Annotated in this window: 108 protein-coding genes (2 of these 108 only partly in view); 63 read left to right on the forward strand and 45 right to left on the reverse strand. The window is 67.1% G+C overall.

All coding sequences use genetic code 11. The features are described from left to right. On the reverse strand, positions 1-852 hold the 5' portion of the coding sequence (locus OJF58_RS14800) for a tetratricopeptide repeat protein (RefSeq protein WP_300778460.1). Its footprint begins 882 nt before the window's first position; the window shows 852 of its 1,734 coding nt (coding positions 1-852); it begins with the start codon at positions 850-852; the stop codon falls past the left edge of the window. Positions 853-1,203: 351 nt separating this feature from the next. On the opposite strand from OJF58_RS14800, the gene OJF58_RS14805 reads away from it, so the two are divergent. Next, positions 1,204-1,497, forward strand: coding sequence for a GYD domain-containing protein (locus OJF58_RS14805; RefSeq protein ID WP_300778461.1), 294 nt, complete (start codon positions 1,204-1,206; stop codon positions 1,495-1,497). Between the two features lie 34 nt (positions 1,498-1,531). On the opposite strand, the gene OJF58_RS14810 is transcribed toward OJF58_RS14805, so the two are convergent. Then, positions 1,532-2,761 (reverse strand): acyltransferase family protein, encoded by a 1,230-nt coding sequence (locus OJF58_RS14810; RefSeq protein ID WP_300778462.1) that lies wholly within the window; start codon positions 2,759-2,761, stop codon positions 1,532-1,534. 271 nt (positions 2,762-3,032) lie between these two features. Here OJF58_RS14810 and OJF58_RS14815 point away from each other — a divergent pair, with 271 nt between their 5' ends. The 3 genes from OJF58_RS14815 to OJF58_RS14825 all read left to right on the forward strand — a co-directional run bounded on the left by OJF58_RS14815 (position 3,033) and on the right by OJF58_RS14825 (position 6,439). Continuing rightward, complete coding sequence (locus OJF58_RS14815; protein WP_300778463.1) at positions 3,033-3,446, forward strand: hypothetical protein; 414 nt, start codon at positions 3,033-3,035, stop codon at positions 3,444-3,446. Positions 3,447-3,563: 117 nt separating this feature from the next. Beyond that, the gene (locus OJF58_RS14820) at positions 3,564-4,568 is read left to right on the forward strand and encodes an aldo/keto reductase (protein WP_300778464.1); all 1,005 of its coding nucleotides are present in this window, start codon (positions 3,564-3,566) and stop codon (positions 4,566-4,568) included. A 56-nt stretch (positions 4,569-4,624) separates the two neighbouring features. Beyond that, positions 4,625-6,439 carry an adenylate/guanylate cyclase domain-containing protein gene (locus OJF58_RS14825; RefSeq protein ID WP_300785278.1) on the forward strand — a complete coding sequence of 605 codons (1,815 nt, stop codon included), beginning with the start codon at positions 4,625-4,627 and terminating at the stop codon, positions 6,437-6,439. Here the strand turns inward: OJF58_RS14825 and OJF58_RS14830 are convergent, their stop codons facing one another. Then, the gene (locus OJF58_RS14830; protein WP_300778465.1) at positions 6,440-6,904 is read right to left on the reverse strand and encodes a YHS domain-containing (seleno)protein; all 465 of its coding nucleotides are present in this window, start codon (positions 6,902-6,904) and stop codon (positions 6,440-6,442) included. 236 nt (positions 6,905-7,140) lie between these two features. Here OJF58_RS14830 and OJF58_RS14835 point away from each other — a divergent pair, with 236 nt between their 5' ends. Next, the gene (locus OJF58_RS14835; RefSeq protein WP_300778466.1) at positions 7,141-8,118 is read left to right on the forward strand and encodes a tripartite tricarboxylate transporter substrate binding protein; all 978 of its coding nucleotides are present in this window, start codon (positions 7,141-7,143) and stop codon (positions 8,116-8,118) included. 9 nt (positions 8,119-8,127) lie between these two features. On the opposite strand, the gene OJF58_RS14840 is transcribed toward OJF58_RS14835, so the two are convergent. From OJF58_RS14840 to OJF58_RS14855, 4 genes are all read right to left on the reverse strand, one after another. Then, positions 8,128-9,288, reverse strand: coding sequence for a mandelate racemase/muconate lactonizing enzyme family protein (locus OJF58_RS14840; protein ID WP_300778467.1), 1,161 nt, complete (start codon positions 9,286-9,288; stop codon positions 8,128-8,130). A gap of 88 nt (positions 9,289-9,376) precedes the next feature. Then, positions 9,377-10,585 carry an MFS transporter gene (locus OJF58_RS14845; RefSeq protein WP_300778468.1) on the reverse strand — a complete coding sequence of 403 codons (1,209 nt, stop codon included), beginning with the start codon at positions 10,583-10,585 and terminating at the stop codon, positions 9,377-9,379. A gap of 21 nt (positions 10,586-10,606) precedes the next feature. Next, a complete protein-coding gene (locus tag OJF58_RS14850; protein ID WP_300778469.1) occupies positions 10,607-11,551 on the reverse strand; it encodes an SMP-30/gluconolactonase/LRE family protein in 945 nt (314 codons plus the stop codon). 35 nt (positions 11,552-11,586) lie between these two features. After that, the gene (locus OJF58_RS14855) at positions 11,587-12,735 is read right to left on the reverse strand and encodes an aminotransferase class V-fold PLP-dependent enzyme (protein ID WP_300778470.1); all 1,149 of its coding nucleotides are present in this window, start codon (positions 12,733-12,735) and stop codon (positions 11,587-11,589) included. A gap of 171 nt (positions 12,736-12,906) precedes the next feature. On the opposite strand from OJF58_RS14855, the gene OJF58_RS14860 reads away from it, so the two are divergent. The 4 genes from OJF58_RS14860 (at position 12,907) to OJF58_RS14875 (ending at position 17,264) form a co-directional block, all read left to right on the forward strand. Continuing rightward, entirely contained in the window at positions 12,907-13,161 is a 255-nt protein-coding gene (locus OJF58_RS14860; RefSeq protein WP_300778471.1) for a hypothetical protein, read from the forward strand. Between the two features lie 172 nt (positions 13,162-13,333). Then, on the forward strand, positions 13,334-14,086 hold the full coding sequence (otsB, locus tag OJF58_RS14865) for a trehalose-phosphatase (protein ID WP_300778472.1): 753 nt from the start codon (positions 13,334-13,336) through the stop codon (positions 14,084-14,086). Beyond that, entirely contained in the window at positions 14,083-15,885 is a 1,803-nt protein-coding gene (locus OJF58_RS14870) for a glycoside hydrolase family 15 protein (RefSeq protein WP_300778473.1), read from the forward strand. The genes otsB and OJF58_RS14870 overlap by 4 nt, the downstream gene beginning before the upstream one ends. Further along, entirely contained in the window at positions 15,870-17,264 is a 1,395-nt protein-coding gene (locus OJF58_RS14875) for a trehalose-6-phosphate synthase (protein ID WP_300778474.1), read from the forward strand. Before OJF58_RS14870 ends, OJF58_RS14875 begins: the two co-directional genes overlap by 16 nt. Before the next feature lie 30 nt (positions 17,265-17,294). On the opposite strand, the gene OJF58_RS14880 is transcribed toward OJF58_RS14875, so the two are convergent. Genes OJF58_RS14880 through OJF58_RS14895 form a run of 4 tightly spaced genes read right to left on the reverse strand, consistent with a single transcriptional unit; the run spans position 17,295 to position 20,117 of the window. After that, positions 17,295-17,765, reverse strand: coding sequence for a type II toxin-antitoxin system VapC family toxin (locus tag OJF58_RS14880; protein ID WP_300778475.1), 471 nt, complete (start codon positions 17,763-17,765; stop codon positions 17,295-17,297). Between the two features lies 1 nt (position 17,766). Beyond that, positions 17,767-18,000: a type II toxin-antitoxin system prevent-host-death family antitoxin gene (locus tag OJF58_RS14885; protein ID WP_300778476.1), complete on the reverse strand. Its 234-nt coding sequence runs from the start codon at positions 17,998-18,000 to the stop codon at positions 17,767-17,769. A gap of 9 nt (positions 18,001-18,009) precedes the next feature. After that, complete coding sequence (locus OJF58_RS14890) at positions 18,010-19,407, reverse strand: CoA transferase (RefSeq protein ID WP_300778477.1); 1,398 nt, start codon at positions 19,405-19,407, stop codon at positions 18,010-18,012. Next, positions 19,404-20,117, reverse strand: a complete 714-nt coding sequence (locus OJF58_RS14895) for an alpha/beta fold hydrolase (protein ID WP_300778478.1) — start codon at positions 20,115-20,117, stop codon at positions 19,404-19,406. The genes OJF58_RS14890 and OJF58_RS14895 overlap by 4 nt, the downstream gene beginning before the upstream one ends. Positions 20,118-20,189: 72 nt before the next feature. Here OJF58_RS14895 and OJF58_RS14900 point away from each other — a divergent pair, with 72 nt between their 5' ends. Together OJF58_RS14900 and OJF58_RS14905 are read left to right on the forward strand one after the other, a co-directional pair. Continuing rightward, the gene (locus tag OJF58_RS14900; protein WP_300778479.1) at positions 20,190-20,489 is read left to right on the forward strand and encodes a FeoA family protein; all 300 of its coding nucleotides are present in this window, start codon (positions 20,190-20,192) and stop codon (positions 20,487-20,489) included. Between the two features lie 47 nt (positions 20,490-20,536). After that, complete coding sequence (locus OJF58_RS14905) at positions 20,537-22,408, forward strand: ferrous iron transporter B (protein ID WP_300785280.1); 1,872 nt, start codon at positions 20,537-20,539, stop codon at positions 22,406-22,408. A gap of 6 nt (positions 22,409-22,414) precedes the next feature. Here OJF58_RS14905 and OJF58_RS14910 read toward each other — a convergent pair whose 3' ends face one another. Next, positions 22,415-23,386 (reverse strand): tripartite tricarboxylate transporter substrate binding protein, encoded by a 972-nt coding sequence (locus OJF58_RS14910; protein ID WP_300778480.1) that lies wholly within the window; start codon positions 23,384-23,386, stop codon positions 22,415-22,417. 147 nt (positions 23,387-23,533) lie between these two features. On the opposite strand from OJF58_RS14910, the gene OJF58_RS14915 reads away from it, so the two are divergent. The 3 genes from OJF58_RS14915 to OJF58_RS14925 are packed head-to-tail and all read left to right on the forward strand — an operon-like array spanning position 23,534 to position 25,811. After that, positions 23,534-23,740 carry a hypothetical protein gene (locus OJF58_RS14915; protein WP_300778481.1) on the forward strand — a complete coding sequence of 69 codons (207 nt, stop codon included), beginning with the start codon at positions 23,534-23,536 and terminating at the stop codon, positions 23,738-23,740. Next, positions 23,737-24,540: a crotonase/enoyl-CoA hydratase family protein gene (locus OJF58_RS14920; protein WP_300778482.1), complete on the forward strand. Its 804-nt coding sequence runs from the start codon at positions 23,737-23,739 to the stop codon at positions 24,538-24,540. The genes OJF58_RS14915 and OJF58_RS14920 overlap by 4 nt, the downstream gene beginning before the upstream one ends. A gap of 5 nt (positions 24,541-24,545) precedes the next feature. Next, positions 24,546-25,811, forward strand: a complete 1,266-nt coding sequence (locus OJF58_RS14925; protein ID WP_300778483.1) for a glycosyltransferase — start codon at positions 24,546-24,548, stop codon at positions 25,809-25,811. Positions 25,812-25,874: 63 nt separating this feature from the next. Here the strand turns inward: OJF58_RS14925 and OJF58_RS14930 are convergent, their stop codons facing one another. Continuing rightward, entirely contained in the window at positions 25,875-26,708 is an 834-nt protein-coding gene (locus tag OJF58_RS14930; protein WP_300778484.1) for an enoyl-CoA hydratase, read from the reverse strand. On the opposite strand from OJF58_RS14930, the gene OJF58_RS14935 reads away from it, so the two are divergent. The 7 genes from OJF58_RS14935 (at position 26,702) to OJF58_RS14965 (ending at position 34,753) form a co-directional block, all read left to right on the forward strand. After that, entirely contained in the window at positions 26,702-27,739 is a 1,038-nt protein-coding gene (locus tag OJF58_RS14935; protein WP_300778485.1) for an alpha/beta hydrolase, read from the forward strand. The genes OJF58_RS14930 and OJF58_RS14935 overlap by 7 nt on opposite strands. Positions 27,740-27,806: 67 nt before the next feature. Further along, the gene (locus OJF58_RS14940) at positions 27,807-28,709 is read left to right on the forward strand and encodes a MurR/RpiR family transcriptional regulator (RefSeq protein ID WP_300778486.1); all 903 of its coding nucleotides are present in this window, start codon (positions 27,807-27,809) and stop codon (positions 28,707-28,709) included. After that, entirely contained in the window at positions 28,706-30,043 is a 1,338-nt protein-coding gene (locus OJF58_RS14945) for an aspartate aminotransferase family protein (RefSeq protein ID WP_300778487.1), read from the forward strand. Before OJF58_RS14940 ends, OJF58_RS14945 begins: the two co-directional genes overlap by 4 nt. A gap of 31 nt (positions 30,044-30,074) precedes the next feature. Then, complete coding sequence (locus OJF58_RS14950) at positions 30,075-31,055, forward strand: TAXI family TRAP transporter solute-binding subunit (protein ID WP_300778488.1); 981 nt, start codon at positions 30,075-30,077, stop codon at positions 31,053-31,055. A 57-nt stretch (positions 31,056-31,112) separates the two neighbouring features. Further along, positions 31,113-33,713 (forward strand): TRAP transporter permease, encoded by a 2,601-nt coding sequence (locus tag OJF58_RS14955; protein ID WP_300778489.1) that lies wholly within the window; start codon positions 31,113-31,115, stop codon positions 33,711-33,713. A 48-nt stretch (positions 33,714-33,761) separates the two neighbouring features. Then, positions 33,762-34,262: a hypothetical protein gene (locus OJF58_RS14960; RefSeq protein ID WP_300778490.1), complete on the forward strand. Its 501-nt coding sequence runs from the start codon at positions 33,762-33,764 to the stop codon at positions 34,260-34,262. Positions 34,263-34,297: 35 nt separating this feature from the next. After that, positions 34,298-34,753: a hypothetical protein gene (locus tag OJF58_RS14965; RefSeq protein ID WP_300778491.1), complete on the forward strand. Its 456-nt coding sequence runs from the start codon at positions 34,298-34,300 to the stop codon at positions 34,751-34,753. Here the strand turns inward: OJF58_RS14965 and OJF58_RS14970 are convergent. Beyond that, complete coding sequence (locus OJF58_RS14970; RefSeq protein ID WP_300778492.1) at positions 34,737-35,222, reverse strand: GFA family protein; 486 nt, start codon at positions 35,220-35,222, stop codon at positions 34,737-34,739. The two genes, OJF58_RS14965 and OJF58_RS14970, sit on opposite strands and share 17 nt — an antisense overlap. 59 nt (positions 35,223-35,281) lie before the next feature. On the opposite strand from OJF58_RS14970, the gene OJF58_RS14975 reads away from it, so the two are divergent. Next, positions 35,282-36,070, forward strand: coding sequence for an SDR family NAD(P)-dependent oxidoreductase (locus OJF58_RS14975; protein ID WP_300778493.1), 789 nt, complete (start codon positions 35,282-35,284; stop codon positions 36,068-36,070). Here the strand turns inward: OJF58_RS14975 and OJF58_RS14980 are convergent. Beyond that, positions 36,051-37,010, reverse strand: a complete 960-nt coding sequence (locus tag OJF58_RS14980; RefSeq protein WP_300778494.1) for a DMT family transporter — start codon at positions 37,008-37,010, stop codon at positions 36,051-36,053. The genes OJF58_RS14975 and OJF58_RS14980 overlap by 20 nt on opposite strands. Between OJF58_RS14980 and OJF58_RS14985 the strand changes: the two genes are divergently transcribed. Further along, a complete protein-coding gene (locus OJF58_RS14985) occupies positions 36,907-38,805 on the forward strand; it encodes an amidohydrolase family protein (RefSeq protein ID WP_300778495.1) in 1,899 nt (632 codons plus the stop codon). The two genes, OJF58_RS14980 and OJF58_RS14985, sit on opposite strands and share 104 nt — an antisense overlap. A gap of 394 nt (positions 38,806-39,199) precedes the next feature. Beyond that, the gene (locus OJF58_RS14990; protein ID WP_300778496.1) at positions 39,200-40,657 is read left to right on the forward strand and encodes a DEAD/DEAH box helicase; all 1,458 of its coding nucleotides are present in this window, start codon (positions 39,200-39,202) and stop codon (positions 40,655-40,657) included. On the opposite strand, the gene OJF58_RS14995 is transcribed toward OJF58_RS14990, so the two are convergent. Next, the gene (locus tag OJF58_RS14995) at positions 40,654-41,583 is read right to left on the reverse strand and encodes a 3-hydroxyacyl-CoA dehydrogenase NAD-binding domain-containing protein (protein ID WP_300778497.1); all 930 of its coding nucleotides are present in this window, start codon (positions 41,581-41,583) and stop codon (positions 40,654-40,656) included. The genes OJF58_RS14990 and OJF58_RS14995 overlap by 4 nt on opposite strands. 85 nt (positions 41,584-41,668) lie before the next feature. Between OJF58_RS14995 and OJF58_RS15000 the strand changes: the two genes are divergently transcribed. Continuing rightward, a complete protein-coding gene (locus OJF58_RS15000) occupies positions 41,669-42,445 on the forward strand; it encodes an enoyl-CoA hydratase/isomerase family protein (RefSeq protein ID WP_300778498.1) in 777 nt (258 codons plus the stop codon). An 8-nt stretch (positions 42,446-42,453) separates the two neighbouring features. Beyond that, the gene (locus tag OJF58_RS15005) at positions 42,454-43,254 is read left to right on the forward strand and encodes a glucose 1-dehydrogenase (RefSeq protein ID WP_300778499.1); all 801 of its coding nucleotides are present in this window, start codon (positions 42,454-42,456) and stop codon (positions 43,252-43,254) included. 112 nt (positions 43,255-43,366) lie between these two features. Here OJF58_RS15005 and OJF58_RS15010 read toward each other — a convergent pair whose 3' ends face one another. After that, the gene (locus OJF58_RS15010) at positions 43,367-43,849 is read right to left on the reverse strand and encodes a CinA family protein (RefSeq protein WP_300778500.1); all 483 of its coding nucleotides are present in this window, start codon (positions 43,847-43,849) and stop codon (positions 43,367-43,369) included. An 11-nt stretch (positions 43,850-43,860) separates the two neighbouring features. Further along, entirely contained in the window at positions 43,861-44,196 is a 336-nt protein-coding gene (locus tag OJF58_RS15015; protein WP_300778501.1) for a DOPA 4,5-dioxygenase family protein, read from the reverse strand. Positions 44,197-44,285: 89 nt separating this feature from the next. Here OJF58_RS15015 and OJF58_RS15020 point away from each other — a divergent pair, with 89 nt between their 5' ends. The 4 genes from OJF58_RS15020 to OJF58_RS15035 all read left to right on the forward strand — a co-directional run bounded on the left by OJF58_RS15020 (position 44,286) and on the right by OJF58_RS15035 (position 48,832). Continuing rightward, positions 44,286-45,410: an acyl-CoA dehydrogenase family protein gene (locus OJF58_RS15020; RefSeq protein WP_300785282.1), complete on the forward strand. Its 1,125-nt coding sequence runs from the start codon at positions 44,286-44,288 to the stop codon at positions 45,408-45,410. A 17-nt stretch (positions 45,411-45,427) separates the two neighbouring features. Next, on the forward strand, positions 45,428-46,645 hold the full coding sequence (locus OJF58_RS15025) for an acyl-CoA dehydrogenase family protein (RefSeq protein WP_300778502.1): 1,218 nt from the start codon (positions 45,428-45,430) through the stop codon (positions 46,643-46,645). Between the two features lie 74 nt (positions 46,646-46,719). Next, entirely contained in the window at positions 46,720-47,508 is a 789-nt protein-coding gene (locus tag OJF58_RS15030) for an SDR family oxidoreductase (RefSeq protein ID WP_300778503.1), read from the forward strand. 22 nt (positions 47,509-47,530) lie between these two features. Further along, on the forward strand, positions 47,531-48,832 hold the full coding sequence (locus OJF58_RS15035; protein ID WP_300778504.1) for an LLM class flavin-dependent oxidoreductase: 1,302 nt from the start codon (positions 47,531-47,533) through the stop codon (positions 48,830-48,832). 4 nt (positions 48,833-48,836) lie between these two features. Here the strand turns inward: OJF58_RS15035 and OJF58_RS15040 are convergent, their stop codons facing one another. Continuing rightward, the gene (locus tag OJF58_RS15040; RefSeq protein ID WP_300778505.1) at positions 48,837-49,295 is read right to left on the reverse strand and encodes a flavodoxin family protein; all 459 of its coding nucleotides are present in this window, start codon (positions 49,293-49,295) and stop codon (positions 48,837-48,839) included. Between the two features lie 29 nt (positions 49,296-49,324). Between OJF58_RS15040 and OJF58_RS15045 the strand changes: the two genes are divergently transcribed. Together OJF58_RS15045 and OJF58_RS15050 are read left to right on the forward strand one after the other, a co-directional pair. Next, the gene (locus OJF58_RS15045; protein WP_300778506.1) at positions 49,325-52,678 is read left to right on the forward strand and encodes a carboxyl transferase domain-containing protein; all 3,354 of its coding nucleotides are present in this window, start codon (positions 49,325-49,327) and stop codon (positions 52,676-52,678) included. Positions 52,679-52,685: 7 nt separating this feature from the next. After that, the gene (locus tag OJF58_RS15050; protein ID WP_300778507.1) at positions 52,686-53,657 is read left to right on the forward strand and encodes an SDR family NAD(P)-dependent oxidoreductase; all 972 of its coding nucleotides are present in this window, start codon (positions 52,686-52,688) and stop codon (positions 53,655-53,657) included. A 13-nt stretch (positions 53,658-53,670) separates the two neighbouring features. Here the strand turns inward: OJF58_RS15050 and OJF58_RS15055 are convergent, their stop codons facing one another. Together OJF58_RS15055 and OJF58_RS15060 are read right to left on the reverse strand one after the other, a co-directional pair. Then, positions 53,671-55,467, reverse strand: a complete 1,797-nt coding sequence (locus OJF58_RS15055) for an ABC transporter substrate-binding protein (protein WP_300778508.1) — start codon at positions 55,465-55,467, stop codon at positions 53,671-53,673. Between the two features lie 220 nt (positions 55,468-55,687). Beyond that, positions 55,688-56,659 (reverse strand): TauD/TfdA family dioxygenase, encoded by a 972-nt coding sequence (locus OJF58_RS15060; protein WP_366526773.1) that lies wholly within the window; start codon positions 56,657-56,659, stop codon positions 55,688-55,690. A 131-nt stretch (positions 56,660-56,790) separates the two neighbouring features. On the opposite strand from OJF58_RS15060, the gene OJF58_RS15065 reads away from it, so the two are divergent. Beyond that, positions 56,791-57,885, forward strand: coding sequence for an alpha-hydroxy acid oxidase (locus OJF58_RS15065; protein WP_300778509.1), 1,095 nt, complete (start codon positions 56,791-56,793; stop codon positions 57,883-57,885). Here the strand turns inward: OJF58_RS15065 and OJF58_RS15070 are convergent. Further along, positions 57,882-58,634 carry an SDR family oxidoreductase gene (locus OJF58_RS15070; RefSeq protein ID WP_300778510.1) on the reverse strand — a complete coding sequence of 251 codons (753 nt, stop codon included), beginning with the start codon at positions 58,632-58,634 and terminating at the stop codon, positions 57,882-57,884. The genes OJF58_RS15065 and OJF58_RS15070 overlap by 4 nt on opposite strands. Before the next feature lie 87 nt (positions 58,635-58,721). On the opposite strand from OJF58_RS15070, the gene OJF58_RS15075 reads away from it, so the two are divergent. Together OJF58_RS15075 and OJF58_RS15080 are read left to right on the forward strand one after the other, a co-directional pair. Beyond that, positions 58,722-60,239, forward strand: a complete 1,518-nt coding sequence (locus tag OJF58_RS15075) for an alkaline phosphatase D family protein (RefSeq protein ID WP_300778511.1) — start codon at positions 58,722-58,724, stop codon at positions 60,237-60,239. Between the two features lie 82 nt (positions 60,240-60,321). Further along, positions 60,322-60,495: a hypothetical protein gene (locus tag OJF58_RS15080; protein ID WP_300778512.1), complete on the forward strand. Its 174-nt coding sequence runs from the start codon at positions 60,322-60,324 to the stop codon at positions 60,493-60,495. A gap of 9 nt (positions 60,496-60,504) precedes the next feature. Here OJF58_RS15080 and OJF58_RS15085 read toward each other — a convergent pair whose 3' ends face one another. Then, positions 60,505-61,536 (reverse strand): C-terminal binding protein, encoded by a 1,032-nt coding sequence (locus OJF58_RS15085; RefSeq protein ID WP_300778513.1) that lies wholly within the window; start codon positions 61,534-61,536, stop codon positions 60,505-60,507. A gap of 70 nt (positions 61,537-61,606) precedes the next feature. Between OJF58_RS15085 and OJF58_RS15090 the strand changes: the two genes are divergently transcribed. Genes OJF58_RS15090 through pcaB form a run of 4 tightly spaced genes read left to right on the forward strand, consistent with a single transcriptional unit; the run spans position 61,607 to position 65,757 of the window. Further along, entirely contained in the window at positions 61,607-63,139 is a 1,533-nt protein-coding gene (locus OJF58_RS15090; RefSeq protein WP_300778514.1) for an alkaline phosphatase family protein, read from the forward strand. A 48-nt stretch (positions 63,140-63,187) separates the two neighbouring features. Continuing rightward, entirely contained in the window at positions 63,188-63,883 is a 696-nt protein-coding gene (gene pcaH / locus OJF58_RS15095; protein ID WP_300778515.1) for a protocatechuate 3,4-dioxygenase subunit beta, read from the forward strand. 4 nt (positions 63,884-63,887) lie between these two features. Further along, positions 63,888-64,451, forward strand: a complete 564-nt coding sequence (pcaG, locus tag OJF58_RS15100) for a protocatechuate 3,4-dioxygenase subunit alpha (RefSeq protein ID WP_300778516.1) — start codon at positions 63,888-63,890, stop codon at positions 64,449-64,451. A 4-nt stretch (positions 64,452-64,455) separates the two neighbouring features. Beyond that, on the forward strand, positions 64,456-65,757 hold the full coding sequence (pcaB, locus tag OJF58_RS15105; protein WP_300778517.1) for a 3-carboxy-cis,cis-muconate cycloisomerase: 1,302 nt from the start codon (positions 64,456-64,458) through the stop codon (positions 65,755-65,757). A gap of 15 nt (positions 65,758-65,772) precedes the next feature. On the opposite strand, the gene greB is transcribed toward pcaB, so the two are convergent. Further along, on the reverse strand, positions 65,773-66,324 hold the full coding sequence (gene greB, locus OJF58_RS15110; protein WP_300778518.1) for a transcription elongation factor GreB: 552 nt from the start codon (positions 66,322-66,324) through the stop codon (positions 65,773-65,775). 30 nt (positions 66,325-66,354) lie between these two features. Between greB and OJF58_RS15115 the strand changes: the two genes are divergently transcribed. From OJF58_RS15115 to urtE, 11 genes are all read left to right on the forward strand, one after another. Beyond that, entirely contained in the window at positions 66,355-67,170 is an 816-nt protein-coding gene (locus tag OJF58_RS15115) for an urease accessory protein UreD (protein ID WP_300778519.1), read from the forward strand. Positions 67,171-67,222: 52 nt separating this feature from the next. Next, complete coding sequence (locus tag OJF58_RS15120) at positions 67,223-67,525, forward strand: urease subunit gamma (protein ID WP_300778520.1); 303 nt, start codon at positions 67,223-67,225, stop codon at positions 67,523-67,525. A 12-nt stretch (positions 67,526-67,537) separates the two neighbouring features. Beyond that, positions 67,538-69,589 carry an urease subunit alpha gene (ureC, locus tag OJF58_RS15125; RefSeq protein ID WP_300778521.1) on the forward strand — a complete coding sequence of 684 codons (2,052 nt, stop codon included), beginning with the start codon at positions 67,538-67,540 and terminating at the stop codon, positions 69,587-69,589. 133 nt (positions 69,590-69,722) lie between these two features. Next, complete coding sequence (locus tag OJF58_RS15130; RefSeq protein WP_300778522.1) at positions 69,723-70,211, forward strand: urease accessory protein UreE; 489 nt, start codon at positions 69,723-69,725, stop codon at positions 70,209-70,211. Next, complete coding sequence (locus tag OJF58_RS15135) at positions 70,147-70,884, forward strand: urease accessory UreF family protein (protein ID WP_300778523.1); 738 nt, start codon at positions 70,147-70,149, stop codon at positions 70,882-70,884. Before OJF58_RS15130 ends, OJF58_RS15135 begins: the two co-directional genes overlap by 65 nt. A 38-nt stretch (positions 70,885-70,922) precedes the next feature. Next, positions 70,923-71,540: an urease accessory protein UreG gene (ureG, locus tag OJF58_RS15140; protein ID WP_300778524.1), complete on the forward strand. Its 618-nt coding sequence runs from the start codon at positions 70,923-70,925 to the stop codon at positions 71,538-71,540. A gap of 321 nt (positions 71,541-71,861) precedes the next feature. Continuing rightward, positions 71,862-73,157 carry an urea ABC transporter substrate-binding protein gene (gene urtA / locus OJF58_RS15145; RefSeq protein ID WP_300778525.1) on the forward strand — a complete coding sequence of 432 codons (1,296 nt, stop codon included), beginning with the start codon at positions 71,862-71,864 and terminating at the stop codon, positions 73,155-73,157. Positions 73,158-73,236: 79 nt separating this feature from the next. Next, entirely contained in the window at positions 73,237-74,850 is a 1,614-nt protein-coding gene (gene urtB / locus OJF58_RS15150; RefSeq protein ID WP_300778526.1) for an urea ABC transporter permease subunit UrtB, read from the forward strand. Beyond that, positions 74,847-75,965, forward strand: coding sequence for an urea ABC transporter permease subunit UrtC (urtC, locus tag OJF58_RS15155; RefSeq protein WP_300778527.1), 1,119 nt, complete (start codon positions 74,847-74,849; stop codon positions 75,963-75,965). Before urtB ends, urtC begins: the two co-directional genes overlap by 4 nt. Beyond that, positions 75,962-76,720 carry an urea ABC transporter ATP-binding protein UrtD gene (gene urtD / locus OJF58_RS15160; protein ID WP_300778528.1) on the forward strand — a complete coding sequence of 253 codons (759 nt, stop codon included), beginning with the start codon at positions 75,962-75,964 and terminating at the stop codon, positions 76,718-76,720. The genes urtC and urtD overlap by 4 nt, the downstream gene beginning before the upstream one ends. A 3-nt stretch (positions 76,721-76,723) precedes the next feature. After that, positions 76,724-77,419 (forward strand): urea ABC transporter ATP-binding subunit UrtE, encoded by a 696-nt coding sequence (gene urtE / locus OJF58_RS15165; protein WP_300778529.1) that lies wholly within the window; start codon positions 76,724-76,726, stop codon positions 77,417-77,419. Between the two features lie 243 nt (positions 77,420-77,662). Here urtE and OJF58_RS15170 read toward each other — a convergent pair whose 3' ends face one another. After that, the gene (locus tag OJF58_RS15170) at positions 77,663-79,327 is read right to left on the reverse strand and encodes an amidohydrolase family protein (RefSeq protein ID WP_300778530.1); all 1,665 of its coding nucleotides are present in this window, start codon (positions 79,325-79,327) and stop codon (positions 77,663-77,665) included. 108 nt (positions 79,328-79,435) lie between these two features. Between OJF58_RS15170 and OJF58_RS15175 the strand changes: the two genes are divergently transcribed. From OJF58_RS15175 to OJF58_RS15195, 5 genes are all read left to right on the forward strand, one after another. Next, the gene (locus tag OJF58_RS15175) at positions 79,436-80,578 is read left to right on the forward strand and encodes an NADH:flavin oxidoreductase/NADH oxidase (protein WP_300778531.1); all 1,143 of its coding nucleotides are present in this window, start codon (positions 79,436-79,438) and stop codon (positions 80,576-80,578) included. Continuing rightward, a complete protein-coding gene (locus tag OJF58_RS15180; protein ID WP_300778532.1) occupies positions 80,575-81,789 on the forward strand; it encodes a CoA transferase in 1,215 nt (404 codons plus the stop codon). Before OJF58_RS15175 ends, OJF58_RS15180 begins: the two co-directional genes overlap by 4 nt. Further along, positions 81,773-82,957 (forward strand): 3-hydroxybenzoate 6-monooxygenase, encoded by a 1,185-nt coding sequence (locus OJF58_RS15185; RefSeq protein ID WP_300778533.1) that lies wholly within the window; start codon positions 81,773-81,775, stop codon positions 82,955-82,957. The genes OJF58_RS15180 and OJF58_RS15185 overlap by 17 nt, the downstream gene beginning before the upstream one ends. 64 nt (positions 82,958-83,021) lie before the next feature. Further along, entirely contained in the window at positions 83,022-83,939 is a 918-nt protein-coding gene (locus tag OJF58_RS15190) for an alpha/beta hydrolase (protein WP_300778534.1), read from the forward strand. Beyond that, a complete protein-coding gene (locus tag OJF58_RS15195) occupies positions 83,936-84,280 on the forward strand; it encodes an antibiotic biosynthesis monooxygenase (RefSeq protein ID WP_300778535.1) in 345 nt (114 codons plus the stop codon). Before OJF58_RS15190 ends, OJF58_RS15195 begins: the two co-directional genes overlap by 4 nt. 180 nt (positions 84,281-84,460) lie before the next feature. Here the strand turns inward: OJF58_RS15195 and OJF58_RS15200 are convergent, their stop codons facing one another. The 3 genes from OJF58_RS15200 to OJF58_RS15210 form a co-directional block, all read right to left on the reverse strand. Next, positions 84,461-85,834 carry an IS1380 family transposase gene (locus OJF58_RS15200; RefSeq protein ID WP_300778536.1) on the reverse strand — a complete coding sequence of 458 codons (1,374 nt, stop codon included), beginning with the start codon at positions 85,832-85,834 and terminating at the stop codon, positions 84,461-84,463. A gap of 95 nt (positions 85,835-85,929) precedes the next feature. Then, positions 85,930-87,075, reverse strand: coding sequence for a hypothetical protein (locus OJF58_RS15205; protein ID WP_300778537.1), 1,146 nt, complete (start codon positions 87,073-87,075; stop codon positions 85,930-85,932). An 85-nt stretch (positions 87,076-87,160) separates the two neighbouring features. Further along, on the reverse strand, positions 87,161-87,637 hold the full coding sequence (locus OJF58_RS15210; RefSeq protein WP_300778538.1) for a DoxX family protein: 477 nt from the start codon (positions 87,635-87,637) through the stop codon (positions 87,161-87,163). A gap of 136 nt (positions 87,638-87,773) precedes the next feature. Here OJF58_RS15210 and OJF58_RS15215 point away from each other — a divergent pair, with 136 nt between their 5' ends. Then, a complete protein-coding gene (locus OJF58_RS15215; RefSeq protein WP_300778539.1) occupies positions 87,774-88,799 on the forward strand; it encodes an NAD-dependent epimerase/dehydratase family protein in 1,026 nt (341 codons plus the stop codon). 18 nt (positions 88,800-88,817) lie between these two features. Here OJF58_RS15215 and OJF58_RS15220 read toward each other — a convergent pair whose 3' ends face one another. The 13 genes from OJF58_RS15220 to OJF58_RS15280 form a co-directional block, all read right to left on the reverse strand. Continuing rightward, positions 88,818-89,576, reverse strand: coding sequence for an SDR family oxidoreductase (locus OJF58_RS15220; RefSeq protein WP_300778540.1), 759 nt, complete (start codon positions 89,574-89,576; stop codon positions 88,818-88,820). Continuing rightward, entirely contained in the window at positions 89,573-90,256 is a 684-nt protein-coding gene (locus tag OJF58_RS15225; RefSeq protein ID WP_300778541.1) for an amino acid ABC transporter permease, read from the reverse strand. Before OJF58_RS15225 ends, OJF58_RS15220 begins: the two co-directional genes overlap by 4 nt. A gap of 2 nt (positions 90,257-90,258) precedes the next feature. After that, positions 90,259-90,930 (reverse strand): amino acid ABC transporter permease, encoded by a 672-nt coding sequence (locus OJF58_RS15230; protein WP_300778542.1) that lies wholly within the window; start codon positions 90,928-90,930, stop codon positions 90,259-90,261. Between the two features lie 18 nt (positions 90,931-90,948). Further along, positions 90,949-91,797: a transporter substrate-binding domain-containing protein gene (locus OJF58_RS15235; RefSeq protein ID WP_300778543.1), complete on the reverse strand. Its 849-nt coding sequence runs from the start codon at positions 91,795-91,797 to the stop codon at positions 90,949-90,951. 50 nt (positions 91,798-91,847) lie between these two features. Beyond that, complete coding sequence (locus tag OJF58_RS15240; protein WP_300778544.1) at positions 91,848-92,648, reverse strand: SDR family NAD(P)-dependent oxidoreductase; 801 nt, start codon at positions 92,646-92,648, stop codon at positions 91,848-91,850. A gap of 2 nt (positions 92,649-92,650) precedes the next feature. Then, positions 92,651-93,205: a carboxymuconolactone decarboxylase family protein gene (locus OJF58_RS15245; RefSeq protein ID WP_300778545.1), complete on the reverse strand. Its 555-nt coding sequence runs from the start codon at positions 93,203-93,205 to the stop codon at positions 92,651-92,653. Positions 93,206-93,214: 9 nt separating this feature from the next. Then, positions 93,215-94,027, reverse strand: a complete 813-nt coding sequence (locus tag OJF58_RS15250) for an SDR family oxidoreductase (protein WP_300778546.1) — start codon at positions 94,025-94,027, stop codon at positions 93,215-93,217. 23 nt (positions 94,028-94,050) lie between these two features. After that, complete coding sequence (locus tag OJF58_RS15255) at positions 94,051-94,890, reverse strand: SMP-30/gluconolactonase/LRE family protein (RefSeq protein ID WP_300778547.1); 840 nt, start codon at positions 94,888-94,890, stop codon at positions 94,051-94,053. A gap of 139 nt (positions 94,891-95,029) precedes the next feature. After that, entirely contained in the window at positions 95,030-95,905 is an 876-nt protein-coding gene (locus OJF58_RS15260; protein WP_300778548.1) for an MBL fold metallo-hydrolase, read from the reverse strand. 21 nt (positions 95,906-95,926) lie between these two features. Continuing rightward, positions 95,927-97,039: an S-(hydroxymethyl)glutathione dehydrogenase/class III alcohol dehydrogenase gene (locus OJF58_RS15265; RefSeq protein WP_300778549.1), complete on the reverse strand. Its 1,113-nt coding sequence runs from the start codon at positions 97,037-97,039 to the stop codon at positions 95,927-95,929. A 53-nt stretch (positions 97,040-97,092) separates the two neighbouring features. After that, positions 97,093-98,073, reverse strand: a complete 981-nt coding sequence (locus OJF58_RS15270; RefSeq protein WP_300778550.1) for a nitronate monooxygenase — start codon at positions 98,071-98,073, stop codon at positions 97,093-97,095. After that, positions 98,073-99,200, reverse strand: coding sequence for a CoA transferase (locus tag OJF58_RS15275; RefSeq protein ID WP_300778551.1), 1,128 nt, complete (start codon positions 99,198-99,200; stop codon positions 98,073-98,075). The genes OJF58_RS15270 and OJF58_RS15275 overlap by 1 nt, the downstream gene beginning before the upstream one ends. Further along, the gene (locus OJF58_RS15280) at positions 99,197-100,291 is read right to left on the reverse strand and encodes a CoA transferase (protein ID WP_300778552.1); all 1,095 of its coding nucleotides are present in this window, start codon (positions 100,289-100,291) and stop codon (positions 99,197-99,199) included. Before OJF58_RS15280 ends, OJF58_RS15275 begins: the two co-directional genes overlap by 4 nt. 82 nt (positions 100,292-100,373) lie before the next feature. Between OJF58_RS15280 and OJF58_RS15285 the strand changes: the two genes are divergently transcribed. After that, on the forward strand, positions 100,374-101,585 hold the full coding sequence (locus OJF58_RS15285) for an LLM class flavin-dependent oxidoreductase (RefSeq protein ID WP_300778553.1): 1,212 nt from the start codon (positions 100,374-100,376) through the stop codon (positions 101,583-101,585). Between the two features lie 70 nt (positions 101,586-101,655). On the opposite strand, the gene OJF58_RS15290 is transcribed toward OJF58_RS15285, so the two are convergent. After that, positions 101,656-101,841 (reverse strand): hypothetical protein, encoded by a 186-nt coding sequence (locus OJF58_RS15290; protein WP_300778554.1) that lies wholly within the window; start codon positions 101,839-101,841, stop codon positions 101,656-101,658. After that, entirely contained in the window at positions 101,838-101,969 is a 132-nt protein-coding gene (locus OJF58_RS15295) for a hypothetical protein (protein ID WP_300778555.1), read from the reverse strand. Before OJF58_RS15295 ends, OJF58_RS15290 begins: the two co-directional genes overlap by 4 nt. Before the next feature lie 169 nt (positions 101,970-102,138). Here OJF58_RS15295 and OJF58_RS15300 point away from each other — a divergent pair, with 169 nt between their 5' ends. Further along, positions 102,139-103,311, forward strand: a complete 1,173-nt coding sequence (locus tag OJF58_RS15300; protein ID WP_300778556.1) for a thiolase domain-containing protein — start codon at positions 102,139-102,141, stop codon at positions 103,309-103,311. Positions 103,312-103,315: 4 nt separating this feature from the next. Next, positions 103,316-103,711 (forward strand): Zn-ribbon domain-containing OB-fold protein, encoded by a 396-nt coding sequence (locus OJF58_RS15305; protein ID WP_300778557.1) that lies wholly within the window; start codon positions 103,316-103,318, stop codon positions 103,709-103,711. A 36-nt stretch (positions 103,712-103,747) separates the two neighbouring features. Here OJF58_RS15305 and OJF58_RS15310 read toward each other — a convergent pair whose 3' ends face one another. Continuing rightward, the gene (locus OJF58_RS15310; RefSeq protein ID WP_300778558.1) at positions 103,748-106,090 is read right to left on the reverse strand and encodes a xanthine dehydrogenase family protein molybdopterin-binding subunit; all 2,343 of its coding nucleotides are present in this window, start codon (positions 106,088-106,090) and stop codon (positions 103,748-103,750) included. 81 nt (positions 106,091-106,171) lie between these two features. On the opposite strand from OJF58_RS15310, the gene OJF58_RS15315 reads away from it, so the two are divergent. From OJF58_RS15315 to OJF58_RS15325, 3 genes are read left to right on the forward strand one after another with little or no spacing between them, the layout of a single operon-like run. Then, a complete protein-coding gene (locus OJF58_RS15315) occupies positions 106,172-107,869 on the forward strand; it encodes a hydantoinase B/oxoprolinase family protein (protein ID WP_300778559.1) in 1,698 nt (565 codons plus the stop codon). Beyond that, a complete protein-coding gene (locus OJF58_RS15320) occupies positions 107,866-108,408 on the forward strand; it encodes a hypothetical protein (RefSeq protein ID WP_300778560.1) in 543 nt (180 codons plus the stop codon). Before OJF58_RS15315 ends, OJF58_RS15320 begins: the two co-directional genes overlap by 4 nt. Next, positions 108,405-109,424 (forward strand): asparaginase, encoded by a 1,020-nt coding sequence (locus tag OJF58_RS15325; protein WP_300778561.1) that lies wholly within the window; start codon positions 108,405-108,407, stop codon positions 109,422-109,424. Before OJF58_RS15320 ends, OJF58_RS15325 begins: the two co-directional genes overlap by 4 nt. Here OJF58_RS15325 and OJF58_RS15330 read toward each other — a convergent pair. Beyond that, positions 109,421-109,807: a DUF983 domain-containing protein gene (locus OJF58_RS15330; RefSeq protein WP_300778562.1), complete on the reverse strand. Its 387-nt coding sequence runs from the start codon at positions 109,805-109,807 to the stop codon at positions 109,421-109,423. The two genes, OJF58_RS15325 and OJF58_RS15330, sit on opposite strands and share 4 nt — an antisense overlap. 75 nt (positions 109,808-109,882) lie before the next feature. On the opposite strand from OJF58_RS15330, the gene OJF58_RS15335 reads away from it, so the two are divergent. Further along, positions 109,883-110,787: the 5' portion of a PLP-dependent aminotransferase family protein gene (locus OJF58_RS15335; RefSeq protein WP_300778563.1), read on the forward strand. 472 nt of this gene lie beyond the right edge of the window; only the first 905 of its 1,377 coding nucleotides appear in the window; its start codon is at positions 109,883-109,885; its stop codon lies off the right edge, out of view.

The following is a 110,787-nucleotide window of genomic DNA, read 5'->3' on the forward strand; positions in this document are numbered from 1 at the left end:
CGCACCCTTGCGCTGATGGACCGAGCCACGCGCGGCGAAGGCCGACCCGTCGTTCGGGTTGAGCGCGATCGCCTGATCGAGGTCCTGCAGGGCGCGATCGAGCTGTCCCTGCTTCTGGAACGCGAAGCCTCGGTTGTAGAAGGCCGCTTCGAATTTCGGGTCGAGCTTGAGGGCTTCGTCGTAGTCCTCGATGGCCTTGTCCCATTGCCCTTTGCCGCTGTGCGCCACGCCGCGATTGAAGAAGCTCGTCGCGTCGCCGGGGTTCAGCCGCACGGCCTGATCGTAGTCGCCGATCGCGCGGTCGAGCTCGCCTTTGCGCAGGTAGAGGCCGCCGCGGTAGGCGAAAGTCGTTGCATCCTTCGGGTCGAGCTTCAGCGCCTGGTCGAAGTCCTGAATGGCGTGGTCGAACTGTTTGTCTTGCTGGTAGGCGAGGCCGCGATTGCGGAAGGCGGCCGCATCGTTCGGACGATGGCGGATCGCCTGATCGTAGTCCTGGATGGCGCGATCCCATTCCCCTCGGGCACCGTGGGCGACGCCGCGATTGAAATAGGCAGTGGCGTCGTCGGGATCGAGTCGGATCGCCTGATCGTAGTCCTGGATCGCGCGGTCGAGGTCGCCCTTGCGCTGGTAGGCGGCCGCGCGGATGAGGAAGACCGTGGCAAGATCCCGCCCGCGATAGCTGCCCGACTTCACGAGCGCCGTGCAGCCGCCGATCACGCTGTCCGGCGGCAGGCTGTCCTTGTCCTGGCAGGCCTCCGCCTGCTGCCGGGTCTGCGCGTGCGGGGAGCCGCACAAGGGGCCGGCCGCCATCAGTGCAGCGCCCGCCGCTGCCGCCCGTATCGTCGATCGCATTCCTGCCTCCAAGCGCGGTTCGTTCGCGGCTCTCCGCCTCGAGCTTGCTCCCGAGATCAGCATCCAATTTGGGCGACAAGCGCGCGACGGGCGCAAGTGCAACCCGCGGCCGGCAGGGCGCACCGCGGATGGTCGGGTGAAGATTGAGAAACGACTCGAGGAAGGCGCGCTAAGTAGGGCCGCGCGCCCCAACCGTCTGAAATCCCCGCAGCCCCGACTTTGGTGCTAATCTTGCTGTCAGTCGCGAGTTACGCGTAGTCGAGCCGGATCGCTTCCGGCGAGCGGACATCACGCGTTCGCAACCCGAGGATCCGGTCAGAAGCACGTCCACAACGGCAAGGGAGGATGGCCATGGCTACCTATGTCGTGCTTGCGAACTTCACCGAGCAAGGCGTTCGTCATGCGAAGGACTCGCCGAAACGGGCGGATGCCTTCAAGGACATGGCGAAGAAGCAGGGAGCGACCGTCAAGGAGCTCTACTGGACCCAGGGACAGTATGACATCACGGCGATCGTGGAGGCGCCCGACGACCTGACCGTCACCGCGCTCTCCCTGGCCATCGGCATGCTGGGCAACGTGCGCACCCAGACGATGCGCGCCTTCTCGGCGGCCGACATGAAGACCATTCTCGCCAAGATCGGCTAGGCCGTTCCGAACAGGTGCTGTGCGGTATCGCGCGTCACGGCCGCAGAGGATGCGCCGGGATGTCGCGCGGCAGGCTGGCGGCCCGGCGGGCGATGGGCTTCAGCCCGAACCAGGGCCGCAGGAACGCCACGCGGCGCACCGCCTCGAAGGTGAGCGCGCAGATCGCGACCGTCGAGACGACGAGGATCGTCGCTTCCAGCGCCAGCGGCAGACGGAGCCGGACGAGCTCGTAGGCGACGATGATGATCGCCGGCTGGTGGACGATGTAGTAGGGGAAGATCGCCTCGGTCAGGTAGCGGCGCGCCGGCCCGTCGCGGCCGGCGAGATGGCGCCGCGCGAAGCCGAAGGCCACCACGATCCAGCTCCACTGCTGCAGGCCGTAGACGAAGGCGAGCGGCACTTTGACGTCGAGCGGGATCGAGGGAAGGCCCTGATAGTGCAGCACGTACGTTGTGTGCGCGGCATAGGCGACGAGCGCCGTCGGCAGCGCGATCCAGCGAAGCCTCACGAAGTCCCGCCAGATCTCCTCGGAAAAGATGAACAGGAACCCGAACAGAAAGGCGAGGAGATAGATCGCGTGCAGGTACCAGTCGTGGAACAGGTCGTGCGTTTCCGGGAAGAAGTGCTCGAGGCCGATCCGCACCAGGCTGAGCACGAGCGCCGGGACGGCGAGCAGGCGCCAGCCGGCCAGCCAGCGCCCGCCCAGGGTCCGCAGGGAGCCGAGCAGCTTGGGGCCGAAGGCGAGCAGCACGAGCAGCAGGCCGGTGTAGATCCAGAGATAGGCGACGAACCACAGATGGTTCCAGTTGGGCATCGTCACGCAGTCGTCCGGCCGGCAGAAGCTGCCGTCGAAGCGGAAATAGCGCAGCAGGAAGTGGCCGAAGTCGCCGTGATAGGCGAATTGCTCGATCACCCGGAGATACATCTGCGGCGGTGTCAGAACGACCACCGCGAACAGAAGAGGCGGCAGGAGGTAGGCGCTGCGCGACCGCCAGAGCTGGCGCGGGTCCATGCGCACGCTCATGAAGCGCGTCGCCGCTCCCGAGATGACGAACAGGAGAAGCAGCCGCCAGGGCGAGCTCCAGTCCATCGGGATCTGCAGCCAGGGCAGGAGGCGCGGGCTCTTCACCTCCCATTCCCACGGCACGTAGAACATGCCGATGTGGTAGAGGATCAGCAGCCCGAACGCGCCGATGCGGAGCCAGTCGAGCTCGGTGCGACGGCCAGCGGCGACGTTGCCTTCCTGCGCCCTGTCGGCGGTCATCGATTGCAATCCCTGCCTTGAGCTGGCGGAGGCCGACCTCCGCGATTGCCGCGATGTGACGCCGGGCAGGCGGCAACGCCCAGAGTCCAAACTGTGTCGTTGTGACCAGGCAGGGGTCGGCCGGTAACATGTTCGCGACCCCATCGTCCGGCTGCGGCATCTTGGACGGGTCATGGTTCTTGCCATGCGTCGTCGAACCGCATGACCATCTGATCGTCTCAGACGTTGTGTCATCGGACGATTGGTCCAGGCTTCTCCGAAGGAGGATGCCGTGAGCAGCGAACCCGTTCGGCACAACCACCGGATTTCCGGTGCCTTCCATCCGCTCGTCTACAAGATCATGGCGGCTCTCGCCGCGTGGTTTGTCGTGTCTTCCTGGGCCTTCGCCGGCGGCGGCGCGACGGACCTCGCGCTCACGATGGTGACCTTCATCTTCCTGATCGGGGTCGGCATTCCCAGCCTGATCGGGCGGATACGACGGGCGCACCGAAGCGAGCGGCCGGACGACGACGAGTCGACCTCCGGCGACGACACCGTGTACGGCAACTGGGCCGGCGACGAGGTCGAGCTGTGGACCGGGCCGGTCAAGGGCAAGATGGCGGCGATCGAAACCATCCTGCCGATCGCCGCTGCCGCCGTGAGCATGACCGCATTCGCCCTGGTGCTGCATTTCGTGATCGGCTGACGATCGCCGCGACGCCGCCGGGATCCAGGGCTCTTCCGCCGAGATCGATCGGCATCGTTCATTCAGCAAGACTGGACGGCCGCGCGCCGTGCTAGCGTTGGGTGAACAGGAGGAGCCATGACCCAGACCTTCACACGGGAGCCGCGCAGGCTCGGCGCCAGCACCCTAGGCGTGTTTCCGATCGGCCTCGGCTGCATGTCGCTCTCGGGCGCCTACGGCAAGAGCGACGATGCCGAAGGCATGCGCGTCATCCATCATGCGATCGACCGCGGGATCACGTTGCTCGACAGCTCCGACATGTACGGCTGGGGCCACAACGAGACTCTGCTGGGCAAGGCCCTCGCGGGCGGACGCCGCGCCGGGCTCGTGCTGGCGACCAAGTTCGGCCAGACGCAGCGGCCGGGCGGCGCCAACGGAGTCGACGGCCGGCCGGAATATGTGAAAGCCGCCTGCGAGGCGAGCCTCGGGCGCCTGGGCGTCGAGGTGATCGACCTCTACTATCAGCACCGTGTCGACCCGGCGGTGCCGATCGAGGAGACGGTGGGGGCGATGGGCGAGCTGGTGACGGCCGGCAAGGTTCGTGCCCTTGGCCTGAGCGAGGCGCGGCCGGAAACCATCCGCCGCGCCCACGAGACCTTTCCCATCGCCGCGGTGCAGAGCGAATATTCGCTCCTCTACCGCGAGCAGGCCGAGGAGACGCTGCAGACGACGCGCGAGCTCGGCATCTCTTTCGTCGCCTACTCGCCGCTCGGACGCAGCCTGCTGACGGGTTCGGTGCGACACGCCTCCGACATCCCCGAAGGCGACGGCCGCGGTCGCCATCCCCGCTTCGCGAAGGACAATCTCGCGCGCAATCTCGAGCTCGTGTCGGCGGTCGAGGCCATGGCGAAGGCCAAGGGCTGCACGCCGGGGCAGGTCGCGCTGGCCTGGCTGCTGGCGCAGGGGCCGGACATCGTGCCCATTCCGGGCACCAAGCGCGTCGATCGCGTCGATCAGAACCTGGGCGCGCTCGATGTTGCCCTCTCGCCCGATGACGTCGCAGCCCTTTCCGCCGCCCTGCCGCCGGGCGCGGCGGCCGGCACGCGCTACGCCGAGGCGCAGCTCAAGGCCGTCTATCTGTAGCGGAGTCCGCCATCCCGACGACGGATCCCGGCGGCAGCCGCCGCCTTGCCACCATCCTGTTCGCCGATATCGCGGGCTACAGCCGGCTGATGCACGCCGACGAGGAGCAGACCCTCACCGACCTGCAGGGCCATCTCGTCGAGCTGGTCGGTCCGGTCGTCGAGCGTTTCCACGGCCGGATCGTGAAGACCCTGGGCGACGGGCTGTTCGCCGAGTTCGCCAGCACGGTCGAGGCCCTGCGTGCGGCGGTCGAGCTGCAGCGCGGCATGACGGAGCGCAATGCCGGCGTCGCGGCGGATCGGCGGCAGACCTTCCGCATCGGGCTGCATCTGGGCGATGTGATCCTCTCCAACGAGGACGTGTTCGGCGACGCGGTCAACGTCGCGGCCCGTCTGCAGGCCCTGGCCGAACCGGGCGCCATTGCACTCTCGAGCAGCGTCTACGAGCAGGTGAGGGACAAGGTCTCGCTGCCGTTTCGCGATATGGGCCGCCGCAATCTCAAGAACATCGACCGGCCCGTACACGTCTATTGTCTCGAGCGGGGCGCGGCGACTGCCCGGTCGATCCGGCCGGTGCGCCGGTGGCGTCTGATCGGCGCCGCTGTCGCCATCGTGATCGCGCTGGCAGCGGGCGGCTATTTCCTGGCGCCGTTCCTCGGCGCCCTGCACCGCGCGAGCCCTTCGCTGCGGACGATGTCCGAAAACCCGTCGGTCGCCGTCCTTCCGTTCGCCAACCAGGCCGGCGGTGCCCGCGACTATTTCTCGGACGGCCTGACCGAGGACATCACGGCCGCTCTCGGCCGCTTCCGGGAGCTCACCGTCATCGCGCCCGCGGCCGTCCTGCCCTATCGCGACAAGCCGTTGCCGCTTGCCGAGCTCGGCCGCGCGCTCAATGCCCGCTACCTCGTGAGCGGCAGCGTCCGGCGCATGGATCCGCGCGTGCGCGTCGGCGTGCAGCTCACCGACGCCACGACGGGCGTGCAGCTCTGGGCCGACCAGTATGACGACCAGCTCGTCGACATCTTCGAGGTACAGCAGCGTATCGCCCGCAATGTCGCCGGCATGCTGGCCACGAACCTGCATCAGATCGCCCTGCAGCGAAGCCTGCGCAAGCCGACGGGCAATCTCGACGCCTATGACCTGCTGCTGCGAGCGCGCTCGATGGCGGCGAGCGGAACCCGCGCCGGCAATCGCCATGCGCGCGAAGCGCTGGAACGTGTGACGCAGATGTCGCCCGGCTATGCCGACGCGCATGCCGAGCTGGCCGCCGCCTACCTGCAGCGCATCGCCTTCGGCTGGTCTGAATTTGCCGCGCAGGATGTCGGGACGGCGATCCACGAGGCCCAGAGAGCAGCCGACATCGACGGCGAGAATGTGCTGGCGCACAGCGTGCTCGCCCGCGCCTACACGATCCAGCAGAAATACGACCTCGGCCTGGCAGAGGCCGATCGCGCCCTTCAGCTCAATCCGAGCGACACCGACGCCCTCGCCGCGCGCGCCGAGGTGCTGCTGTGGACCGGTCATATCGACCAGTCGATCGAGGCGGCGGAGCTCGCGCGCCGCCTCAACGACGATGTGGGGCCGGAGGCGGCTCTCAATCTCGGCCTCGCCTACCTTCTCGCGCGCCGCTATTCCGATGCCATCACGCTTCTAGAGACGGCGCGGGCGCGCTATCCGACCTACCCGCTGCTCGACTTCCCGCTCGCCGGTGCCTACGCGGAGGTCGGTCGCGCGGCCGACGCGACCAGTGCCCTGGCAAACGGACTGCGCAAGGACCCCTATCTCACGCTCGAAAGCTTCGGCACGCGCTTCCAGGACGGAGCCCTGAGAGCGCGTGTCGTGGAAAGCCTGCGCAAGGCGGGGCTGAGATGATCAGTGGAACGCTTCGCCCCTGAGACGCTGCCAGTTCTCGGCCGCCCGTGCGGCATTGGCCTGTGGATCCTTGGCGAAGTTGGCCGGGCCGGAGGCGCCCGCGAACACATAGAGCTTTCCGTCCGAGATGATCCAGTGGTGCGGGTCGGCCTCGCGCTTCCGGCCCGCGGCCAAATTCATCGTGCAGGCGCCGCCGAACTGCGGGGCATATTTGTCGGGGTCCTGCCGGAAGAGGTCGCGATGCTGGGCGCTGGCGAAGCGGTAGCGCTGGCCGTCCCAGCTCAACTCGTAGGCTTCCGCCCCCTGAATCGGCTTGCCGTCGGTGAAGTAGGCCACCGGATCGTAGCCCTTCAATGCAAGCCGCTGACCGGTCGTCAGGGCCGGCTGGGTCGATGCCTCGCCCGCCAGGACCAGACCAACGGGAAGGGCGGCCAAAGCCGCCAGCATGACGCGACGCAGGACCATGGCATTCTCCCGACGATGCCCCATACCCCACGCTGCAAATAGGACGACAAGACGGCGAAGTAAACCGTCGAGCCTCACGTTTGTTTGCGCTCGTGCGGGCATGCTCGATCATGCGTTCGGCGCTCTACGGCGTGTTGTTTTGCTGCTCGGATGCTGCCGCCGGATCCACGATTTCATCATTGACGCGTCCGTTCTTCCCTATCGATAGTCCGCGCCGAAAGTTCGGGAGGAGAAGCATGGCGGTCTCACGGCGCGACTTGCTGACCTTGGGTTCCTTCGCCCTTGCCACAGCGGGCTTTGCGCGAGCGGGGAGGGCGGACACATTCCCCTCGCGGCCGATCCGCTGGATCATTCCCTTCGCGCCGGCCGGAAATTACGACGTGACCTCGCGCCTGGTGGCCGATCCGATGGGCCATGCGCTCGGCCAGACGGTCCTCGTCGACAACCGCCCGGGTGCGGGCGGCGTCGTCGGCCTCGAGGCGGCCGCCAACGCGCCGGCCGATGGCTACACGATCGTGATGGCAAGCTTCAGCGTGATCTATATCGCGCCGCTCATGGCGGGCAAGCAGCCGCTTCTTTCCACGTTCACACCGGTCAGCATGCTCACCACCGTTCCGACGCTCGTCGTCGCACGGTCCGACAGCCGCTTCGCCGACATGCGCGCGCTGCTCGACGAGGCGCGGAGCAAGCCCGGCACTGTGACCATCGGCCATTCGGGCAACGGCACCACCAATCACGTCGCCATTCTTCGCCTGCAGGTGAACGAGAAACTCAACTTCAACGTCATCCCCTACCGCGGCTCGGGGCCGGGCCTGAACGACCTGCTGGCGGGCACCATCGACTGCTTTGCCGACCAGCTTACCAGCTCGATGCCGCATATCCGGTTGGGCAAGTTCAAGCCGCTGATGGCGCTGGGCCTGAAGCGCATTCCCGAGCTGCCGGACGTACCGACGCTCAAGGAGGTCGGCTGCAAGCCGTTCGACGGCGGGACGACCGCGGGCGTGTTCGTGCGCGCCGAAACGCCGAAGGAGATCGTCGGACGTCTGAACGAGGGCGTGATCGCCGGCCTCGCCGACGGCAATGTGCAGAAGCGGTTGCACGAGCTGGGCGCGACGGTCCGTCCCTCGACGCCCGCCGAGTTCACCGCTCAGCTCGGAGCGGACGAGGCCAACGTCTCTGAGCTCCTGAAGATGGGCGTCCTGAAGCCGACGTAGCGCTCCGCGTCAGGCGATCTCCTTCATCACCGACCAGAGGTCGGCCTTGCGCTCGAAGCCGATGCCGGGCGCATCGGGCAGGCCGACGCGGCCGTCGACCACCGGGCAGTCGTCGGCGAAGCCGCCGAATGGCGCGAACACCTGGGGATAGGATTCGTTGCCGCCGCATTGCAGGCCGACCGCGATGTTGAGGGCGAACTGGTGGCCGCCGTGCGGGACGCAGCGTCTCGGCGACCAGCCGTTGGCCTTCAGCATGTCGAGCGTCCGCAGATATTCGACCAGGCCATAGGACAGGGCGGGATCGAACTGCAGGATGTCGCGATCGGGCCGCAGCCCGCCATGGCGGATGAGGTTGCGGGCGTCCTGCATCGAGAACAGGTTCTCGCCGGTCGCCAGCGGCGGCGCATATTGCGTGGCGAGCGCCGCATGGGCGAGATAGTCGAGCGGATCGAGTGGCTCCTCGTACCAGCGCAGCCCCAGCGATTCGATCGCGCGGCCGAACTCGATGGCGGTCGGCAGGTCGAACTTGCCGTTGACGTCGACGGCCAGCCGGTCGCCCGAGCCGACGATGTTCAGGACCGCACCGATACGCTTCAGATCCTCGGCAAGCGGCGCGCCGCCCACCTTCATCTTCACGCACGAATAGCCGAGGTTGAGGTAGTGCTTCATCTCGTCCTTCAGGCCTTCGAGGTCCTTGCCGGGATAGTAGTAGCCACCAGCCGCGTAGACCCACGCCTTGTCGTCGTGCCTGCCCCCGTTGTAGCGCTCGGCGAGCAGCTTCCAGAGCGGCACGCGCATGGCCTTGGCGACGGCGTCCCACAGCGCCATGTCGACCACGCCCACGGCCACCGAGCGCTCGCCATGGCCGCCCGGCTTTTCGTTGGCCATCATGGCCGCCCAGCACCTCGCCGGGTCGAGCAGGCCCTTGTCGTCGAGCAGGGAGTCGGGCTTGGCGTCCAGCAGGCGCTTGACGAAACGTTCGTTGAGCAGGCCGTGCTGGGCATAGCGGCCGTTGGAGTTGAAGCCGTAGCCCACCACGCGCTTGCCCTCGACCTTGAGATCGGTGACCACCGCGACCACCGAGGCGGTCATCTGGCTGAAGTCGATATAGGCGTTGGCGATGCTGGACCGGATCGGCGAGACGATGTCGCGAATGGCGACGATGCGCATGGGTCAACCCGCAATGAATGAACTATCCGCCTTTTCTACAGGTCCCGGCGCCGGTTCGCCAGCGATGGCCGGCCGGCGAGCCTGTGAGTCACGCCACGAAGACGGCCCGGCGACTGTGGCGGAATAGAAGCCACCAGGCGATGGCGCCGTTCAGCGCGTTCCAGGCGATGCCGTTGATGAAGGCCGCGCGATAGGAGCCGGTGAGGTCGAACAGGGCGCCGCCCATCCAGCCCCCCAGCGCCATGCCGACGATCGTCGCCGAGACCGCGAGGCCGATGCGCGCGCCGGCCTCGCGTGGCGGGAAATATTCACGGACGATGATGGCGTAGCTCGGCACGATGCCGCCCTGGAACAGGCCGAACAGCGCCGACACGACATAGAGCGACACCAGTGAATCGGCGATCAGGTAGAGGAGCAGCGCCACCGCCTGCAGCGTCGAGCCGAGCAGCAGCGTCTTGATGCCGCCGACGCGATCGGCGATCCAGCCCGAGCCGATGCGGCTCACGATGCCGAAACCCAGCATCAGCGAGAGCATGATCGCACCCTGGGCCACGCCGTAGCCGAGATCGGCGCAGTAGGCGACGATATGGACCTGCGGCATCGACATCGCCACGCAGCAGCCGACGCCGGCGAGCGCCAGCCAGGCCTGCAGGGCGGCCGGCGAGAGGCCGAGCGCCCGCGCGGAGTGAAGGTGGGCGGTCGCGGCCGTCGATTCGGTTTCATGCTGCGCAAGCCGGCGACGCAGCGCGAGGCCGAGCGGCAGCATGGCAACCAGGCAGATGATGGCCACCGTGAGGTAAGCGGAACGCCAGCCGTGATCGCTCACGAGGTGTTCCACGATCGGCGGCCAGATGGCGCCGGCGAAATAGTTGCCCGAGGAGCAGATCGCGACCGCGAGGCCGCGCCGCTTCGTGAACCAGTGCGAGAGATCGGCGACCAGGGGGCTGAAGGTGGCGGCCGAGCCGAGCCCGATCAGGACCTGCGCCGCCGCGAACATCATCACGGTGGGTGCATAGGCCGCGGCCACGAAGCCTGCCGCCAGCAGCAGCGTGCTCACGACGATCGTCACGAGCGCGCCGCGCGTGTCGATCAGGCGGCCCAGCGCGATGCTGCCGATGCCGAAGCCCAGCATGGCGGCGGTGTAGGAGAACGATACGTCGGCGCGGGTGACGCCGAAGTCCGTCTGGATGGCAGGCAGCGCCACCACGACGGCCCACATGCCCACGCCGCCCACGGTGCTGATGGTGACGCTGGCGGCAAGGCGCCACCAGGCATAACGCGAATCGGCTTCACTCATATCCTTGCCTTCGATCGGCGGTCAGCCGCCGGCGACACCCTGGGTGTTGACGTACAGGGCGTAAAGAGAATGGCTCGCAGCCATGAACAGCCGGTTGCGATAACGTCCGCCGAAGCAGACGTTGGCGCAGCGCTCCGGCAGGTCGATATGACCGATCGGCCTGCCCTCGGGGTTGAAGACGCGCACGCCGTCGAGCTCGGCGCTGCCCATGCCCCAGCCGCACCACAGATTGCCGTCGACATCGACGCGGAAGCCGTCCGGCGAGCCACCGGGACCGGCGTCGATCAGGACCTTGCCCTTGCCCAGCCTGGCGCCGTCGTCGAGCAGGTCGTAGGCGAGGATCTGCCGATGCGGCTCGGCGCGCGAGGCGACGACGTAGAGCTTCTTCTCGTCGGGCGAGAAGGCAAGACCGTTCGGCCCCGGCACGTCGTCCACCATCACGGCGAGCTTGCCGGTTTGTGTGTCGAGCCGGTAGACGGCGGGCTTGTTCTCGCTCTCGTCCCTGTGGCCCTCGTAGTAGCCCAGGATGCCGAACACCGGATCGGTGAACCAGATCGAATGATCGGATTTCACCACGACGTCGTTCGGCGAGTTGAGCTTCCTGCCGTTGTAGGAATCGGCCAGCACGGTGATCGAGCCGTCGTACTCGGTGCGCACCACGCGCCGCGTGTCGTGCTCACAGCCGACCAGCCGGCCCTGGCGGTCGCGCGTGTGGCCGTTGGCGTTGTTGGAGGGCTTGCGAAAGATCGAGACCGCGCCGGTCTCCTCGTCCCAGCGCAGGATCCTGTTGTTGGGAATGTCGCTCCACAGGAGGTATCTGCCGTCGCCGAAATAGACCGGCCCCTCCGACCAGCGGCAGCCGGTGTAGAGCCGTTCGACCGAAGCGAGCGGCAGGCGATACCGGTTGAAGGCGGGATCCAGCACACGGACCGCCGGGTCGGGATAGCGCTCGTTCGGCTGCCACATCGTTTCCTCGCCCTCGTTCTTTCTGCGGCGGCACTCTAGCCAGCGATCCTGCGAAAGACATCGACGAAACGTTCGACATCCTCCTCGTCGTTGTAGACGTGCGGGCTGAGGCGCAGGCGGCCGAGTCGCGGCGCGGCATGGACGTTCTCGGCGGCGAGCTTCTTCGGCAAGTCCGTCGGCATCCCCTTGGGGAAGGCGACGCTCAGAATGTGCGGTGCGCGAAGCTTCGTCTCGGGCAGGCGGACATCGAGATTGCCGAGGCCGTCGGCGAGCTTCGCCGTCAACATCGAGAGCCGCCCGACGATCGCCTCGTTGCCCCAGCCCGCCATCATCTCCATGCCGATCGCCGCCATCTCGAGCGAAATGAAATGGTCGCGCTCGCCCATGTCGTAGCGTCGCGCATCTTCGCGATAGGAGAGATCGCGGAAGTACACGGTGTCCTCGGCCGAGACGGCCTTGCGCGCCGCCGCGGTCTGTTCGAGCGGCACGCCGGCCTGGCGCCGCCGGGCGACGTACATGAAGGCGCGGCCGTAGGGGCCGAGCACCCACTTGTAGGTCGGGAAGATCAGGAAATCGGGATCGAGTGTCCCCACGTCGATGCGCCGCACACCGACATCGTGCGTCGCATCGACCAGGAAGGCGGCGCCCTGTCGCTTCAATGCCGCGGCGATCCGCATCGCATCGAGCGCGCCGCCATCGGACCAGTGGACCGACGAGATCGAGGCCAGGGCGAGCGGGGCCGCGCCTTTGCGCTCGATCGCTTCCAGCACGGCCGATGTCCAATCGCCATCAGCCGGCTGTTTCACCGTCTCGACCGTGAAGCCGCCGGCGCCGGCCCTATTGACCCATTCGAGCACCGGCGAGCTGTGATCGTTCTCGAGCACGAGAACGCGACGACCCCGTTCGACCGTCAGCACCTTGCCCGCCGTCGAGACGCCATAGCCGACCGAGGGGATGAGCGCGACGTCGCTCGGGTCGGCGCCGATCAGCGTGGCGGCGGCCTTGCGGGCGCGCTCGTGCTGGCCGGCGGCGAAATCGCCCGGAAGCGTCCATGGCTGCCCTTTGCGTCCGATGGCGGCCCGCCCGGCCTCCTGCACGGCGCGCGGCAGGGGGCTCCAGGACGCGGCATTGAAGAAGCAGACATCGCGCGGCATGTCGAACAGGGCGCGCTGACAGGGCAACATCGGGATCGGCTCCATCGCTCGAGGGCGGGGAGCCTAGCACGCCGGCGGCTTAGTTTTTTGCAGCGTGCCATGAGGACCTCTCGTCTGTGATTACCCGCCGCGTCATTGAGGCGGCGATGGGTGCGGGCCATCTTCGACCGGACCGCACAGTTGCGGCCGAAGGAGGGAGAGATGAGCTTCCAGTCCCGTCGTCCCTTGTCCGATCGGGCCTTGTCCGATCAGGACCTGTTGTCGAGCAGTGCTGCAAGGTCGCCGCTGCGGCGGCGCTTCTTCTTCACGATGGCGGTATGGCGCGAGCGCGTGCAGGCGCGGCGCTGTCTGGCCAGCATGGACGCCCGCAGCCTGCGTGAGATTGGCATCTCGCCGATTGCCGCTGCCTACGAGTGCGGCAAGCCCTTCTGGCAAAAAATCGGTCCGCTACGCTGATTTTCTGGCTGCTTCTCACTGTCGTCATAATTATCGTCCAGGAACCCTAGGCTCCCCGGCACGTTAATTGCCCGCGCAGGCGCGGGAGTCCGGGGGCGCCGCCGGCGGCGTATTCCACTTGAATACCCGCCGCGCTATGGGTTGCAACACAGCAGCGGCAAGGACCTCCTGGATGACACCTCCGGACCTCGACCGGAAATCGGCGCTTTTTCTCGACCTCGACGGCACCCTCCTCGAAATTGCTGCGACTCCGGAGCAGGTCGTCGTGCCGGCAGGCTTGCCTGCGCTTCTCGCTCATCTCCATCACCAGCTCGGCGGGGCGCTTGCCATTGTGACCGGCCGGCCGCTGCCGCAGATCGACGACCTTCTTCGGCCGTTCTCGCCCAGCGCCGCCGGCGAGCATGGCGTTTCGCTGCGCTATGCCGACGGCACGCGCGAAGAGTTGCCGGCGGGCCTCGCCGTGCCGGCCGCATGGCGCGAGGCGCTCGAGGCGGCGGCCGAACGCTGGCCCGGCGTGCTGGTCGAGCCCAAGCCGCACGGTCTTGCCGTGCACTACCGGCTGGCGCCCGAGTACGGCAACGAGGTCTGGCGGCTGGTGCGCGAGCTGGTGCCACCCGAGCATCCCTGGTTCCACCTCGTGCCGGCGCGCGAGGCCGTCGAGATCGGCCTGCGGGCCGCGTCCAAGGGCAACGCCGTCGAGCGCCTGATGGCCCATGCGCCGTTCCACGGCCGCAGGCCGATCTTCATCGGTGACGATTTCACCGACGAAGCCGGCATGAGCAAGGCCCGCGAGCTGGGTGGCCTCGGCCTGCGTGTCGCCGAGGTGTTCGGCGGCGATCCGGCCAATGTGCGGGCCTGGCTGATGCAAGGGGCGCGGCAGCTCGACGGCCATGCAGCCCCGGCCGCCGCGGGGGCGATGCCGTGAGAGGGCTCGATCTCGGTGTGGTCGGCAATTGCGCGATCGCGAGCCTGATCGATCGCAACGGCCGTCATGTCTGGCATGGCGTAGGACGCCTCGACGGCGATCCGGTCTTCAATGCGCTGCTGGGCGGCAACGATCCGCAGAGCGGCTACATGGACGCCGTGGTCGCCGGCGCCAAGGAGCCGGGGCATCAGCGCTACCTGCCGAACACGGCCATCCTCGAAACGACGATCGACGGCGCGGGCGGCACCGTGCGCATCGTCGACTTCGCCCCGCGCTTTCGCCGCTTCGGCCGCATGTTCCGCCCGCCCATGCTGGTGCGGCGCCTGGAGCCGGTCGCCGGCCGGCCGCGCATCACGATCCGGTTGCGGCCGACCTTCTCCTATGGTGCATACAAACCGCAGACCACAAGCGGCAGCAATCACATCCGCTTCGTGGGCGACGCGGCCGTCCTGCGGCTCACCACCGACGGTTCGATCACCTACATCCTGCACGAGACCGAATTCGCACTCGACCGGCCGCTGACCCTGATCGTGGGGGCCGACGAGAGCATCACCGAGGGGCCCGACTGGCTGGCGCGCACCTTCCTCGCCGAGACCGAGGCCTACTGGCACACCTGGGTGCGCGACCTCAACATTCCGTTCGACTGGCAGATGGCGGTGATCCGCGCCGCGATCACGCTCAAGCTTTGCAGCTTCGAGGATACGGGCGCGGTCCTGGCGGCGCTCACGACTTCCGTGCCCGAGGCGGCGGATACGCCGCGCACATGGGACTACCGATTCTCCTGGCTGCGCGATTCCTTCTTCACGGTGACGGCGCTCAACCGGCTCTCGGCGACGCGCACGATGGAACGGTTCGTGCGGTTCATCGTCGACGTCGTCGAGGCCGGCAGCGCGCACGGCGGCGCCGATCAGATCGCGCCGCTCTTCCCCATCGCGCCGGGCATGGATACGGCGGAGCGCATCATCGACACGCTGCCCGGCTATCGCGGCTGCGGACCGGTGCGCATCGGCAATGACGCGGTCGTCCAGCGGCAGAACGATACCTACGGCTCCATGGTCCTGACTGCGGCGCAGATGTTCTGGGACGAGCGCCTGCCGCGCCACGGCGACATCGAGCTCTATCGACGCCTGTGCGTGGTGGGAAACGAGGCCCACAAGGCGGCGCTCACGCCCGACGCCGGCCTCTGGGAGTATCGCGAGCGGGAGGAGGTCCACACCTTTTCCGCGGCGATGTGCTGGGCCGCGCAGCACCGGCTGGGCATGATCGCGCGCCGCGTCGGCGTCGATTCGGAGTCGCGCGAATGGCTGGCCCGCGCCGGCGTGCTGCGCCAGGAGATCCTGCAGCGCGCCACCATGGCGGAAGGCTGGCTGTCCGGTGTTCTCGATCGCCAGATGGCCGATGCCGCGAGCCTGGTCCTGCCCGAGATCGGGCTGCTGCGGTCCGACGATCCGCGTTTCCATGCCACGCTCGACATGGTCGGCAAGCGGCTGGTCAGGAACGGCTTCGTCATGCGCTATGTCGAGGCCGACGATTTCGGCAAGCCGTCGAACGCCTTTCTGGTCTGCACGTTCTGGTATATCGACGCGCTGGCGAGCGCCGGACGGCGGGAGGAAGCACTCGAACTCTTCAACAACGTGCTGGGACAGCGCAACCACGTCGGGCTCCTGTCGGAGGATCTCGATCCGCATACCGGCGAGCTGTGGGGGAACTTCCCGCAGACCTACTCGCAGGTCGGATTGATCCTGTCGGCCATGCGCCTGTCGCGAAGCTGGGAGGAAGGGCTATGGCACGCCTCATAATCGTTTCCAATCGGGTGCCGATTCCGAAGTCGCGCGGCGCCTCGGCCGGCGGCCTAACCGTTGCGCTGCGCGATCTCCTGACGCCGGGAACCATGTGGTTCGGCTGGAGCGGCCGGCTGTCGTCGGATCCGTCGCCGCAGCCTTCGCTCGTCGAGGCGCGGGGGGTCACCTACGCGACCATCGATCTCAAGTCGGAGACCTATCGCGGCTACTATGTCGGCTTCGCCAACGGGGCGTTGTGGCCGCTGCTGCATTTCCGGCTTGGGCTCATGCAGTACCACCGCGAGGACTACGACGACTATCTGTCGGTCAACCAGGCCTTCGCCGAGTCGCTGGCCCAGGTGGTGCAGCCGGACGACACGGTCTGGGCGCACGACTACCATCTCGTTCCGTTCGCGCGCATGCTGCGCCAGCAGGGCTTCCGCGGGCCGCTCGGCTTCTTCCTGCACGTCCCGTTCGTGCCGCCCTCGATGCTCGAGGCGATGCCGGTCGGCCGCGAGCTGGTGGCCGACCTTTGCGCCTACGACCTCGTCGGCTTCCAGACCGAGGAGCATGCGCGCGACTTCCGCGACTGCGCGCAGCGCCTGCTCGGCGCCACCGTGAAGGGCGAGTGGGTGCGGCTGAACGGCCGCAGCATGCGCGCCTTCGCCGATCCGATCGGCATCGATGCCGAATCCTTCCACAACGACGCCGAGCGCGCGGCGAACGATCCGCTGGTCAAGCGCGTCGCCGGCAGCCTCGCCGGCCGGGCGCTCGCCATCGGCGTCGACCGCATGGACTATTCGAAGGGCCTGCCGCAGCGCTTCGAGGCCTACGGCCGGCTGTTCGAGCGCCATCCCGAGCACCGCCGCCGCGTGCACTTCCTGCAGATCTGCCCGCGCTCGCGCGAGGAGGTCGACGAGTACCGCAAGCTGAGAATCGAGCTCGACCGCCTGACCGGCCGCATCAACGGCCGCTTCTCGGAGTTCGACTGGACACCGCTGCGCTACAGCGCGCGCGCCGCGCCGCGCACCACCCTGGCCGGCCTCTACCGGATCGGGCGCATCGGGCTGGTGACGCCGCTGCGCGACGGCATGAACCTGGTCGCCAAGGAGTTCATCGCCGCGCAGGCGGACGAGGATCCGGGCGTGCTGGTGCTGTCGCAGTTCGCCGGCGCCGCCCAGGAGATGACCGAGGCGCTGATCGTCAATCCGTTCGATCCCGATGCCATTGCCGATGCCATGCATCACGCCCTGATCATGCCGGCAACCGAGCGCAAGGAGCGTCATCAGGCGCTGAGGGAGAAGGTGTTCCGCAGCACCGCGCAGGCCTATTGCACGCGCTTCATGGAGGCGCTGCTGTCGATCAAGGCCCAGTCGGTGCCGCGCGCCGTTGCCTGATCGGCGCTGTCGTGACGTAGCCGACCTCGGTTACGGTAGAGCCTCGTTCGGTCGGCCATACAGCGCTTCGAGCTCGGCAAGCCTGGTGATGATGTGGCCGCCGGCTTTTCTACCACAGCCGCGTGACGTGACGCCGTATCGATCGAAGGCTCTTTCATTTGAAATCAACGCGAGACCGTCGATCAAAGACTGGGCGATCAACATTCGATCGAACGGATCTCGATGCGGGCCATCCAGGGCGCCCGCATGTTCGGCATGGGCCATCGACAGGGCGAGCTCGCTGAATCCTTCGGCCGCTATGGCACCGGTCACGTCCCGGGCGATCGCCGCGGCATCCGGCAGCTTGCCAATCCTGAACTTCATTGCAATTTCCCAGGCCGTGACCGCACTGACGAAGATGTTGTTGTCCTCGGACTCGATCGCCGTTCGGGCTTTTCTCGTCAAAGCCCGTTCACCCGCCAACCACCAGAGGAATGCATGCGTGTCCAGCAGGAGGCGCACGTCAACGGCCTTTCCAAAGCTTCAGCTCTTCCTCCGGCAAGGGCTCGAAGAACTCGGGGCCGACCCTTATTTTGCCCTTCAGGCGGCCGAACTTGCGTTTGGGCTTTGGCGCCACCGGCACAATCTTGGCCACGGGATCCTTGCCGCGCGCGAGCACGATTTCCTCGCCGGCTTCGGCGCGAGCGACAAGCTTGGAGAGGTTCGTTTTGGCAGCATGGATCGTATAGGTCGGCATGTCCAGAAGTTAGCTAACGTTATTAGCTAATCCAAGCCACCGCGCCGGCGAGCTGCCGAGTGGCTCGGCGGGTTTGGCGTAGAAGGCGGGCGTGTCGCTGAACTGGATAACTGGCTTGAGGTGGCGCAAGCGGCCGAGCGGCCCGTCGCTCTCCATCAGGAGCCCGGCGAGCTCCTGCTCGGGGAGATCAGCGACGCCCGCACTTCCATCGACGGTGCCGAGGCTCGCGAGCCAGTGGGCTACCTGCACGAGCGACACGCGCACCAGCCACGCGCCGCCCTGCTCGATGCGGCGGGCCAAGGCGGCCATGGCGCCGAGTGCGCCGAGATAGCCCGCAATATAGTCGAGAGCCTGCACCGGCAGGTTGCGCGGCGCGGCCAGCGAGCCCTGAGTGGCGGCGAGGCCCGTCACGTTCTGCACGATCGAATCGAAGCCGCGGCGCGCCGCCCAAGGACCTTCGTGGCCATAGGCGCAGATGCTGACGCAGACGATGCCGGGCCGCAGCGCCGCCACCTGCTCGGGCGAAAAGCCGCGCGCGGCAATCGTTCCGGGGCGATAGCCCTGGGTGAAGATGTCGGCGTCGCCGATCAGGCCTTTCAAGGTCTCGACACCGGATGGCTCGCGCAGGTCGACCCAGGCGCAGCGCTTGCCGTGGCCGGTATCCATCAGGAGCTCGGTCTGATAGGGCAGGTGAGGCGCGACGATATGGAGGACGTCGGCGCCGTTCTCCGCCAGCACGCGGCCACTGGTGGGGCCGGCCAGCACCCGGGTGAGATCGAGCGCGCGCACGCCCGAGAGCGGCCGGTCGCCCCTCGACAGCGGCCGCGCCGACGCTTCGCCGATCTTCACGATGTCGATCAGCGGCAGCCTCGCGATGGCGACGCCGTGCGGGTGGGCCATCCACTCATCTCGGCTGCGGGTGAGACCGCCGACGCAGTTTCCGGCGGCGATCGCCTCCTCGAGCGCGAGGCCGTCCCATTTGGCGACGGCCGCGGCCAGGGCTTCCCTGCTGTCGGCCGCGGCGCCGGCGATCCGCAAGGCGCCGGCGCGATGGTGGGCATGATTGGTATGGATGAAGACGTGCCGGCCGTCGCGGGTTGGATAGTGGCCCGTGAGCGGATCCCACGAGACGGGTTTCTCACCGTTGCGCCGCACGTAGGTGTTGGACCGCAACGAAGCGGCCGATGCGCGGCGATCGACGCTCACCGCTTGCGGCTTGCCGGTGCGCAGCCGCCAGAGGTCGGACACGGCGAGCCCCACCGCGCCCAGCGCCGCCGCGCCCGCCTCGGCGATGCGCCAGGGCGTACGGAAGACCGGGTCGCCCCCTCCGGTGATCGTGAGCCTGTCGTCGGCCCGCCTCCGACGGCCGAGAAGGGCAAGGATGTCGTGGCTGAGCATCTCGTTCATGGGCCGGCCATGATCCGGTTCAGGAGCGCCATCAGCACATCGGGGCAGGTGATGTGCGGGTTGTGACTGGCGTCGATCTCGTAATACGTCCAGCCGGGCTCCGCTTTGGCGCGTTCGCCGAACTGGCGGAAGACATCGCCGGGGCCGTTCTTCTTGGCATAGACGTAATGCCGGGGAGGCGGCGCCTCCGGCGACTCGAGCCGGATCTTCTGCTCGAAGGTCTTGATCGGTTGCGGCCGGCGACGTGGGCTTGCCCAAGCCACGTCCTCGGGCGCGGTGTCCGGCGGCATGGGGTTGACGGGAATCCTCCAGCCATCGCCCTCGTCGGCTGCCCCTGCCCGCATGTTGGCTTCCGCCCTGGCGCCGACCAGATCGAACAGGCTTTGTCCGTCCTTGGGCGCGAAGGCGTCGAGGTAGACGACACGGGCGATGCGATGCCGCGCCTTGTCCAGAACGCCCGCCGCGACCATGCCGCCATAGGAATGGCCGATCAGGGTCACGTCCTCGAGATCCTCGAATTCCAGCGCGGACACGACGTCCTCGATATGCGTCCCGAGGTCGATGCCGGGGTGCGCCAAATGGGCGCGATGGCCCAGTCCGGTGTAGGTTGGCGAAAACAACTCATGGCCAGCGGCCCGCAGAAGCGGCCGCATTTTCTTCCATGCCCACGCCGCCGACCAGGCGCCATGTGCCAACACAATGGATGCCATGCCTTTTTCTCCTCGCACTGGCGGTCATGTGCTCTAGATGCTATTACGAAGCACTCGCAATAGCTCTGAGCCATGCCAGACCAGACCATCTTTCATAGCCGCACGATAGCATTGGGCGACGCACCCGTGGGCTTTCGCGGCTATATCGTGGCGCTAGACGCGACCGTGGCCTCGGGCGCCGGTCTGCCGGGCCCGGAGCTGGAGCGGCGCCTGCTCGAGCTCGGCTTCGTCGAAGGGGCCAAGGTGGAGCTGCTGCATCAGGGGCTGCTCGGGGGCGATCCCATCGCCGTGCGCGTGGCGGCCTCGACCATTGCTCTGCGCCGGCGAGAGGCGATGGCTGTCGTGGCATCGGCAGGAGAAAGCGTCCCGTGAACGGCACGGTGGACCTCGCCCCACCCCCGCCGGAAGGGCCCGGTCCGCTGTCGTCCACATCGGCGCCGGTCGTCGCGCTGGTGGGTAACCCCAATTGCGGCAAGACGGCGCTTTTCAATGCCCTGACGGGGAGCCGGCAGAAGGTCGCCAATTATCCCGGCGTCACGGTCGAGAAGAAGACGGGCCAGCTCACCACGCCGTCAGGCCGCGCCGTCCGGGTCGTCGACCTGCCGGGCACCTATTCGCTGCGCGCCCGCTCGCCGGACGAGGAAATCACCCGCGACGTGGTGCTCGGTCGGCTGGCAAGCGATGTCACGCCCGATCTGATCGTGTGCGTGGCCGATGCCTCGAACCTTCGCCTGGCGCTCCGGCTGGTGCTCGAGCTGAAGCAGGTCGGCCGGCCGGTGCTGCTGTCGCTCAACATGATGGATATTGCCCGCAAGCGTGGCATCGAGATCGATTTCGCGAAGCTTGCCGCGGCGCTGGGCGTACCGGTCGTCAGCTCGGTCGCCGTGCGCCGGGGCGGCACCGATGCTCTCCTGGCCGAGCTCGACCGCCTTCTCGGGCGCGGTGTCGCGGGTGGCGCCTCCGATTGGCGCGCGCCCGATGCCCGCGCGCTGCGCGACGCACAGCGCGAGGCCGATCGCCTGCTCAAGCTGGCAATACGCAGCGAGGGCCGGCTGGATCCCGGAACGGCGCGGGCCGATGCCATCCTGCTCCATCCGGTCGCCGGCATCGTCATCCTGCTCGCGATCCTGTTCGTGATGTTCCAGGCCGTGTTCGCCTGGGCCCAGCCGCTGATGGACCTGATCTCCAACGGCTTCACCTGGTTCGGCGCGCTGGTCGGCAGCGCGCCGTTGCCGGAGATCCTGCGCAGCTTCCTGAAGGACGGCGTGATCGCGGGCGTCGGCAGCGTCGTGGTCTTCCTGCCGCAGATCGTGATCCTCTTCTTCTTCATCCTGCTCCTGGAAGACCTGGGCTACATGGCGCGCGCGGCCTTCCTGATGGACAAGATCATGGGCGGGGCGGGGCTGCATGGGCGCGCCTTCATTCCGCTGCTTTCCTCCTTCGCCTGCGCCATTCCCGGCATCATGGCCACGCGCGTGATCGACGATCGGCGCGACCGGCTCACCACCATCCTGGTGGCGCCGCTGATGACCTGCTCGGCGCGCATTCCCGTCTATACGCTGATCATCTCGGCCTTCATTCCCAATCGCGAGGTCTGGGGCTTCGCCGGGCTGCAGGGCCTGGTGATGTTCGGCCTCTATGCCAGCGGCATCGTCGGCGCGCTCGCCGTCTCCTTCGTGGCCAAGCGCGTCTTCTGGCGCAGCAACGCCGGCGAGCCCTTCATGCTCGAGCTGCCGGACTATAAGATCCCGCAGATCAAGAGCCTGGCGATCGGCATATGGGCCCGCGCGCTCGCCTTCCTGAAGCGGGCCGGCACGACCATTCTCTCCATGATGATCCTGATCTGGGTGCTGGCCTCCTTCCCGCCGGCGCCGGAGGGCGCTACCGAACCCGCCATCGACTACAGCCTCGCTGCCATGATCGGTCACGCCATCGAGCCGGTCACCAAGCCGCTCGGCTTCAACTGGCAGATCAACGTGGCCCTGATTCCCGGCATGGCCGCGCGCGAGGTGGCGGTGGGAGCGCTCGGTACGATCTATTCCATCGATGGCGGCGAGGAAGCGGCGGACAAGATCGGCCAGGTGCTGGCCGGCCAGTGGAGCCTCGCGACCGCGCTGGCGCTGCTTGCCTGGTACATCTTCGCGCCGCAATGCGCCTCGACGCTCGCCGTCATCCGCCGCGAGACCGGGAGCTGGAAGTGGATGGCGGTGACCTTCTTCTACATGCTGGCGCTGGCCTATGCTGCGGCCCTGCTGGTCTTCCAGGTGGCCGTGGCGCTCGGCGCCGGCTGAGCGCGACTACTCCAACTTGATGCCGAGCTTCCTGATGAGCGGGACGACGCGCCTGTCCTCCTCGGCCAGCATGGCCGCGAGCTCCTCCGGCGTGCTGGGCTTGGCGACCGCCGTGAGATCGGCGAATCGCTTGATGGTCTCGGGATCGGTCAGCACCTTGACCATTGCGTCATGCAATGTCGTCAGCACGTCGCGCGGCATGTTCGCAGGGCCGAATAGTCCCGTGTAGGTGGCGTAGGTGAAATCGGACAGCCCCTCGATCCCCGATTCCCTGACAGTCGGGACATCCGGCAGCTCGGGCACCCGTTTCTCGGACGTGACGGCGAGAGCGCGCAGCTTGCCCGCCTTGATGTGGCCGATGGCGCTGTTGAGCTGATCGACCTGGGCCGGCACCTGTCCTGCGACGACATCGATCACGGCCGCGCCGCTGCCCTTGTAGTGGACGAGCGTGTATTGCGCGCCGCTTGCCGCGCTCATCAGCTCGATCACGATGTGATTGGTGGTGCCCACGCCGGAATCGGCGATGGCGAGCTTGCCCGGCGTGTCGCGCCCGGCCTTGATGAAGTCGGCGAAGGTCTTGAGGGGCGAGTTGGGGTTCACGAGCACGACGGCGGGCACCGACTGGATATGCGAGATCGGCTGAAAGGCCGTGTGCCAGTCATAGGGGGCATTGCCGTAGATGGCGGGCACCGAGACCAGCGAATTGGCCGACACCAGAAGGTTGTAGCCGTCGGGGGCGGAGCGCGCGACCACGTCGCTGCCGATCATGCCGCTGGCGCCCGCCTTGTTCTCGACCAGGACCGTGACGCCCAGCACGTCCTTGAGCTTGTCGGCGATGATCCGCGCCGTGACGTCGATGTTCCCGCCCGGCGCGTAGGGCGCCATGATCCGGATGGGCTTTTCGGGGAAGGCGGCGGAGGCCGGGCCAGCCGCCGCCAAGGCGGCCGCGAGGCCGAGAAGCGCCATCTTTATGCGCATGTTTTCCTCTTGTTCGGTTTGCCGGACCTTAGCCCCGGAAGCGAGGATGGGGGCGGCAATTTCATCCACTGCGACGGCAAAGACGTTCGACGGCTTTTCTGCTATGCGCTACCCCGGCCTGTGGAGGCATTGGCGCATGGTGGGCGAATGAGCCAGGCCAGCGTGAAGGAGCAGGTGCGTGCGCTGCTTGACCGGCTGCCGGACGACTGCACGTTCGCGGACGTGCAACGGGCGATCGCCGTGCTGATGTGGCCCAGGCAGGAAGACGGCCGGCCCGAGCCGCCGCAGCGCCTGCCGCCCGAGGAGGTGAAGCGTCGTTTGCGCGCTTGGCTCAAGTCGGAGAAAGACGAATGAAGGACCGCGTCTCGATCGATCTCAAGGACGGCGTCGCCGATGTCCGGCTGGTCCGCGCCGACAAGATGAATGCGCTCGACGCGGCGATGTTCGATGGCATCATCGAGGCCGGCGCCAGGCTCGCCGACATGAAGGGCCTGCGCGCGGTCGTGCTGTCGGGCGAGGGCAGGGCCTTCTGCGCCGGCCTCGACATGGGAAGCTTCGCGGCGATGAAGGAGCAGGGCGACAAGGCGGCGGCCGTGCGCGACCTGCCGCGCCGCACGCACGGTATCGCCAACCGGCCGCAGCAATGCGCGTGGCTGTGGCGCACCCTGCCGGTGCCGGTGATCGCGGCCGTGCACGGCGTGGCCTTCGGCGGCGGGTTCCAGATCGCGCTCGGCGCCGACATGCGCTACGCGACCGCCGATGCGCGCTTTTCGGTGATGGAGATCAAGTGGGGGCTCGTGCCCGATCTTGCCGGCACCCAGCTCATGCGCCACCTCGCCCGCGAGGATGTGGTCCGCGAGCTCACCTATACCGGCCGCATCTTCGACGGCGAGGAGGCGCAGAAGCTCGGCTTCGTGACGCGTGTCGTCGCCGATCCGCGCGCCGCAGCGCTCGAGACCGCGCGCGAGATCGCCGCCAGGAGTCCCGACGCCATCCGGGCGGCCAAGCGCCTGCTCAATCTGGCGGTGGCGTCCGATGCGGCAGCCGGCCTGATGGCCGAGTCGGTCGAGCAGCAGAAGCTGATCGGCTCGCCCAACCAGATCGAGGCCGTGATGTCGAACTTGCACAAGCGCACCGCCAGCTTCCGGGACTGAAAGCCGTGGAGAAAGTCCTCATCATCGATCCGTCTTTGCGGTCCGCCGATGGCCATCACCTCGGCGTGTTGCAGCGATTCCGGACCGAGCTCGGCAAGCTATGGCTGGGCAGCGTGACGCTGGCCTCGCTGCACGCCTCCGACGAGTTCTGCCGCGGCGCCAACCTCATCCCGACCTTCGAGAAGTCGATTTACTATCGCACGGAATGGACACGGGCCGAGTTCTACGACGGTGCGATGAAATTCTGCACCGAGCTGAAGGCCCGGATGCGCGAGCTCCGGCTGCGACCCGGCATCATGATCTTTCCGGCCGCCGACCAGTCCACGGTGCTGGGGCTGGCGCGCTGTCTCGAGAGCTACCGGTTGCGGGAACCGCCGCAGATTCTGCTCTGGCTCATGGTGGCGCCGCACTACCGCAAGTCGGTCGACGATCCTTCCGCCGCACCGCTGCTCGACGAGTACGAAGAGGCTTTTGCCGCCCTGCGCCGGGTCGTCGGCGACGACTCCTGCATCCATGTCTGCTGCGAGACCGAGGCGATGACCGCCACCTACCGGTCCCGGGTCGGGCTGGAGATCGAGACCGTCATCGTCCACAAGCTGATCGAGCAGCCCAGGGATCGGCGCGTTCGCCGCCCGGACGAAGCGATCAGGATCGTCTGCACCGGCAACGCCAATGCGGCCAAGGGCTACTCGCTGCTGGCGGATGCGATCGAGCGGGTCAACCGGGAACGGAGCGACCTCGCCTTCCTGATCCACGGCACGGTCGAGCAAACCGACTATCCCGAGGGCAGGCAGGAATTCGGCCGGCTGGCGCAACTCGCGCCAAACGTGACGGTGCGCACCGACGTCATGTCGACCGAGGACTATCTTGCCTGGCTGTCGCAGGCCGACCTTCTTCTGCAGCCCTACGATCCGCTGGTCTACCGGGCCCGCGGCTCGGGCGTCTTTGCCGAGGCCGTGAAGCTCGGCATTCCGGTTGTCGCCACCAGGGGCTGCGACTTCTCGCGCGCGGCGATCGAGCAGGGCCGCGCGGTCGGCATCGACGCTTTCGCCTCGGAAAGCGTGGCGCAGGCGGTGCTGGTCGCCGCGGACCGTCTCGATGAGATTTCGGCCCGGGCGGCAAGCTTCGCGGCGGATCTCGGCATCGACAGGAGCCTCGAGCTGCTGCTCGCGCGGACGGTCGCGTCCGCGCAACGGCCGCGGGGCTGGATCGACAAGACGCTCAAGCGCTATCTCGGCGTCAAGGTACCGCGCATGGCCGCGCTCCCCTGATCGGAATGGCCGGCTTGCGTCGCGTTTGGTGCGGCCGCCTCGAGAACGCGCCCGAGGCGGCGATCAGCGTCCCTTGAAGACCGGCTTTCTCTTCTCGACGAAGGCCTGCACCGCTTCCTTGTGATCGGCGGTGCGCGAGGCACGCACCAGGCGCTCGGCCTCGCGGTGCAGGGCGGTTGCATAGTCGATGTGCAGTGCGTCGTCGAGATTGTCCTTCATGCTGGCGAGCGCCAGCCGCGGGCCCTCGGCCAGCGACTTCGCGAGCGCAAAGGCCTCGCCCTGCAGACTCGCGTCATCGACAACCCGGTTGACGAGGCCGATGCGCTCGCAGCGCTCGGCATCGACGCGCTCGCCCGTGAACATGAGCTCACGTGCCCGCGCCGAGCCAACGGCCCGGGTCATCAGCCAGGCAATGCCATAGTCGCCGGACAGACCGATCCTGGCATAGCCCGTGCTGACGAAGGCCGACCTGGCGGCGATCCGGATATCGCAGGCAAGGGCGAGGGCTAGCCCTGCACCCGCCGCCGCGCCGGGCAGCGCGGCGATCGTCGGCTTGCGCAGCGCCACGAGCGCGCCAGTGAGATTGGCCTGCCGCCAACGCAGGTCGGCCAGCCGCTCCTCGAAGCTCATCTGGCCGCGCGCGCCGCGACCGCCCATGCCCTTGACGTCGCCGCCGCTGCAGAAGGCGGTGCCGGCGCCGGTGATCAGGATGACGCCGACATCGGGATCCCCGCCGCGCTCGCGGATCTGGGTGCGCAGCGCCGGCGTGAGCTTGTCGGAGAGGGCATTGCGCGCCTCGGGCCGGTTGAGCGTGATCAGCGCCACGCCCTCGCGCACGACGCATAAAAGTTCATTTGTTCCGGTGTCGATTTCCATGGGACCCTCCGGCGATGACATTCCCGATCACCGAACACACCGTCAAGACGCCGCGTCACACGACGGGCTATCTCGCCTGCGGGGCGCAGGACGCGCCGCTGCTCGTCTTTTGCCACGGCTGGCCCGAGCTCTCGCTCTCCTGGCGCCATCAGTTGCCGGCCTTCGCCGCGCTCGGCTTTCGCTGCGTCGCGCCGGACATGCGCGGTTACGGCCGCTCGAGCACCTACACGCGTCACGAGGACTTCGCGCAGGAGGCGGTCGTGCAGGATATGCTCGAGCTCCTGGCGGCGCTGGGGCGCAACAATGCCGTGTGGATCGGCCACGACTGGGGCAGTCCGGTCGTGTGGAACATGGCGGCGCACCATCCCGACAAGGTCGCGGGTGTGGCGAGCCTTTGCGTGCCCTATCTTTCACAGGGCTTCACGCTCGAGGCGGTGGTGCCTCTGGTGGATCGCAAGGTTTATCCGGCCGACACCCATCCTGCCGGCCAGTGGGACTACCAGTTCTTCTACGAAGAGAGCTTCGACAAGGCCTGCAAGGGCTTCGAATCCGATGTCCGCAACGTCGTGAAGGCGCTGTTCCGCAAGGGCGATCCGAGCCGTGTCGGCCAGCCGGCGCCGACCTCGCGCGTGCGCAAGGCGGGCGGCTGGTTCGGCGGCGGCCCCGTGCCCGACGTGCCGCGCGACAACGACGTGATCACCGAGCAGGACATGGAAGCCTACGTCGCCGCACTGACGCGCAACGGCTTCTTCGGCCCCGACTCCTGGTACATGAACCACAAGGCCAACGGCGCATATGCGCGGCGGGCGGTGAATGGCGGCAAGCTCGCGATGCCCGTGCTGTTCCTGCACGGCGCCTACGACACGACCTGCGAGACCATGACCTCGCGCCTCGCCGAGCCGATGCGGGCCGACTGCGCGGACCTCACCGAAGTGGTGGTGAAGTCCGGCCACTGGATGGCGCAGGAGCAACCGGTTGCGGTCAATGCCGCGCTCGCCAGGTGGCTCGCGAGCCGGCTCCCGGGCTACTGGCAGAGCGACGCCGATTCATGAATCATTTGACGCAATTCTCGGGATATGAGACGTTTGTTTCATTCGTCCGAAGATTGGGGGAATCCGGGTGGCGGTCTGGTCGTCCGCGACATTTGATTCGAAGCTCAAGGCGCAATTCACCGCCCTCTCGCCCCAACTGCAGGAGGCGGCGCGCTGGGTGATCGATCATCCCGACGATGTCGCACTGCTGTCGCTGCGCGAGCAGGCGAGGCGGTCGGGCGTCGCGCCGGTGACGCTCACCCGCCTCGCTCAGCGCTTCGACCTCAAGGGGTATGACGATATCCGGCGGCTTTATGCCGACGCGGTGCGCAAGCGGCCGGAAAGTTTCCACGGCCGGGCCCAGGAGCTGCTGGCGCGGCACGGCAGCGGGGGCGATGCGGCGCTGGCCCGGGATGTCTTCGCGGCCCTCGGGCGTCATCTGCAGGCCCTGTCGGCGCCCGATGCCGTGGCGCGCCTCGTCGCGGCGGCGGAGCTGATCGCCGCGGCCGACCGCGTGTTCTGCCTCGGCCAGCGCTCGACCTTCGCCGTCGCCTTCATCTTCCACTACGTGCGCTCGCTGTTCGGCTCCAAGTCGGTGCTGCTCGACGGTCCCGGCGGGACCGGCCGCGACGCCCTGCGCAGCATCGGCCGCAAGGACGTGCTGCTTGCCGTCACGGCAGATCCCTACGTGCGTGAGACGGTCGAGACGGCGCGGTACGTCAAGACCCGCGGCGCCAGGGTCGTTGCCGTCACCGACAGCGATCTCTCGCCGCTTGCCGCCGTGGCCGACGGCGTCCTGCTGATCGGCACCGAGAGCCCGTCCTTCTTCCACACGATGACGCCGGCGTTCGCGGTAGTGGAGTGCCTGGCAGCCCTGGTGGCGGCCCGCCGCGGCAAGGAGACCCTGTCGGCGCTGGCGGAGAGCGAGCAGCAGCTCGCCGCCTTCAACACCTACGTGATCCGCAAGAAAAGGAAGAGAGTCCGGCCATGACCCATGTGCTGCATCGCCAGATCCGGCATGCCTATCCGGCGGCTACGCTGGGACGCGGCATGACCATCCGCGATGCCGCCGGCAAGGAGTACATCGATGCTTCGGGCGGCGCGGCGGTTTCATGCCTGGGCCATTCCGATCCCGACGTGCTGGCGGCGCTGCATGCGCAGATCGACCGTCTCGACTATGCGCATACCGGCTTCTTCACGACTGCGGCGGCGGAAGAGCTGGCCGACGAGATGATCCGCCACGCCCCGGCCGGCATCGGCCATGTCTATTTCACCAGCGGCGGCTCGGAAGGCGTGGAGGCGGCGCTCAAGCTTGCGCGGCAATACTTCGTCGAGCGCGGCGAGCCGCAGCGCCGCCACTTCGTCGCCCGGCTGCAGAGCTATCACGGCAATACCCTGGGCGCGCTGTCGGTCGGCGGCAATCTTTGGCGCCGCCGCCCCTTCGAGCCGATCCTGCTCGGCAATGTGCACCATGTGTCGCCGTGCTATGAATATCGCGGCCGCCGGAGCGACGAGACGCCGGAAACCTATGGCGAGCGTCTGGCGCAGGAACTTGCCGACAAGATCGACGCGCTTGGCGGCGACAAGGTGATCGCCTTCATCGCCGAGACGGTCGTGGGCGCCACGCTGGGCGCCGTGCTGCCGGTGCCGGGCTATTTCAGGCGCGTGCGCGAGATCTGCGACCGGCACGGCATTCTCCTGATCCTCGACGAGGTGATGTGCGGCATCGGCCGCACCGGTACGCTGCATGCCTGCGAACAGGAAGGGGTGGCGCCCGATCTCATGGTGGTGGCCAAGGGGCTGGGCGGCGGCTATGCGCCGATCGGCGCGGTCATGGTGAACGAGCGGATTGTACAGGCGCTGGCCGACGGTTCGGGCGCCTTCCAGCACGGCCACACTTACATGGGCCATCCGCTGGCCTGTGCCGCCGCGCTCGCGGTGCAGCGCGTGATCCGGCGCGACGATCTCCTGGCCAATGTCCGCCGCCAGGGCGACCATCTCGCGCGGCGCCTCAACGAGCGCTTCGGCAACCATCCGTTCGTCGGCGACGTGCGCGGGCGCGGCCTCTTCCAGGCGATCGAGCTGGTGGCCGATCGCGGCACCAAGGAACCGTTCGACCCGGCCCTGAAGCTGCATGCCCGCGTCAAGCAGGCGGCCATGGAGCGCGGGCTGATGGTCTATCCGATGGGCGGCACCGTGGATGGCGCGCGCGGCGACCACGTCCTGCTGGCGCCGCCTTTCATCGTCGACCCGGCGGCGATCGACACCATCGTCGAGCGGCTGAGCGAGGCGGTCGATGCGGCGATCGCGGCCGCAGGCAAGTGATCGAGGCGATACCCATCAACAGGAGGCAAGGATGTTCAAAGGCAAGATCATGACCGCGGGAGGGCTCGTCGCGGCGGCCCTGTTCGCCCTCTCGTCGCTGCCGGCGCCGGTCGCGGCGCAGCAGAAATTCGTCACCATCGGCACCGGCGGCGTCACCGGCGTCTACTACGCAGTGGGTGGCGCGGTCTGCCGGTTGATGAACAAGCAGCGCGCGAAGACGGGCATTCGCTGCTCGGTCGAATCGACCGGCGGCTCGGTCTTCAACGCCAATGCGATCGGCACCGGCGAGCAGGATTTCGGCATGGCCCAGTCCGACGTCCAGTACAATGCGATCAAGGGGCTGGCGCAATTCAAGGGCAAGCCGATCGCCGACCTGCGCGCGGTCTTCTCGGTCCATCCGGAGCCCTTCACCGTGCTGGCGCGTCCCGATGCCGGCGTGACCAAGTTCGAGGACTTCAAGGGCAAGCGCTTCAATGTCGGCAATCCGGGGTCGGGCACGCTCGCCTCGATGGAGGAGCTTCTGAAGCAGATGGGCTGGACCAAGGCCAGCTTCTCCCTGGCCGCCGAGCTCAAGGCCGACGAGCAGGGCACGGCGCTCTGCGACAACAAGATCGACGGCTTCTTCTACGGCGTGGGCCATCCGTCGGCGGCGATCCAGGATCCGACCACGGCGTGCAGCGCCAAGCTGATCCCGCTCACCGGCAAGGCGGTCGACGAGCTGGTCAAGGAGCATCCCTACTACGCCTACGCCACCATCCCCGGCGGGATGTATGCCCACAATCCCGAACCGACCAAGACCTACGGCGTGCTGGCGACCATGATGACATCGGCCAAGGTGCCGGACGAGGTGGTCTACGATCTCGTGAAGGCGGTGTTCGACAACTTCGACGAGTTCAAGAAGCTCCATCCCGCTTTCGCCCACCTCGATCCCAAGCACATGGTCAAGGATGGCCTGTCGGCGCCGCTGCATCCCGGGGCGGTCAAGTACTACAAGGAAAAGGGCTGGCTGTAGTCCGGCAATCGGCGAAGGGCGGCGGCCGCCGCCGCCCGCTGCTGCGAGAGGCACGAGATGAGCGACAGCACGGCACCGACCGCCTCGCGTGAGGCGCTGGAGAACCTGGTCGCGGAAGCCGATACCGGCGCGCGCAAGCCGTCGGGACCGGTCAAGCGCCTGATCTTCATCATCGCGCTCTGCTGGGCGCTGTTTCAGCTCTGGTACGCCTCGCCGCTGCCCTACCTGCTCAACGTCGGCGTGGTGAACGACGGTCAGGCGCGCGTCATTCATCTCTGCTTCGCCTTCCTGCTGGCCTTCACGAGCTTCCCGGCATTCAAGCGTTCGCCGCGCGACCGCGTGCCGGTCACGGACTGGATCCTGGCCGGCCTCGGCATCGTCTCGGCGGGCTACCTGCTGCTGTTCTACCGCGAGCTGTCGCAGCGCTCTGGGCTGCCCACCACGCCCGACGTGGTCGTGTCGGTGATCGGCGTGCTGCTGCTGCTCGAGGCCGCGCGGCGGGCGGTCGGCCCGGCCTTGGCGGTGATCGCGGCCCTCATGCTGTTCTACATGTTCGCCGGCCCCTGGATGCCGGGGCTGATGGCGCACAAGGGCACGTCGCTGGCACGCGCCTCGTCGCAGATGTGGCTCACCTCCGAAGGCATCTTCGGCGTGGCGCTCGGCGTCTCCACCAACGTCGTGTTCTTCTTCGTGCTGTTCGGCAGCCTGCTCGAGAAGGCGGGCGCAGGAAACTACTTCATCCAGCTCGCCTTCGCGCTGCTCGGCACGTTCCGCGGCGGCCCCGCCAAGGCGGGCGTCGTGGCCTCGGGCATGACCGGCATGATCTCGGGCTCCTCGGTCGCCAACACGGTCACGACCGGCACCTTCACCATTCCGCTGATGCGGCGCGTCGGCTACTCGGCCGTGAAGGCGGGCGCGATCGAGTGCGCCGCCGGCGTGAATGGCCAGCTCATGCCGCCCGTCATGGGCGCCGCCGCCTTCCTGATCGCCGAATATGTCGGGATCACCTACGCCGAGGTCGTGAAGCATGCCTTCGTGCCCGCATTCCTGACCTACGGCGCGCTGTTCTACATCGTCGATATCGAGGCGGCGAAGGCGGGGTTGCGCGGCCTGCCGCGCTCGGCCGCCGGCTCGATCTATCATTCGTTCCTGCGCGGCCTGATGACGATCTGCGGCATCATCGTGCTGAGCGGCATCGTCTACTGGGGCATCGGCTGGACCAAGGATCTGTTCGGCGATGCGGCGAGCTGGCTGATCGGCGCCGCCGCGGTCGCGGCCTATATCGGTTTGGTGCGCTACAAGGCGCGCCATCCCGATCTGCCGCAGGATGATCCGTCGAAGGCGATCGTGAAGGTGCCGGACTTCTTCGAGACCGCCCGCACCGGCCTGCACTACATGCTGCCGGTCGTCGTGCTGATCTGGTGCCTGATGGTGGAGCAGCTTTCGCCCGGCCTCAGCGCCTTCTGGGGCACGGTGTTCCTGATCTTCATCATGCTGACCCAGCGGCCGCTCGTCGCCATTTTCCGCAAGGAGGGCGAGCTCGCGGGGCATGTCCGCGAAGGTTTCCACGATCTCGCCTCGGCGCTCGAGAGCGCGTCGCGCAACATGACCTCGGTCGGCATCGCGACGGCGGCGGCCGGCATCATCGTGGGTACGGTGGCGCTCACGGGCATTGGCCTCGTGATGACCGAGATCGTCGAAAGCGCGTCGGGCGGCAGCCTGATCATCATGCTGATCCTGACGGCTTTCATCTGCCTGCTGCTCGGCATCGGCATGCCGACGACGGCGAACTACGTCGTGGTGGCGACCCTGATGGCGCCAGTCGTGGTGGAGATCGCGCAACAGAACGACCTCGCCGTGCCGCTGGTCGCCGTCCACATGTTCGTCTTCTACTTCGGGCTCATGGCGGACGTGCATCCGCCGGTCGGGCTCGCGGCCTATGCTGCGGCGGCGATCTCGGGGGCCGATCCGATCAAGACCGGCCTGCAGGGTTTCTGGTACGAGATCCGGACCGGGCTGCTGCCGTTCATCTTCATCTTCAACTCCGAGCTGCTGCTGATCGATGTCGGCGGCCCGTTCAATCTCGCGATGGTGCTCGTCTGCTCGATCGTGGCCATGGGCTGCTTCGTCGCCGCGACGCAGAACTGGCTGCTGACGCGCAACCGCTGGTATGAGACCGTGCTGCTGCTGCTGATCTGCTTCACCCTGTTCCGGCCAGGCTATTGGCTCGACAGGTTCGAGGCCCCGTTCAACGCCCATCCAGCGGGCGAGATCCTCGCCGTCGCGGGCAGCTTGCCCGAGAACGAGACGCTGCGCTTCCGCGTGATGAGCCAGAACCGCGCCGGCGAGGATGTCGAGAAGACGGTAAGGTTGACCATGAAGGCCGGCAAGGATGGCGCCGACCGCTTGCGCAGCGCGGGGCTCGGTCTCGCGCAGGGCGGCGAGCCCATGGTCCAGACCGTGCGCTTCGGCAGCGAGGCTGCCAAGTACGGGCTGGCGGCCGGTGACACGATCACCGCCGTGCTGGTGAAGGCAGACCGGCCGAGCCGCTACTGGGCGTCGATCCCGGCTTTCCTGCTGCTGGCCGTCATCGTGCTGCTGCAGTTGCGGCGCCGGAACCGATCGGGAACACATGCGGCCATTGCAGCCATGGCGTAACCATAATCGCCGGATGTAGTCTTTCTCGATTGTTCGAGAGGGATATTCGTGCGCGCGATTTCAACCGCAATTCTGGCGATCATCGGCATGGCACTCGCCATGCCCGTCCTTGCCGATCCAGGCCACGGTCATGGCAAGGGGCAGGGGCAAGGCAACGACAACGGGCAAGGCCAGGGCAACGGTCCGCCGGGCAAATGGGGCGGCAGTCCCGGCCAGCCATCCGGTCAGGTCAATATCGTGATCTCGCCGTACGACCGCACCACGGTCTACAACTACTACCGCACGGAGTACGTCGCCGGCCATTGCCCGCCGGGCCTCGCGAAGAAGCACAATGGCTGCCTTCCCCCCGGCCAGGCCAAGAAGCTGTGGGTGATCGGCCAGCCGCTGCCGGTGGGCGTCGTCTACTACCCACTCCCACCCGTGCTGCTCGGCCAGCTCTCGCCGGCGCCGGCGGGATACCAGTATGTCCGCGTCGCCAACGATATCCTGCTGATGGCCATCGGCACCCGTCTCATCGCGGGGGCCTTGGCTGATCTCAGCAGCTTCTAGGTCTTGCGAACGGCCGCGGATGCGTGGAGTTTCATGTGCGGCCGCGCTTCATCGTGCTTGCTTGCATCGTGGGCCTCGCCCTCGCCGCCATCGTCCGCAATGAAAGAGCGGCGGCGCCCATAAGCGCGGCAGCGACAGCGCGCCCGGCGCCGGCGCTGCCGGGTCTCACGATTTCAGAACGCGATCGCGACGCAATCTACGACTACTACGGCGTCGACCATCCCGACGGCGGCTGCCCGCCCGAGCTGACGAAGGAAAGCAGTGGCTGCCTTCCCGCCGGCGGCGGCAGGGGGAGCTGGGCCGTCGGCCGGCCGTTGCCGGGCCAGGTGATCCCTTATCCGCTGCCAGCCGTGTTGCTGGGGCACCTCACGCCGCCGCCGAACGGCTATCAGTATGCGCGCGTGGGAGACGATGTGCTGATCATCGACACCCGGTCGCGCATCGTCGCCGGCGCGGTCGCCGGTATCGCCGCAACTAGGACTTCGCCTTGACGGCGGCAAACCGGTCCTGGCTCGCCTTCGGCCACATCTCCCGGGGCCGATAGTACTCGCGCACCGCCGGCACGCCCTCCGGCAGGATCACCCAGGGCTGCTTGGACATGGTGAAGATGTGGATGTCGGGCGGCAGCCGGTCGGGTTCGTCGAGCGTGCCTACCCGCATGAAGCGCACGCCGTCCCCCGCCCCCGCGTAGTTGCTCCAGACCGCGATTCGGCACACCGGGCAGCGCCAGATCCGCTGGCCCTTGCCGCTGGCAGATGGCGTGTCGACCATCTCGACCTCGCCGCTCAGCAGCTCGACCCGATCGGCCTCGATCATGGCGTTGAGGGCGAAGGCCGTGCCGGTTTCGCGCTGGCACCAGCGGCAATGGCAGCAATGGACGAACATCGGCCGCGACGTCATGCGGTAGCGCACATGGCGGCAGGTGCAGCCGCCTTCGAAGATCTCGGTCTCGCTGGCCATGGTGCGAAGCTCCCGGCTAAGGTCCCGCCGACGCATAACATCGCGGCGGGAGAAGAGGAATGGCCGGACGTCTCGAGGGCAAGGTGGCGGTGGTGACAGGTGCGGCACCGCGCGGCGACGGCGTCGGCAACGGCATGGCGACCGCCATCCTGTTCGCGCGCGAGGGCGCCAAGGTCGTGCTGGTGAACCGCAGCGCCGAACGGGCTGAGAAGCTCGCCCGACAGATCAGGAAGGAAGGTGGGGAAGCGTCCATCTTTGCCGGTGACGTCGCGAAGCCGGAAGTCGCCCAGGCGATGGCGGATTTCGCGATGAGCACCTACGGCCGGCTCGACGTGCTGCACAACAACGTGGGCGTCGGGGCCGCCGGCACGCCCGAAACCGTGACGCTCGCCGACTGGAACAAGGTTCTGGAGGCCAATCTGACGACGACGATGCTCTGCACCAGGCATTGCCTGCCCAGGATGAAGGAGGGCGGCGGCGGTTCGGTCATCATGGTGTCGTCGATCGCAGGTGCCGTCGGCCTGATGGGCAGTGCCGGCGCCGTCGCCTATGCGACCGCCAAGGCAGGCCTGCACGGCTTCACGATGTCCGTCGCGGCCGACTATGCGACCCAGAACATCCGCGCCAACTGCATTGTCGTGGGCTCGGTGCATACGCCGATGGTGGCCCATCTCGGGGCCGAGGCACGCGAGCGGCGCAAGAAGATGGTGCCGATGCAGACCGAGGGCACGGCCTGGGACATCGCCCATGGCGCGGTCTATCTCGCCTCCGACGAATCGCGCTGGGTCACCGGCGTGATGCTGCCGATCGACGGCGGCCTGACAGCGCTCAGGGCGTGGCCGCGTTGAGCCGCCGGGACGATCGGCGGACCATCCGGCGATCGTGGTGCCAGGTGTAGAGGCCGCCGGCCACGACGATGACAGCGCCCAGGATCGTCCAGTTGTCCGGAACATTGCCGAAGACGAGGAAGCCCAGCACCGTCGCCCAGACGAGCAGCGTGTAGGCATAGGGCTGCAGCGCGCCCGCTTCGGCATAGTCGAGCGCCTTGATGAGCGCGTAATGGGCCACCGACCCGATCAGGGAGATGGCGACCAGCAGGGCCCACGCCGCCGCGGAGGGCCATCGCCACTCGAACGGACCGACGAAGCTCATGGCGATGAAGGCCACGATCGCCGACCAGAGGAGCGACGTGTCGGGCTGGTCGTGCCGGGCGGCGAGCCGGGTCAGGATCTGGTAGCCGGCCCACAGGACGGCGCCGGCCAGCGGCAGCAGCAACGGCCAGTCGAAGGTCCGAAAGCCCGGCCGCACGATCAGCAGCACGCCGGCCAGTCCCGCCGCCACCGCGAGCCAGCGCGCCAGGCCGGCGCGCTCGCCGAGGAAGACGACGCCGAGGGCGATCACGATCAGCGGCGAGGTGGCGGCGACGGCATGGGTCTCGGCCAAGGGCAGGTAGCGGAAGGCGAGGATGAACGTTGCTGCCTCGACGACTGCGACCAGGGAGCGGCCGATCTGCAGCCATGGTCGATTTGCGCGGACCGCGGCCCGCACGCCGCGGCGCCGGGCGATGAACAAGGCGAACAGGCAGAGGAGGCCGTAGCGGATCCACATGATCTGCCCCACCGCGTAGTCGACCACCAGTGTCTTGCTGATGGCGTCCATGCCGGCGAAGCACAGCATCGCCAGCATGGTGAGGAGCGCGCCGAGCGAGTTGCGGTTGAGGCCCGCCTTGCCGGCTTCGACGGCAGGTGCCGCGCCGGGGACGGCGAGGTCGTGGTGCTTTTCATTCATTGTATTTCGGCCGGCGATCCTAGGGGGCCAGCCATGCACTGGCCAGCGATTGACCCCCGGCCGACGAGGCGTAGGCTCGATGCAACTATCGGAGGCTGCCATGGCATTCGACCTCGTCGTCAGGAACGGCATGATCGTCGACGGTTCCGGACTGCCGCGCTATCGCGCCGATGTCGGCGTGAAGGCCGGCAGGATCGCCGAGATCGGACGCATCGACGGCGCGGTTGCGGCCGAGACCATCGATGCCGACGGCCACGTCGTGGCGCCGGGCTTCGTCGACGGCCACACCCACATGGATGCGCAGGTCTTCTGGGATCCGATCGGCACCAGCTCCTGCTTCCAGGGCGTGACCAGCGTGGTCATGGGCAATTGCGGCTTCACGCTTGCGCCCTGCCGCGAGAGCGAGGCCGATCTCGTGTTCCGCAACCTCGAACGGGCCGAGGATATCAGCCGCGATGCCATGCTGGCCGGCATCAAGTGGCGCTGGGAGACCTTCCCGCAGTTCCTCGACGTTCTGGAGTCGCTGCCCAAGGGCATCAACTACGCGGGCTATATGGGCCACTGCGCGCTGCGCACCTACGTGATGGGCCAGCGCGCCTTCACCGACGAGGCGACCGAGGACGATCTCGCCAGAATGGTGCATCACACCAAGGAGGCGATCGCCGCCGGCGCGATCGGCTTCTCGACCACGCGCAGCGTCAATCACCAGACCTCGGACGACAAGCCCGTCGCGAGCCGTCTCGCGAGCTGGAGCGAGTTCGAGACCCTGGTGAAGGCGATGGGCGCGGGCCTCGTCGAGGTCGCCGGCGAGCCGACCGGCGCGCAGAGCGAGAAGGCGCGCAAGTACTACGAGGATCTGTCGAAGCTTGCGATCGAGAGCGGCCGGCCGATCACCTTCGGCCTCTTCAACCGGCGCACCATGCCCGGTGGCTGGCGCAGCACCTTCGATATCATCGAACGGACGACGCGGCAGGGCGGGCGCATGTTCGCGCAGGTGCACAGCCGCGCATTGAACGTGCTGCTTTCGTTCGAGACCCAGCTACCGTTCGACAAGTGGGAGATGTGGCGCGAGATGCGCGCCCGGCCGCTCGCCGAGCAGAAGAAGATGCTGATGGATTCCGAGACGCGGCGCCGGCTGGTCGAGATCGCGTCGCGTCCCTACGAAGGCCCCATCGTGCGCGGGACGGAGGCCCGTCCGCCGGAATGGGACTGGATCTTCGCTCTGACCGACATGAAGGCGCCGCATAAATCGATGGCGGAGCTGGCGCGGCAGAAGAACACCCATCCGGTCGAGCTCATGATCGACATGGCGCTCGAGCGCGACATGAAGTTCTTCATGGTGCAGCCGGTCGCCAACGAGAATCAGGCCGAGGCGCTCGAGCTGATGAAGCATCCGCGCTCGGTCGTGACCTTCTCCGATTCGGGCGCGCACGTCTCGCAGATCATGGACAGCTCGCTGCAGACCCATCTCCTGAGCCACTGGGTGCGCGAGAAGGAGGCCTTCACCCTCGAGGAGGCGGTGAAGCTCATCACCTGCGACACCGCCACCCAGTTCGGCTTCCACGACCGCGGTCTGCTGCGCGAGGGCATGGCGGCCGACATGGTCGTGTTCGATCCCGACACGGTGGGCCCGCGCATGCCGGAGGTCGTGTGCGACCTGCCGGCGGGCGCCAAGCGGCTGCGCCAGAAGGCCGACGGCATGAAGGCGACGGTCGTGAACGGCCAGGTCCTGCTGCGCGACAACGAGCCGACCGGCGCGCTGCCCGGCAAGCTCCTGCGCAAGAAGCGGGACTGAAAAAGCACCCACGCTGGCGTGGGAACAGGATCATAGCAGCGCGCGACTCCAGTCGCGCCCATGCGATGAATCAATGACTGCGGCAATGAATTTCGATTCCCGCCCCCGCCGCTTGCAAGAAAGCGGCGCGGATTGCGCCGGCGGCGCAATGTACCGGCGCTCGATCTCTTCCGCTTGACTTCGCGGCATCGCAGCGACATACACGTGGCGACCTGCCGATTGCGGGTCGACAAGGTTTCTCGCGATCGCGCGACGCGCCCCTCGATCAGGCGCTTCATCCCGAGACAATCTCCCAGAACCAAGAGCCCTCCCAGCCGCGCACGGGAACGGGCCCGAAAGCCGCAGACTACGCGTCCGGGACGATGCGGTGGCGGCGAGAAGGATTGATTTCCCAGTGAGTATTGTGACGTTTTCCGATCTCGGCCTCGCCGAGCCGTTGCTGCGTGCCCTCGAGAAGGCGAAGTACACCCATCCGACGCCGATCCAGGCGCGGACCATCCCGCTGCTGCTCGAGGGTCGCGACGTACTGGGCATTGCCCAGACCGGCACCGGCAAGACAGCGGCTTTTGCGCTTCCGGTGCTGCAGCGCCTTTCCCAATCGGGCCGGCGGGCGCAGCCGAAGAGTCCGCTCGCGCTGGTGCTGGCACCGACGCGCGAGCTCGCCGTGCAGATCGCGCGGAGCTTCGACACCTACGGTCGCGGGCTCGGCCTGCGGCTGGGCATGGTGATCGGCGGTCTGGGCTTCGGCCGCCAGATCGAGACCCTGCAGCGTGGGGTCGACATCCTGATCGCCACGCCCGGCCGTCTGCTCGACCTGATGCAGCGCGGTAATGTGAAGCTCGGCCAGGTGAGCTTCCTGGTCCTCGACGAGGCGGATCGCATGTTCGATATGGGCTTCATCAAGGATGTCCGGCGCATCGCGGCTTCCGTCGTCCGCGAGCGCCAGACGCTGCTCTTCTCCGCGACCATGCCGCCGGATGTCGCCAAGCTCGCCGCCGAGATCCTGAAGAATCCGGAACGGGTCGAAATCGCGCCGCAAGGCCGCACGGTCGATCGCATCGACCAGCGAGTCTATTTCGTGAATGCCGCCAGCAAGCGGGCGCTGCTCGGCCACCTGCTGGCAGATCCCGGCCTCGAGCGTGTGATCGTCTTCACCCGCACCAAGCGCGGCGCCAACCGGGTCGCCGAGGCGCTGGACAAAGGCGGTGTGCGCTCGGAGGCGATCCACGGCAACAAGTCGCAGAACGCCCGCCAGCGCGCCCTCGAAAGCTTCAGCCGCGGTCGCGCCCGCGTCCTGGTGGCGACGGACCTCGCCGCGCGCGGCATCGACGTGGCGGGCGTGACGCACGTCATCAACTACGAGCTGCCGGCCGACGCCGAGAGCTATGTCCATCGCATCGGCCGCACCGCGCGCGCCGGCGCCTCGGGCATCGCCGTTTCCTTCTGCGACGGCAGCGAGCGCGGCCAGCTCAAGAGCATCGAGCGGCTGACCGGCCAGCGGCTCGCGGTTGCCCAGATGCCGGCCAACGAGGACCTGCCGCAGGCGCCGCCACCCGAACGGGACAATCGCCGGCCGCACCGCGATCATCGTGCTCGTCCGGCCGAGCAACACGACGGCCATCGTCACGAGCGTCGTCATGGCCACCACCACGAGGCTCGCGGCCCTCGGCGCGAGTCGGCCGATCGCCGTTGGGCCGAGCGCGACTATCGCGACCAGCCACACGGCGAAGAGCGGCGGCTTCATCATGGCGAGCGCTCCCAGGGGGACCGGCGGGATAGCCGTCCACCGCGGCGTGGCCGCCGTTACGACGGTGCGCGCGACCCGCAGCGCGCTGCCGCGAAGGCCGTCTAGACGATCCCTTCCTCGCGGAAGATCTCGAGGCATTTGCGAAGGGCGCGCTCGTAGCGGGCGCGTTCCTTCGCGATCGACTCGTCGTCCCAGTCGAAGAAGCCGCGCCTGGTCTTGAAGCCGATGCGGCCTTCGTCGACATTGCGTTGCAGGACGGGCGGCGGACCGTCGGCGTTGCAGAGATCGGGGTAGATCACCTTGGCGACCGCGCAGGTCGTGTCCCAGCCGGAATGTTCCTTCTGGACGATGGGACCGGCCGCGGCGTAGCGGAAACCGAAGGAGAGCCGGACCGTCGCATCGACGTCCGCGGGCGAGGCGACGCCCTGCTCGATCAGCCACAGTGCCTCGCGCATCAGCGCCGCCTGGATGCGGTTGCCGAGAAAGCCGATCACGTCCTTCTTCACCTGCACCGGCCGCTTGCCGAGCGCGCTCATGATGCCGCCGACCTTCTCGGCGAGGGCCGAGTCCGTGTTCACCGAGCGCACCACCTCGACCAGCGGGATGAGATGCGCCGGCATGAAGAAATGCAGGCCCATCATGCGGCTTTGGGTCTTCAGCCCCTGGCCGATCCGGCTGATGGGGAAGCTCGAGGAATTCGAGGTGAGAGCGCAGTCCGGCTGTGCCAGCGCTTCCATCTCGGCGAAAAGCTTCTGCTTCAACGGCAGATCCTCGGTCACCGTCTCGACTGCGATCGCGATCGCAGGCCAATGCGCGTTGGCAAGCGTTGCATGGGTCGAGAGCCCGGACGTGTCGCCTGGCTTTCCCATCGCCTGCAACGCACGGGCCGTCGCTGCCGGCAGGCCCTCGCGCGTCGACGCCGAGCGCGACACGACATCGACCTTCCAGCCGCCGGCCAGAAACATCGCGACGATGCCGACGCCCATGGTGCCGCCGCCCAGCACGAGCGCACGTTGTTCGCTTTGCGACATTTTGCGACCTTCCATATCGACGGACGCCCTGCGGGCGGGGCAATATCCGCCGCCAAGCCAGCCACGTGCAACATGGGAGAGGACGATGAGCGCCACCTACAAGGACATCGGCATCAGCAACGAGGGCCCTGTCGGTGTCGTCGAGATCCAGCGCCCGCCGCACAATTTCTTCGACAATGCCCTGATCAACCAGATCGCCGATGCCTTCGAGGCGTTCGACCGCGACACCAACATCCGCGCCTATGTCCTGTGCTCGCAGGGCAAGTCCTTCTGCGCCGGCGCCGACTTCCAGAACCGGCCCAGCACCGGCAGCGCGGGGGAGGGCGGCAAGCATCTCTACAAGGAGGCGACGCGCCTGTTCCGCGCCAGGAAGCCGAGTGTGGCGGCGGTGCAGGGCCCGGCGATCGGCGGCGGGCTCGGGCTCGCCCTGATGACCGATTTCCGCGTCACCTGCGCCGAAGGCCGGTTCTCCGCCAACTTCACGCGGCTCGGCTTCCATCCCGGTTTCTCGCTCACCTTCACCCTGCCGCGCCTGGTCGGCCAGCAGAAGGCGAACCTGATGTTCTATACCGGCCGGCGCGTGGGCGGCGAAGAGGCCTATGCCTGGGGCATGGCGGACGTGCTGGTGCCTCTCGCCGAGGTGCGCAAGGCCGCGATCGGCCTCGCCAAGGAGATCGCGGACTCCGCGCCGCTCGCCGTGCTGTCGACGCGCGAGACCATGCGGCGCGGCTTCGCCGATGCGGCCGAGATCGCCACCGAGCGCGAGCTGGTCGAGCAGGATTGGCTGCGCAAGACGGAGGACTTCAAGGAAGGCGTGAAGTCCTATGCCGAGAAGCGCGTCGGCAACTGGAAGGGCCGCTGAGCGGCGGCATGGCCCAGCTTTCGGGAAAGGTCGCCATCGTCACCGGCGGCGCCTCGGGCATCGGCGAGGCCTGCTCGGAAACGCTGGCCCGCGAGGGCGCGTCGGTGCTGATCACCGACATCGATGACGCGCTGGGCAAGGCCGTCGTCGAGCGCATCGCCAAGGCGGGCGGCAAAGCGCACTACCTGCATCATGACGTGCGCGACGAGGCGGCGTGGCCCGGCGTGATCGCGGACGCGGAGAAGCGCTTCGGCCGCGTCGACATCATGGTCGCCAATGCCGGCATCGGCATCATGGCGCCGATCGAAACCATGACGCTCGCCGACTGGCAGCGGCAGCAGGCGATCAACCTCGACGGCGTGTTCCTGTCGGTCAAACATGCCATTCCTGCCCTGAGAAAGGCCGGCGGTGGCTCGATCGTGCTGATGTCGTCCGTAGCCGGCCTGCGCGGCGCACCGGGCCTGGCGGCCTACTCCGCCACCAAGGGCGGCGTGCGGCTGCTCGCCAAGTCGGTTGCCCTGGAGCATGCGGCCGACAAGATCCGTTGCAACTCGGTGCATCCCGGCATCATCGCCACGCCGATCTGGGGCAAGATCCCGACCGGGGCCGAGGGCAACCGACGCAATGCCCCGATCGATCCGAGCGAGCGTGCGGCGGCGGCGGTCCCGCTGACCCGTGTCGGAGAGGCGCAGGACATCGCCAACGGCGTCCTCTTCCTCTGCACCGACGCGGCGAGCTATGTCACGGGCCAGGAGCTGGTGATCGACGGCGGCCTGACGGCGGGCGGAAGGGCGTCGCGACGGTCATAGGAGCGGATCCCTCAGCGGCGCATCCTCATACTGACCGCGCGCATCTTGCGCGCTCATGAGCGGGCGGGAAGCCCGCGGTCCGGAAGATTGCGCCACCGGAGTGGCGCGGCTCCTATGTGAGCTGCTCATCCATCAACTTGAGCGCCTCGGCCGCAAAGGCGCGCATGTTGGCGGCGCGGTCGGGGGAGCCGGTGCGCAGGGTGCGCGCGATCTTGCCGTTGGGGCCGACGACCGCCACGCAGGTGTGGCCGGCGGGGTCGCCGTAGGAATTTCCGGCCGGCCCGGCGGCGCCGGTCTCGGCAAGACCCCACGTGGTTCTCAGCCGTTCGCGCGCGTGTTCGGCCGCGAGCAACGCCCAGGGTTCGCTCGAGGAGCGCACGCTAGCGCGCTTCTCCTTGGGAACGGCGAGGAAGGCATCCTGTGCCGGGCGCGTGTAGACGACCGCCCCACCCATGAAATAGGCCGAGGCGCCGGGCACGGCGAGCAGCGCCGCCGAGACCAGGCCGCCGGCCGACGATTCGGAGATGGCGATCGTCTCCTTGCGCACCTTCAGCTTCTCGCCGATGCGTCGGGCGAGAGGAATGAGCGTATCCATTGATCTTCCTTCTATTTGAGCGCGTCGAGATTGAGCGGCACCTGCTGGCCGAGCCAGACGGCGCGGTCGCGATGATCCTCCAGCGCCTCGCCGGTATTGGGGTGCACGAAGACCGTAAGATCGCCGCGGTTCAGCGCCAGCCAGGAGATCAATGGCGCAAGCTGATCGTTGCGGAAATGGACCTGGTAGCTGAAGCGGGGATGTGGGCCCACGGGCTTCTCGTGGAACCGGCCCATGTCGATATCGAAGGTCTTTTCGATCCGCTCGCGCAGCGCCCAGGCGGCCTCGCGCGACGCCGGATCGAAATAGACATGGGCGTGCCAGTCCTTGATTGGCTCGGGATTCATGACAGAGATCCTACCATATCGTTCAACCCGCCTGACGGAACCCAGAACCGTTCCCCGATGGGAGCGCAGTTGCTAGGCTCATGCCCATCATGAACTTCGATTTCTCCGACGACCAGAAGCTGCTCAAGGAGCAGGTTCGCAAATTCCTCGCCGACAAGTGCCCGACCAAGGTCGTGCGCCGCGTGCTCGACGGCAACGAAGCGTTCGCCGAGGAGGTCTGGAAGGGCCTTGTCGAGCTTGGCGTGCCGGGCACGGCGATCCCCGAGGCGTACGGCGGGCTGGGGCTCTCGCCGCTCGAGCTCTGCGTGATCGCCGAGGAGATCGGCCGCGCGGCGGCGCCGGTGCCGTTCGACAGCTCGGTCGTGCTGGCGACCGAGGCGCTGAAGCTCGCGGGCTCCGAGGCGCAGAAGAAGAAATGGCTGCCGGAGCTTGCCGCCGGCAAGGCGATCGGCACACTGGCCGTGGCCGAGGGGGCCGAGCCGCCGAGACCGCGCAACATCCGCACGACCTTCGCCGGCGGCAAGCTCAACGGCAAGAAGGTCCCGGTGATGGATGGCGACGCCGCGACCTTCGCCGTCGTGCTGGCGAACACGGGCGGACAGGGCGACCGCGCCGTATCGCTGGTGCTGGCCGATCTCGGTCAGCCTTCGGTCAAGAAGCGGCGCGTCGAGACCATCGATCCGGCGCGCAAGCAGGCCGGGATCACTTTCGACGGCGCGTCGGCGGAGCTGCTGGGCGCGGAAGGCGAGGGCTGGCGCCTGCTCGAACGGCTCTACGATGCGGCCGCCGTCTATTTCGCCTTCGCCCAGGTGGGCGGCGCGGAAGCGGCGATGTGGATGGCACGCGACTATGCCTTGCAGCGGCAGGCCTTCGGGCGCGCCATCGGTTCCTATCAGGCGATCAAGCACAAGCTCGCCGACTGCTACGTGAAGCTCGAGCTGGCGCGCTCCAACGCCTACTACGGTGCCATGATGCTGGCCGACGGCGGGCCGGACCTTCCCCTTGCGGCGGCGGCGGCGCGCATTGCGGCAACCGAGGCCTACGACTTCGCCTCGAAGGAGAATATCCAGACCCATGGCGGCATCGGCTTCACCTGGGAAGCCGACACGCAGTTCCACTATCGCCGCGCGCGCGTGATGGCGCTGTCGCTCGGCGGGCCGATGACCTGGAAGGACAAGCTGGTCACCCGGCTCGAGCAGAAGAACGCGGCGTAACAGGGAAGGAAATCGAGATGGACTTCAACGACACTCCCGAAGAGGCCGCCTTCCGCAAGGAAGTGCGCGCCTGGCTCGACGCCAACGCGACCCGCAAGAGCGACGACAAGCAGAGCTTCCGTGCCCGCAACGACGATCCCGGTCTTCTGAGAAAGGCCAAGGAGTGGCAGGCCAAGAAGGCTGCCGCCGGCTATGCGCGCCTCACCTGGCCGAAAGAATTCGGCGGCCGCGGCGCCTCGCCGATCCTGCAGGTGATCTATCAGCAGGAGGAGTCGAATTACCTCGTGCCGCTGGGCTTCTTCGATATCGGGCTCGGCATGTGCATCCCGACCATGATGGCCTATGCGAGCCCCGAGCAGCTCAAGCGCTACGTGAAGCCCGCGCTCCACGGCGAGGAGATCTGGTGCCAGCTCTTCTCCGAGCCCGCCGCCGGTTCCGATGTCGCCGGCATCCGCACCCGCGCCGAGCGCGACGGCGATCACTGGGTGATCAACGGCCAGAAGGTCTGGACCTCCGGCGCGCACTATTCGGACTACGGCATCATCATCACCCGCACCGACCCGACGGTGCCCAAGCACCAGGGGCTCACCATGTTCTTCCTGTCGATGAAGACGCCGGGTGTCGAGGTGCGGCCGATCAAGCAGATGTCGGGCGGCGCCAACTTCAACGAGGTGTTCTTCACCAACGTGCGCATTCCCGACAGCCAGCGGCTCGGCAAGGTGGGCGAGGGCTGGAAGGCGGCGCTGACCACACTGATGAACGAGCGACTCGCCGTCGGCCTGCCGTCGGGTGGGCTCGACGTCGACGAGCTGATGGAGCTCGCGCGCGACACCGATCTCGAGGATGGACCTGCGCTCAGGAACCAGCAGGTGCGCGGCAGGATCGCCGACTGGTACGTGCAGCAGCAGGGGCTGAAGCTCACGCGCTATCGTACGTTGACGGCGCTTTCCAAGGGCCAGACGCCGGGGCCGGAATCCTCGATCATCAAGATCGTCGCGGCACCCAAGATGCAGGACATGGGCGCTTTCGCCATGGAGCTGATGGGCCCGGCCGGCGTCATGAAGGAGGAGGTGCCGCACGCCGCGGGCTTCCAGGCGCAATGGATCGGCGGTGCGGGCTTCCGCATCGCCGGCGGCACCGACGAGATCCTGCGCAACATCGTGGCCGAGCGCGTGCTGGGCCTGCCGTCCGACGTGCGCGTCGACAAGGACGTGCCGTTCAACAAGTTGAAGTAGGAACTGGAAAGATCCCTCGCTGACGCTCGGGATGACAATGTTGACGCGGCGAGGATCTTTCGGAGGAAACAGCCATGAACAGACTGGACGGCAAGGTCGCGTTCCTGTCCGGCGCGGCGCGCGGGATCGGCGGAGCGACGGCGCGGCTGATGGCGAGCGTCGGCGCCAGGGTCGCGATCGGCGACGTGCTGGACGAGCCGGGCAGGAAGCTCGCCAAGGAGATCGACGCGCTTTACGTCCATCTCGACGTCACGCAGGAGGCGAGCTGGTCGGCAGCGATGGACGCGGCCCTCAGGCAGTTCGGCAAGCTCGACGTGCTGGTGAACAACGCCGGCATCTTCAACGGCAAGGGCGTCGAGGAGGCGACGGTCGACGAATGGAACCGGCTGGTCGCGGTGAACCTGACGGGCGTCGTGCTGGGCACGCGGGCGGCGCTGCCGCATCTCAAGAAGAGCGGCGCCACGAGCCCGCACGGCGCGGCGATCGTCAACCTCGCCTCGGTGGCGGGCCTGGTGGGCTCGCAGCTCGATCCGCTCTATTCGCTCACCAAGGGCGGCGTGACGCTGTTCACCAAGTCGACGGCGCTCGAGTTCGGCCGCAAGGGCTACAGGATCCGTGTCAATTCGATCCATCCTGGCGTGATCGACACCGACATGGGCCAGCAGACCTTTGCCATGCGCGCCAAGGCGATGGGCACGAACGACACCGATCCCGCGCGCAATGCCTCGATCCGGATGCATCCGATCGGCCGGCTGGGCATCGCCGACGATATCGCCAGGGGCATCGTCTTTCTCGCGTCCGACGACTCGGGCTTCATGACCGGCTCCGGCCTCGTGGTCGACGGAGGCTATACGGCACAATAGGCCATCAAAGGAAGGAAACGAAATGCGGTTCGGACTTCTCTACGAGCATCAGCTGCCACGGCCCTGGACCGGCGACACGGAGCATCGGTTGTTCAAAGAGGCGCTGGCCCAGGTCGAATTGGCCGACTCCATCGGCATCGATTACATCTGGGAGGTCGAGCATCACTTCCTCGAGGAGTATGCCCATTCCTCGGCGCCCGAAGTGTTCCTCGCCGCTTGCGCCGCACGGACGATGCGGATCCGGATCGGCCACGGTGTCGTGCTGGCGCCGCCTGCCTACAACCATCCGGCGCGCGTCGCCGAACGCATCGCCACCCTCGACCTGGTCTCGGACGGCCGCGTCGACTGGGGCACGGGCGAATCGGCCTCGCGGGTCGAGCTGGAGGGCTTCGGCGTCGATCCCGAGCAGAAGAAGGCGATGTGGGCGGAGGCGGTGGAGCAGACGGCCAACATGATGGTGATGAACCCCTATCCCGGTTTCGAGGGCAAGTTCTTCTCCATGCCCGTGCGCAACGTGGTGCCCAAGCCGCTGCAGAAGCCGCATCCGCCGATCTGGGTCGCCTGCAGCCGGCGCGAGACGATCCATGCGGCGGCGCGGGCGGGCATCGGTGCGCTCACTTTCGCCTTCGTCGATCCCTCGGAAGCGGCCAAATGGGCGCACGAGTACTACGACATCATCAAGAGCGACCAATGTGTGCCGATCGGCCACGCGGTCAATGCCAACATCGCCATGGTGACGGGCTTTTCCTGCCATGAGGACGGCGCGGAGGCGCGCCGGCGCGGCTCGGAGGGCTTTCAGTTCTTCGGCTACTCGCTCGGGCACTATTACGTCTACGGCCATCACAGGCCCGGTGTGACCGACGTCTGGGAGCGCTTCGAAGCGGCCAAGGACAAGCTGCCGCCGGCCGGGCGTGGCAGTGGCATCGGCACGCCGGCGGAACTCACCGACCATCTGCGCCAATACCAGGACGCGGGCGTCGACCAGGTCGTGTTCATCCAGCAGGGCGGCCGCAACAAGCACGACCATATCTGCGATTCGCTCCGGCTTTTTGCCGACAAGGTGATGCCCGTGCTGAAGGCCGACCAGGCGACGCGCGATGCCCGCAAGCAGGCAGAGCTCGCTCCCTTCATCGAGGCGGCGCTCGGGCGCAAGCAGAGGATGCCGGCGATCGCGGCATCGGCCATTCCCACGGTCTCCGCCTACGGTCGCAACGTCGTCCAGGCCGGCCAGGCGGCGGAAGGCCCGACGCACCACGTCGCGGCGGACATCGCGGTGATGATGAACGATCCCGCTGCCAGGAAGGACAAGGCCGCCGCTGAGTAGGATCTCAGAAGATGCCGGCGGCGAGGCCCGCGGCCATCGCCACCCCGAGTTCCTCGCATTGCTCGACGAATGCGGGCTGCCAGGGACCGCGACAGATCAGCGGCTCCTGTACGAGCCGCCAGCGCAGACCCGTGAGGATCGTCTCGATGCCGCGGCGCGTGCCCGTGCCATCGCTGCCGGCCCGGATATAGACCGCGCAGGGCAGGCCCTGCGTCCGGTCCAGCAACGTGTTGTAGGACCGGTCGAAGAAGTCCTTCAGCGCGCCGCTCATGTAACCTAGGTTCTCCGTCGTGCCGAGAACGACCGCCGCCGCCGCCAGGACATCGTCCGCGCCGGCCTGCAGAGGTGCCACGACCTCGACCTCGATCGCCGTTTCGCTGCGCGCGCCGCGCTCGACTGCCGCACGCAGGGCGAGCGTGTTCTCCGACGGCGCATGTGCGACGATCAGCAACCGCTTCGACATGACCCGTTTCTACCCCGATACTTGACCCCATGCTCAAGAAACTCCTGATCGCCAATCGCGGCGAGATCGCCATCCGCATCGCCCAGGCCGCCGCCGAGCTCGGCATCGAAACGGTCGGCGTTCATTCGAAGGACGATGCAGCCTCCCTTCACGTCAGGCGAGTCGATGAGACGGTGGCTTTGAAAGCGGGAGGAGCGACGGCCTATCTTGACGTCGCGGCGGTCGTGGAGGCGGCGAAGAGCACGAAGGGCGACGCCATCCATCCGGGCTACGGCTTCCTGTCCGAAAATGCCGGCCTGGCGCGCGCCTGCGACAAGGCGGGGATCGTTTTCGTCGGGCCGACGGCCGAGCAGCTCGATCTGTTCGGCGACAAGGCGGCGGCGCGGGCTTACGCCGGGAAATGCAAGGTGCCCGTGCTGCCCGGGACAGGCGGCGCAATCGATGCCGATGGCGCGGTCGCCTTCTTCAGGAAGCATGCGAGGTCGGGGATCGTGCTGAAGGCGATCGCGGGCGGCGGCGGGCGCGGCATGCGGCTGATCAGGAGCGAGGGCGAGATTGCCGAGGCCTTCGTGCGCGCGTCGGCGGAGGCGAAGTCGGCGTTCGGCAATGGCACGCTTTATGCCGAGCGACTGGTCGCCCACGCTCGTCATATCGAAGTCCAGATCGTGGGAGACGGCAAGGGCGGCATCGTCGCGCTCGGCGAGCGCGAATGCACCTTGCAGCGACGCAGCCAGAAGATCGTCGAGCTGGCACCGAGCCCGAACCTCGAGCCCGCGCTCAGGAAGAAGATCGTCGATGCGGCGGTCGCGATGGCCAGGGCCGTCGAATATCGTAGCCTGGGCACGTTCGAGTTCCTGGTCGATGGCGACGGGTTCTTCTTCATCGAGGCCAATCCGCGCCTGCAGGTCGAGCATACCGTCACCGAGGAGGCGTGGGGCGTCGATCTCGTGAAGGCACAGCTCCTGCTGGCCGGCGGTGCGTCTTTGGCCGACACAGGCCTCGAGGAGGCCTCTCCGCATGGCAATGCGATTCAGCTGCGCGTAAACATGGAGACCATGACCGCCGACGGCTCAGCCAAGCCGGGCGGCGGCATACTCTCCGTCTTCGAGCCGCCGTCCGGTCGCGGGGTGCGGGTCGATACGTATGGCTATGCCGGCTACCGCACCAATCCCAACTTCGATTCCCTGATCGCCAAGGTGATCGTGCACGGCGCCTCGTTCGAGGACGCGCTGGCCCGTGGCGAGCGGGCGCTGGCGGCCTTCCGGCTGGAGGGAGCGCCCTCGAACATTGCCTTCCTGCGCGCGCTGCTGGCCGATCCGGCCGTCCGCGCCGACAAGGTGCATACGCGGTTCGTCGATGAGCATGCCGGCAAGCTGGTGAAGGCGGCGGCGAAGCTGCAGTCCGGCCTCTACTTCCCGGCAGCGGCCTCCGATGGGTCGGCCGGCCGTCAGGCGGGTGCCCGGGTGGATGCGGTCGATCCGCTGGCGGTGCTGGCGTTCGGCAGGTCTTCCGGACCGCGGGCTTCCAGCTTGCCCTCGGGCGCGGACGCGCGCGCTCCGGGCGTGCCCGTGCCGGCGCCCATGCAAGGAACCATCGTCAGCATCGCAGTCAAGGAAGGCGATGCCGTCGCGGCCGGCCAGCCGCTGCTCATCATGGACGCCATGAAGATGCAGCACGAGATCAGGAGTCCGGCCCGCGGCTATGTACGACGCATTGCGGTGGAGGCCGGCGAGACCATCTACGAGGGTCATCCGCTGCTCTTCGTCGAGGAGGCCGATGTCGAGGTGAAGGGATCGGTCGCCGAGGAGAAGATCGACCTCGACCATATCAGACCCGATCTCGCCGAATATTTCGAGCGCCGTGCGCTGACGCTCGACGAAAAGCGGCCGGAGGCGGTGGCCAGGCGGCGCAAGACCAACCAGCGGACGGCACGCGAGAACCTGAACGATCTCGTCGATGCGGGCTCGTTCGTCGAGTATGGTGCCTTCGCCATCGCCAGCCAGCGCACGCGCCGACCGGTCGAGGACCTGATCGCGAGGACGCCGGCCGACGGCCTGATCACCGGCATCGGACGCGTGAACGGGGCCCTGTTCGGCCCGGAACGCAGCCGTGTCGGCGTCGCGCTCTATGACTACACGGTGCTGGCCGGCACGCAGGGCAAGACCAACCATCAGAAGAAAGATCGACTGTTCGAGCTGGTCGAGGAGCAGCGCATCCCGCTGGTGGTCTTCACCGAGGGCGGAGGCGGCCGGCCCGGCGACATCGACATCCAGTCGGTAGCCGGTCTCAATACGCTGGCCTTCCATATCTTCGGACGGCTGAGCGGTCTCGTGCCGCTGGTGGGCATCAACTCCGGCCGTTGCTTCGCCGGCAATGCCGCCCTGCTGGGCTGTTGCGATGTCGTGATCGCGACCAGGAATTCGTCGATCGGCATGGGTGGTCCCGCCATGATCGAGGGTGGCAATCTCGGCGTCTTCGCGCCCGAGGAAGTGGGGCCGATGAGCGTGCAGGTGCCCAACGGCACGGTGGACGTCGCGGTCGAGGACGAGGCCGAGGCGGTGGCTGTGGCCCGGAAGTATCTCTCCTATTTCCAGGGGCCGCTGATGGAGTGGAAGGCGGCCGACCAGCGCCTGCTGCGGCGCGCGATTCCCGAGAACCGCCTGCGGGTCTATGACGTGCGCACCGTGATCGACACGCTCTGCGACGAGGGTTCGGTGCTGGAGCTGCGTCGTGCCTTCGGGCCGGGCATGGTGACGGCGCTGGCGCGCATCGAGGGCAAGCCGTTCGGCATCGTCGCCAACAATCCGACGCATCTTGCCGGCGCGATCGATTCCGACGGCGCGGATAAGGCGGCGCGCTTCCTGCAGCTCTGCGATGCCTTCGACCTGCCGGTCCTGTTCCTCTGCGACACGCCGGGCATGATGGTGGGGCCGGAGATCGAGAAGACGGCTCTTGTGCGCCACTGCTCGCGCCTCTTCGTTGTGGGTGCCAATCTCGGCGTGCCGTTCGGCACCATCGTGCTGCGCAAGGCCTATGGGCTCGGCGCGCAGGCGATGGCCGGCGGATCGTTCCACTCCGGCGCTTTCGCGATCTCTTGGCCGACCGGCGAGTTCGGCGGCATGGGGCTCGAGGGGGCGGTCAAGCTCGGCTTCCGCAAGGAACTGGAGGCGGTGAGCGATCCGGCCGAGCGCCGGGCGCTGTTCGACAAGATGGTGGCGGCCGCCTACGCCCGCGGCAAGGCGTTGAGCACCGCCACCTATTTCGAGGTCGACGAGGTGATCGACCCTGCCGATTCGAGACATTGGATCAAGACGGCGTTGCTGGCCGCCGAGCCCAAACGCCGCGACGGCCACAAGAAGCGAGCCAACATCGATACCTGGTGAGGAGAGCATGAAGGACTTTGCCGGAAGGATCGCCGTCGTCACCGGTGGAGGCTCGGGCATGGGCCGCGAGCTGGTGCGTCAGCTCGCGGCGGAAGGCTGCAGCGTCGCCATGTGCGATGTCTCGGCCGCCGGTCTCGCCGAGACCGGCCGGCTTTGCGAGAAGGAGCGGCTGCCGCAGGGTCTGCGTATCACGTCCCACAAGGTGGATGTCTCCGACGAGGCGCAGGTGCAGCGCTTCCGCGACGAGGTGGCGGCCCAGCACGAGACGGACCGCATCCATCTCCTGTTCAACAATGCGGGCATCGGCGGCGGCGGCAGCATGATCGTGAACGACCGCGCCGAATGGGAGCGGACCTTCAACATCTGCTGGGGCGGCGTCTATTTCTGCACCCGCGCCTTCCTGCCCCTGCTGCAGAAGGCCGACAAGGGGCACATCGTCAACACCAGCAGCGTCAACGGCTTCTGGGCGTCGATCGGCCCGGGCGTGCCGCACACGGCCTACAGCGCCGCGAAGTTCGCCGTGAAGGGCTTCTCCGAGGCCCTGCAGACCGATCTCCGCCTGAACGCGCCGCACATCAAGTGCTCGGTCGTCATGCCCGGTCATATCGGCACCGGCATCGCCGGCAACACCGGCCGCGTGCAGAGCGGCATCGACAGCGATGTCGTCAGTCCACAACAGATCCGGCAGGCCCGGGCACGCATTGCCTCGACCGGTCGCGATGCCTCGACGCTGTCGGATGCGCAGATCGAGCAGGCGATCCGAGAGCGGGCCCGGCGCTTCCTCGAGGAGGCGCCGATGACGGCGGCCGAGGCGGCGACCGTGATCCTGGACGGCGTGAAGGCGGGCCGCTGGCGCATCCTGGTCGGCAAGGACGCGCATCGCATCGACGAGCTCGTGCGCCAGGCTCCCGAGCAGGCTTACGAGGAGGATTTCTTCAACCGCCTCGCGGCCGACGTGAACTGGCGCGTCGGCCGCTGACGGCCCGCGACGGTCAGGACGTCATCCAGAAGGTGTCCGGCTTGTAGAGGCCGATATAGCCGCCCGGATCCCAGGCGTAGTAACCCTTCTTCGGCACGTTCTTGATCTTAGGTCCGACCACGATCGGCTGGCCGATGCTGTTCAATGTCCCGATCGAGAAGACCTGCTCCATATTGGTCTGGAGGATCTTGTCCCAGGCCTTGCGGCGGGTTTCGTTGTCGGTCGCCGTCTCCCATTCGCGCAGATCGTCGAGCAGCACGCAGACGTCCTGCACGTCGCATTTCTCGCCCTGCTTGCCCTTCGATTCAATGTACATGCCCCAGCGCGGCCATTGCAGGCCGCCCTGCATGGTCGGGCAGAATTCCTTGGGCGAGGTTTCGAGTGACGGCACGGCGGTCACCACGCCGGCATAGGCCGTCATGATGGCGTCGCCCGAGAACGCGCGCATGCGGAAGTTGTTGAGCGACTGCGGCTTGCTGAGGAGCCTGATCCCGATCTTCTTCCACTGATCGGCGATCAGCGAGAGCATGTCCGTGTCCTCGCTGACCTCGCTCGAATACTCCACCACGATGGCGGCCGCGCGGCCGTCGGGAAGGAGGCGGATGCCTTCGTCGTTGCGCTTCGTGAGGCCCACCTGGTCGAGGAGCTGGTTGGCGAGCTTGCGATCGTAGGTGGCCCACTTGGTCGCATATTCCGGCTTGAAGAGGGCCGACTGCGGCATGATCGTGTTGTTCGAGGGCTTGGCGAGGCCGGTATAGATCACCTCGTTCAGCTCGTCGCGGTCGATGCCGACCGAAAGGGCGCGGCGGAAACGGACGTCACGATTGAGCTTGCGCCACACCTCGTCCTTCGCGTTCAGGTTCGGATAGAGGGCGAGCTGCGAGCCGGAACCCTGCTCCCACAGCAGCACGTCGACATGGCTCGTCTTGCTGCTTTTGCGCAGGAAGGTGTAGTCGCGCATGTTGAGGTAGCGGCACTGCAGGTCCGATTCGCCGAGGCCTGCCTTGGCCGGCACGAGGTTGGCGGCGACGACCGAGAAGATCACGCGGTCGAAGTAGGGGAGCTGGCAGCCTTTCTCGTCGACCCGGTAGTAGTAGGGGTTGCGATCGAAGACGAAGCGCTGGGACGGCGGCGACGTCGTCTGCATCCACGGATTGAGCGTCGGCAGGTCGGGGTTGCTGTCATAGTACATCGTGTCGACACTGCGATGGATCTGCACCCAGTTGCCGTCCTGGCCGCCTCGTGCGGACTTGGCAATTTGGTCGGCCGGCGTGTATTTGACGTGGAACTTCTTGAGGTAGTGGGACGGCCGGAACAGCCAGAGCGGGGCGGCGCGCGCCTGGCTCGCGATGAAGTACGGGTTGGGCTTGTCCCAAGTGTAGCGGATCGTCACGGCGTCGAGGATCTCGACCTTGGGCGGCTGGCCGTCGACGAGGAGCTCGACCGACGGACCCGACGGCGACAGGTCCTTGTTGTTGGCCATGTCCTCCCAAAAGTAGCGGAAGTCCTCGGTCGTGAAGGGCTGGCCGTCCGACCATTTGTGGCCGGCGCGCAGCTTTAAGGTGAACTGGCGGCCGTCCTTGACGTCGTAGCTGTCGAGGATGTCGGTCTGCAGCTTGAACTTGTCGTCGTAGACGATCAGACGCGCGTTGGAATAGATCGTCATGAGGCGGGTGTCGCGGGCGCTGGCGATCAGCATGTTGACCTCTCCGCCCGGCCGCCCCGGCCCCTCGCCGCCGGCGAAATAGTTGACGATCGAGGGTTGCTGCGGGATGCGCTTGGCGACCGGCGGCAGCTCACCGGACTTCACGCGGTCTGCAAGCCATGGCGTTTCCTGGAACCCAGGCAGGGGCGCAGCCCGAAGGAAGGACGGCCGGAAGAAGGCCCCCAGGACCATACCCGCAGCAAAGACGCGTCTTTCCATCATTTGACCTCGCCTGTCTCACCGACGATGCCGTTATCGGCATTCAGCATTGACCATGATCAAAAGGCCGATTCATGGCGCGGTCAATGGCAAGAGTTGCGCGACATCAATAACGGTCGAAAGCGCGCTTCGGGCCGGGCCGCGTGCCCTCGGCGACGACCGGCTTCACAGTCCCATTGGCGGGCACGGTATCCGGGCTGTAGGGGCCGGCCACGCCTCGCGGCCGGTCGCCCTTTACCGTCACCCGCTCCATGGTGCGTCGGGCGGGATAGTAGTCGTGGGCGGCATAGTGCAGGACCGAGCGGTTGTCCCACATCACCACCATGTCGGGCTCCCACTTCACCCGGAGCTGGTATTCGGGGATCGTGGCCTGGCGATAGAGGAAGGAAAGCAGTGCATCGCTCTCGTCGGGCTTCAGGTCCCTGATGCGCACGCAGAACTGCTGATTGACATAGAGGATGCGTCGTCCCGACACCGGATGCACGCGCACCACCGGATGCCAGGGATTGGGGAACTCGTCCTCGAGCTTGCGCAGCTTGTCGCGGTCGTTCGGGCCGAACAGCGGCCGCCAGGGCTTGAAGTCGTGCAGCGCCTCCAGCCCATGGATGTGCTGCTTCATCCGTTCCGACAGGCCGCGATAGGCGGCGCTCATGCTGGAAAAAAGCGTGTCGCCGCCGACCTCGGGCACGACCTTGGCGCGCAGGATGGTCCCGAGCGGCGGTGCTTCGCGGAAAGTCTCGTCTGCATGCCAGATGTCGGTCAGCGCCGGCGGATTGTCGGCCGAGTAATCGAGGATGATCACTTCCGGCTTGTCGGCGAGATTGGGCGAGAAGGGATGGATCGAGAGTTCGCCGAACAACGCACCGAACGCCACCTGCTGGTCGACCGTGATGTCCTGGCCGCGCATCACGATCACCTCGTATTGCACGAGAGCGTCGTGGACCGTCTCGAACTGCGCCTCTGACAGCGGCTGGCGCAGGTCGACGCCTTCGATCTCCGCGCCGATGAAGCCGTTGATCGGACGCACGCGGATGGCCGTCTCCGCCTTCGTGCGAACCGTTGCCGATCGAGCCGCCATGGCGTTCCTCCGGATCCTTGTTGTTGGCCGGAATCCTAGCGCCGGCGGTCGCCTTGCGGAACCGGCTATCGCGTTTGACGCCGCGTGGCGAACGCGCAAGAAACGGCCGTCTTTCGAGCGGCGGGGGAAACATGGCAAGCGGCCTTGAAGCTCAATTCGTCACACTGCATGAGATCGTCAAAGCAGCGAAAATCCGGCTCAATCCGAATATCTGGGATTATTTGATCGGCGGTACCGAGACCGAGACGACCCTGCGCCGCAACCGCATGGCACTCGACTCGATCGCCTTCAAGCCGCGCGTGCTGCGCGACGTCTCGGCGATCGATCCGTCGTCGGAGATCCTGGGCAAGAAGCTGCGCATTCCCGTCCTGCTGGCACCCGTGGGCTCGCTCGAATCGTTCGAGGCGGGCGGCGGCATCACCGTCGCCAGGGGAGCTGGAGCAGCGGATGTCGGCATGCTGATCAGCTCGGTGACCACGCTCAAGCTCGAGGACATCGTCAAGGGCGGCAACGGGCCCAAGATCTACCAGCTCTATGTGCGCGGCGACGATGGCTGGGTCGCAGACCGCGTGAAGCAGGCCATGGATGCAGGTTACGACGCCTTCTGCATCACCGTGGACACCAACGTCTATTCCCGGCGCGAGCGCGACATCGCGAAGCGATTCGTGAAGTCGTGGCGGGTGGCGGCCACGGGTCAGGATCACCAGGCTGCCTTCGCCTGGGAGAACTTCAAGCGCGTGCGGGGAAGGTTCCCGGATGTGAAGTTCGTGCTGAAGGGCATCGGCACGGCCGAGGATGCCGAGATCGCGCTCCAGCATGGGGTCTGGGCCGTCTATTGCTCCAATCACGGGGGACGCCAGCTCGACCACGGCCGTGGCTCGGCCGAGGTCCTGCCCGAGATCGTCGAGGCGGTGAAGGGCCGCGCCAAGGTGATCGTCGACGGCAGCTTCAGCCGTGGCAGCGACATCGTGAAGGCGATCTGCATGGGCGCCGACTGGGTCGGCCTCGGCCGCCTCTATTGTTACGGCCTGGCAGCGGCCGGCGCCGCCGGCATCGAGCGCGTGATCGAGCTCCTCGAGGAGGAGATGAAGGAGGCGATGGGCCTGCTCGGCGTCACCAGCCTGGGCCAGCTCGACAAGAGCTACATCAGCCCGAGCTGGCCCACCAACCTGCCCCACGTGCACAGTGCCTTCCCGCTGCTGAACCTGGAAGACCAGGGATATTAGCCGCGGCCGATGAACGGCATCTTGGTCGCCATCACGGTGATGAACTGCACGTTGGCATCGAGCGGCAGGCTGTCCATGTAGACGATCGCCTGCGCCACCGCCTCGACATCCATGCGCGGCTCGACCCGGGTCGAGCCATCGGGCTGCGGCACGCCCTTGGTCATGCGCTCGGTCATGGGCGTGACGGCGTTGCCGATATCGATCTGGCCGCAGGCGATGTCGTAGGCGCGGCCGTCCAGCGACGTCGACTTGGTGAGGCCGGTGATCGCATGCTTGGTCGAGGTATAGGCGACCGAGAAGGGTCGCGGCGCATGGGCCGAGATCGAGCCGTTGTTGATGATCCGGCCACCCCGCGGCTTCTGGTCCTTCATGATCTTCATCGCCTCCTGCGTGCACAGGAACGGGCCGGTGAGATTGGCCGCCACGACATTGAGCCACGTCTCGTAGGGCAGCTCCTCGAGCGGCACCGGCGGGGCGCCGCCGCCGGCATTGTTGAAAAGGAGGTCGAGCCGACCCCAGGTGGTCTTGACCTTGGCGAAGAGCGCCACGATGTCGTCGCGCCTGGTGACGTCGGTCGGCACCGGAAGTGCATTGGCCTTGTTGTTTGCAGCCATCTTGGCCGTCTCCTCCAGGGCATCCTTGCGGCGACCGGCGAGCGCCACTTTGTACCCGTTCTTCAACAAAGCCAGCGCCGAGGCGCGGCCGATGCCGCTGCCGGCACCGGTGACGACTGCAATCTTTCCGCTCATGGGTCCCGTTCCTCCTCGAAGGAGCGGACCCTAGCAGACCGGCACGCTGCCATTGAAGTGTGGCCTTGGGCGCGCAAAAGTGGCGCCATGCATCGTCGTTCCTTCGTCGCGGGGCTGGGTGCCCTGTGGCTGCCGTCGCTGGCACGTGCCGAGGCGCCGCTGGCGCAGGATCCCTTTGGATTGGGGGTCGCTTCGGGACATCCGAAGCCGGATTCCGTGGTCCTTTGGACGAGGCTGCTGGCGGCCGAGCGGACCCAGCCGCTGACGGGATCGTTTTCGGTCGGCTGGACGATCGCGGAGGACGAGCGCCTAGCCCGGGTCGTGCGTCGCGGGGAGGCGGTTGCCGAGCCGCGCTGGGGGCACGCCGTCCATGTCGAGGTCGACGGGCTGAAGCCCGGCCGACCCTACTGGTACCGTTTCGTCGTGAATGGCAAGGAAAGCCCGACCGGCCGGACCCTGACGGCGCCCGAGCCAGCCGAGCGCGTGCCCTTGCTGCGGTTCGCCTTCGCCTCCTGCCAGCAATACGAGCAGGGCTATTACGCCGCCCTGCGCCACATGGCCGGCGAGGAGCTGAACGCGGTCCTGTTCCTGGGCGACTACATCTACGAGAGCTCGTGGGGCCGCCATCACGTGCGCCATCACGATGGCGGCCGGCCGACCCTGCTGTTCGAGTTCCGCAATCGCTATGCGTTGTACAAGTCCGATCCCGATCTGCAGGCGGCGCACGCGGCCCATCCCTGGATCGTCACCTGGGACGACCACGAGGTCGCCAACGACTATGCCGACGACATTTCGCCGGAAGACCACGACCCCAAGCAGTTCCTGGCGATCCGCGCCGCCGCCTACCAGGCCTACTGGGAGCATATGCCGCTGCCCAACTCGATGCAGCCGCGCGGTCCGTCGCTCAGGCTCTACGATCACTATCGCTTCGGCGGCCTGGCCGAGCTCTTCGTCATCGACGATCGGCAATATCGCGCGCACAACGCCTGTCATGCGGAGCGTATCCGCGACCGGATGCTGGTCGACTGCGCGGAACGGCTGGACGCCACGCGCACCATGCTCGGGACGGCACAGGAAGCATGGTTTGCCGATGGCCTGAAGCGCGCCTCGGCCCACTGGAATCTGCTGGCCCAGCAGACGCTGATGGCCGAGGCGGGCCGCCGCCTCAAGGACGGCAAGCTGGCCTTCTGGGGCGACGGCTGGGACGGCTATCCGGCGGCGCGGCGGAAGTTGCTGGACGCCGTCGCGGCGTCACCGGTCAAGGACACGGTGGTGATGAGCGGTGACGTCCATTCCTTCTGGGCGGCCGACCTCAAGCAGGACTTCGCTGCCCCGAAGTCGCGCACCATTGCCACGGAGTTCGTCGGCGGGTCCATCACATCCCAAGGCTTCTCGAACGAGCGCGTGCGATCGCTGCTGCACGAGAATCCGGACCTGCGCTATGGTCTGGGAGGGGCATACGGTTACGGCCATATCGCCCTGGACAGCAAGGCCGCCTCGATTTCCTTCCGCACGGTCAACGACGTGCGCGATCCGAAGTCGGGCATCGCCACGCCAGCCCGATTCGTCGTCGAAGCCGGCGATCCTGGCGTCAAGAGCGCCTAGGAGAGCGGCGGATCCGATCGCGGCACCTGCGCAACGGGGCGGCCAGTCTTGAAAATGGCGTCGGACGGCCCACGTCCCTTGCATGACCAGGGACCTGATCGCCGTCCACATTCGCGACGACGATGTGGGCGATTATCGCGTGCGCGAGGCGGGTTGGTACGCGCTGGACGAGGCCGACAAGCCCATCCTCGGCCCGTTCGCCAGTCTCGCCGAGTGCGAGCGCGCGATTCGCGACCGGCTCAATCCGCCGCGCTAGTTGCCCGCCCTAGTTGCCAGGCCCGCGTTCCATCGAGAAGGGCTGCCAACGCTCGAGCCTGGATTTCTCCAGGACTGCCGGATTGACGCAGGCGCGCGGCCATTTGCCGGAGAGCACCAGCGCGAGCTCGGCGCCGACACGGCGCTTGCGCGCCTTGTCGAAGCGGTCGGAAGCCGACGCGACGTGTGCCGTCAGGATCACATTGTCCATGCCGATCAGCGGATTGTTGTGGCCAACGGGCTCGGTCTCCAGCACATCGAGGCCGGCGCCGGCGATCCAGCCTTCCTGCAGCGCCTTGATCATCGCGGGCTCGTCGACGGTCGAGCCGCGGCCGGTGTTCACGAACAGCGACGTCTTCTTCATCTTCCGAAAGTGCTGCTCCTTCATCAGATGATGGGCATCCTTGGTGCCAGGCGCATGCATGGAAACGATGTCGGAGCGTTCCAGCAGCTCGTCGAGCCCGACCGGCTGCACGCCGTGGTCGGACATCACCAGCTCCTCGATGAAGGGATCGTAGGCCAGCATCTGGAAGCCGAAAGGCGCTGCGCGCTTGGCCACCGCGCGGGCGACATGGCCGAAGGAGATGAAGCCCAGCGTCTGGCCCATCAGGCGCGGGAACTGGTAGAGCATCGGCCGCGCCTTGGCCCATTCGCCGTTGCGCACCATGCGATCCTGCACCACCAGCCGGCGCCAGATGGCGAGGATCAGGGTCATGGCATGATCGGCCACCTCCTCGATGAAGGTGTCGGGGCAGTTGGTGACCGGAATGCCGAGCTTGGTCGCGGCATGCACGTCCACCGAATCGACGCCGACGCTGCCCAGCGACACGACCTTCAGCTTCTTGCCGGCCTCGATCACCTTCGCGGTGATGCGCGGCCGGCCCTTGGCATAGATCGCGTCGGCATCGGCGACGGCTTTGACGAGCTCGCCGTCGTCTCCCGGAATCTCGACGATCTCCGCGCCCAGCCCGGCCAGCGCTTCCATCTCCAGAGAATGGTCGGTGCCTCCAGGTCCGGTGGTCACGATCTTGAATTTCGCCACGGCTGGTCTCCTCCGATGATTTGGCCGCACTCTAGCGTATTATCGCCGGCCTCCAACCTCGAGGAGTTGCATGCCTGCCGCCAGGAACGTCTTGTTGATCGTGGTCGACCAGTGGCGGGGCGCGATGCTGCCCAAGCTCGGCGCCGACTACCTGAAGCTGCCCAATATCGATCGCCTGTGCGCCGAGGGCGTGACCTTCCGCAACCATTTCACCCAGGGAGCGCCCTGCGGGCCCGCGCGGGCAAGCCTCCTGACCGGCATGTACGTCATGAACCATCGCGCGGTGCAGAACACGATCCCGCTCGATTCGCGCTTCACCAACCTCGCGCACGAGCTGCGGCGCGGCGGCTACGATCCGGCCCTGGTGGGCTACACGACCACGACGCCCGATCCCCGACGGACGGCGCCCAACGATCCGCGCTTCTTCGTGCTGGGAGACATCATGGAGGGCTTCCATGCGGTCGGCTCGTTCGAGAACCGCAATGCCTATTTCGGCTGGGTGGCGAACCAGGGATTCAGGCTGCCGAAACGGCGCGACGACATCTGGCTGCCGCAAGGCGCGCCGGGCGCGGGCGCGACGCCGCGGCCCGCCGTGATCCCCAGGGAGCTTTCCGATACGGCCTGGTTCAATAAGCGCGGGCTCGCCTACCTGAAGGGGCACGGCGACAAGCCCTGGTTCCTGCATCTCGGCTACTACCGTCCGCATCCGCCGTTCATCGCGCCCGAACCGTACAACGCGATGTATCGGCCGCAGGACATGCCGAAGGTTGTGCGCGCCGCGTCGCCCGCGGAGGAGTCGAGGCAGAATGCGCTGCTCGCCTACTATGTGAACAACATCAAGCAGTCGAGCTTCTTCCAGGACGGCCAGGGGCTCGGCTCGGCGATGACGGAGGCGGAGGTGGCGCAAATGCGCGCGACCTACTGCGGCCTGATGAGCGAGATCGACGATCATCTCGGCCGCGTCTTCGACTACCTGAAGCAGACAGGGCAGTGGGACGACACGCTGATCGTCTTCACCTGCGACCATGGCGAGCAGCTCGGCGACCACCATCTCCTCGGCAAGATCGGATATTTCGACGAATCCTACCGCATACCCCTGGTCATCCGCGATCCGCGGGCCGCGTCGAACGGCGCCCGCGGCAGCATTGTCGAGAAGTTCACCGAGACGGTCGACACCATGCCGACCATCCTCGAATGGCTCGGCCTGCCGGTGGCGCGCCAGTGCGACGGTCGCTCGCTGCTGCCGTTCTGCGAGGGCGGGGTGCCGAGCGACTGGCGTACGGAAGTGCACTACGAGTTCGACTTTCGCGACCTCCACTACAGCCAGCCCGAGAGCTCGCTCGGCGTGCCGATGGACAAGTGCTCGCTGGCGGTGGTGCAGGACGAGAACTTCAAATACGTCCACTTTGCCGCCTTGCCGCCGCTCTTCTTCGATTTGAAGGCTGATCCCCATCAGTTCGTGAATCGGGCCGGCGATCCGGCCTACGCGGTTCGCATGGGCGAATATGCCGCGCGCATGCTGGACTGGCGGCTGGGATTCGCGGAGCGCACGCTGACCGGCTACCGCGCCACGCCCAAGGGGCTGGAGGTGCGCGCCGCCTGACTTTCGCGCTACAGTGCGCATCCTTTCACAAGATCACGTCTGCCTGTCATGACTCAGGAAATCTATCGCCGCGCGCCCATCGGCACGCATCCGCCCAATCTCTCGCCGGAATACAGGTCGACCCCGGGACGCGCGCCGCGTCAGGCGGCGGTGGTGCTGCCGCATACGCTGTCGGAGGTGACCGGCCCATTGCTGGTGACCGAGCGGCTCGATGCGCTCGAGAACGATCTCACGCGGCAGCGCATGGGTGAGCCGCTCGGCGAGCGCATCGTCGTCCATGGCCGCGTCCTCGACGAGGACGGCAGGCCCGTGCCGCAGGCGTTGGTCGAAATCTGGCAATGCAATGCTGCCGGCCGCTATCATCATCCCGGCGATCAGCACGACGCACCGCTCGATCCGAATTTCTACGGCGGCGGCCGGGCGCGGGCGGATACGGAAGGGCGCTATCACTTCATCACCATCAAGCCCGGCGCCTATCCGTGGAAGAACCACCACAACGCCTGGCGGCCGGCTCACATTCACTTCTCGCTGTTCGGACCGGCCTTCGCCACGCGCCTGATCACGCAGATGTATTTTCCCAACGACCCGCTGCTTCCCTTCGACCCGATCTACAACTCGGTGCCGGAAGGCGCGCGACATCGCCTGCAGGCGGCATTCGACATGGAGGCGACCCGGCCCGAATGGGCAATCGCCTATCGCTTCGACATCGTGCTGCGCGGACGCAACGCCACACCCATGGAATGAGCTCATGTCGAACGAGCTGACGCCCTCGCAGACGATCGGGCCGTTCTATTTCGGCACGCTGATCAAGGCCTATCGTCACGACCTCGCGCCGCCGGGCGTGGCCGGCGAGCGAATCGATATCGTGCTGAGCCTGCACGACGCGGACGGTGCCGTCGTGCCCGACGGGCTGTTCGAGATCTGGCAGGCCAACAGCCACGGCCGCTACAACCATCCCGAGGACCGCCGCAACCTGCCGCTCGATCCGGGCTTCGACGGCTTCGGCCGCGCCTCGACCTACACCGACGGCTGCAGCCATTTCAGCACTATCAAGCCCGGCCGCGTGCCGTGGCCCGAAGGCGGCCTGCAGGCGCCGCACATCAATGTCTCGATCTTCGCGCGCGGCCTGCTCAACCGTCTGGCGACGCGCCTCTATTTCGACGGCGATCCGGCCAATGCGGAGGATCCCGTGCTCAAGATGATCGAGCCCAAGCGGCGCGCGACGCTGCTCGCCAAGCGGGATGCCGAGGGAATGTGGCGCCTGCCGATCCGTCTCGGCGGGCCGAACGAAACCGTCTTCTTCGATTGCTGAGGCGATGGCCGGCCGGCTGGTGAATGCCCTGGGAGCGGCGCCGGCTGCAGCCGAGGCCTTTTCGGATGCGGCGACCCTGCGCCACATGCTGCGTTTCGAGGCGGCTCTGGCGCGCGCCGTTGCGCAGGCTGGTCTGATCCCGAAGAAATTCGCCGGCATAGTCGCGGCCGCATGCGATCCAGCGCTGTACGACCCCGAACCGCTTGCCGAAGCGGCGCGCCGTACGGCGACCTTGACGGTACCGGTCGTGAAGGCGCTCACCGCGGAGGTCGCCAAACGCGATCCGGACGCTGCCGGCTATGTCCATTGGGGCGCGACCAGCCAGGACGTGATCGATACGGCGATGGTGCTGCAGCTCGGGGAGGCGTTGCCGCCGCTCCTGAAGGAGATCGAAGGCATCGTTGCCGCCTTTGCCACTCTGGCGAAGAAGCATCGCGCCACGCCGATGCTGGGCCGCACGCTCCTGCAGCCGGCGACGCCGCTAGCGCTCGGCCAGAAGATCGCGGGCTGGGCATCGGATCTCGACCGCGCCAGGCGCCGCCTGGCCGAGAGCTTCGCCGAGACGCAGGTCCTGCAGTTCGGTGGCGCCTCGGGCTCGCTCTCGGCGCTGGGCGGGAAGGCCGAGGCGGTGATGACGGCGCTGGCGACGGACCTCGAGCTCGCCCTGGCGCCCGCGCCCTGGTTCGCGCAGCGCGTACGCCTTGCGGCGTTCGCGCAGGATTGCACGCTGGTCTGCGGCGCGCTGGGGAAGGCCGCGCGCGACATTTCGCTCATGATGCAGGTCGAGGTTGGCGAGGCATCGGAGCCGTCCGGTCCGGACCGCGGCGGCTCGTCGACCATGCCGCACAAGCGCAATCCCGTAGGGTCGACGCTGGTGCTGGCGGCCGCCAATCGCGCGCCCCATCTCGCGGCGACGATCGTGTCGGGGATGGTGCAGGAGCACGAGCGCGCGCTGGGCGGCTGGCAATCCGAGTGGCCGACCCTGGCGGCGCTGGTCGAGACGCTTGGCTCGTCCCTGCAGGCGATGGCCGAGGTGGCGCCCGGCCTCGTGATCGACACGGATGCGATCCAGGCTAACATGGATGCTGCCGACGCCGCCGTCTTCGCCGAGCGCGCCACCTTCCTGCTGGCCGGGAAGATGGGCAAGCAGAAGGCCGCCGCCCTGGTCGAGAAAGCACTGGCCAAGGGCGGCTCGTTCGTCGAGGCGTTGGGCCAGTTGCGGACCGAGCTCGGCGACGAGCAGGCACTGCTGGGCCACTCGTCCGAGTTCGTCGATCGGCTGCTCGAGGAGCTACATCGCAAATGACACGAAAGTGTGCTGTCAGCGATACTCCACCTTCACGATCTCGATCTCCTCGACGCCGCCCGGCGTGCGCATCTTGACGACGTCGCCTTCGTAGGCGCGCAGCAACGCCTTGGCGATGGGCGAGATCCAGCTCACATGGCCCCTGGCCGGCTCGACCTCGTCGATGCCGACGATCTTGACCTTGCGCTCCTCACCCCGGGAGTTCGCCCAGGTCACGGTGGCGCCGAAGAAGACCTGGTCGGTCTTGGGGCGCGTCGCGGGATCGACCACCTCCGAGCGTTCCAGCCGCTTGCTGAGAAAGCGGATGCGCCGGTCGATCTCGCGCAGGCGCTTCTTGCCGTAGAGATAGTCGCCGTTTTCCGATCGGTCGCCGTTGGCGGTGGCCCAGGACACGACCTGCACGACTTCCGGCCGCTCCTTGCGCATGAGCGTCATCAGTTCCTCGCGCAGCCGCGCGAATCCCTGCGGCGTCATGTAGTTCTTCGATCCGGCCGGCAGCCCGCCCGTATCCTCGGGCAGGTCGTCGCCCAGCTCGGCGTCGCTTTCCTTGGTGAAGGCTTTGCTCATGTCGGTCCGTAATCTATCAAGGGCGGGCCGATGAATGCCACCCGTCCCCGCCTGCAACGCGCCTCCGGCGAGAGTCGCGTCGTTTTCGAGGTGCGCGACGGCACGACAAGGCTCGCCGATCTCTATCAACGCGATCCCTGCCGGGTCTTGTTCCCCGATCCGGAACCCGGCGATCCGCCGGAAGCCGTCCTGCTCACGACCTCGGGCGGTGTCACCGATGGCGACAGGCTGCGGATGACCGTGGAAGCGGCGGCCGGCACGCAGGTCGTGGCGACGACCCAGGCCGCGGAAAAGATCTACCGTGCCGCCGGCCCGGTCGAGCATTGCGGCATCGACGTCGCCCTGACCGTGGGCAAAGAGGCGGCGCTCGACTGGCTGCCACAGGAGACGATCGTCTTCCAGGGCGCGCGGCTGAAGCGCCGCACCGTGGCTCGGGTCGCCGTCGGCGGATCGCTGCTGGCTTGCGAGATGGTGGTGCTGGGCCGCGCCGCCTCGGGCGAGCGCTTCACCGACGGCCTGCTGCTCGACGCCTGGTCGGTGTACCGGGCGGGCCGGCTCGCCTGGACGGACGTGCTGCGGGTCGAAGGCGAGACATCGGGCGGAGCCGGCTTTGGCGCCGCCAACGGGCTTGCGACCGTGATCGGTGTCTGGGAGACGCCGGGACCGCACTTCGAGAAGGTGCAGGCGCTCCTCGATGACGCGGGGACAGTGCGCGCCGGGGTCACGCTGGTCAGTGGCGTTCTGGTGGCGCGGCTGCTGGGCGAAGCGAGTGCGGTGCGACGGGCAGCGGTGCGCTTCCTCGGCGATCTTCGCGGCCGGCGCCTGCCGCGCGTTTGGCATGTTTGATGCTTGTCCCCACCGGTTATAGTCGAACGATGAAGCTGGGGGAACGCAGGCAATGAATCTCACGCCTCGCGAAAAGGACAAGCTGCTTGTCGCCATGGCCGCCAACGTGGCGCGCCGCCGTCTCGAGCGCGGCGTCAAGCTCAACCATCCCGAAGCGGTGGCGCTGATCACTGATTTCGTGGTCGAGGGTGCCCGCGACGGCCGTTCGGTGGCGGAGCTGATGCGCCACGGCGGGGCGGTGCTTCGACGCGAGCAGGTGATGGAGGGGGTGGCCGAGATGATCCACGAGATCCAGGTCGAGGCGACCTTTCCCGACGGCACCAAGCTCGTCACCGTCCACAATCCGATCCGCTGAGGAGTCACTTCCGTGAAGCCAGGCGAGATCCTTACCGGGCCGGGCGATCTCGAGCTCAACGTCGCCAGGGGCCGCCATGCCGTGACCGTCGAGGTGGCGAACAGCGGCGACCGGCCGATCCAGGTCGGCAGCCACTATCATTTCTTCGAGACAAACGAGGCGCTGAAATTCGACAGGAAGCGCGCCAGAGGCATGCGGCTCGATATTCCTGCCGGCACGGCGGTGCGCTTCGAGCCCGGCCAGTCGCGCACGGTGCGGCTCACGCCCTATCTGGGCGCGCGCGAGGCGCATGGCTTCCAGGCCAAGGTCTCGGGCAAGCTCGGTCCGGTCGCCAGGACCGGCATGGCCAACGAAGGGCCGACGCGCATCTCGCGCGCGGCCTATGCCGGCATGTTCGGTCCGACGACAGGCGACAAGGTTCGGCTCGCCGATACCGACCTCTTCATCGAAGTCGAGAGGGACCACACGATCTACGGCGAAGAGGTGAAGTTCGGCGGCGGCAAGGTGATCCGCGACGGCATGGGGCAGAGCCAGCGCACTCGCGCGCAGGGCGCCGTCGACACGGTGATCACCAATGCCCTGATCCTCGATCACTGGGGTATCGTGAAGGCCGACATTGGCCTTCGGGATGGCCGCATCACGGCCATCGGCAAGGCCGGCAATCCGGACGTGCAGCCGGGCGTCGGCATCGTGATCGGCCCGGGCACTGAGGTGATCGCCGCCGAAGGCAAGATCGTGACGGCTGGCGGCATCGACTGCCACATCCATTTCATCTGCCCTCAGCAGGTCGAGGAGGCGCTCTGCAGCGGCATCACCACCATGATCGGCGGTGGCACCGGCCCGGCGCACGGCACGCTGGCAACCACGGTGACGCCGGGACCGTGGCATCTCGGCCGCATGCTGCAGGCGGCCGAGGGTTTGCCGATGAATCTGGGCTTCTTCGGCAAGGGCAATACGAGCAAGCCGGCCGGCATCCGCGAGCAGGTCGAGGCCGGCGCCTGCGGTCTCAAGCTGCACGAGGACTGGGGCACCACACCCGCCGCGATCGAGAACTGTCTGTCCGTTGCCGACCGGATGGATGTGCAGGTCGCCATCCACACCGACACGCTGAACGAAGCGGGCTTCGTCGAGACGACGCGGGCCGCCTTCAAGGGCCGGACCGTCGCCACCTTCCATACCGAGGGCGCCGGCGGCGGCCATGCGCCCGACATCATCCGGCTCGCTGGCGAGAAGAACGTGCTGCCGAGCTCGACCAATCCGACGATGCCCTACACCGCGAACACCGTCGACGAGCATCTCGACATGCTGATGGTCTGCCACCATCTCGACAAGCGCATCCCCGAGGACGTGGCCTTCGCCGAAAGCCGCATCCGCAAGGAGACCATCGCCGCGGAGGATATCCTGCACGACATCGGCGCCTTCTCGATGATGTCGTCCGACAGCCAGGCGATGGGGCGTGTCGGCGAGGTCGTCATCCGGACCTGGCAGACCGCCGACAAGATGAAGAAGCAGCGCGGGCGGCTCGCCGAGGAGCAGGGCGACAACGACAATCGCCGCGCCAAGCGCTACGTGGCCAAGTACACGATCAATCCGGCGATCACCCACGGCATTTCGAGGCACGTGGGTTCGGTCGAGGTCGGCAAGCGCGCCGATCTCGTGATCTGGGCGCCGGCCTTCTTCGGGGCCAAGCCCGACATGGTGCTGATCGGCGGCTCGATCGCGGCGGCGCCCATGGGCGATCCCAACGCCTCGATCCCGACGCCGCAGCCGGTCCACTACCGTCCGATGTTCGGCGCCTTGGGGCGAAGCCTCGTGGCGAGCCCGGTCCTGTTCACCTCCCGGGCGGCGATCGCCAAGGGCGTGGCGAAGAAATGGGGGTTGAGCCGGCCGATGGTGGCCGTGAAGGGGACGCGCAAGATCGGCAAGAAGGACATGGTGCACAATTCGCTGTGTCCCCGGATCGAGGTCGATCCCGAGACTTACGAGGTCCGCGCCGACGGCGAGCTCTTGACCTGCGAGCCCGCGAAGGTTCTGCCGATGGCACAACGGTATTTCTTGTTTTGAGGCCTGCCATGCGTCATCGCTGGCGGCGCGAACCGCCTCAATACCGCGTGGGCGCTGCTGGAGTTGCGCGCTCCGATGGGCGCTCAAGGGAACGCGCCACTGCGGTGGCGCAATCTTCTTCTATCCGCAGCATATGAAACGCGCCATCGAGGTCGTCCGCACCGGCCGCTGGCCGCTGGCGGAGAAGATCGACACCGTCACCCTGCTGTTCGACGACCGCTATCGCCGGCGCCTCAGGATGCTGGGCGACGGCGGCACCGACTTCCTGCTCGATCTCGTCGAGCCGATCGTGCTGCACACCGGCGACGGGCTGCGGCTCGAGGAAGGCGGCTATGTCGAGGTGAAGGCGGCCGAGGAGGACCTGGTCGAGGTGCGTGGCCGCGATGCCGCGTCCTTCGCCCGGATCGCCTGGCACCTCGGAAATCGGCACCTGCCGGCCGAGATCGCGCACGACCGCATTCTGATCCGCGAGGACCATGTCATCGTCGATATGCTGAAGGGGCTCGGCGCGGAGATGCGCAATGTCAGGGCGGCGTTCGACCCCGAGGGCGGCGCCTATGGCCAGCACAATCACGACCCCGGCCATCACCATGGCACGCTTCATGGCGAACGCCATGGCTGATGCGCTGTACCGGCTGCTGGCCTGGCTGTCGCCGGCCTATCCGATCGGCGCCTTCAGCTACAGCCATGGCATCGAGACCGCCATGGAAGAAGGCTTTGTCACGGATCGCGCATCGCTGATTGCATGGCTGGAGAGCATCCTGCGCGGGGGCACCGGCCGGGTCGACGGAGCGCTGTTTGCGGCGGCTTGGCGCGCCGCCGACGCGAAGGGCTGGCCGACCTTCGACGCCGTCGCCGAACGGGCCGCCGCCTGGCGCGGCACGTCGGAGATGGCCCTCGAATCGCGCCAGCAGGGGAGCGCGTTCCTGGCCATCACCCGGACGGCCTGGCCGCATCCCGACCTCGACGCGGTGCACGCGCGGACAGGCGGCGAGATTGCCCTGCCGGTCGCCGTGGCGCTGGCGGCCGCCGTGCATGGCATCGCACTCGAGATGGCGCTCGGCGGCTATCTCCATGCCTTCGCGGCCAATCTGATCTCGGCGGCCGTGCGTGTCGTCCCGCTCGGCCAGAGCGACGGCCAGTTGGCCCTGGCCACCCTGGAAAGTGCGGTGAGGCGCGCGGCCGGCGCGGCGCTTGCCGTCGCCGACCTCGACGACGTGGGCACGGAAACGCCTCTGCTCGACTGGTGCTCGATGCGGCACGAGACCCAGTACACGCGCCTGTTCCGCTCGTGACGCCGCCAGCGCGACAGAAACCGACAGGAGCACTCAGGATGGATTTGCGGGGTCCCTTGCGGGTGGGTGTCGGCGGTCCGGTGGGATCGGGCAAGACGGCGCTCGTCGAGCGCCTCTGCAAGAAGATGCGGGCGACCTACGACATCGCGGTCGTCACCAACGACATCTACACCAAGGAGGACGCCGAGTTCCTGACCCGCGCCGGCGCGCTGGCGCCGGAGCGCATCGTGGGCGTGGAGACGGGCGGCTGTCCGCATACGGCGATCCGAGAGGATGCCTCGATCAACCTCGCCGCCGTGGCCGACATCGTGCGCAAGTGGCCCGGGCTCGAGATCGTGTTCGTCGAATCGGGCGGCGACAACCTTGCCGCCACCTTTTCCCCCGAGCTGGCCGATCTCACGATCTATGTGATCGACGTGGCCGCTGGCGAGAAGATCCCGCGCAAGGGTGGCCCCGGCATCACGCGCTCCGACCTGCTGGTGATCAACAAGATCGATCTTGCGCCGCTGGTGGGTGCCGACCTCGGCGTGATGGACCGCGATGCGCGCAGGATGCGCGGCCAGCGGCCGTTCCTGTTCACCAACCTCAAGGAGAACAAGGGCGTCGACGAGGTCGCGGCCTTCATCCTGCACCAGGGCGGCCTGCCGACGCGCTGATCCTGCAGTCGGGCCGAGTCGGGGCAGGTGACAGATTCCTGGGCAGAAGCCTGCCCAAAAGAACAGCGCTACCGCTGCGGCCCATCACCCCGACCTGCGTGCACGTCATGGTCATCGCCGCGAGAACGAATAGGGCCGCTTCGGTTGGTCGTCCGGTTTTCCCAGGCGGGCTCCGTCTCTCGGCGTCGATTCTTCAGTCATTGGCTGGACATTCGGCCATTTCACGGCCGCACGACGTACTTTCCGCGGCTGGCTTGGCACGGCTTTCGCTTTCCCTGATCGCGGCGGGCTTCCCGTCGCGAAAAGAACAAGGAGAGCGGGATGAAGTTGGGATCACTCTGGCGCGCGGGCCTCGTAGCCCTGGCGCTTGTGGCCGGCGGTGCAGCCACGGCTGTCGCCCAGGACAAGGCGCCGATCAAGGTCGGCATCTTGCACTCGCTGTCCGGCACGATGGCGATCAGCGAGACGACGCTGAAGGACGTCATGCTGATGCTGATCGACGAGCAGAACAAGAAAGGCGGGCTTCTGGGCCGCAAGCTCGAGCCCGTGGTCGTCGATCCGGCCTCGAACTGGCCTCTGTTCGCCGAGAAGGCACGCGAGCTCCTGCAGAAGGACAAGGTGGCGGCGGTGTTCGGCTGCTGGACCTCGGTCAGCCGCAAGTCGGTCCTGCCTGTGTTCGAGGAGCTGGACGGGCTCCTGTTCTACCCCGTGCAGTACGAGGGCGAGGAGAGCTCGCGCAACGTCTTCTATACCGGCGCGGCGCCGAACCAGCAGGCGATCCCGGCCGTCGACTATCTGATGGAGAACGAAGGCGTGAAGCGCTGGGTGCTGGCTGGCACCGACTACGTCTATCCGCGCACGACCAACAAGATCCTCGAGGCTTACCTCAAGATGAAGGGCGTCAAGCCGGAAGACATCATGATCAACTATACGCCGTTCGGTCAGTCCGACTGGCAGTCGATCGTGGCCGAGATCAAGAAGTTCGGCGCGGCCGGCAAGAAGACGGCCGTCGTCTCGACGATCAACGGCGACGCCAACGTGCCCTTCTACAAGGAGCTCGCCAACCAGGGCGTCAAGGCCAAGGACATTCCGGTCGTGGCCTTCTCGGTCGGCGAGGAGGAGCTGGCCGGCGTCGACACCAGGCCGCTGGTCGGCCATCTCGCCGCCTGGAACTACTTCGAATCGATCAAGACTCCGGCCAACGAGCGCTTCATCAAGGACTGGAGGGCCTTCACCAAGAACCCCAAGCGGGTGACCAACGATCCGATGGAAGCGCACGTGATCGGCTTCAACATGTGGGTCGAGGCGGTCAAGAAGGCCGGCACGACCGATCCCGACAAGGTGATCGATGCCATCGTCGGCGTGACGGTTCCCAACCTGACGGGCGGCTACGCGACCATGATGCCGAACCATCACATCACCAAGCCGGTGTTCGTCGGCGAGATTCAGGGGGACGGCCAGTTCGACGTGGTGTGGCAGAGCCCGGGCGAGGTGGTCGGCGACGAATGGTCGGACTACCTGCCCGACTCCAAGAACCTGATTTCCGATTGGCGCAAGCCGATGAGCTGCGGCAATTTCAATGTCGGCACGGGCAAGTGCGGCGGCAAGGGGCTGTAGCTCGGCGGCCCCGGCAATCGTAGCGGCGGGATGGCAGCCTGCCATCCCGCCCGACACCTTCTCGAACTGAAGTGCCGACATGACCGTTTCGCGCAAGCTCGCCGGCGTGATCTCGCTGCTCATTTCGCTGGCATTCGCCAGTGCCGCATCGGCGAGCGATCTCGCGGCTCTTGTCGCCAACCTGACGACCGGCGGTTTCAGCGATCGCGAGGCTGCCGTTGGCGCGCTGGCGGCATCGCGAGACCTGCGCGCCGCACCGATCTTGCAGGCGCTCGGTGAGGGACGGCTTTACGTGCGCACCGCCGACAAGGCCGTCGTCATCGGCAAGGCGGAGGGCGATCGGCTTTCCCTCACCGATGCGATCACCGGCAAGGCGGCCGGGACGGGCTCCGAGGATGAGCTGAAGCGCGTGCGCGTCAACAATCGCCTGCGCGGCACAATCGACGACGCCGTGGCTGCGCTTACGCTGATGAATCCCGATCCCGGCATGCGCCGAAGCGCTGCGGATTCCCTCTTCAAGCAGCGCAATCCGTCCGCCCTGCCGGCGGTCGAACATGCCCTGCCGGTCGAGAAGGATGCCGGCATCAGGCGCGCTTTCGCCGAGGCGCGGGCGTCGATCGTCCTCGCGTCCGACGGTGCGTCGAAGACAGAGAAGCTGGCGGCCGTTGCGGTGGTGAGGGACCGCGGTGATCGCGACGCAATGGGAATCCTACAAGCGGCCGCATCGTCCCCCGATCGGGACGTCAAGGCGGCGGCAATGCTGGCAGCGGGCTCGTTGCGCCAGACGCTCGCCGTCTGGGAAGCCGCGCAGAACGTGTGGTACGGCATCTCGCTCGGTTCCGTCCTTCTCCTCGCCGCGATCGGGCTTGCCATCACCTTCGGCACCATGGGCGTGATCAACATGGCCCACGGCGAGATGGTGATGCTGGGCGCCTACACCACTTTCGTCGTGCAGCAGGTGATCCGGGCCTCTACGCCCCACCTGTTCGACGCGTCGATCGCGATCGCCCTGCCGCTCGCCTTCCTCGTGGCGGGCACAATCGGCATCCTGATCGAGCGCAGCATCATCCGCTTTCTTTACGGTCGGCCGCTCGACACGCTGCTGGCGACCTGGGGTCTGTCGCTGGGCCTGCAGCAGGCGGTTCGCACGATCTTCGGCCCGACCAACCAGGAGGTGAGCGCACCGTCCTGGATGTCGGGCTCGTTCATGGTCGGCCAGATCGACGTGACCTACAGCCGCCTTTGGATCGTGGTCTTCGCCCTCGTGGTCTTCGCGGCCCTGATCCTGATCCTGCGCAAGACGCCGCTCGGCCTTCATATGCGGGCCGTGACGCAGAACCGGCCGATGGCTTCGGCGATGGGCATCCGCACACCGCGCGTCGATGCTCTCACCTTCGGGCTGGGCTCGGGCATCGCGGGCCTTGCCGGCGTCGCGCTCTCGCAGATCGACAACGTCAGCCCCAACCTCGGCCAAGGCTACATCATCGACTCCTTCATGGTCGTGGTGTTCGGCGGCGTGGGCAATCTCTTCGGCACGCTGCTGGGCGCGACGGCGCTCGGCATCGTCAACAAGTTCCTCGAGCCCTATGCGGGGGCGGTGCTGGGCAAGATCCTGGTGCTGGTCTTCATCATCCTCTTCATCCAGCGTCGTCCGCGCGGGCTGTTCGCGCTGAAGGGCCGGGCGGTCGAATGATCGCGCGCTTTCTCTGGAAGGGCGTCGATCGCAGGCTGCGCTGGCTTATCGCCCTGGTGCTGGCGGCGGGCATCGTGCCGGTTCTCCCCGATCTTTTGCTGCCGGCCGGCAGCGCCCTCCATGTGCCGGCGTGGGTGCTGCAGCTCGTCGGCAAGTATCTTTGCTACGCCGCCCTCGCGCTCGCGATCGATCTCGTCTGGGGCTATTGCGGCATCCTGACACTCGGCCATGCCGCCTTCTTCGCACTGGGCGGCTACTGCATGGGCATGTACCTGATGCGCCAGATCGGCAGCCGCGGTGTCTATGGCAACCCGGTGCTGCCCGATTTCATGGTGTTCCTGAACTACAAGGAGCTGCCCTGGTTCTGGCACGGCTTCGACCAGTTCTGGTTCGCCGCGGTCATGGTCCTGATCGTGCCGAGCGCGCTCGCGCTGGCGCTGGGCTGGTTCGCCTTCAGGAGCCGCGTCACCGGTGTCTATCTCTCGATCATCACCCAGGCAATGACCTTCGCGCTGATGCTCGCCTTCTTCCGCAACGACATGGGGCTCGGCGGCAACAACGGCATGACCGACTTCAAGGACATCCTGGGCTTTCCGCTGCAGGCGGATGGCACGCGCGCGGCCCTCTATCTCGCCTCGGCGCTGATGCTGGCGCTCTTCCTGGCGATCTCCGGCGCCGTGGTCGGCTCGCGCTTCGGCAAGGCGCTGACGGCCGTACGCGACGCCGAGAGCCGCATGCGATTCCTGGGCTACCGGGTCGAGGGCTACAAGCTCTTCGTCTTCGTGCTGTCGGCCGCCATGGCGGGGATCGCGGGCGCGCTCTACGTGCCGCAGGTGGGCATCATCAACCCCAGTGAGTTCGCGCCGGGCAACTCGATCGAGGCCGTGCTGTGGGTCGCGGTCGGTGGCCGCGGCACGCTGATCGGTCCCGTCGTCGGCGCCTTCCTGGTGAACTGGGCCAAGACCTATCTCACCGGCGCGCTGCCCGAGGCCTGGCTGTTCGCGCTGGCGGGCCTCTTCGTCGCCGTGACGCTGTTCCTGCCCAAGGGCGTGGTCGGGCTGTGGACGCAGCTCAGGACGGGCAGGGCGCGACCCGTCAGGACGGCGACGACATGATCCCGACTCCAAGATCCACCTCGGCGCTGCTTTATCTCAGCGGCGTCACGGTCTCGTTCGACGGTTTCAGGGCCCTGAACAATCTTTCGCTGCTGGTCGAGCCCGGCGAGATGCGCGCCATCATCGGCCCCAACGGCGCGGGCAAGACCACCATGATGGACGTGATCACGGGCAAGATCCGTCCCGACGAGGGCGAGGTGGTGTTCGACGGCCAGGCCGACCTCACCCGCCTCGACGAGGCCGAGATCGCGACGCTGGGAATCGGCCGGAAGTTCCAGAAGCCGACCGTGTTCGAGAATCATACGGTGCGCGACAATCTCATGCTGGCGCTGGCAGGACCGCGGAGCTGGTACCGGCTGCTGACGGCGATGCCGACCAAGGCCGAGAACGATCGCCTCGAGGCGGTCCTGGCGGTGATCCGCATGGGCCCGCAGCAGCACATGCCGGCGGCGCGGCTCAGCCACGGCCAGAAGCAGTGGCTGGAGATCGGCATGCTGCTGGCGCAGGATCCCAAGCTCCTTCTGGTCGACGAGCCGGTCGCGGGCATGACCGACGTCGAGACCGAGACCACGGCGCAGGTGCTGCGCGAGATAAACAAGTCCCATTCGGTCGTCGTGGTCGAGCACGACATGAGCTTCGTGCGCGCGCTCGGCGTCAAGGTGACGGTGCTGCACGAGGGCTCGATGCTGGCGGAGGGCACGCTCGACCAGGTGAGCGCCGACCCGCGCGTGGTCGAAGTGTATCTGGGGCGCTAGGCGGTGCTCGCCGTTCGGAACGTCGACCTGTTCTACGGTGCCGCCCAGGCGCTGCGCTCGGTGTCGCTGGCGGCGGCCGTCGGTCGCGTGACCTGCCTGCTGGGCCGCAACGGCGTCGGAAAGACGAGCCTGCTGCGCGCCATCGTCGGCCTGCAGCCCGTCGCTTCAGGCTCGATATCGGTCGATGGCCAGGACGTTTCGCGACTCCCGCCGTTCGAGCGCGCTCGGCGCGGCGTCGCCCTGGTGCCGCAAGGTCGCGAGATCTTCCCGCTGCTCACGGTGAAGGAGAACCTGGAGACGGGCTTCGCGCCGCTCGAACGCGACCTGCGCAAGGTGCCGGACGAGGTCTTCGAGCTTTTCCCGGTGCTGCAGGGCATGCTGCATCGCCGGGGCGGCGACCTCTCGGGCGGTCAGCAGCAGCAGCTTGCCATCGGCCGCGCGCTCGCCATGCGGCCCAGGCTGCTGGTGCTGGACGAGCCCACCGAGGGCGTCCAGCCCTCGGTCATCAAGGATATCGGCCGCGCCATCGCCTTCCTGCGTCAGCGCGGCGGCATGGCCATCCTGCTGGTGGAGCAGTATCTCGAGTTCGCCCAGGAGCTTGCCGACGATTTCGCCGTCATGGATCGCGGCGAGATCGTGCTGTCAGGCACCCGCGAGACCTTCGACGCCGACGCCGTTCGCCGCCACATGACGGTCTGACTGCGCTACTGGAGGTCGTCACCGGCAGCGTGACCCTCGAAAATGAAACGGGTGCCTTAGATCGCAACAGGTTGTGTCATCCCGAGCGGAGCGAGGGATCTTTGGCTGGCGCCGATAAAGGATCCCTCGCATTTGCTCGGGATGACACGATACTGGGCGTCTGCTCTTGTTTCTCGTTAGTAGCGCGCTCCTCTGACCGCTCATCGGAGCGCGCCACTCCGGTGGCGCTCATACGCCTCGAGGCTATCGAGCCCGCACGAGCCGTCCCGGCCGCTCGCCGGTCAGCTCGTCGTCATGCACTGTCTCGACGCCGGCGACGAAGGTATGACGATAACCCGAGGCGCACTGGATCAGGCGGCGGCCGCCAGCGGGGAGGTCGTAGACGACCTCGGGCCGCTCGAGCTGCAGGGCATCGAAGTCGATCACGTTGATGTCGGCCTTGCAGCCCGGCGCCAGCAGCCCGCGATCGTGCAGGCCGTAGGCTTCGGCCGTGCCGCGGGTTTGCTTGGCGACCAGGAATTCCAGCGGCAGGGTCGGCCCGCGCTTGCGGTCGCGGCCCCACAGCGTGAGCAGCGAGGTCGGCGAGGAGGCGTCGCAGATGACACCGACATGCGCGCCGCCGTCAGCCACGCCCAGGACCGTCGCAGAATCGGTGATCATCTCGTGCACCACGTCGAGGCTGCCATAGGCGTAATTCTCGAAGGGCAACATCAGCAAGCCTTTGCCTTCCTGCGCCATCAGCACATCGAGCGCGACCGCCTGCGGCGTACGGCCGGTGCGCTGCGCGACCGCCGCCACCGAGTTCCGCGCCTCCGGCTCATAGTCCGGCCGGTCGCCGACCGGGAACATCTTGTGGAATGACTCTCCCATGAAGGCTGGTCCGGCGCCGCCGCTGCGTGGCTCGAGCAGGCGTGTGCGCAGCGCCGCGTCGCCGGCCAGGCGGGCGTAGCGTTCGGTCGGGGCGAAGTCGCGCAGCTCGCGCCACACGGGATGGGCGACGAAAGGATTGACCGTCGTCTCGAGGCCCATGATCACGCCGATCGGCCGCGAGCCGACCTGCGCATTGGCGGCCCGGCCGGCGCGCCGCACGCTGTGAACCTGGTCCAGCGTCTCACGCCAGAGCTTGGGTTGCGCATCGACCTGCACCAGCAGGACGGAGAGCGGCCGGCCGGCGAGCGCCGCCGCGGCGCTGAGCGCCTCGAACTCGCCGGGCCCGAAGTCGGAATTGACCTGCAGGACGCCACGGCCTGCCCGCTTCATTCCCTCGGCCAGCGCGAGCAGCTCGGCCTCGCGCGCCGAAAGTGACGGCGTGAAGCGGCCGTCGCGCGCCTTGTGCTTGGTGGTGCGCGAGGTGGTGACGCCGAGTGCGCCCGCCTGCAGCGCTTCGGCGGTGAGCCGCGTCATCTCCTCCCGCTCGCGCTCGCCCGGCGCTTCGGCATGATCGGCGCCGCGCTCGCCCATGACATAGAAGCGCAGCGCACCATGCGGGAGCTGCGCCGCCACGTCGACCGCGCGCGGCATCGCCTCCAGCGCATCGAGATATTGCGGAAAGGATTCCCAGTCGAACTTGACGCCCTCGCTCAGCACGGTGCCGGGAATGTCCTCGACGCCCTCCATCAGGTTGATGAGATAGGCCGACTTGCCGCGCCGCACCGGCGCGAAGCCCACGCCGCAATTGCCGAACACCGTCGTCGTGACGCCGTGCCAGGAGGAAGGTGTGACGAACGGATCCCAGGTCGCCTGACCATCGTAGTGGGTGTGGATGTCGACGAAGCCCGGTGCGACGATCAGCCCGCCGGCATCGATCTCGCGCTTGCCGGCGCCGAGCTTCGGCCCAACGGCGGCGACTCGGCCGCCCTGCACTGCAACATCGGCGATCCGGCGCGGCGCGCCCGAGCCATCGATCACGGTTCCGTTTCGGATGACGAGGTCATGCATGGCGCAAGGATAGGCCGAGGCCACGGGCCCGGTCTATGTTCTGCGGCCCGCGAGCCATCCCATTGGGGAGAACGACCCTTGCAAAGACCGCTGCTCTTCACGCCCCTCAAGCTACGGAGCGTCACCGCACCCAACCGCGCCGTCGTTTCGCCCATGGTCCAGTATCGGGCTGTCAATGGACAGGTGAACGACTACCATCTGGTCCACCTCGGCAAATTCGCGTTGGGCGGTTTCGGCATCGTCTTCACCGAGAACTGCGCCGTCGAGCCGCGGGGACGCGTGACGCAAGGCGATCTCGGGATGTGGGACGACAGCCAGATCGAAAGCCATCGTCGACTGACTCGGTTCCTGAAGCAGGAAGGGGCGCTCGCCGCCACCCAGATCACCCATTCCGGCCGCAAGGGCTCGACGCCACGCTCGTTCGACAGGCCGGGCCAGCTCGGGCCGGAGGGCGCCGGCTGGCAGCGCTGGCAGGTCGTCGGTCCGTCGGAACTGCCGGCTGGCGAGGGCTACCCAACACCCAAACAGCTTTCCGAGGCAGAAATCGACGACATCGTGCGGAAGTTCGGTGAAGCCGCCAGGCGGGCCGATGTGGCCGGCTACGACGTGATCGAGGTCCATGGCGCGCACGGCTATCTGCTGGCGCAGTTCCTCTCGCCCGTCAGCAACAAGCGCAACGACCAGTATGGCGGCGACCGCGCCGGCCGCATGCGCTTTCCGCTCGCCGTGGCGCGCGCCGTGCGCGCCAACTGGCCGGAGCACAAGCCGATGTTCATCCGTGTGTCGGCAGTCGATGGCGCCGGCGGCTGGGACGTCGAGGACTCGGTCGCTTATGCCAGGGAGCTGAAGGCGCTGGGCGTCGACGTGGTCGACACCTCGTCGGGCGGCCTGACAGGGCTTTCGACGGCGCTGCCGGTGAAGCGCACGCCAGGCTTTCAGGTGCCGTTCGCCGCCGCCATCAAGCGCGGCGCCGGCATTTCCACCATGGCGGTCGGCCTCATCCTCGACGGCCCGCAGGCCGAGGCTATCCTGCAGGCGGGCGACGCCGACCTGATCGCGATCGGTCGCCAGGCGCTTTACGATCCGTTCTGGGCGCTGCACGCGGCGCAGGAGCTGGGCTGCGACGCGAGCTTCGAGATGTGGAACCCCGAATACGGCTGGTGGCTGGAGAAGCGGAAGAACAATCTTCCGGACAGGAAGATGGCGGGAAGCGCATCATGACCGGCATCCTCGCAGGCCTGCGTATCGTCGAGGGCTCGGCCTTCATCGCGGCCCCTTTGGGCGGCATGACATTGGCCCAGCTCGGCGCCGACGTGATCCGCTTCGACGACATCCGTGGCGGGCTCGACAGCGACCGTTGGCCGGTGACCAAGGACGGCCGGTCGCTCTATTGGGCGGGGCTGAACAAGGGCAAGCGCTCGATCGCGGTCGATCTGCGCAATCCGAAAGGTCGCGAGCTGCTGACGGCGCTGATCACGGCGCCGGGCGAAGGGGCAGGCATCTTCACCACCAACATGCCGGCGCGCGGCTGGCTATCCTACGACGAGCTCCGGAAGAAGCGGGCCGATCTAATTGCGCTCAACATCATGGGCACGCGCGATGGCGCGGCGCAGGTCGACTACACCGTGAACGCAATCACCGGCTTTCCGATGGTGACAGGGCCTGCGAACCATCGAGGCCCGGTCAATGCGGTGGCGCCGCCTTGGGATCTCGCGACCGCCTATGCCGGGGCCATGGCCTTGCTTGCCGCCGAACGGCATCGCCGGCTGACCGGGCAGGGTCAGCGCATCGTGCTGCCACTGCAGGACATGGCGCTCGCCGCGACCTCGGCGCTCGGATATCTCGGCGAGGCCGCCATCAATGACGTCGACCGCCCGCGGCTGGGCAACGAAATCTTCGGCACCTTCGGCCGCGACTTTCGCACGAAAGATGGCAAGTACGTCGTGATCTGCATCTTCTCCGACCGCCATGTCGATGCGCTGGCCAAGGCCGGCGGCTTCGCGAGGGCTTTTGCCGCGGTCGAGAAGGAGAAGGGCGTTGATCTCAAGACCGATGCCGGTCGCTGGACCGCGCGCGCCGAACTCTGCGCGATTATCGAACCGTGGGTGGCGGCACACACGGCGGGTGAAGTCGGAGCGGTGCTCAAGGAGGCTGGCGCGCTGTGGGCGCCGTACATGACCTTCCGCGAGCTGCTGCAGGACAAGGACGCCGTGCACGACAATCCGCTTTTCACCGTGATCGACCAACCGGGCATCGGCCGCTATCCGGTGGCCGCCACGCCGCTGCAGTTCGGTGCGGCGCCGCGCGATGCGCCACGGCCGGCGCCGCTGCTCGGCCAGCACACCGACGAGATCCTGTCCGGCATCCTGGGCCTTCCCGCCCACGAGATCGCCCGCCTGCACGACGAGAAGATCGTTGCCGGACCGCGATAGGATTCTCATCGCCGGCGGCGGCATCGGCGGGCTGGCGGCGGCGCTGGCGCTGGCGCAAAAGGGCGTCGCGTCGCTGGTCCTTGAGAAGGCGTCGCAACTGGGCGAGATCGGCGCCGGCATCCAGCTCGGGCCCAACGCCTTCCACTGCTTCGATCGTCTGGGCGTCGGCGGGGCGGCACGCGCCATGGCGGTCTACATCGACCAGCTCCGATTGATGGATGCGATGGCCGACGGCGAGATCATGCATATCGATCTCGGCGATGCTTTCCGCAGGCGCTTTGGAAATCCCTACGCTGTCGTGCATCGCGGTGACCTGCATGGCGTGCTGCTCGAGGGCTGCCGCGAGCATCCGCTGATCGAGCTCAGCGTCAGCAGCGAGGTCACGGGCTACGACCAGGACAGCCGGACAGTCACGGCGCGGCTCGGCAACGGCGAAACCGTGATCGGTGCGGCGCTGATCGGCGCTGATGGCCTGTGGTCGAACGTGCGGCGGCAGGTGGTGGGCGACGGCGCGCCGCGCGTCTCGGGCCATACAACCTACCGATCGGTGATCCCGACCGAGCGGATGCCGGAGGACCTGCGCTGGAATGCGGCGACGCTCTGGGCCGGCCCGAAGTGCCACATCGTCCATTATCCGCTGTCGGGCTGGAAGGTGTTCAACCTCGTCGTCACCTATCACAACGACGCGCCCGAGCCGGTGGCCGGCAAGCCGGTGCCAGTGGAGGAGGTCCGGCGCGGCTTCGCGCATGTCTGCGATCGCGCCCAGAACATCATTCGTCACGGCACCGACTGGAGGATGTGGGTGCTGTGCGATCGCGAGCCGGTCGGCAACTGGGTCGACGGCCGGGTGGCGCTGCTGGGCGACGCCGCGCATCCGATGCTGCAGTACATGGCGCAGGGCGCCTGCATGGCGATGGAGGATGCCGTGTGCCTTGCCGATTCGCTGGCCCGCGATCCGACTGATCTGCCGGCCGGCCTCGCGCTCTATCGCGACCGCCGTCTGCTGCGGACGGCACGTGTGCAGCTCACCTCGCGCGCGATCGGCGATCACGTCTATCATCCGGACGGTCCGCACGCGGCGCTGCGCAATGCGGTGATGAGCGCCAAGAGCCAGGCCGAATGGCTGAACGTCCTCGACTGGCTCTATGGCGGCAACGGCCTCGACTGATCCGCGGGACTCTCTTCGGTCAGCACCGAAATGACGGCCGGCCAGGAGCGCCTATCTCCCGGTCATGATCCAACAGACCTTCCGTATACCCGCGACAGCCGCCTGCCCGTCGCTGTTCGTCCGCCGCCAGCCCAAGCCGGGTGCGCCGGTGGTACTGTACGTCCATGGCGCGACGTTCCCGTCAGCGCTCTCGGTCGGTTTCGACTTCGGCGACGGCTCCTGGCTCGACGACTGGAATGCGCGTGGCTTCGACGCCTGGGCCTTCGACTTCGCGGGCTTCGGCGAGAGCGGCCGCTATCCCGAGATGGCCGAGCCGGCCGATCGCCATCCGCCGCTCGGCCGAACGGCGCATGCGGCGGTGCAGATCGCGTCGGTGCTGGCGTTGATCCGCCGCGAGACCGGTCGGCAGCGGGTGTCGCTGGTCGCCCATTCCTGGGGCAGCATGCCGGCGGGCCTTGCGACCACCGCCGAGCCCCATGCGGTCGATCAGCTCGTCCTGTTCGCCCCGATCGCGCGGCGGGACGGCGAGGGTGGGCCAGCGACGCTGCCCGCCTGGGGTGAGGTCGGCAACGAGGCGCAACATGCGCGTTTCGTCGAGGACGTGCCCGCCGGCCATCCGCCGGTGCTGGTCGCCTTCGACCGCTGGGCGCCGGCCTATCTCGCGAGCGATCCTGATGCTGCGACGCGCACGCCGCCTGCGGTCCGTATTCCCAACGGCCCTCGCGCCGACAATGTCGCGGCCTGGCATGGAAGATTGGCCTGGGAACTGGCGAGGCTCGCGCGACCCGTCGCCGTCGTGCGCGGCGCCTGGGATTCGCTTTGTCGCGATCACGATGCAGCGATGATCCTCGATGCCGCGACAGCCGCGCCCTTCCGTCGCGACATCAAGCTGGAGGCGGGAACGCATCTGATGCATCTCGAAACCGGTCGTCGCGCACTTTATGAAGCGGTGGGCCGCAGCCTGGAGGGAGAAGCACCATGATCGCCGTGATTTTCGAGGTCTGGCCGGCCGACGGCCGCAAGCAGGCCTATCTCGACATTGCCGCCGCGCTCAGGCCGGAGTTGGAGAAGATCGACGGCTTCCTGAGCATCGAACGTTTCCAGAGCCTCACGGAGGAAGGGAAGATCCTCTCGCTCTCCTTCTGGCGCGACGAGGAGGCGGTGAAGGCCTGGCGTACGCTCGAGGCCCACCGCCAGGCGCAACGGGCCGGCCGCAACGGCGTCTTCCGTGACTACCGCCTGCGTGTGGCGCATGTCGCCCGGGACTACGGCATGAACGAACGCGCCGGGGCGCCAGCCGATTCGCGCGAGAAGCACGGATAGGGCGGCGCTAGCCCGGATTTCTCAAACCATCATCTCTGACGTCATGATCGGCGGGCAGTCGAAGATGGTGGCCCGCGTGGATGCGGCGAAGAGGGAGCGGGCGTGAACGCGGGCGAGCGGCAACACGCCGCGGGCTGCGACGCTATCTGGGCGAATGTGGCCTATGCGCTGTCTGGGTCGTCAGCGGGCGGCGGCAGCGAGTGAGATCCAGGCCTGCTTGAAGGAGCGCTGGTTGGGCCAGGCCGAGGCCATGGCGAGCCTGATGCGTCGCACGCTGATGGTGATCAGCGCCCCGATCTTGAGCAGCGCCAGGCGGATCGAGCCGCAGCTCGCCTGGGCGAAGCGGGTGTGCCTGAGCCCGATGCGGCGCAAGGCGCAGAGCAGCACATAAGCCATCGAGGCAAACCACAGGCGCAGCTGGTTGGCGCACATGGTGGCGGCCGAGGTACGGTCGGCGAACAGCTCGCCCTGGCACTCCTTGAGGCGGTTCTCCATGTCGCCGCGCGCGCAGTACAGCTTCTCGTAGATCGCCCGGGCCTTGCCGCCCTTCAGCGAGGTCACCACGAAGCGCGGGTTGGCCTCGCCGTGCGTCCATTCCGCCTTGGCGATGACCCGTCGCCTGCTGCTCCAGCTGTCGCGCGTCGACCACAGGAAGTCCTTGAAGCGGCGGGCCGGCCGACCGGTCCGCCGGCTTTCGGCCTGGGCGGCCGCCAACTCGGCCTCGATCTCGCCCGCCAGCCGAACGTTGCGCGCCAGGCCGAAGAGGTAGTCCACCCCGTTGGCCTCGCACCAGGCCATCAGCGACTCGCGAGCGAAGCCCGAATCGGCCCGCAGCAGGATTTGCACCCGTGGCCAGTGTCGGCGGAGCTGCGCCACGATCCGCGCCACCTCCTCCGCCGCCCCCGCCGAGGCATCGATGTTGGAGCGTCGCAGCTTGGCCGCCAGCAGATGACGGCCGCAGAAGATGTAGAGCGGCAGGTAGCAATAGCCGTCGTAGTAGCCGTGGAAAAACCGCCCCTCCTGCTCACCGTGCAGCGGATCGTCGGTGGCGTCCAGGTCGAGCACGATCTGCGACGGCGCCCGCTTGTGCGCCTCCACAAACACCGCCACGAACAGCCGCTCGATCGCCGCCGGGTCGTGGTCGATCTTGTGGTACAGCGAGCGCCCAGGCCCGCTCAGTTCCAGCCGGTTCAGCGTGCTCTTGCCGGCCACCGGCGCGCAGTCCCGGCGGCGCGCCGTGAGCTTGCCCGCCAGCACCGCAAACAGCCGATCGTGGCGCAGATGGTCGTGGTCGTTGAGGTCCTCGTAGCCCAGCGCCAGCCCGTACACCCGCTGCCCCACCAGCGTCCGCACCGCGTGCTCGACCAGCGACGGGTCTCGAAAGTCCCTAAAGCAGCCGGCTAACCGATCGATCAGTCCGAGCGCCCGATCCGTCGCTCCCAGCAACAGCCCGCCGGCGTCCGGTGTGATCGACCCGCCGTCGAACGACGCAACCACCGCCCGCCTTTCAACAGGTGCAAATCCAAACAAATCCGCAATACACTCTGTCGGCATCGGAGCGGCTTCCTTTCTCGGATAAAGTCGTTGTCGCAAAACAACTTTCTCAGAGTCAGCCCTCCGATGCACCTCTCTCCTTTGAGATATCCGGGCTAGCCGACCCAGGCCGTCGCGACCGCACGATAGGCCGGCTTTTCGGCCTGTTGCTCGACCGGATAGGCGGCATCCTTTGGCCACCACCAGCCTCGGGGATCCCAAACGGGGTACCTGGTTTCGGCGCGGTAGTTCTGCGAAGGCCGCGCCCAGTTGCGGTCGGGGCCGAAACGCAGCAGGCCGAAGGAGCGTTCGGCGCCCTGTTCCCAGGGGCGTTCCTCGTTCAGGAACACGCAGGCGCCGAGCATCGATCCGTCGCCGCCACCCGGCTTCGATGCCTCGATCTGCTCCGCCAGCCACTGTGCCTGTCGGGTTTCTCCGCCGGCCTGCTCGATGCTCGAACCGAGTTCGGTGAACATTGTCGGCGGGATCGGAATGCCATGCTGCTGCCAGTAGGCTGGAAGGCGGTGCGCGACATAGTCGCGGATGTCGCGCCCGGGATTCTGCGGATTGGTGGCGAAGAGGATGCGCTCGCGCCAGAACGAGGCGGGATCGTATGGGCCGATCTGGTCACGCCGAAGCAAGGCATCGCGCACGTCCTTCAGGGCCCAGGCGCCTTCGATGCCGTCTTTCAGGGCAAAAGAAGTGCTGACCACGACCGGAAGACGATTCTCGTCGATCACGCCGTGCGCCTTTTCCCAGTCGGCGATCCAGCCCATGACGGTGACCACGTGCTCCGCGTTGCGGTCGAAGTTCAGCTCGTACTCGTTGAAGATCTTCCACATGCCTGCGCCCGGCACCGGCGCCCTTGCGTCATTCTGGCCATGGATCTCCTCCACGATGCACTCGACATGGCGACGGGCGGCCTCTGTCTTGCCCTGGCTCAAGAGATTCAGGGTGTAGTTGCTGATGGGGATCGTGGCCGTCATGCCAAGCTCGTGGCAGGCTTGCAGGAAGCCCACATGTTCGAGAAGGCGGCGATCCTCCGCGGAGGCATCCCTCTGGCCCATCGGTGGCGCCCAGTCGTAGCAATGGATGAAATTGACGCCCAATCGTTCGCGGAAACGGCGCAGGTCGGCGCGCCCTGGACGCCCGCCGGCAGGGCTCACCGGCCCCCACAGTTCCGCGAAGATATTGTTGTAGAAGTCCGACGTCTCATAGAGCCCAGGTGCTCCCGTCGGTCGGTAGTCGCTGGGCGCGGGCATGTAGGCCAGACCACGGATGGTGGCAACATTGAAGTGCCTGCATCGTTCCAGTGCCGTCATATCCACCATAACGACAGTGGCGAGATCAGGCTCCGTACTCGGCCGTCGGCTTGCCGGGCCTGAAGGTCTTGAGCACGAGGTGATCCAGCGACACCGGTCCAGGACCGGCGATCGCCAGCCAGGCGAACATCACGAAGTAGGAGACCTCCTCGAAGCCGAGGAAAGTCTCCAGCGAGTCGATCTGGTCGGCCTTGGCGGAGATGATGGCAACCACCATCACGATCATCAGCGGAACGGCGGCGAAGCGCGTCAGCAGCCCGACCAGCAGCAACAAGCCGCCCACGAACTCGACACAAGAAGCAAAGGGCGCCATGACCTCGGGCGCCGGAATGCCCCATTCGCGGAAGTTCTGGATCATGCGCGGCAGGATCTGCAGCTTCTCCCAGCCGCTCCACAGGAATACCCAGCCCACGGTGATGCGCGCCGCAAGCGGCGCCAGCCAGGTGAAGTAACTCGCGAAGACGCGCGACCAGTCGTAGAAGATCGTCATGAAGGCGTTCATGGGTTGCTCCCCGTCGCTCTTCCGGAACGACTAGCGCCTTTCGCCATCACCGCGCACAAAACAAATCGTGAAGGCCGTGTTGGTTGGCCGGAATTTTCATGTCACCGTCGCCGGGCACGGCAGGGAGATTCCCGTCATGGAAGAACGCCGTCTCGTCCTGGTCACCGGCGGGTCGGGCTATATTGCCGGCTTCTGCATCGCACGCCTGATGCGGGAAGGCTGGCGGGTCCGTGCCACAGTACGTTCCCTGCGACGCAGCGAAGCGGTACGGGCGAGCTTGTCGACGCTCGTCCGGTCGTCCAGCGGCCTGTCCTTCGTGGCCGCCGACCTCGATCGCGACGCCGGCTGGGCCGACGCCGCGGCCGGTTGCGATCATGTCCTGCATATCGCCTCGCCTCTGCCTTCCGGCCGGACGAGCGAGGAGGAGCTTGTCCGTCCGGCCCGCGACGGCGCCTTGCGCGTCCTGGCGGCGGCACAGGCGGCCGGCGTGAAACGTGTCGTGATGACCTCGTCGATCGCCGCCGTCGCCTATGGCCGCGGCCTGCGCCGCGGGCCGTTCACGGAGGCCGATTGGACCGACGAGACCAATCTCGCCGACACCTCGGCCTACGAGCGGTCGAAGACCATTGCCGAACGCGCCGCCTGGACGTGGGTGACGGAGCGGGGCGGAAACCTCGAGCTGGCGACGATCAATCCCGGCCTGGTGCTGGGACCGCTGCTCAGCCGTGACTACGCGATCTCGATCGACGTGGTGAAAAGGCTGCTCGACGGCTCGTTGCCGGGCTTGCCGGCGTTCGGCTGGCCGCTGGTGGATGTGCGCGACATCGCCGACCTGCATCTGCGCGCCATGACCGACCCGAAAGCCGCAGGCGAGCGCTTCATTGCGGCCGGCTCGTTCTACTGGATGGCCGACGTCGCCCGTACACTCCGCAGCCGGCGACCGGAGCTTGCGAAGCGCGTGCCGACGCGGCGCCTGCCCGACTGGCTGCTGAAGCTCGCCGGCTTTGTCGAGCCGATGCTGCGCGACCGCCTGTTCGAGCTCGGCAAGAAGCGGACGTTCTCCAGCGACAAGGCCCGGGCGCTGCTCGGCTGGTCGCCGCGTCCCAACGACGAGACGATCGTCGATACCGCCGACAGCCTCGCCGCGCTCGAGATCATCTGACGGTCGGCAGGGCCGCCCTCAGCTCGCCATCCAGCCGCCATCGACCATCAGGTTCTCGCCGGTGATGAAGGTCGCCTCGTCCGACGCCAGGAAGAGGGCGGCATTGGCCACGTCCTCGGGGCGGCCGAGGCGCGGCAGCGGCGTGCGCGCATGGCTGTACTCGATCCAGCGCGGCTCGACGGCGCGGCCGCCCTTGCCGGTCAGGATCTTCCCCGGCGCGACGGCATTGCAGACGATGTTGTCCTTGCCGTAGTCGGCGGCGATCTGGCGCGTGAGATAGACGACGGCCGACTTGGAGACGCCATAGGAGCAATCGCCGGGCGCGGCGATCATGCCATGCTGGGACGAGATGTTGACGATGCGCCCGCGCACCTCGTTGCGGACCTCCTGCCCCAGCATCCGGCGCACGGCGGCGCGGCACATCAGGAACACGCCGGTTACATTCACGGCCATCACACGGTTCCATTCCTCGAGGCTCGTGTCGGTGAGCGTCTTGCCGACGCGGACGACGGCATCGTTGATCACGATATCCAGCCGGCCGGTCGGCTGGGCCGCGCGGCGCACCGCCTCCTCGACGTCGGCCTCCTTCGACACATCGCCCTGGAAGAACGGCGCTCCCAGGATCCTGTGCGTCGGCTCGCCGCCTTCGACAACCTCCTCGGTGATGTCCATCAGCAGCAGGGTCGCGCCTTCGGCATGGAACTTCCGAGCTATGGCCCGGCCGATGCCCGAGGAGGCGCCGGTGATCAGCGCTGTCTTGCCCTTCAGTCGCTTCATCTCTGCCTCATCAGCATGTCGCGCTCGAGCTTCGCCACCCAGCGCGCGAAGGGCCAGAGCAGGACGAAGAAGATCACCGCTGCGGCGGTGAGGGGCGTGGGGTTGTAGGTCTGCTCCTGCGCGACGCGGGCCGAGCGCAGCAGTTCGGGCAGGGCGACCAGCGAGGCAATCGAGGTCGTCTTCACGAGCTCCAGCGAATTGGAGGCGAGCGGCGCCAGCACGCGCGCGATCGCCTGCGGCAGGACCACCAGGAAGACAATCTGCAGCGGATGCAGACCGAGCGCCCGCGCGGCCTCGCGCTGGCCGGTCGGCACCGACTCGATGCCGGCTCGGAAGATCTCGCCATAGTAGCCCGAGTTGTTGAGTGTGAGCGCCAATACGCAGGCGGGGAAGGACGGCAGCTTCAGGCCGAGGAAAGGCAGGCCGTAGAAGATCAGGATCAGCAGGACCAGCACCGGGAAGGAGCGGAACAAATCGATCCAGATCAGCAGCAGAACGTTCAGGACCTTGTTGTGGAAGCTGTAGACGATGGCGATCATGAGGCCGACCAGGATCGCAAGCGGCAGCGTCACCGCGGCAAGAAGAGCGGTAAGCTGCAGGCCCTGCCACAGAAGAGGCCAGATGCGCATGAGGCTCGGCCAGTCGGCGAAGTTGTCGAGGAAGAGCTGCAGCGCATCCATGGTCAATGCCGGGCCGGACCGAGCGCCTCGAGCCAGCGGCTCGCCACCACCAGCGGCACGAAGAAGACGAGATAGAGGGCGGCCGCGAGGGTGAGCGGCGAGGGGTTGGCGGCGATGGCCATGGCGCTCTCGGCGCGGCCCAGCAGCTCGGGCAAGGCGACCGCCGTTCCGAGCGCGGTCCCCTTGGTGATGGCGATGGCGCGGTTGGTGAGGAGTGGCACGGCGAGGCGGATCGCCTGGGGCAGGATCACCAGGACAAGGATCTGGAAGAAGCCCAATCCCAGCGAGCGCGCGGCGTCCCACTGCCCCTGCGGCACGGCCTGGATCGCTGCCCGGAAGATCTCGGTCGCGAACGCAGCGAGCACGGCGCCCAGCGCAATGACGGTCGCGGCGAAGGGCGAGAGCTGGATGCCCGCATAGGGCAGGCCGAAATAGATGAACACGATGACGACGAGCTGCGGCAGCGTGCGGAACACGTCGACGAAGATCGTGATGAGGATGTCGGCCAGCCTGATCCCGATCGTACGTACGATGGCGAGAATCAGACCGCTGCCAACGCCGACCACGATCGTGAGCAGCGCCACGGCGACTGTCGTTCCGAAGCCGCCGAGGATGGCGGGCCCGTACTGGGCGAGAATCCCCGGGTTGAAGAAGTTGTCGAGGAGGGGGCGCATGACGGCCGGGTCGGCCGTCTACTTGCAGCCCGGCACGTGCGGCTTGAACTCGTAGCCCTTGAACCCCGGCGGGCCATAGCCGACGAACACGGCGTTGATGGTCGAGGTCTGATCGGGCGCGGAGCCATACCACTTCTCGTACATCCGGGCGAGGGTGCCATCGAGCTTCATGCACTCGATCGCCTCCTCGACGGTATTGCGATAGGCAGTGTCCTCGAGCCGGAAGGCGTAGCCGAAATTGCGGCCATTGAAGTCCTTGAAGCCCACCTTGATGGCCTTGTTCTGGCTGGCGGCAAAGATGGTGGTCGGAATCTCGTTCAGCGCCGTGAACGCGCGCCGCGTGATCACGGCCTGCACCGAGTCGGGGAAAGTGTCGTAGCGTTGCACCTCGAAGCCATATTTCTCGGCGTTCGCCGTCGCCCAGGTATCGGAGATGGTGCCGCGATTGACGGCAAGCTGCTTGCCCTTGAGATCCTCGAACCCCTTCATCTGATCGGCGGTACGGATCAGGAAGCCGTTGCCGGTGGCGAAGAACGGCTCGGTATAGAGCATGCGCTCGGCGCGCTCGGCGGTGATGTTGAGAGGGTTGACCGTGAACTCGATGCGCTTGGAAAAGAGCGCCGCGAACAGTCCCGAGAAGTTGATATCGGCGATCTCGACGCCCGGCCGCCCGATGCGCTTGGCGATGTCCTTGATCATGTCGACACCGAACCCCTCCGGCCCCGACGCGCCGCGCACCATCCACGGCGCCACGCCGAAGTCGGAACCGACCACCATGGTCTTGTCCCCGGGATGATCGGCGTCCTGCGCCATGGCCGCGTCCGAGAGGACAAGGGCGGCCGCCGCCGCGATAAGCAGGCTTCGCATCACAATCCCCCTTCCTTTGCCTTTCCAGAGTAGCAAAGACCGTGTCTCTTCTAGCCCCGCCGCACGCTGGCGCCGCCGTCGACCGGCAAGGTCACGCCGGTGATGAAGTTGGCTTCGTCCGACGCCAGGAACAGCGCGGCATTGGCGACATCCCAGCCGGTGCCCATCTTCTTGCGCAGCGGCACCTGAGCGTCGCGCTGGGCCTCGATCTCGGCGCGCGTCTTCTTGAACTCGCGGGCACGGGTGTCGACCGCCATCGGCGTGTTCATCAGGCCGGGAAGGATGACGTTGGCGCGGATGCCGTAGCTTGCGTTCTGGTAGGCGAGCTGCTCGGTGAAGGAGACCATCGCCGCCTTGGTCGCCTTGTAGGCGACGTAGGGATAGGTGGTGATCACGGCCATCGAGGAGATGTTGATGATGGCGCCGCTCTTCTGCCGGCGCATGATCGGGATTACCTCCTTGCAGGCGAGGATGCAGCTCTTGAGGTTGATCGCCACGCAGCGGTCGAACGCCTCCTCGCTGATATCGAGCAGCTCGGCATCGCCGCCGGCCAGCGATACGCCGACATTGTTGTGCAGGATGTCGATGCGGCCCCAGCGCGCCTGCGTGTCGGCAACCATGGCCTTGATGTCGGCTGCCCGGGTGACGTCCGCCTTGCAGGCCACCGCCGTGCCCTGCTTCTCGGCGATCATCTTTACGGTCTCTTCCGCCGATGCGAGATCGCGATCGACGCAGACGACCCTGGCGCCTTCGCGCGCGAAGGTAAGGGCGGTGGCGCGGCCGTTGCCCATGCCCTCGCCGGGGCTCTGCCCGGCGCCGACCACGATGGCGACTTTGTCCTTGAGGCGCATGTTCACGACACTCCGGGAATGGGATACTGCTTCAGCACTTCCTTGTAGCGGGGCTCGTTGTCGATCTTCATCGTCGCCAGCACCCGCACCACGGCGCAGTAGAAGGCGATCGTCAGCACGAGGTCCGTCATATGCTCGTCGGACAGCTGCTGCTTGATCTCGGCGAAGGTGGCGTCCGACATGCCGAGCTCACGCACCATCTCGCGCGCGCCCTTCAGGATCGCCTTGGCCAGCGGCTCGAGCTTGGAAGGCTTGCCTTCGGTCTCGGCCATCAGGCCCTGGATGTCCTCGTCGGTGACGCCGAACTCCTTGCCGATCTTCACGTGATGGGTGAACTCGTATTCCGACCTCTCCAGCCAGCCGACCTGCAGGATGGCGAGCTCGCGCAGACGCGGATCGAGCTTGCTCCTGAAGCGGATGAAGTTGCCGACCCCGTTGAAGGCCTTCGCCATGTCGGGGCTGTTCACCAGGAGCTTGTGCAGATTGGTGTTGCGCTTCAGCATGTCGCGATATTCCGGCGCGACCTGGTCGGGTTCGAGATAGGGCAGGCGGGCCATGGCTTCTCCTCAATGATCCTGACTGTCGCGTTCCGGTCCCTGCAGCGTCACGCCGCCGTCGACCACCAGGACCTGGCCGGTGATGTAGCGGGCGTGGCTGCTCATCAGGAACCGCACGGCGTAGCCGATGTCCCAGCCGGTGCCTTCGATCTTCAGTGTCGAGGCGCGGGCGCGCTGGCTGCGGGCGGCGTCGCTCATGCCGCGGGCATAGACCATCGGCGTGTACATCGGGCCGGGGCATATGCAGTTGACCCGGATGTGGTCCTTGCCGTGGTCGACCGCCATTGCACGGGTGAGGCCGATCACGGCGGCCTTGGAGGTCGTGTAGGTCGTGAGGCCGCGCGGCCTGAGCGCCGAGATCGAAGAGATGTTGACGATCGCGCCGCCCTTCGCGGTCTTGATCATCGCCGGGATCGCGTGCCTGGAGAGAAGGAACATCGTCTCGACATTCACCTGCATGACGCGGCGGAACTCCTCCGGCTTCTCCTGGACGACGCTGCCCCGGCTGCCGATGCCGACATTGTTGTCGAGGAAGTCGAGCCGCCCCCAGTGATCGACCGCAGCATCGACGAGACGGCGGCAGTCGGCTTCCTTGGTTGCGTCGCAGGGCTCGGCGACGGCGATGCCGCCCTCGGCCTTGATCATCTCGACGGTGCGCTCGGCCAGCCGGAGATCGAGGTCGGAGACCACGACCTTGGCGCCGGCGCGGGCCAGCAGGATCGCGGCCGCCCGACCGTTGCCGATGCCGTCGCCCGCGGCGCCGCCGCCCGATACGATCGCCACCTTGCCCTCGAGCCCGGGATCGTCTTCAGGACCCTTCATGGTTTCCCCCTGATCCGCACGGTTCACGGCCAGCCGGCGCCTGGCACATCCACCCTCATCGTCTCGATCTGGCCGTCGCGCCTGTCGGCGACGGCCGGCCCGCTGCCGGAATTGGTGATGACATAGAGCGTTTGCCGGTCCGCGCCGCCCAGCATGCAGGCATAGGCTCCGCGCGGCGCGAGATCGACGCTGTGCGTGATGCGGCCGCCGTCGAGCACGCGCAGCACGCGATGGCCGAACGGATCGGAGACCCAGACCGCGCCCTCGGCATCGAGGCAGATGCCGTCGGGATAGCAGCCGTCGATCGCGGCCCACAGCCGCTTGTTGGAAAGCGTGCCGTCAGACGCGACATCGAAGGCGGTCAGCCGATGCGCGAAGGTCTCGCCCACGATCATGGTCCGGCCGTCCGGCGTGATCACCGTGCCGTTCGGGAACAGCAGATCGTCGGCCGCCTTGTGCACCGAGCCGTCGGGATCGACTCGGATCAGGCAGGCGGTGCGCGGCGCTTCGCCGGCGTGCCGGTCGTAGCCGAAATTGCCGACATAGGCGCGCCCCAGGCCATCGACGACCATGTCGTTGCAATGACCTGTGGCGAGCGGCGCCAGCTCGGCCTCGACTGTGAGCCGGCCGCCGCCAAAGCGCATCAGCCGGCGATCCGTCATGCTCACGATCAGAAGCGTGCCGTCGGGCCGCCAGCCGAGACCGGAAGGCCGGCCGGGCACCTCGACGATCGTCTCCGTCTTGCCGTTCTCGTCGACCGCGCGGACCTGATGAACATAAAAGTCCGAGAACCAGAGCCGGCTGTCGTGCCAGCGCGGCGCTTCGCCGAAGCAGAGACCGGAGAGGAAGGGCTCGAGTTTCATGATTGTTCGAGCTGCGGAGAAAAGATCCCTCGCTGCGCTCGGGATGACACTGTTCTGGGAACGGATGCCGTCCGCCCAAGCTCCCGTGTCATCCCGAAGGCGAAGCCTGAGGGATCTTCAAGGTCGTGGAGCTGCTTGATCATCGATCCCACTCGATCCTGAAGCTGTTGCCCTGGCGCTTGATGTAGCCGGCATTGGCGCCCGGGAAGTGCGCCGGACAGAGGAGCGCGCCGCTCTCGGCGCAATCCTCGAGGAGCAGTCGCCGGCTCTTGGCCGAAAGATCCTGGTCCCAGCAGAACTGGCTCGACCAGTCGGGGTAATAGACCTGGATCGGATGGTGCATGATATCGCCCGAGAAGCAGGCCTTGCGGTCGCCGTCGCTCAGGTTGACCGCGACGGAGCCGGGCGTGTGGCCGGGGTAGTCCCTCAAGGTCAGCAACGGGTCGGGCTGGTGGTCGGTCTCGATCATCACCGCCTTGCCGGCCTCCACGACAGGCAGCACCGAGTCGTCGAACGAGCCGCCATTGACGTCCGGTCCTTGCGTCTTGCGCTCCTGCTCCCAGTGCGCGTACTCGCGCCTGGCGAACAGATATTTTGCGTTGGGGAAGGTCGGCACCCAGCGACCGTTCTCGAGCCGCGTGTTCCAGCCCACATGATCGACATGGAGGTGGGTGCACATGACGAAATCGACCGATTCGGCCGGGCAGCCACATGCTTTCAGCCGTTCGAGGAAGGGTGTGTCGAGATTGTTCCAGCCCGGATTCTGCCGCTGCTTGTGATTGCCGAGGCAGGTGTCGATCAGGATCGTGTGATGCGGCGTCTTCACGATCCAGGTGTGCACGCTGCCGACCAGCCGGCCGCTGCCGGGCTCGACATGCTCGGGCACCATCCAGGACTTGTGCGCGTCGAAGGCCTCCTGGTCGAACCTGGGGAACATGCGCGTCGGCTTGAAGCCGGGACCGCAGATCTCCTCGACCTTCTGGATGGTGGCGCTGCCCAGCTTGCGCACGGTCATGGCGATCGTTCCTTTCGGCTGTCAGAAGGTGACGACGCTGCGGATCGACTCGCCGCGATGCATCAGGTCGAACGCCTCGTTGATCCGCTCCACCGGCATGGTGTGCGTGATGAGCGAATCGATGTCGATCCTGCCGTTCATGTACCAGTCGACGATCTTCGGCACGTCGCGTCTGCCCTTGGCGCCGCCGAACGCGGTGCCGAGCCATTGCCGGCCGGTCACGAGCTGGAAGGGCCGCGTGCTGATCTCCTGGCCGGCACCCGCCACGCCGATAATCACCGACTTGCCCCAGCCGCGATGGCAGCATTCCAGCGCCTGGCGCATCAGCCGAGTGTTGCCGACGCACTCGAAGCTGTAATCGGCGCCGCCGTCGGTCATCTCGACCAGATGCGCCACCAGATCCTTGCCCTCCAGCGTCTCGGGATTGACGAAGTGGGTGAGGCCGAACTTGCGGGCGAGAGCCTCGCGCGCCGGATTGAGATCGACACCCACGATCATGCTGGCGCCCGCCATCCGCGCGCCCTGCACGACGTTGAGTCCGATGCCGCCCAGGCCGAACACCACGACATTCGCGCCCGGCTCGACCCTGGCGGTGTTGATCACCGCGCCGATGCCGGTCGTCACACCGCAGCCGATGTAGCAGACCTTGTCGAACGGCGCGTCGGACCGGATCCTGGCGAGCGCGATCTCGGGCAGCACCGTGTAGTTCGAGAAGGTCGAGCAGCCCATGTAGTGATGGATCTTGCGACCCTTGATCGAGAAGCGCGAGGTGCCGTCGGGCATGACGCCTTGGCCCTGCGTCGTGCGGATCGCGGTGCAGAGATTGGTCTTGCCCGAGAGGCAGGATTTGCACTGCCGGCATTCGGGCGTGTAGAGCGGGATGACGTGGTCGCCCTTCTTGAGCGACACGACGCCCGGTCCGAGATCGACCACGACACCGGCACCCTCGTGGCCGAAGATCACCGGGAAGAGCCCTTCCGGATCGCCGCCCGAGCGCGTGAACTCGTCGGTGTGGCAGACGCCGGACGCCTTGATCTCGACCAGCACCTCGCCGAACTTCGGTCCCTCGAGATCGACCGTCTCGATCTCGAGCTGCTTGCCGGCTTCGTAGCAGACCGCCGCCTTCGTCTTCACGCTTTGCTCCCGGGCTGAGGGAGCGAAGCCTAGAGCAGGGAAGCGGCCGCAGTCTATGCCGCTGCCGCTTTTGCGCGGCCGCCGACCATTCGAGACTTCGCTTCGCGATATTGCTGGATCAGACGGCGGCAGAGCTCGGCGGCGGTCGGGACGTCGTCGATGTTCCCGACGCCGTGGCCTGCCGTGTAGATGTCCTTCCAGCGCTTCTTGCTCTCCTGCGCGGCCACGATCTTGCCGGGCAGCGTGGTGCGCAGCACGTCGAGATCGATGCCGGCGGCGAGCAGGCTCGGGGTCAGCCAGTTCGCCGGAGCGCCGTCGATCGAGGCGGTCAGGAAGACATCGGTCGCCCGCGTATCGAGGATCATCTTCTTGTGCGCGTCGGCCGCCATCGCCTCGCGCGTCGCGATGAAACGCGTGCCGATATAGGCGAGATCCGCGCCCATCGCCTCGGCGGCCAGCACATCGCGGCCGGTCGACATGCCGCCCGCCAGCACGACTGCGAAATGCTCGCCGAGCTGGCGCACCTCGTTCATCAGCGCGAACGGATTGATCGTGCCGGTATGACCGCCGGCGCCCCCCGCCACGGCGATCACGCCGTCGACGCCCGCTTCCAGCGCCTTCTCGGCATGGCGGCGATTGGCGATGTCGTGCAGCGCCACGGCGTCCCAGCCATGGATACGCTTGATGGCATCGCCCGGCGCGCCCTTCGAGGTGAGGACCACGGGTACGCGGTACTTCTCGACCAGCTCGAGATCGTCCGGATAGCGCGGGTTGGAGGGATGGACGACGAGATTGACGGCCCAGGGCGCCGGGTTCCTGCCTGCCTCCTCCAGCCGCCTGATGCCGTCCCGCATCTCGTCGAGCCAGGTCTGGAACTCCTCGCGGCTGCGCGTGCCGTGGGCCGGGAAGCTTCCCATGATGCCCTCGCTGCAGCAGGCGAGGGCGAGGGCGGGATTGGAGACGAGGAACATCGGCGCGGCGATCAGGGGCATCGCCATGCGATCGATCAGCTTCAGCACTTCGGCGCGCGCCATCACACCTCTCCCATCTTCGGCGTGGTGGAAGTCACGCCGGCTCTCGCGAGTTCCTCGAGCATCGCGTCATCGTAGCCCAGCAGGTCGCGCAGCACCTCCTCGGTGTGCTGGCCGAGATCGGGCGCCGTGCGTTCGATGGTGACGCCCTTGCCGTCGAGCCTGTAAGGCAGGCCCTTGACCAGCCGGCCGTTCTCGTCGCGCACCAGCGTCACCCCAGCCAGGGTCTTGTCACGCAGGAGATCGTTGCCGTCGTTGCACGGTGCGGCGGCGACGCCTAGCGCTTGCAGCTCGGCGACGACCGTCGCGCTGGTTCGTTCGGCGCAGAAGGTCGACAGTTCCGGGCGCTCGCTTGCCGCCGTGACGGCGATCCAGCGTCCGTCGCGGCAGCGATAAGTATCCTGCTGCGCGATACCCTCGACGGTGTTGCCGTGGCGGTCTGCGATGCGTGCGGGGTCGCTTGCGGCTGCCACGATCTCCTCGCCCAGGGTGAAGGAGGCGACTTCGCGCTGGGAGAAATCGAGGAAACAGCCCTTGCCGCTGCGGCGCGCTTCCATCAGGGCGGTAATCACCATTCCTGCGGCGAACAGCGACACGATCTGGTCGGGATAGTTCACGTCCATCCCGGAGATGCGCGGTTCCTCGCCCTCGTAGCCGGTCAGGGCGGCGATGCCCGAGGTGGCGTCGAGCGTGCTGCCGAAAGAGACGTTCATGCGCTCGGGCCCGCTGTCGCCCTGGCTGGAGATCGCGGCGAAGACGATCCGCGGATTGACCGCGCTCAGTTCCTTGTAGCCGAGGCCGGCGCGATCGAGCACGCCGCGGCGGAAGTTCTCGACCACGACATCGCAGTGAGCCGCGAGCTCGCGGACGACACGCTGGCCCATCGGTTCCTTGAGGTTCAGCGCCAGCCCGCGCTTGTTGCGGTTGGTGAAGCGGAACTGCGGCGAGCGGTTCCACCAGCCGTTCTCGTTGTCGGGCTTGCCCACGATACGGAACGGATCGAGATAGGCGCCCGATTCGATCTTGAGCACGTCGGCGCCGAGATCGGCCAGCATCGCCGAGCTATTCGCGCCGGCCGTCAACAGGCCGAAGTCCAGGACACGTATGCCGGAGAGCGGGCGCGCCATCATACGGGCAGCTCCGGCGCCGGCCGCGGCGCGAAGGAGCGGCCGTTCCACTGCACCGGAAGCTGCGGCAGACGCAGCGTGCCCAGTGTCGGATGCGCGATCTCGGCGAAGAAGCCGCGCGCAACATACTGCTCGGCCTCCAACAGCTCGGCCGGCGAGAAGATCGGTCCGAAGGGCACGCCTTTGGCCTGGGCCAGCACCTGGATCTCCAAGCGTGTCTTGTCGGCAAACCAGGGGATGATGATTTCATAGAGTGCGGCGACGTTCTGGCGGCGGCCGGCGCGTGCGGCGAATTTCCCGCCGTCGAGCCGTGGATCGCCGATCAGTGCGCGCATCGCCGGCCACTGCGTCACCGTGTAGACCACGGCGACATGGCCGTCGCGACAGGGAACGATCTGGAACTCCGACCGCTTGCCCTCGCGTCCGGGCGAAACGCCCGACGCCTCGGCGCCTGAGGCCGCTTTCCAGTTGACCCACTGCATGACCTCGGCAAGCGACACGCGCACGCGTGGCGCCGGGCGCCCTGCGTCGCGCGCAGAGAGGGCAGCCGCCAGACCGGTGAAGGCGGTGAGGCCCGCGGCGTAAGAGGCTTGATGGCCGCCGAGCTTCAGGGGCTTGCGCTCGGGCTCGCCCACCATGTGCAGGAGGCCACTCAGCGCCAGGATGGTGAACTCGCTGACCGGCTGCGTCGCCGCGTTCATCTCGACAGGAAATGCTGCGATCTCGATCGGCGCCGCTTTGCCGGCCCGTGCCTGCGCGGCGACGGAGGCCGGCTCCTCGAACAGCACGGCATCCGCGGTCTCGAGGAGCTTGCCCAAGGCGGCGCGGCCCGTGTCGCTCGCGAGATCGACAACGAGCGAGCGCTTCGAGGTATTGAGGAACTGGAACAATGCGCTTCCGCCTTGCGACAGAAGAGGCGGGGCCTGCCTTACAGGATCGCCGCCGGGCGGCTCGATCTTGAGCACCGTCGCGCCAAGATCGGCCGCGATCTTGCCGGCGAGCGACGTGGCAAGCCGCAGGCATTGCGGCACGCCGCGGTCGTTCACCTCGACCACGGTGAAGCGCGCAAGCGGCAAGGTATCGGCGGCGGTCATGGCAGGCTTCCGCCTATCGTGCGCGGGAGGCTCGGTCAACGTTGGCGGACATGCTAGCGTCGCCGAAACGGAGTTGAAGGGCATGGCGCAGACCGGCAATCACAAGGGCCTGACATTCGGCATTTTCCTCGCGCCGTTCCATCGGGTGGGCGAGAATCCGACGCTCTCCATGGCACGCGACATGGAGCTGATCGAATGGCTCGACGAGCTGGGCTACGACGAGGCCTGGATCGGCGAACATCATTCCGCAGGCTGGGAGACGATCGCCGCGCCCGAGGTCTTCATCGGCGCCGCCATCGAACGGACCCGATTCATCCGCCTCGGCTCGGGCGTGACGAGCCTGCCCTACCATCATCCGCTCATGGTCGCGAACCGCTTCGTGCAGCTCGACCACATGTCGCGCGGGCGCACGATGCTGGGTTGCGGGCCCGGAGCGCTGCCGTCGGACGCCTATATGATGGGGATCGACCCTTCCACCCAGCGTACGCGCATGGAGCAGGCGCTCGAGGCGATCATGCGGCTCCTCGAATGCAAGGAGCCGGTCACCATGAAGACCGACTGGTTCGAGCTCAGGGAGGCGCGGCTTCATCTCGCACCCTACAGCGATCCGCATTTCCCGATCGCCTGCGCGAGCACGATCACGCCGTCCGGCATGATTGCGGCCGGCAAGCACGGTGTCGGTGTGCTCTCGATCGGGGCTGGCCTTCCCGGCGGCCCGGAGGCGATGGCCAAGCAATGGGCGATCTACGAGGAGACTGCCGCCAGGCACGGCAAGACCGCCGATCGTTCGAAGTGGCGGATCGTCGTCAATGCGCACGTCGCCGAGGACGACGAGCAGGCGCTGCGCGAGGTGAATGCCGGGGAGCGGCGGGAAACGGTGACCTATTTCGAGGACACGCTCGGCCGGCCGCCGGGCCGTTCCGACGACCCGCTGCGCGAGGGCGTGGCGCAAGGCACGACGCTGGTCGGCACGCCCGACACGGTCGCAAAGGGCATCGAGCGGCTGCTGGGCTATTCCAACGGCGGTTTCGGCGGCGTGCTGTTCCGGGCCCACGAATGGGCGAGCCGCGAGGCCACCTTGCGCTCCTACGAGCTGTTCGCCCGCTACGTGATGCCGCGCTTCCAGGGCTCTCTCGACACGATCGTCGCCTCGAACGAGTGGGCGAAGGCCAATCGCAAGGGCATCTTCGGTCCCAACGTGGCCGCCGTGAAGAAGGCCTTCACCGACGCCGGCCGCGAGATCCCCGACGAGTTCCGCGCCCGCACGCCGGGAGCGCGGGACGTCGGTTCATAGGCAGACGGACCGCGCGCATCCTGCGCGCTCATGATCATGAGCGCGCAGGATGCGCGCGGTCCCAAAGACGTCAAAACTCCTTCACCTGGCCCGGCTGCCAGTCGTCCAGCACCTTGATCGAGGTCTGCCCGAGCGCCGCCTTGAACTCGGCCGGCGTGCCCTTGAGGAAGGGGTTGGTGCCGTAGTGCATGGGCAGCACCATCTTGGGCTTGATCCATTCTCTAGTGACGAAGGCGGCATCGGCCGGATTCATCACGTAGTGGCCGCCGATGGGATCAGCAGCAGGTCGGGCTTGTATTTCTCGCCGTAGAACTTCATGTCGCCGAACAGCGCCGTGTCGAACGCTCGGCGTGAACGGCCGTTACTGGATCTTGCCCTGCGCATGGGCTGTGCCGATCGGGGCGAAGCAGGCCGCGGCGACGATGGCGAAAAGAGAAAGTCTCTCCTTCGATTGCAGACCAACAGATTCCTCAGAACGGAAACGGTCGCTTTTCCGTGAGGGCTGAATCGCTCACGATGCACTGCAACATAGAGAGCAAGGAGACGGTGCCCGATGAGCATCAAGGGCAAGGCCTACATCGCCGGCATCTACGAGCATCCCACGCGTCTTGCGAAGGATCTGTCGCTGGCTCAGATCCATGCGGAGGTGGCCAAGGGTGCGCTCGAGGATGCGGGTCTCAGCAAGGAAGACGTCGACGGCTACTTCTGTGCCGGCGACGCGCCCGGGCTCGGGCCGATGTCGATGGTCGAATACATGGGCTTGCGCCCGCGCCATTCCGATTCGACCGACACCGGCGGCTCTTCGTACGTGCTCCATGTCGGGCATGCCGCCGAGGCGATCGCGGCAGGCAAATGCAAGGTGGCGCTCATTACGCTGGCCGGCCGACCTCGCGCCGAGGGCATGGCGACCGGCACGGTGCCGCGCAGCCGCGGCGGCACGCCGACGCCCGACGAGCCGTTCGAGTTCCCGTACGGGCCGACCGTTGTGAACATGTATGCCATGTGCGCCATGCGCCACATGTACGAGTTCGGCACGACGTCCGAGCAACTCGCCTGGATCAAGGTCGCCGCATCGCATCATGCGCAATACAACCCGCATGCGCTGCTGAAGGACGTCGTCACGGTCGAGGATGTCGTCAACTCGCCGATGATCGCCGATCCGCTGCACCGGCTCGACTGCTGTGTGATCACCGACGGCGGCGGCGCGATCGTGGTCGTGGCGCCCGAGATCGCGGCAAAGCTCAAGCGGCCGAAGGTGAAGCTGCTCGGCGCCTCGGAGTTCATCAAGACCCAGATGGGCGGCAAGGTCGATCTCACCTATTCCGGCGCGCGCTTCAGCGGGCCGGCAGCTTTCGCCGAGGCCGGCGTCAAGCCGTCCGACATCAAGTACGCGTCGATCTACGACAGCTTCACCATCACCGTGCTGATGCAGCTCGAGGATCTCGGCTTCTGCGAGAAAGGCAAGGGCGGCAAGTTCGTCTCGGACGGCAATCTGATCTCGGGCACGGGCAAGCTGCCCTTCAACACCGACGGCGGCGGGCTCTGCAGCAACCATCCCGGCAACCGTGGCGGTCTCACCAAGGTGCTGGAAGCCGTCCGCCAGCTTCGCGGCGAGGCGCATCCCAAGGTGCAGGTGAAGAACTGCGATCTCGCGCTCGCGCACGGCACGGGCGGCTCGCTGGGCCTGCGCCATGGCAGCGCCACCGTCATTCTGGAGAGGGAGTAGGACCATGGCCGAGTCCAAAGTGCGCAGGCTGCCGGCCCCGGCTGTCAGCCTCGAGACGCAGGCCTACTGGGACGCCGCCGGCAAAGGCAAGCTGCTGGTGCGCAGATGCACGAGCTGCGGGCAGGCGCACCATTATCCACGCACCATCTGTCCGTTCTGCTTCAGCGACAAGACCGAATGGATCGAGGCCTCGGGCAAGGGAACGATCTATTCCTACAGCGTCATGCGCCGCGCGCCGGTGCCCTACGCCATGGCCTACGTGACCCTGGCCGAAGGCCCGCGCATGGTGACCAACATCGTCGATTGCGACTTCGACAAGCTCGAGGTCGAGCAGGCGGTGAAGCTGGTCTTCAAGCCGACCGACGGCGGCCCGCCGCTGCCGATGTTCACACCGGCTTGATCAGAGGGCGCAACTCCGGTTGCCTCATGCTCCGCGCTACGACGACCCCAGCGCCTTCCAGACGCGTTCGGGGGTGCAGGGCATGTCGATATGCCTGCCGCCGAGTGCATCGACGATGGCGTTCATCACCGCGGGCAGGGAGCCTGCGCAACCGGCCTCGCCGCAGCCCTTGGCGCCCAGCACGTTGGTCTTGGCCGGCACCGAATGGAAGCCGACGCTGAAGGAAGGCACGTCGGCCGCACGGGGCAGGGCATAGTCGGTGAAGCTGCCGGTCAGGAGCTGGCCGTCCTCGCTGTAGACCGTGTGCTCCATCACCGCCTGGCCGATGCCCTGCACCACGCCGCCGTGGCTTTGCCCGGTCACCAGCAGCGGATTGATGACCGTGCCGAAGTCGTTGACCATCGTGTACTTCACAACCGCGACCGTCCCTGTCTCCGGATCGATCTCGACCTCGGCGACATGCGCACCGTTGGGGAACGCCGAGGGCGCGGCCTCGTGCACATGCGTGACGTCGAGTGTCGTGGGCATGCCCTCGGGCAGCTTGAGGCCCTGGCGCAGCTTCTCGGCCAGCTCCATGATGCCGATGCCGCGGTCGGTGCCGACGATGGCGAAGCGGCCGGCCTTGAACTCGATGTCGGCCGCCGAGGCCTCGAGCACATGGGCTGCGATCTGCTTGCCCTTCTCGATCACCTTCTCGGAAGCTTCGACGATCGCCGCGCCCGACGCCATGATCGATTTGGAGCCGCCCGTGCCGCCACCCGCGACCAGGAGGTCGCTGTCGCCCTGGATCAGCTTGATCCTGTCGAAGGGAATGCCGAGCTTCTCGGTCAGCACCTGTGCGAACGGCGACCAGTGGCCCTGGCCATAGTCGAGCGTGCCGGTGATGATGGTGACGTCGCCGTTCTTCTCGAAGCGCAGGCCGCCTTGTTCCTTCTGCGGCGGTGCCGTCACCTCGAGATAGTTGCCGAGCCCGCGGCCGCGCAGCTTGCCGCGCTTCCTGCTTTCGGCTTTGCGCTTCTCGAAGCCCGTCCAATCGGCGGCGGCCAGCGCCTTGTCGAGCAGCGTCGTGAAGTCGCCCGAGTCGTAGGTCGTCGCAGCCGGCGTCTTATGCGGCATGGCCGAGGGACTGATGTGGTTCTTCCGGCGCAGCTCCACGGGATCGATCTTCATCTCGCGCGCCGCCATGTCGACCAGCCGCTCCATGAAGTAGTTGCCCTCGGGTCGGCCGGCGCCGCGATAGGCGCTGACGGGGGTGGTGTTGGTGAACACGCACTTGGTGTTCACTTCGAGCGCCGGCGTCTTGTAGACGCCCACCGAATTCTTGGCGACGTTGAGCGTGCCCATCATCGGCGCCACGGTGCCGAGATAGGCGCCCATGTTGCTGTAGCCGGTGAAGCGCAGCGCGAGGAAATTGCCGTCCTTGTCGAGCGCCAGCTCGGCGTCAAACTCGTGGTCCCGGCCGTGCTGGTCGCTCAGGAACGACCCGGAACGGTCGTCGGTCCATTTGACCGGCCGGCCGAGCAGCCTGGCGGCGTGGAAGAGGCCAGCATACTCCGGATAGGCCGACGCCTTCATCCCGAACGAGCCGCCCACGTTGCCGGTCACCACGCGCACCTTGTCCGGCGGCACCTTGAGGATGTCGTTGGCAAGCTGGTTCTTGAGACCGAAAACGCCCTGGCTGCAGGAGTGCAGGGTATAACGGCCGGACGCGGCATCGAACTCGGCGATCGCCGAGCGAGGCTCCATCGCCGCCACCACGACACGATTGTTGACGATGTGCAGCCGGGTGACGTGCGCGGCCCTGGCGAACCCTTCCGCAACCTTCGTCGCATCGCCGAAGCGATAGTCGAGGCAGACATTGTCGGGCACGTCGTCATAAAGGCGCGGCGCGCCGGGCTGGCAGGCGGCCTTGGCATCGGTGACGGCCGGCAGCGGCTCGATCTCGACCACGACCGCCTCGGCAGCATCCTTCGCCTGCGCGAGCGTCTCGGCCACGACGAAGGCCACCGGATCGCCCACGAACCTCACCTTGTCGACGGGCATCGACGGCCGCTCCGGCTTCTTCATCGGCGAGCCGTCGCGGTTGGGGAAGGGGATGATGCATTTCAGGAGACCGAAGCCCGCCGCCACGAGATCGGCGCCGGTCCATACGCCCAGCACGCCGGGCATCTTCTTCGCCTCGGCCGTATCGATGCCTTTCAGGACGCCGTGTGCCACCTGGCTTCGCACCATCACGGCATAGGCCTGGTTCGAGAGGTTGACGTCGTCCGTATAGCGGCCCCGGCCCCTGAGCAGGGTGGGGTCTTCCTGCCGCGGCACCGGCTGGCCGATGCCGAATTTCATCAAATTGAGATTGTCCGCATCCAGAGGCGCGTTCATGGCGGTCCGTCCGAAAATGGGTTGGGAGGTCGGCAAGGATCATAGCGCACGACCCGGGGGGCTGTGCTAGTCATTGCTGCCATGTCGAACCTCGATCCCGTGACCCTGACGGTCATCCAGAACGGCCTGATCCAGGTCTGCAACGAGATGGATCTCGCCTTCGTGCGCTCGGCCTTCTCGCCGGTGATCTCGGAGGGCATGGACCGTTCCGACGGCATCTATGCCGCCGAGGACGGCGCGCTGATCGCGCAGGGAGAGCTCGGCCTGCCGGTGTTCGTCGGCACCATGCAGTTCTCGACCCGAGCGGTGATCGATCGGGTGAAAACCCACTATGCCGGCAGGGTCGATCCGGGCGACGTGTTCATCGTCAACGATCCCTACCTCGGCGGCACGCATCTGATGGACGTGCGCTTCGTGAAGCCCTTCTTCTACAAGGGCGAGCTGTTCGCCTGGCTCGCCAACACGGGGCACTGGCCCGATGTCGGCGGCATGGTGCCGGGCGGCTTCTCGGCGAGCGCCACAGAGGTCGAGCAGGAAGGCCTGCGCCTGCCGCCGATCAAGTTCTTCAAGAAGGGCGAGATGGACCAGGAGATCCTGTCGATCATCCTGAGCAACATCCGCATCGCCGACCAGCGCATCGGCGACATCAAGGCGCAGGCGGCCGCCCTCACGACCGGCGAGCAGCGGCTCACGGCGCTGATCGACCGCTACGGCGCCGCCACGGTGCGCCAGGCGATCGCCGAGATGCGCCATCGCGCCGAGCGCCAGATGCGGGCCAGGATCGCGGCCATCCCCGACGGAGTCTACGAAGGCAGTTCCCAGGTCGACAGCGACGGCGTGGTCGACGAGCCGCTCACCATCCGGATGAAGGTCACGAAGAAGGGCGAGGACCTCACCTTCGACATGACCGGCTCCAGCCCGCCCTGCCGCGGACCGATGAACAGCGTGATCGCCACCACCCGGTCGGCGATCTATCTCGCCATCAAGCACATCTTCCCCGAGGTGCCCATCAATGCCGGCACCTTCGAGCCGCTGCACGTTGTCGATCCGGAGGGCACCTTCCTCTACGCCAGATATCCGCGTCCCGTCTCGGGTTGTGCGGCCGAGGTGAGCCAGCGCATCGCCGAGGCGGTATTCGCCGCGCTGACGCACGCCATCCCCGACCTCCTCTTCGCGGCGCCTGCCGGCACCTCGGGCAACCTTGGCGTCGGTGGCTACGACCCCGAGCGCAAGCGCAACTACATCATGTATCTCTTCACCGGCGGCGGTTACGGCGGCTTCCGGGGCGGCGATGGCCTCTCCAACGGCTGCTCCACGATCGGCATCTCCAAGATGCCGCCGGTCGAGGTGCTGGAGCAGTTCTATCCGGTTCTGTTCGAGGAGTTCTCGCTGCGCGAAGGATCGGGCGGCGCCGGCGAATATCGCGGCGGGTTCGGTATCAACTACGCGATCAGGCTGCGCCGCGGCGAGGCGCGCGTGTCAATGGTGATGGATCATGGCCGTACCGGCCCACAGGGCGTGCTGGGCGGCCGCGACGGCGGCACCAATACGGTGCTCGTGACGCAAGGCGGCAAAACCTATCGGCCGCCGCATCTTTCCAAGGACCAGGATATCCGGATCGGCGCCGGCGACGTGGTCCGGGTGTCGACGCCGGGCGGCGGCGGCTTCGGCGATCCCGCCCGGCGCAAGCCCGAGCTGGTCGCACGCGACATCGCGCGTGGCTACTATACGCCTGCGGAGGCGCGCGAGAAGTTCGGCGTTCCGCTGGCCGCGGAATGACTCTTTTTCGTCGTGGGCTCCTCGCCTTGCCGATGCTCGCGCTGGCATTGCCGGGCGAGGCGCAAACGCCGCTGCGCCTGCCGGAGCAATGGTACGGCGTCGAGGTCGAGGACAATGTCTTCACCGTGCAGATGCCGGGCATTCCGGATCATCGCATCGTGAGCGACGTATCGGCGCACGGAACGCCGTTTCAGCTCCACTCCTACAGCCTCGACGCCGGGGGTTTTTCCTACGTGGCGCAGAGCGCGCTCTATCCTGGCGACGTCAATGCCGCCAACCCGCGCGCCATCCTGCAGGCTGCGCTCGACAGCCGGGCGCGCAGCCTCGAAGGCGGCAAATGGAGCAGGGTCGACTGGCGGCCGATGCAGGGCGCGGCGGCCGTCGCGTCCACCGGTTCCTTGCGCGGCGGCAATGCCTTGCGACAGCTCGTGCTCCTGAAGGGCAGACGTTTCGTCTCGCTTGCCTTCCTGGGACCGGCCCGCTCCGTGTCCGGCCCCGATGCCGAGCGCTTCTTCAACTCGCTGAAGCTCGAAACATGACCAAGCCGCGCATCCATGTCCTGGCCCTCGGCGGCACCATTGCCACACGTCCCGACGCGGCGGGTGCCATGCAGATGGGATTGGGCGCCGACGATCTGGTGGCGGCCGTGCCGACGCTCGGCAAGATCGCCGAGATCGAGGCCGAGACCGTGTCGCGCGTCGGCAGCCATTCGCTTTCCTTCGACCAGATTCACGCCCTTGCCAGCCGGATCCGCGCGCTCGAGGCGGACGGCATCGTCGTGACACAAGGCACCGACACGCTGGAGGAGACGGGCTTCCTGCTCGACCTGTTGCTCGATCTCGATGTGCCGGTGGTCGTGACGGCGGCGATGCGCAATCCTGCGCTGACCTCGCCGGACGGGCCCGGCAATCTGCTGGCTGCGGTGCGAGTCGCGACCGATCCGTGGGTGCGGACGCATGCCAAGGCGTTGGGCGTCATGGCGGTGATGCTCGACGAGGTGTACGCGGCCGCGGATGTGCTCAAGGTCCATCCGACCCGGATCAACGCCTTTGCTTCCACCCAGACTGGGCCGCTCGCGGCGTTGGTCGAGGACCGTGTCGTCCCGCTCTCGCTGCCGGTGCGCGACGCAATCGTCACGGCGCGCCGGCGCCTTGGCAACACAGTGCCTGGCAAAGCCTCGCCCGTGGCGCTGCTCTGGATGGCGCTCGACGAGCCGGGCGGGCTGGTCGAGGCGATGCTCGCGGCACCTGATCGCCTCGGCTATCGCGGCGCAGTGATCGCGGCCATGGGCGGCGGCCATACGCCCGAGCGTGCGACCGACATCCTCGTCCGACTTGCCGCGGCGATGCCGGCTGTCGTTTCGCCGCGCGCCGGCGGTGGGCCGCTGCTTGAAAAGACCTACGGCGGGCCGAGCTCGGAGATCGCCCTGCGCAAGGCGGGCCTGATCTGGGGCGGCCGGCTGCATCCGTTGAAAGCGCGCGTCCTGCTCGAAACCTGCCTGCGCGCCGGATTGGACCGGCCAGCGATTATCGACGTGTTCGCCGCCTGGAACTAGGCTCTGGCCCGCTTCGCTTCGGCGAAGCCGTGCATGCCCATCTGCCATTGCAGGGCGACGATCATCCCCTTGGTCGGCCGAAGCAGGCCGATGCCCAGGCCCAGCACCAAGGGCAACCACAACACGGCATGCAGCCAGTAGGGCGGCGTGTAGGCGATCTCGACGCACATCGCGAGCGGCACGACGATATGACCGACCAGGACGATCACGAGATAGGCCGGAAAATCGTCGGCACGGTGATGATGGAGCGCCTCGCCACAGCTTGCGCAGCGCTCGGCAACCTTCACGAAGGCGCGGAACAGGTTGCCTTCGCCGCAAGCCGGGCAGCGGCCGCGCAAGCCGCGTGTCAGCCAGTTGCCGGCTCCCTTCGCCGATAGCGACATATCACGTCTCCGGTTTGAGCAACTTGTATATCCGTACAAGTTGCCATACAATCAATATCAAAATGGGAATGTTGTATGGATTGGCGCCCTACACTCAGCGATCGGCGCGGACCGGTCTATGAGAGCATCGTCGATGCCCTGGCGGCCGACATCGCCTCGGGTCGGCTGCATCGTGGCGAGCGCCTGCCCACGCATCGCGCGCTGGCGAGCGCGCTCGGCGTCGATCTCACGACCGTCACGCGCGCCTACGGCGAGGCGCGCCGCCGTGGCTTGACCGAAGCCCGGGTGGGCCAGGGAACGTTCGTCGCCGAGAGCCGGATGCGTGCGCCGCGTTCGGCGGCGGCCGGCATCGAGTTCGACCTGTCGATGAACCTGCCCCCCGAGCCGATCGAGGCCGATCTCGAAGGCCGGCTCACCCGCGGCCTGGCCGCCTTGCGGCACGACTACGGCATCAGCGATTTCCTGAGCTATCAGCAATCGGGCGGGAGCGAGCGCGATCGAGGTGTGGCGGCGGACTGGTTGCGGCGGCGCGTGCGCATCGCGACCGCGGCGACGCTGCTGATCTCACCCGGCACACAGGTGGCGCTCATGAGCCTGCTGCTCACGCTCACCCGGCCGGGTGACGTCGTGCTCACGGATCGTCTCACCTATCCGGGATTCAAGGCGGCCGCGGCCGCTGTCGGGGTGCGTCTCGTCGGTGTCGCGGCCGACGATCAGGGGATGGATGCCGCCGCACTCGACGAAGCTTGCAGGCACCATGTGCCCAAGGCCGTGTATCTCATTCCCACGCTACACAATCCGACGACGGTGACGGTGACCCAGGCGCGCCGGGAAGAACTCGCGGCCGTCATTCGCCGCCGCAACCTGGTGCTGATCGAGGACGATGCCTACGGTTGTCTCGAGCCCCGGGCGCAACCGATCGCCACGCTCATTCCCGAGCGCAGCTATCTCGCCGCGAGCTTCTCGAAGTGCATCGCCCC

The organism is Enhydrobacter sp. (assembly GCF_030246845.1).
GTDB lineage: Bacteria > Pseudomonadota > Alphaproteobacteria > Reyranellales > Reyranellaceae > Reyranella.

What these genes read in the sequence shown, in the direction of transcription:
- OJF58_RS15215 (WP_300778539.1), top strand. Translation starts at nt 87,774, where the DNA reads ATGGAAGAACGCCGTCTCGTCCTGGTCACCGGCGGGTCGGGCTATATT.
- OJF58_RS14955 (WP_300778489.1), top strand. Translation starts at nt 31,113, where the DNA reads ATGAGCGACAGCACGGCACCGACCGCCTCGCGTGAGGCGCTGGAGAAC.
- OJF58_RS14820 (WP_300778464.1), top strand. Translation starts at nt 3,564, where the DNA reads ATGACCCAGACCTTCACACGGGAGCCGCGCAGGCTCGGCGCCAGCACC.
- OJF58_RS15135 (WP_300778523.1), top strand. Translation starts at nt 70,147, where the DNA reads ATGGCCAGCACAATCACGACCCCGGCCATCACCATGGCACGCTTCATG.
- OJF58_RS15115 (WP_300778519.1), top strand. Translation starts at nt 66,355, where the DNA reads ATGAATGCCACCCGTCCCCGCCTGCAACGCGCCTCCGGCGAGAGTCGC.
- OJF58_RS15035 (WP_300778504.1), top strand. Translation starts at nt 47,531, where the DNA reads ATGCGGTTCGGACTTCTCTACGAGCATCAGCTGCCACGGCCCTGGACC.
- OJF58_RS15300 (WP_300778556.1), top strand. Translation starts at nt 102,139, where the DNA reads ATGAGCATCAAGGGCAAGGCCTACATCGCCGGCATCTACGAGCATCCC.
- OJF58_RS14935 (WP_300778485.1), top strand. Translation starts at nt 26,702, where the DNA reads ATGACATTCCCGATCACCGAACACACCGTCAAGACGCCGCGTCACACG.
- OJF58_RS15285 (WP_300778553.1), top strand. Translation starts at nt 100,374, where the DNA reads ATGGCGCAGACCGGCAATCACAAGGGCCTGACATTCGGCATTTTCCTC.
- OJF58_RS15015 (WP_300778501.1), bottom strand. Translation starts at nt 44,196, where the DNA reads ATGAATCCCGAGCCAATCAAGGACTGGCACGCCCATGTCTATTTCGAT.
- OJF58_RS14850 (WP_300778469.1), bottom strand. Translation starts at nt 11,551, where the DNA reads ATGTGGCAGCCGAACGAGCGCTATCCCGACCCGGCGGTCCGTGTGCTG.
- OJF58_RS15210 (WP_300778538.1), bottom strand. Translation starts at nt 87,637, where the DNA reads ATGAACGCCTTCATGACGATCTTCTACGACTGGTCGCGCGTCTTCGCG.
- OJF58_RS15120 (WP_300778520.1), top strand. Translation starts at nt 67,223, where the DNA reads ATGAATCTCACGCCTCGCGAAAAGGACAAGCTGCTTGTCGCCATGGCC.
- OJF58_RS15130 (WP_300778522.1), top strand. Translation starts at nt 69,723, where the DNA reads ATGAAACGCGCCATCGAGGTCGTCCGCACCGGCCGCTGGCCGCTGGCG.
- OJF58_RS15190 (WP_300778534.1), top strand. Translation starts at nt 83,022, where the DNA reads ATGATCCAACAGACCTTCCGTATACCCGCGACAGCCGCCTGCCCGTCG.
- greB (WP_300778518.1), bottom strand. Translation starts at nt 66,324, where the DNA reads ATGAGCAAAGCCTTCACCAAGGAAAGCGACGCCGAGCTGGGCGACGAC.
- OJF58_RS15250 (WP_300778546.1), bottom strand. Translation starts at nt 94,027, where the DNA reads ATGAAGGGTCCTGAAGACGATCCCGGGCTCGAGGGCAAGGTGGCGATC.
- OJF58_RS14860 (WP_300778471.1), top strand. Translation starts at nt 12,907, where the DNA reads ATGAGCTTCCAGTCCCGTCGTCCCTTGTCCGATCGGGCCTTGTCCGAT.
- OJF58_RS14920 (WP_300778482.1), top strand. Translation starts at nt 23,737, where the DNA reads ATGAAGGACCGCGTCTCGATCGATCTCAAGGACGGCGTCGCCGATGTC.
- OJF58_RS14895 (WP_300778478.1), bottom strand. Translation starts at nt 20,117, where the DNA reads ATGGCATCCATTGTGTTGGCACATGGCGCCTGGTCGGCGGCGTGGGCA.
- OJF58_RS15005 (WP_300778499.1), top strand. Translation starts at nt 42,454, where the DNA reads ATGGCCCAGCTTTCGGGAAAGGTCGCCATCGTCACCGGCGGCGCCTCG.
- OJF58_RS15325 (WP_300778561.1), top strand. Translation starts at nt 108,405, where the DNA reads ATGACCAAGCCGCGCATCCATGTCCTGGCCCTCGGCGGCACCATTGCC.
- OJF58_RS15315 (WP_300778559.1), top strand. Translation starts at nt 106,172, where the DNA reads ATGTCGAACCTCGATCCCGTGACCCTGACGGTCATCCAGAACGGCCTG.
- urtB (WP_300778526.1), top strand. Translation starts at nt 73,237, where the DNA reads ATGACCGTTTCGCGCAAGCTCGCCGGCGTGATCTCGCTGCTCATTTCG.
- OJF58_RS15275 (WP_300778551.1), bottom strand. Translation starts at nt 99,200, where the DNA reads ATGATGGCGCGCCCGCTCTCCGGCATACGTGTCCTGGACTTCGGCCTG.
- OJF58_RS15180 (WP_300778532.1), top strand. Translation starts at nt 80,575, where the DNA reads ATGACCGGCATCCTCGCAGGCCTGCGTATCGTCGAGGGCTCGGCCTTC.
- OJF58_RS15295 (WP_300778555.1), bottom strand. Translation starts at nt 101,969, where the DNA reads ATGCGCAGGGCAAGATCCAGTAACGGCCGTTCACGCCGAGCGTTCGAC.
- OJF58_RS15270 (WP_300778550.1), bottom strand. Translation starts at nt 98,073, where the DNA reads ATGGCGCGCGCCGAAGTGCTGAAGCTGATCGATCGCATGGCGATGCCC.
- OJF58_RS14980 (WP_300778494.1), bottom strand. Translation starts at nt 37,010, where the DNA reads ATGAATGAAAAGCACCACGACCTCGCCGTCCCCGGCGCGGCACCTGCC.
- OJF58_RS15260 (WP_300778548.1), bottom strand. Translation starts at nt 95,905, where the DNA reads ATGACCGTGCGCAAGCTGGGCAGCGCCACCATCCAGAAGGTCGAGGAG.
- OJF58_RS14915 (WP_300778481.1), top strand. Translation starts at nt 23,534, where the DNA reads ATGAGCCAGGCCAGCGTGAAGGAGCAGGTGCGTGCGCTGCTTGACCGG.
- OJF58_RS14845 (WP_300778468.1), bottom strand. Translation starts at nt 10,585, where the DNA reads ATGAGTGAAGCCGATTCGCGTTATGCCTGGTGGCGCCTTGCCGCCAGC.
- OJF58_RS14985 (WP_300778495.1), top strand. Translation starts at nt 36,907, where the DNA reads ATGGTGAGGAGCGCGCCGAGCGAGTTGCGGTTGAGGCCCGCCTTGCCG.
- OJF58_RS14810 (WP_300778462.1), bottom strand. Translation starts at nt 2,761, where the DNA reads ATGACCGCCGACAGGGCGCAGGAAGGCAACGTCGCCGCTGGCCGTCGC.
- pcaB (WP_300778517.1), top strand. Translation starts at nt 64,456, where the DNA reads ATGGCCGGCCGGCTGGTGAATGCCCTGGGAGCGGCGCCGGCTGCAGCC.
- OJF58_RS14855 (WP_300778470.1), bottom strand. Translation starts at nt 12,735, where the DNA reads ATGTTGCCCTGTCAGCGCGCCCTGTTCGACATGCCGCGCGATGTCTGC.
- OJF58_RS15045 (WP_300778506.1), top strand. Translation starts at nt 49,325, where the DNA reads ATGCTCAAGAAACTCCTGATCGCCAATCGCGGCGAGATCGCCATCCGC.
- OJF58_RS14970 (WP_300778492.1), bottom strand. Translation starts at nt 35,222, where the DNA reads ATGGCCAGCGAGACCGAGATCTTCGAAGGCGGCTGCACCTGCCGCCAT.
- OJF58_RS15240 (WP_300778544.1), bottom strand. Translation starts at nt 92,648, where the DNA reads ATGCGCCTCAAGGACAAAGTCGCCATCGTGGTCGGCGCCGGGCAGAGC.
- OJF58_RS15040 (WP_300778505.1), bottom strand. Translation starts at nt 49,295, where the DNA reads ATGTCGAAGCGGTTGCTGATCGTCGCACATGCGCCGTCGGAGAACACG.
- OJF58_RS15075 (WP_300778511.1), top strand. Translation starts at nt 58,722, where the DNA reads ATGCATCGTCGTTCCTTCGTCGCGGGGCTGGGTGCCCTGTGGCTGCCG.
- OJF58_RS14950 (WP_300778488.1), top strand. Translation starts at nt 30,075, where the DNA reads ATGTTCAAAGGCAAGATCATGACCGCGGGAGGGCTCGTCGCGGCGGCC.
- pcaH (WP_300778515.1), top strand. Translation starts at nt 63,188, where the DNA reads ATGACTCAGGAAATCTATCGCCGCGCGCCCATCGGCACGCATCCGCCC.
- OJF58_RS15065 (WP_300778509.1), top strand. Translation starts at nt 56,791, where the DNA reads ATGGCAAGCGGCCTTGAAGCTCAATTCGTCACACTGCATGAGATCGTC.
- OJF58_RS15310 (WP_300778558.1), bottom strand. Translation starts at nt 106,090, where the DNA reads ATGAACGCGCCTCTGGATGCGGACAATCTCAATTTGATGAAATTCGGC.
- OJF58_RS15235 (WP_300778543.1), bottom strand. Translation starts at nt 91,797, where the DNA reads ATGCGAAGCCTGCTTATCGCGGCGGCGGCCGCCCTTGTCCTCTCGGAC.
- OJF58_RS15200 (WP_300778536.1), bottom strand. Translation starts at nt 85,834, where the DNA reads ATGCCGACAGAGTGTATTGCGGATTTGTTTGGATTTGCACCTGTTGAA.
- OJF58_RS14910 (WP_300778480.1), bottom strand. Translation starts at nt 23,386, where the DNA reads ATGCGCATAAAGATGGCGCTTCTCGGCCTCGCGGCCGCCTTGGCGGCG.
- OJF58_RS14995 (WP_300778497.1), bottom strand. Translation starts at nt 41,583, where the DNA reads ATGTCGCAAAGCGAACAACGTGCGCTCGTGCTGGGCGGCGGCACCATG.
- pcaG (WP_300778516.1), top strand. Translation starts at nt 63,888, where the DNA reads ATGTCGAACGAGCTGACGCCCTCGCAGACGATCGGGCCGTTCTATTTC.
- OJF58_RS14975 (WP_300778493.1), top strand. Translation starts at nt 35,282, where the DNA reads ATGGCCGGACGTCTCGAGGGCAAGGTGGCGGTGGTGACAGGTGCGGCA.
- urtD (WP_300778528.1), top strand. Translation starts at nt 75,962, where the DNA reads ATGATCCCGACTCCAAGATCCACCTCGGCGCTGCTTTATCTCAGCGGC.
- OJF58_RS14885 (WP_300778476.1), bottom strand. Translation starts at nt 18,000, where the DNA reads ATGCCGACCTATACGATCCATGCTGCCAAAACGAACCTCTCCAAGCTT.
- OJF58_RS14875 (WP_300778474.1), top strand. Translation starts at nt 15,870, where the DNA reads ATGGCACGCCTCATAATCGTTTCCAATCGGGTGCCGATTCCGAAGTCG.
- OJF58_RS14835 (WP_300778466.1), top strand. Translation starts at nt 7,141, where the DNA reads ATGGCGGTCTCACGGCGCGACTTGCTGACCTTGGGTTCCTTCGCCCTT.
- OJF58_RS15230 (WP_300778542.1), bottom strand. Translation starts at nt 90,930, where the DNA reads ATGCGCCCCCTCCTCGACAACTTCTTCAACCCGGGGATTCTCGCCCAG.
- otsB (WP_300778472.1), top strand. Translation starts at nt 13,334, where the DNA reads ATGACACCTCCGGACCTCGACCGGAAATCGGCGCTTTTTCTCGACCTC.
- OJF58_RS15070 (WP_300778510.1), bottom strand. Translation starts at nt 58,634, where the DNA reads ATGAGCGGAAAGATTGCAGTCGTCACCGGTGCCGGCAGCGGCATCGGC.
- OJF58_RS14830 (WP_300778465.1), bottom strand. Translation starts at nt 6,904, where the DNA reads ATGGTCCTGCGTCGCGTCATGCTGGCGGCTTTGGCCGCCCTTCCCGTT.
- urtC (WP_300778527.1), top strand. Translation starts at nt 74,847, where the DNA reads ATGATCGCGCGCTTTCTCTGGAAGGGCGTCGATCGCAGGCTGCGCTGG.
- OJF58_RS15225 (WP_300778541.1), bottom strand. Translation starts at nt 90,256, where the DNA reads ATGGATGCGCTGCAGCTCTTCCTCGACAACTTCGCCGACTGGCCGAGC.
- OJF58_RS15020 (WP_300785282.1), top strand. Translation starts at nt 44,286, where the DNA reads ATGAACTTCGATTTCTCCGACGACCAGAAGCTGCTCAAGGAGCAGGTT.
- OJF58_RS15245 (WP_300778545.1), bottom strand. Translation starts at nt 93,205, where the DNA reads ATGGCCCGCCTGCCCTATCTCGAACCCGACCAGGTCGCGCCGGAATAT.
- OJF58_RS15220 (WP_300778540.1), bottom strand. Translation starts at nt 89,576, where the DNA reads ATGAAGCGACTGAAGGGCAAGACAGCGCTGATCACCGGCGCCTCCTCG.
- OJF58_RS15080 (WP_300778512.1), top strand. Translation starts at nt 60,322, where the DNA reads ATGACCAGGGACCTGATCGCCGTCCACATTCGCGACGACGATGTGGGC.
- OJF58_RS15330 (WP_300778562.1), bottom strand. Translation starts at nt 109,807, where the DNA reads ATGTCGCTATCGGCGAAGGGAGCCGGCAACTGGCTGACACGCGGCTTG.
- OJF58_RS15305 (WP_300778557.1), top strand. Translation starts at nt 103,316, where the DNA reads ATGGCCGAGTCCAAAGTGCGCAGGCTGCCGGCCCCGGCTGTCAGCCTC.
- OJF58_RS14840 (WP_300778467.1), bottom strand. Translation starts at nt 9,288, where the DNA reads ATGCGCATCGTCGCCATTCGCGACATCGTCTCGCCGATCCGGTCCAGC.
- OJF58_RS14930 (WP_300778484.1), bottom strand. Translation starts at nt 26,708, where the DNA reads ATGTCATCGCCGGAGGGTCCCATGGAAATCGACACCGGAACAAATGAA.
- OJF58_RS14900 (WP_300778479.1), top strand. Translation starts at nt 20,190, where the DNA reads ATGCCAGACCAGACCATCTTTCATAGCCGCACGATAGCATTGGGCGAC.
- OJF58_RS15010 (WP_300778500.1), bottom strand. Translation starts at nt 43,849, where the DNA reads ATGGATACGCTCATTCCTCTCGCCCGACGCATCGGCGAGAAGCTGAAG.
- OJF58_RS15025 (WP_300778502.1), top strand. Translation starts at nt 45,428, where the DNA reads ATGGACTTCAACGACACTCCCGAAGAGGCCGCCTTCCGCAAGGAAGTG.
- OJF58_RS15320 (WP_300778560.1), top strand. Translation starts at nt 107,866, where the DNA reads ATGACTCTTTTTCGTCGTGGGCTCCTCGCCTTGCCGATGCTCGCGCTG.
- OJF58_RS15050 (WP_300778507.1), top strand. Translation starts at nt 52,686, where the DNA reads ATGAAGGACTTTGCCGGAAGGATCGCCGTCGTCACCGGTGGAGGCTCG.
- OJF58_RS15060 (WP_366526773.1), bottom strand. Translation starts at nt 56,659, where the DNA reads ATGGCGGCTCGATCGGCAACGGTTCGCACGAAGGCGGAGACGGCCATC.
- OJF58_RS15090 (WP_300778514.1), top strand. Translation starts at nt 61,607, where the DNA reads ATGCCTGCCGCCAGGAACGTCTTGTTGATCGTGGTCGACCAGTGGCGG.
- OJF58_RS15030 (WP_300778503.1), top strand. Translation starts at nt 46,720, where the DNA reads ATGAACAGACTGGACGGCAAGGTCGCGTTCCTGTCCGGCGCGGCGCGC.
- OJF58_RS14890 (WP_300778477.1), bottom strand. Translation starts at nt 19,407, where the DNA reads ATGAACGAGATGCTCAGCCACGACATCCTTGCCCTTCTCGGCCGTCGG.
- OJF58_RS15195 (WP_300778535.1), top strand. Translation starts at nt 83,936, where the DNA reads ATGATCGCCGTGATTTTCGAGGTCTGGCCGGCCGACGGCCGCAAGCAG.
- OJF58_RS15255 (WP_300778547.1), bottom strand. Translation starts at nt 94,890, where the DNA reads ATGAAACTCGAGCCCTTCCTCTCCGGTCTCTGCTTCGGCGAAGCGCCG.
- OJF58_RS14945 (WP_300778487.1), top strand. Translation starts at nt 28,706, where the DNA reads ATGACCCATGTGCTGCATCGCCAGATCCGGCATGCCTATCCGGCGGCT.
- OJF58_RS15205 (WP_300778537.1), bottom strand. Translation starts at nt 87,075, where the DNA reads ATGCCCGCGCCCAGCGACTACCGACCGACGGGAGCACCTGGGCTCTAT.
- OJF58_RS15000 (WP_300778498.1), top strand. Translation starts at nt 41,669, where the DNA reads ATGAGCGCCACCTACAAGGACATCGGCATCAGCAACGAGGGCCCTGTC.
- OJF58_RS14805 (WP_300778461.1), top strand. Translation starts at nt 1,204, where the DNA reads ATGGCTACCTATGTCGTGCTTGCGAACTTCACCGAGCAAGGCGTTCGT.
- ureG (WP_300778524.1), top strand. Translation starts at nt 70,923, where the DNA reads ATGGATTTGCGGGGTCCCTTGCGGGTGGGTGTCGGCGGTCCGGTGGGA.
- urtA (WP_300778525.1), top strand. Translation starts at nt 71,862, where the DNA reads ATGAAGTTGGGATCACTCTGGCGCGCGGGCCTCGTAGCCCTGGCGCTT.
- OJF58_RS15280 (WP_300778552.1), bottom strand. Translation starts at nt 100,291, where the DNA reads ATGACCGCCGCCGATACCTTGCCGCTTGCGCGCTTCACCGTGGTCGAG.